The sequence below is a fragment of the Leptospira fainei serovar Hurstbridge str. BUT 6 genome (assembly GCF_000306235.2).
GTDB classification, from domain to species: domain Bacteria; phylum Spirochaetota; class Leptospiria; order Leptospirales; family Leptospiraceae; genus Leptospira_B; species Leptospira_B fainei.
This window is the reverse complement of the sequence record NZ_AKWZ02000010.1, coordinates 921,308-1,035,648: the sequence shown is the minus strand read 5'-3', so window position 1 is coordinate 1,035,648 and position 114,341 is coordinate 921,308. Positions and strand designations below refer to the sequence as shown.

Here is a 114,341-nt window from a genome sequence, read left to right as displayed (position 1 = left end):
TCAAACGCTCAAACGGTAACGGCTGCGAATTCGAAAGATGAAAACAATAAACACTCTTCCGATTCGGCTACTCCATCTGTTAATAATCCGAATATAGATCCGAAATCGCGAGCCTATTCAATTAGGAAAAGATCTTGGATAGTGCTTCGTTACCTGCGTACTACTTTATTGAATTTCGGAAGAAAAAACGAATGGGACGCGCTCATATCGGAATACTCTAAAGCCGAATCGACCTTTCAAAGAGGGGAATGGGAATCGGCTTCTACGTCATTCCAAGCGCTGAAAGGTAAATTAGATCAGATAGCGGAAGCTCAATCTAAAGACGTTTTGGCAAAATCGGATGCACTAGAAAAGGAACTGCAGCCGAAAATCGTGGACTTAAAAATAAACAAGGATGCGGAAGGGCGGCAGTATGTTCCAGTCATGGAGAAGCATCTTCAAATTTTTCGAGACACTTGGCTTGCGGGGAAAGGCGAGCGGGATTCCGGTAATCAGGGACAAGGTCTTTATTTTGCTAAGCAGGGCCTGCTCCAACTTTATAAAGCGAAGATTCTTCTGGAAAAATCGAAGGAAGGAAAATTGGAGTCCGAAGCAAAACTTTCCAAAAATCGAGTTCTAGAGACGGATTATCTTAGTTCTGACGAAGTAAAATATTGGGACGATTGTCTCGAAGTGCTGACCGAATCCGAGGAAGTTCATCGCAGGAAAGAAAAAGATGCCATTCGGAAAATTTATCAGCAGAGAAAAGGATCTCTGCCTTCGGAAACAAAACAGGGCGACGCGCCTGGTGCAAAAGCGACGTCCGGAACGGAAGCGGGTAAGAAATGAATTTTCTTCGTCCGCTTTAAATATCGGAATGCCGTTAAGATGAAAATTCATAGAAATATAATTAATATATTATTAATGTTTTTTCTCTCTGTGATATTACCCGGTTGTCGTGGGATGAATCTGCAGAATTTTAGAAATATTACCTTTGAAAAAACATGTAATTGGTTGGATTTATTTTGCGGAAAAGTGAAGGTCGTTCCGGATCTATCGGACTGCGATCCTTTTCACGAGGAATACGAAGGTTATAGCCATTATATCGATCGAGGCGTTTTAAAAGACGAATATAAGATTCGAGAATATGCAAAACCCTCAAAGGAACCCATTGATCCTTTAGAACCGCTTCCCAAAAAGCGGGAATTAGATCGGGATACTCGAACAGATTACGGAAATAATATGCGACTTGATTCGAAAAAATTATTCGAACGGTATGATATTGCGGCAGGCCGTAAAGCCGACTATAGAAGATCTGAACATCCTTGCAGTCCTGTAGAGGGAGACGGAAGGCCAAAAGTGAATTATTCGGAACCAAACAAAGAAACAGGCGGAGCAAAATTTTGAGAAACATATTCGATATAAGTGGAAGAACGGTTTTAGTAACGGGTGCTACCCGCGGAATTGGGAGACAAATTGCGCAAGGTTTCAAGGATGCAGGAGCCATAGTCTACGGCACGGGATCCTCCGTGGAATCGGTTAAACGACTGGAAGGGTCGGGTATCGAAGGATTCCCTGCAGACATTCGGGAAATTGGAGCAATGGATCCGGTCATTGAGTCAATAGTTAAGAAACACGGAAAATTGGATATTCTCGTTAATAACGCAGGGGTCGCCACGAATTTACCGGCTGGCTTTTTCAAGGAGGAAGATATTCAAAACGTTACCCAGACTAATTTTGTTGGTGTTTTCCGCTCCTGTCAGGCATATTATAAAATACATAAAAAGAAGGGCGGAAATATTATAAATATCGCGTCAGTTCTGGGAATTCGCGGAACAAAATTTGCCTCTGTCTATTGCGGGACTAAAGGTGCGGTGATAAACATGACCAGAGCTCTCGCGGTGGAATGGGTAAGTTCCGGTTATCGAGTAAACGCGGTTTGTCCGGGATTTATAGATACGGATATGACGGAGATGATCAAGGAGAAACCGGAAGTATTGGCTCAAATGAGAGCAAGAATTCCGATGGCTCGATTGGGTAGACCGGAGGATTTGGTCGGCGCTTCGCTTTATCTTGCCTCCGATGCGGCTGCCTATGTGACCGGACAAACGATCGTAGTAGATGGGGGCGTAACCTCTATAATATGATTTTATCAATACATCCCGAAAATCCGGAAAAAAGGATCCTTGGACAAGTTTCGCACAGACTGTCCGAGGGGGGTGTTTATATATTTCCAACGGATACCGTTTACGGTCTGATTGCGGATTCTCAATCGCATAGCGGTGTGGAGAAGCTTTATAAACTAAAAAATATTCCCAAAAATCAACCTCTATCTTTGCTCTGTCCCAGTATTTCCGTGGCTTCGCATTACATAGAACAACTTTCCAACGAGTCTTTCCGTCTAATGAAGCGGATTACCCCCGGACCGTTCACTTTCATAGTGAAGGCGAATAAACATCTTCCTCGGGTTTCTTTTACCAACCAAAAGGATAAAAATATCGGGATTCGCATTCCGGATTCGAGATATCTTCAAGCCTTGATGGAAATTCATCCGAATCCACTGACATCGACCTCCGTCTTCATAAAAGATGAGTTCATTATCGATGTAGAGATGTTGGAGGAGGAGTACGGAAGCCGAGTAGATGGAATTGTCGATGGCGGTATATTCCAGGTAGAACTTTCCACAATTCTGGACTGCACCGGCGACGGAATTGTGATCACACGTGAAGGAAAGGGAATGGACTTAGTGATGAATCTCTAATTATTCTCCCGAATTCTCTACGTGCCGTCGGTGCTGGGAGAGGTCATGCAAAAAAGGCAATTAGGTAAAAACGGTCTTACGGTTTCCGAAATCGGATTAGGCTGTATGGGAATGTCCGACTTTTACGGAAAAAGAGACGATGCGGAATCTATCGCCACTTTACACCGGGCTTTGGATTTGGGAGTCAATTTCCTGGATACTTCGGATATGTACGGTCCTTACACCAACGAGGAATTGATAGGTAAGACGATTCGTGGTAAGAGAGACAAAGTAGTTCTTGCTACTAAATTCGGAATCGTTAGAGATCCCAATGATCCGCAAAAAAGAGGAATCAATGGGAAAGCCGAATACGTTAAGCAAGCTTGCGAAGCTAGCTTAAAAAGATTAGGTACCGATTATATCGATCTTTATTACCAGCATAGAGTGGATCCGAATACGCCGATCGAAGAGACGGTTGGTGCGATGGCGGAGTTAGTAAAGGAAGGAAAGATCAGATATCTTGGTCTTTCCGAAGCAGGCATCGATACTCTCCGGAAGGCCTCTAAAGTGCATCCGATCTCAGCGCTCCAAACGGAATATTCCCTTTGGAGTCGAGATCCTGAAGACGGATTGCTGAATGCTTGTAGAGAACTTGGAATCGGGTTTGTCGCTTACAGTCCGCTCGGGAGGGGTTTTTTGACTGGGCAAATTACGAAATTTGAAGATTTGGACCCGACGGATTATAGAAGGTTTTCACCGCGTTTCCAAGGGGAGAATTTTCAAAAAAATCTGGATCTGGTCGCAAAGATTCAAGAAATCGCAAAAGAAAAGTCGGTTACTCCGGGACAATTGGCTCTGGCATGGGTTCTCGCTAGTGGCAAAGATATCGTTCCGATTCCGGGCACGAAGCGTAGATCCTATCTTGAGGAGAATACTAAGGCAGCGGAAATAATCTTGTCGAACGAAGATTTGAAACGCATCGATTCGATTGCGCCTAATGGGGCTGCATTCGGTTTGCGTTATCCCGAATCAATGATGAGTTCGGTAGGAAGATAGACTGATTTTATAGGACCTAGGTTTCATTCGGAGATTGACTGAAACCTAGGTCCTATATTAAAAATTTCGGGTACTATTGGAACTCGTCGCAGGGTCCTGCGATTTTAGGATCATCCGAATACTTTTTTCCATTCGTCCTCTTTAAAACCGACTAAACCGAAAGTATCGCCAAGTACAAAAGGGCGCTTTACAAGATTCCCGTTTTTCGAGAGCAAATCGAATTGCTCCTCGGTACTCATTTTGGATAGCTTATCCTTCAGGCCCAATTCTCTGTAGTCTCCCCCGGAAGTATTAAATAAACGCTTCGAATCTCCGTTTAGATAACCCAACATCTTCTTCAATTCCGCTTTCTTCGGGGGAGTTTCGCGGATCGGCAAGGCTTCAAAGTCGGCTTTTCTAGATTCCAGATATTTTAGAGCTTTTCTGCACGTACTACAGTTTTTGTACTCGTAGACTTTTGTTTTCAAGGCAGGAAATCCTTACAATTTGCTACTTCCCAGAATGTTCCATTTATGTCTTCTTGGCAAGCCATTCCATAAGAAAAATCTTTGCCTTGAAAATACTCGCTTTTGCCGATAATATCTTTTAGGAACCGAGACAGTGCTAAATAAGAAGACTACGCTAACAGGCAGACAGAAAGCGGCTATCTTTTTAATTGCCGTAGGCTCCGACGTATCGTCAGAAATCTTTAAGCATCTTAGAGAAGACGAAATCGAACAAATCACGTTTGAAATCGCCCGACTGGATAAGATCACTCCCGAAGATAAAGAGAAAGTTCTCGTAGAATTTAACGAGCTTATGATGGCTCAGGAATTCATCTCGAACGGAGGTATCGATTTTGCCCGCGGTCTTTTGGAGAAAGCCTTAGGAAATCAGAAGGCGATCGACATTATCAATAGGCTAACTTCGAGTCTGCAAGTTCGCCCCTTCGACTTTATTCGAAGAACGGATCCTCAGCATCTTTTAAACTTCATTCAGAACGAACACCCTCAGACCATCGCACTTATTCTTTCTTATTTAGATCCGCAAAAGGCTTCGAATATTCTTTCCAATCTACCTCATACGATTCAGGCGGAAGTCGCAAAACGAATCGCCACGATGGACCGTGTTTCTCCCGACGTATTACGGGAAGTAGAAAGGGTTCTGGAGCGGAAACTATCCACTCTCGCCAGCGAAGACTATACTTCGGCGGGAGGTATCGACTCTGTCGTTGAAATTCTAAACCTGGTCGACCGGGGAACGGAAAAGACCATTATCGAAGCGTTGGAAGAAGAAGATCCCGAGTTAGCGGAAGAGATTAAAAAAAGGATGTTCGTCTTCGAAGATATCGTTCTTCTCGACGACCGTGCTATTCAAAAGGTCTTGAGAGAAGTTGACAACTCGGATCTGGCAAAGGCGCTTAAGTCCGTCGATACGGAGGTCCAGGAAAAGATCTTTAAGAACATGTCCAAACGTGCGGCAAACTTATTGCGAGAAGATATGGATTTCATGGGGCCGATCAGAATCAAAGACGTGGAAGACGCTCAGCAAAAGATCATAAATATTATCCGTAAACTGGAAGAATCCGGAGATATCGTTGTGGCTCGTGCTGGAGAAGACGAGCTAGTTATGTGAGGTCCCTAGTTTGGGCCAATTCATTTTCCGTAGATTAACATTCCTTCTTCTGCTTATTTTATTGATCGCACAATCCGGTTGTGCTCGGAGAAAAGATTATCCTTCTTTCGTTGATTTAGGAACTTTAAAGTGGGAAGGAGTCTGGATTACCCAACCAAAAGAGCCGGAGTCGGTTTCGACCGCTTCAACAAAATCGAAAAAACAGATTCCTACTTCAAGTCAAGGCGGGATTCAGTTATCTGTTTTTCCTCTCGCTTTTACAAAAATATTCCCTATTGAACCGGACTCGGGGCTTCATAAAGTGCAGGTGAAAGCCGCTTTCGAACTTGATAAGGATGAAAAGCTCATAAAAGTTCCCTCAGGAATTTACCTACCTGATATAGGAGAAAACTGGTCCATCGAACTTAACGGGATTTTGCTTAGGGAGGAACGGTTCGAAGCGGGCGACGGGGATATCTCTAAAAGACGATCTTTAAAAGGGTTAATTATTCCGCTCGGCTTCGGCATTCTGAAACCCGGGAAAAATGAAATAAAGATAACATTCCTAGGAAAAGCTCCCCTCACGAAATACGTGCCAAACGATCACTTCGGATTCTATCATGCCAGCGGGTTTAGAATTTCGACTTTGGAAGAGATATATGATTCCACATCTGAATACTTGGATATCTTTTTATTCGGGATCTATTTTATATTCGGTTTCTATCACGTACTATTCTATGTAACTCGAAGACAAGATCTATATTATTTATATTTCGGGTTTTTTTCACTTTTATCATCGATCTATTTTTATTCCACTTCGTACCATATATATCATAAATTCGTTAATTTACCTGGCGGTCCGGACACGAATTATTTTTATAGACTGGAATTTTCCAGTCTGATGCCGATCGTTCCCCTTTTTATGTTATTCATAAAAGATTTTTTCTATCAAAAAGAAGGAAAGTTTTGGACGATTCGTATATTTTGCGCCGCAAGCGCGATTTTCTTTATCGCCACTTGGATTCTTCCTTTTGAATTTCTTTTATCTACTCTTCGGCTGTTTCAGTTTCTGCTGATTCCGATGTTATTGTACGTTTTGTTTTTTTCCTTTCAAGCCATTCAAAGAAAGAAGCCTGATTCTATTAAACTAGCTACAGGAATCTGCATCTGCGTTGTCTTTGGCATTTGGGATACGTTGGACGCGATATATAAAATAATCGGTATTCATTACCCGTATTTTAAGATCGCTTACTCTACATTCATCATAATCATTATTAGTCTGTTGGTATCGAGATACGTAAGTCTTTACCGGGAATCTCAGAGATTAAACTTGGAAATCTCTCAGCAGAGAGACGCTTTTTACCGTTTCGTTCCATCCGAATTTATTTCTATTTTGGATCGAAGAAGTCCGGTCGAAATCAAGATCGGGGATTCGCGTGAAAAGACAATGTCAGTATTTTTTGCGGACTTGAGAGGATACACATCCGTTTCCGAACGGCTAACCCCGGACGAGAATATAAAATACTTAAATAAATATTTCTCCGGTTTCGAGGATATTATCTATAAGAATGCGGGCTTTGTCGATAAGTATATCGGCGACGCTATCCTCGCCTTATTTTCAGACCATAGCGAACGTGCCGAAAAAGAAAGATTCAATTCTGCGGATAATGCTCTTCAATCCGCAATCGATATGGTTCGCTTCGTCGGGACGATCGATAACGGTGAAAACGGTCTGGCGGATCTCGGGATCGGAATTAATACCGGACCCTTGATTCTTGGCACGGTCGGAAGTGAAAGAAGAATCGATACGACTGTCGTAGGTGATACGGTAAATCTTTCATCAAGGGTTCAGAATTTAACGACTTTTTATAAGACAAAAATTCTGATCACTCATCATACTTATCTGCGCTTAAACCTTCTTTCAGATGTTAGAGCCAGAGAAATCGATACGGTCATAGTTAAAGGTAAGACTCAGCCGGTTATATTGTACGAAGTTTATGAAGCTGATCCTCCCGAACTTGCAGAATGGAAAGATGCAGCAAGATCAAAACTTACGGAAGGGATTATTTTATATAAAGTCGGAAATTTTAAGGAAGCCTTTTCGATTTTCCGCGAATTATATAAGGAAAAGCCGCTGGATAGCGTAGTTCGTTTATACGCTAAAAGAACCAAATTATTTTTAAACCAAGTCCCTTCAAACGATTGGGACGGCATTTTTAGGCTGCACCGCAAGTAATCCGTCCAGGAAAAAAATTTTCAAATCCGAATTCTTCGGGAACGTCTGAAAAAGACCTTCTGTCAAAGTAAAACAGTGTTTCGCTCGAAGCTAAATCGACTGCTCAGGATAGCTAGCCAGGCCGTTTGGTTAGCTTTGCTTTTTCCTGCTCTTCTTTCCTCAGAAGGAAACATCCCGAGATTTTCGCTAGAAGATCAAAATGGAAAAAAATTTTCCTCGGATTCGCTCAGCGGTAAGACATTCTTCCTTCTAGGCTGCGGCTTTCACGATATTGTAATTTGTAGAAAACACGGAAGGAAGATATACTGGAAGATGCAGACGCTGTTATCGGACGATGATAGTGTCGAATTTTTGGCATACTTAAATCTCCAATTGGCTCCAAAGCAGGTTCTTGATTATATTTCCGGAGAAAAGGAAAAGGATTATGAGAGCATATTGTTAGATAAAAAAGGGTCTCTTTCGGAGGGCTTGCAGGATGGTAGATCTTTTCTGAGAATATATTCGAGAAACGGATCCTTAATTCATAAGGAATACTTTACTGCGGTAGACGATTCTACCGTTAAGCGACTCTTCGAGTTCGTTAAAAAAGATAGGTTAAAAGGACGGAAATGAAATTTCTATATTTCCTTCCGATCATTACGCTATCTTTCGGCTGCGTTCAAAAAGATAAAATAGCAGCGGAATATTTTGAAAATTATTTTAGATACCAAGATTCGATTCGGAAAGATTTTAAAGAAGGATCCGTAAGTCGTATATTGTACGGAAATCCCGAACCCTCGGATGAAAACGAGTTCGTTCAAACAGGCGATTCTTTGACGATGGGAATGCGTCTCGTTAAAGAGGGTCAAATTTATCGGCCGGACATGCTCGGTTTTCCGCCGACGGTAACGCCGGATGCACCTTACGGTATTTTCGTCGAGGCAAGAAAACATTATTTCAGGGAACATCCGATTTATAAAATTAAAAGAGTTACCGAGATGATTTCTCCGGAATTAAGCGTTATCGATGTGCTACCCCATATAGAATCTTTTCTGGATCATATCCGCAATCCACTAGCGAGCGATTTGGCGAAGGTCTCCGCTCTCCAGGAATTTCTTTGTGCAAATCTAGAGTGCGACATGGTCCGGGATGAAAAGACGATCACACTCTCTTATACTGTCTCCGCTAAGACGAAAGAGAATTTTCCTTTGGCATATCAAAAATATGGAAAACGTTTAGAGCAAGCCGCCTTCCGTTTGCAATTGTTTCAACCCGGAGGGTTTTCCAACGGCTGGGAAATTTATAACGAAGGAAAAACGATTTATCTTAATATCCCTGATTCACCCAAGGGGTATTGGGCAAAACCCAAAAGTATTCACGCGCGATTTTACTTAACTCTAAGTACGTTCGGTCTAAAGATCGAGATTAGAGGGTTAGGTTACTCTCTTCGTTTTACTAGAGGCTCAAAAACGGATTCAGTTTCGGGACAATTTACGAAAATTCCCGAGACAAAAGTCGGCGGAAGGTTTCTTTCAATTTTTCCTCCCGGCTTCGTAAATATTTTTATTCCGGGTAATATGCAGGAATATTTTGAAAATTATTTTGAACTTTTGGTTAACGGCTCCGAAGGAAACGGAGGGAATAAGTTCGTATCAATTACGCATCGAAATGGGCGCAGAACTAAGGTAACTTTAACCTCCGAATCTGAAATCTTGCGGGAGCGGTTCCTACCGTTTAGATCGAAAGAAGAAGAGGATTCCCCGAGTTTCGTCTCGGCGTTCGAAAGGGCAATTGTGCAGGACTTAGGCGGGAAGAAATGAAAAATTGCGCTAGTCCTTATTCATATGCTATTTCGGAATTTCGAACGCAAACGGTTCCCGCTGATCCTTTCACATTGGAAAGGATTTCAATTTAGAAAGTTTCTAAAACTGCTTGACTTAGCTTCTTTTGAAACGAATCTATGAAGGGTTCGGTTTTCCAACTGAATCTTGAAATTTTTGAACTGTGAGCGGAGGAATCATGGAACTCGCCCTCTTTACCCAACAGGGTCTCTATTTTATAGTCAAATATATCCACTTTTTAGCGGGTATTACTTGGATTGGAATGTTGTACTATTTCAATTTCGTCCAAGGACCTTTTTTCAACGAAACTGATGCGGAAACGAAAAAAAACGCGACTCAAAAACTTGTCCCTAGGGCACTCTGGTGGTTCCGATGGGGAGCGATGATCACTTTCCTTTCAGGAATTATAATGATAGCCCTTGCTCTCGCGAACGGGATCCCGCATAATTCGCAGTGGGTGGTCGTAATTCTTGTAGGCGCCGTGTTCGGTACCATTATGTGGGCCAATGTTTGGTTCGTAATTTGGCCGAATCAGAAAGTAGTTATCGCAAAGGCGAAAGGTGAAACGACGGTTGATCCCGCGCCGAACGCAAATCGTGCATTCGTAGCGTCTAGAACCAATACTCTCTTTTCGATTCCGATGTTATTTGCGATGGGAGCGGCAAGAAATCTTCCGTTAGCTTATAGCCCGAATAAACTGGGACTTTTCTTAGGAATAATCGTGCTCATTATTCTGATTTTCGAAGTGAACGCATTGGTAGCGGATCAAAACGGTCAGACTGTAAAGCCGATTAAATCGGTAAAAGCCGTGATCACGAGCGGTGTAATTTTCTCGTTAGTCACCTATCTTTTAATGGAAGCGTTACTGACCGCGTAAGGATGAATAAAATGAATCGTTCCCATAACAACGGGTTCGGTAAAATGAGGGGCGGTTTTAACCGCCTTTCTTTTTTTGCCGGCATATTTAGTTTTTCTCTTATGATTTTTTTTATCGGTTGTAAAGGAGAAGAGAATCTTTCTCCGGAACAAAAACTATCGGCAAAAGGAAAAGGGATTTATATCGCGAATTGTACGGCTTGTCACAACCAAAATCCGAAGTTGGATGGACCGGTTGGACCTTCAGTTGCAAATTCTACGTTTGAACTGTTAAAGGTACGGATTCGGGACGGAGAGTATCCGCAAGGTTATAAGCCGAAACGAGAAAGTAAGCTGATGACCAAGTTTCCATTTAGCGATGAAGAAATCTCCGCGCTAGAGGTCTACTTGAAGCAATAATATGATCACAAAGAGAATCGATCGTTTCGATTCTCTTTCGTTTTTTGGAAGATCTTTTTTCCGTTAATTTCTTCCGATAGAGATTCGCACATTCCGCAAAATATCGATGATTTGTTTATGAATTTTTCCGTTGGACGCAACGACTTCCGCCTGGCCTGAAAGAAAATGTTTCCCTTGAAAATCCGTTAATTTTCCACCGGCTTCGGTAAGGATAACCGAGCTTGCAACAGTATCCCAGAGCTTAACTCCCTTTTCCCAAATCCCGTCCAATACGCCTTCCGCTACCCAGCAAGTATCTAAAACGAACGATCCGGTTCGTCTCATCGATCGACCGCAACTGATAAAGGCCGTGATGTCGGAAATCACTTCGTTCAGAATTTCTTTTCGATTTGTCGGGAAGCTGGATACTAGCAGGGATCGGGCCAAAGCGTCCGTATTTGAAACATCGATTCGCAGACCGTTCTTAAAAGCGCCTTGGCTAAGAATTGCGGAATATCTTGCATCCAATTCGGGAGCGAAGACAATCCCCGCTACGGGAGTTTCCCGGTGCTCTAATCCCACCGAGACTGCATACAAAGGAATTCCTCGGACAAAATTCATAGATCCGTCGATCGGATCGAGGACCCAACGAAAAGAATTACTGCCTTCGAATCTATAATAATCCTCCGAAATTATCGAATCAGCGGGAAAATTTTGACGAAGGAACTCGATTAAGAATTTTCCCATCAATTCATCGGCTTTCGTAATTCGCTCTTTTTCTTCGGCTTCGGTTACGATTCCAAAGACTCGAATTTCCTTTTGCAATTTTCGAGCGGATTCTAGAACCAAGCCTGAAATTGATTGAACGGATTTGATACGTTTCTTCACTTCTTCAAGTGGAAAATCTATCGGCGGGGCAAGTGATTCCATTGGCGTACGACTCGAATTAAGTTAGGTCCGTTCTTCCCTCAAGATCTTCCAAGCCATATTCCCGGAGGGGGACACGATTCGCTCCGATGTATACGAACGGAGCCAGGCATAGAGGGATTCCCGGGCGGATTCTTCAAGAGTCATATTGTCGGGTGTTAGCAAAAGATCAACAACTTGCCGAAAGGAAATAAAATCAAGGGCGATCTTCATGGAAGAACTTTCCAAAAAGCGAGCGGTTAAAGTTAAGTATTCGACCGCTAAAGGTTCGAAGATGCGCCCTAAAAGCCAATCCTTAGCGGTTATTCCAAGAGTTTCCGTAATGATCTTAATTTGCTTAGAATAATCGACTTCATCAAAAATTTCGGAATAAGTATGCCGAAAACTATCATGGTGCTCCGTTCCTACTTGGACCATAAACTCGGATTCGCTATACTTTCTCGGAAAAAAATCTACGGTTAGTCCGTCATCGAGTATCAAATAGTCCAACGGAACGACTCTTGCTAAGTAGTAGATTCTCTTAGTGTTAACCGACATAGTTCTTCCTTGCACCGCTTGGGCGACTATATCGGCCTTGTCAGCTCCACCTAGATACATTAGTTGAAAGCTGAGTACTAAAAGATAGGGAGGAAGATGTTTTTCCCAGTATTTAGGCGAATTTTCCCTAAAGAACTGATCTTCAGGGTAAAACGGTTTAACTAAAAAAAGTCTGTCGCTATCTCGTTTTGGTCTCGGTTCAGGCAGGACGAGGCAATTTGAAACTAGCTCCGGAACTAAATTTTTCGCGGTTTCTAAAAAGGAACGGGCAGCAGGAAAATCGACTTCAAAAACCGAGCAGGAAGGAAGAGTAAAATTTTCTTCGAATTCTATGTATGGAGTATGCAGGTTATCTACAAAAATCGAATGTTTGGAATTTCTTGCCGACGTTTCTCCCGCAAGTAAAGAATTCAGTTCGATAATCTCCTTTCGGTTCATGCTTTATTCCGCGGAGAAATTCGAACTTCGAACGGTTTTAATAGTTTCCATCCTGCAAAAGAATGTTTGCGGGAGTGATTCATAAGGATTTCATAATCTTTCATTTTCCCTTTTCGGAAAACTTTTTCCACATTCGGGCCGTAGAATGTAAACGGAACTCCTGCGCGACGGAGAATTCTTCTATAAAGCAGCATAAAGGAGATAGGATGCAGACTGGCCCCAATATATATGACGGATCCTTTTCCGAACCGGTTACAGGTTATCACAGGCTTTCCGGTATAGAATTTATTTCCATCGGTATATTTGGCCCAAACCTCCGCGGTTTCCGGTTCTAGAATTTCACATATTTTAGAACAAGTGCCTGGAAGAATTCTGAATCGAAATTTGACTCTTTGGTTGCCCACGGCTTCAAATTTTCTAACCCTGATTCCGGCCATATCCCGGAACGGGCCAGGCGCCTGCGAGTCCAGCATCCATCCATTTTTATCCTTAATACCGGTGCGATAACCGAGAACGAGAATGCCGCCGTTTCGCACATAATTTCGCAAATCTTCGACGACCCGGTTATCGACCATAGAGTATAAAGGGAGAACTACTACCTTGTATCGAGAGAGGTTAGTCGTGATGGCAGGTAGAAAATGAGTATTTACGTTTAGAACATTCAACCCCGCAAACCAAGTTGCCATTTCTATGTCATAACCGACCTGAGCAAATGGGACCGGAGAAAATTTTAATCCGGTTGAAACGGGTTGATGTTTGAAATTTCTTGCGTTATCGATATCGTGTAAGACCGCGACTTCCGCCGGAAAAGGTTCCGAAGCAAAATCCGATGCTTCGGGAAGGATTTCCGAGATACCGACCTGCAATTCGAAATATCTTTCCGTAAGAGATTTATCATGGTCTAAGATTCCGTAACAAAGCTGCTCCTGTCCATAGCGCGCCGTTCGATAGCGAAAGAAAACGATCTGTTCCGCTCCTTGAGCTATTGCCTGTTTCATCCAAAGCTTCGTTTGGCCGGGGGCCGGTAAATAGCCTAAGACATCATGTCCCTGAAATCCAGAGATTTGTTCCATAACCGTAAACGACTTATTTTTCAAACCTCTATTATATTGATGCATAGCAGATATGAAAGGATGCGGAAACGGTTCCTCTTGATCGCCCCAAGTCGGATAATTATCCCAAGAAACGTAATCCAAATTCGCAAAGAGTTCCGACATATCGACGACGGGAAGAAAAGGGCTCGGGTATAAGTTTGTAGTAAGATTTCTTCCCGGTGAATACTGTCTTAAAATCTTTGCCTGGAGATTTACAAAATCTACTACCGTATCCGAGTGAAAACGGTAAAAATCCTGGATCATTGAAGGATGATAGTTAGCCGAGATATGAGCTCCTGGGATCGGAATTTCATTCCAGTCACCGTACAAAACCCCCCAGAAAACGTTACCCCATGTTTCATTTAGATTCTTAATCGTTTTATATTTTTTCTTTAGCCAAAGCCGAAAAGCTCGCAGCGAAGTATCCGAATGATCGATATCGGAACCTTCATGTCCTATTTCATTGTCTATCTGCCAAGCGATCAGGGTCGGGTGCTTACCTAACGCCTGAGCCATCTTCGTTACGACTCGGATTACTGCGTTTCTATAATTGAGTGAAGAGAAACACGCCTGCCTTCTAGTTCCGATCGTACGCTGAATTCCATCCCGAACTTGCATGACGTCCGGATATTTTTTGGCCAACCAGGGAGGAAAGGTCGCCGTAGGAGTTCCTAGGATGACCTTCATATCAAACTTACCGACTAAATCCAGCATTCTTTCCCAGAAGGAAAAATCAAATTTTCCTTCCTTAGGTTCTATCATTCCCCAGGAAAATTCCGCGAGTCTAACGATTGAAAGACCCATGTCTTTCATGATGCGAAGGTCTTCTTCCCAATCTTTGGGAGTCCATTGTTCAGGGTAGTAATCTGCGCCGAATCTCATAGGTTCTATTATTAAATAAGTAGAGACGATCTTCGTAAAAAGGTACCCTTCTTTCCAGAAAGAAAACTGAGAATTAGGAGTTTATTACGGAAAAAATACTGTCTTTTCGATGCGATTCAGGGAGAATAGAACGGTGCAAGTTCTAATAGGACGATTCTAAAGCTTTTCATGGAAAATCGAGACTCTTACGTTTACGGCATTTTACCAGACGTTCATTTCCGCTACTCTGTGGCGGAAATTTCTTATGCGGTCACAGCTGCGTCACATCTTCATGGAATTGACGACACTGGTACCGAGCTTTTGGGTCGGACGATGCTTGCTGCATTCTTCCTTGCTGATCTTGTAAAGGAAGAAACCAAAGTAAGTGTTCAGATTCGTTTCTACGACGATTCTCAAATTCATTCTGTACTCGCTTATAGCACGCGCGATGGAAGAATGAAAGCGACTCTTCGTTACCGACCGGAAGAAGATATCGAAAAAGATCAAATTTCTGAAGAGAACTTGGGTATATTGAAGGTCTTTCGTTGGAGAAACGGCGAATGCATTTATCAATCGATTGTTCCGTTTCGAAACGTCAGTTTTGAAACGAATATCGAGAACTATCTCCGTGATTCCGAGCAAGTACCTTCGTTTTTAATCGCGTATTTCAAACAGGACGGATTGCATTGGAACGTAAGAGGAATTCTATTGCAGGCTCTGCCGGAAGCAAAGCCGGAACATGTTGAAGCGGTTCGCGAATGGGCCGGCGTGATCGAAGAAAAGAAATTCGAGTATTTAGGCACGGACGTAAAACAATGTCTATCTCTTCTCGGTAAACTCGGGAGCACTGAAGTTCAACTTTTAGAAGAAGGGCAACCGCAATACAAATGCGATTGTTCCGAACAAAAAATTAAAGAACTTATTCAGACTTTAGGAAAGGAAGAAGCGATGGATATCGCCGAAGAGCAAGGTCAAATAGAGGTAACTTGCGAGTTTTGTAATTCTATATATCGCTTTCCAAAGGATCAAGTCCTGGAGCTCTTCTAAAGGAGACGATGCGCAAAGAGTACGATAATATCAGTCTTGATGCTTTAAATATCCCCGCTCGCTGTCTTGCAAAATCTGTCGAAACGGTGTGGAAACTGGGAAAGTATCCCGTGGTTCTGCTTTCAGGAAAAATGGGTTCGGGAAAGACGACTTTCGTATCATACTTCGTTCGAAATCTTTGTAAAGAACTCGGGGCGAACGTCGAATCATTATCGATATTTGTAAATTCTCCAACTTACACTTTCTTGAACGAATATCCGCTACCTATAATTCGAAATGCAATAGGAGAATTTTTAAGCATTTATCATTTCGATTTATATCGGTTATCGGACGAGGCCGACACGGACGATTTAGGATTTTACGATTATTGGGGACGCCAAGGAATTTGTTTGGTTGAATGGTGGGAACGAGCCGGAGAGAATTTTACCTCGCTTCCATTTGCAATCCAAGTTAAGATAGAAGAAAACACGGAAGAAACTCGTAACCTTAGCATTGAATGGAACGGTAGCGGCTGGAAACGGTTCGAACCGGACTTACATCTTATTTTGAAAGAAGAAAAAGAGGAAGTCGGATGAAAAAGATCCTTTTCTTTGATGCAACAAATCGATGGATATTAGTTGAATCTTATCTTCTGTCTCCCGAAGGTGAACTGATAGTAGTACAGAAATACCAAGGACTTCATCAGAGAGAATCGTCGCAGCGATTGGTTCGGGAGATAAAAACATGTCTGGAAGAATCCGGATGGAATTCGCCCGATCTTATCGTGACGGCGATCGGACCCGGATCGTTTACAGGAATCAGGATTTCGGTATCAACTGCCAGGAATCTTGCTCAAATCTGGAGAATTCCCGTATTAGGTTTTGATAGCTTGGACGTATATTCCGCTCATTATTTTCAAGAAAGCGGAACGGCGGCAATCGTTGCGATCGAGGCTAAACAAAGTAAGATCTATTTTGCCATAAGAGATCAAAGCGGGTTTTGGGGAAGTATCGACGTGCTTCCCGCTGAAATTGCCGAAACCATTCCCGAGGATAGATTATCCTCCTATCTAACGGGGATCCGTTACTCGGATTGTCCGGATTTTTATCACGGCGAGAATGTGGAGAATATTCTTCCTTCATCCGAGGCTCTCCTTCGTGAAAGAAAGGAAGAAATAAAAAGAGCGATTTTAGAGCCGGAAGAATTTTCTTTCCTCCGTCTCGTTCCCAATTATATCCGCGGAACGTACGCGGATGAGAAACATAAGGTATTTTTTAAATGAAGAAAACAAAGAAAAAAACGGCCGACACAAAGCCGTCCAAAAAGAAAGTCACACAGCCCGCAGTTAAAAAGAGCGCTAAAGGGAAACCACCGGTAGTAGCATCTCGTCGGCCGTCTCGAAAACAAGGTTCGTCCGAAAAGCGGCAAAGCAAGCAGCAAATTGAACACGTCGATCTTCCCGAATTGTCGGCGGAAGAGGAACGCAAAATTAAAGAAGCGTTCAAGGCTCGAATCAAAGGCCACTCAAAGAAAGAAAAAAGTAAGGAAGAACGAGAACGGGACGAAAGAATTTCCCGCGAAGGTTTGGCGGAACGAAAACGTATGGAGGCTCGGAGCAAAGCTAGAGCCCAAGGACGAATCGCGGCGGAAAAACTTGCTAGGAAACAGGAGCAGCAACACTCTTCTCAAGAAATTCAGAAAATAGAAGAGGAGCGATCGGGGCGAGATAAGCAGGATGTGCGGGTTAAGTCTTCCAAAATCGAGAAGAAGCCCAAACATGAAAAATCGTCCGATGAGCGAAACCACCGCCGTTCCTCTGAAGTTAGAGATAAAAAAGAGATTGTAGCGAGCAAAGAAGCGGACTTAAAACCGAAACATAGCGGCGTGGATCGTCATGAAGATCGACCGAATCGATCGCATTCAAAAAAAGAAACGCATATTCCAGGATACGATCAAAAGAGGTTCAGCCGGAATTTTGGGAATCAGGATTGGGAGAGAGAAAACGAACCTAGTAAAAAATTACTGAAATACTTTCGTGCAAAAGCGGGAAAGGTTCTTTCTTTTCATGAGACATTGTCGCGGCTAGGGGAAAAAGCCGGACCTAAAAAGAAAAAATTCAGAAAAGAAAAATGGGAAGCGCAAGAAACCAAACGTTCCGCCGAAGAGTATCTAACTTTATTTGAAAAAGAAGGACTTATCGAAATTCAAGGCAAAAACATACTCGTGCATCCCGACCAGACCTTAGAGGGGACCATCTCGCTAAGTAAGAAAGGGGACGGTTTCGTTAAACTAACCACCGGCACGGAAATTTTCGTTCCTTCCCAATATACTGCCACAGCAATTCAAGGGGATACCGTTCAAATTTTACCGACCGGAATGGGACGAAAGGGAAAATTGGAAGGCGAGGTGGTCTCGGTTCTTCGTAGAGGAAGAGAACTCTATAGGATGAAGGTCACGGAAAAATCCGATAAATTCATAATAGGAACTTTCTTGGACATGGATGGAGAAGGAAAAGAATCATTCCTTCCTCGAAAAAGTTTGTTACAAGACATCCAAGATGAAATCAAACTCGGCGACGTTCTTGTCGTTAGTTTAAAGGAAGAAAATAACCACGAAAGAAATCTTTACGAGGCCCATTTTATTCGTTTTGAATCGGATACGAAAGAAGACGTCGATTTGCTGCGAATGTTGATGAAGTATAATTTCAAAATTCAATATCCGGACGATGTCGAGCTAGATTCCCTTCCGGAGGAAGTGAGTGAAGCGTCGGTCTCCGATTGGGGTTCCCGAGTAGATTTGCGAAATTTAAAATGCATTACAATCGACGGCGAATATTCGAAAGATTTTGACGATGCGATTTCTTTCGAAACAGAAGGGAAGCGAATTCGATTCTATGTACATATTGCGGATGTCGCGAATTACGTCGAACCTGGCTCACCGCTGGATGTGGAAGCATACACTCGCGCTACTTCTGTTTATATGGGAAGCAGAGTCGTTCCGATGCTTCCGCCAGAATTATCGGAAAACCTTTGTAGCTTAGTTGCAGCCAAGAATCGACTTGCCTTTACGGTAGAAATGGATGCCGATTGGCAGGGAAACATTACGCACGCTAAATTTTATAAATCAATAATTAAAGTAGCGGAAAGATATACGTACAATCGCGCGGAAAAGGAAATCTTGGAAGGCGGTCCGGAAAATTGGATCGGAAAAATGATGAGCTTTGCCAACGTTCTTCGGGAAAGGAGACTCGCCGAAGGCAGAGTGGACTTAAATCTGAAAGAAACGAAAGTAATTACGGATAACGAGCACAATATTATAGAAATTGCAACCGTAGAAAGACTAAAGGCCCATATTCTTATCGAGGAATTTATGCTTTCCGCAAACATTAAGGTGGCCGAATTCATACGTAAAAAGAAACGCCCTACACTTTATCGAGTTCATGAACCGATGGATGCGGAGAAGCTCGATAGTCTGAACGCTTTTCTTAGTTTGAACGGAATTAATGCCCAATTAAAAGATACTAGCTACGAATCGATAAAGAACGTTCTAAGCGTAATTAGCGGTAGTCACGCTGAACGGCTGTTTAATATTTCTTTGCTAAGAAGTTTTATGCAGGCATATTACTCAGGTGAACAATTAGGGCATTGGGGGTTAGGGTTCAAAGATTATTGTCATTTTACTTCCCCGATTCGGAGATATCCCGATTTAGTCTGTCATCGAGTTTTACAGAGCATTCTCTTGGATGAAGAGAATTTGTATAATGATGAAGACATTAAAATTATGAGTCTTCACACATCGCACGAGGAGCGCAAGGCCGCGGATGCCGAGCGGGATTACTATAAGCTTAAAGCGTGTCGTTTTTTGGAAAAAACCGGAATTCAAGAATTTACCGCAACTCTTACGGGGTTCAAGTCGGCGGTTGCTTTTGTCGATTTGGATGCGCCGATGGTCGAGGCAATCATCCCCGCTTTGGAATTCACGGATGAAGGTGAATTGATACTGGAAAACGACTTCTCTTTCTATTCTAAAAAATATTCAAAACTCTTCACTCTTGGCGAACAGCTTTCGGTAGAATTGGATCGAATCGATTTTGAAGAGATTAGAATCTATGTTAAGCTTAAAAAATTTCAAAAGAAAGGGTAGACAAAGGATTCGAAAGAAATTAGAACATTCGTTACAATAAATTTTCTGTTTTCGAACACGAGGTTTCGGAGGTATAGCTAATTGGAATCTTTGTTATCTGAAAAGATCTCGCGTAACGTTTTTCTAAAATTCTTATGGAAGAGTGCCGCCATATCGGCGGTAGTCCTTCCCCAAGCATCTTGCGGCGGCGAGCCGGTGCCCCAATTAAAGGGGCTTTCGGCGTCTCAATACCACGCATTTCGGTCCTTGCAGGAAGTATTTTTACAGGGGAATCCTTTGCCTGATTTCGATTTGGGTATAGCGGCCGACCAATACATTTACGGCCATCCATATCCGATCGAAACGGAATCCACACTTCAATTGCTCGCTTTTTTGCCTACGTCCACGCTAGTCGCGTTGGCATTGGATTTTTCATTCACGCCTCTTGCCAGTCTCTCAAAGGAAAACAGGGAAAAGCGGCTTCTCTCCTGGAAGCAATCCTCTCTTTCTTTAAAGCGCGGAGCATATAATATTATGCGCCAACTTTCCTTTTTCTTGGTCTCCAAGGAGAAGAGTTTTCAACAACTCGTAGGATACGAAGGATAAATTCATGGGCGGAATTCCAGCAGCAAACGATAGCATTCTCACTCCAAATAAACAGGCAGATTTCCTAAATCGGCAAGGTATAAAGGACGGGGTCTGGAATGTTAAGACAGATGTGGTAATTATAGGTTCCGGAGCGGGAGGCGCCGTGGCAGCGGCTACCTTAGCTAAAGCGGGATGGAAAGTTTTGCTAATCGAAGAGGGTTCCTATTTCACGCCTGCAAAGTTTTCAGGAGATGAATTTATTTCGCAGGCACGATTGTATAGGGATGCGGGTTTTATAGTTACTGAAGAGCAAACGATCTCGATACTTCAAGGAAAAACGTTGGGCGGGTCTACCACTGTGAATTGGCAGACTTCGCTTTATCCGCCGACGTACGTTACGGACGAATGGGATAAACGATTCGGATTAAAAGGATACGGCCGTGAGGAGATGAATGATATCATTTCCGAAGTACACGAGCGGGTCGGTGTCCATGAAGTTCCCGGAAATCTGATAAATGCAAATAATAGTATTTTAATGAAGGGCGGAAAAGCCTTAGGGTTACATCCGGAAGTTCTGAAAAATAATAATATAGGCTGTATAGGTTTGGGTCGATGCGGGTTAGGCTGTCCAATCAATGCTAAACAATCAGCTTTCTTGACTTGGATTCCGGATGCGATCGAAGCCGGCGCAACCGTCGTTCCGAATATGAGAGCACAATACATTAAGGACGGAGCAATCAAGACCGTCGTTGCCGAATTCGCACCCGATGCCTACGAGAAAGCGCCTGATAAAGTAATTCAAAAAATGGTAATAGAAGCACCAGTGGTTATTTTGAGCGCCGGGGCGATCGAAGGTCCCGCGTTGTTGCAAAGATCGGGCTTAGGGAACGATTGGGTAGGTCGGAATCTTAAACTTCATCCGACGAGCACGAACTTTGCCCTATTCGATGAGAAGATCAATATGTTTTCCGGACCCCCGCAGTCGGCAGTTATTAAAGACGGTCATAACCAAAACGGGACCGGCTACGGATTTTGGCTTGAGGTGGCGCCGTTTCGGCCGACTCTTGCGAGCTCGTTAGTACCGTTTTACGGTAAAAATCAATTCGATATACTTAAGAAGTATCCCCACATGAATGCGGGTATCGTCCTTGTCCGCGATGGGGCTGACGGTGAGGCAAATGCCTCCGTAAAATGGTCCTTAGGTAGGAGAAAGGTTTACTTTGAACTTACACCTACGGATGGAAAGAACCTATTGAAGGGCATAAAAATGCTGGCAGAGGTTCAGGCGGCAGCGGGAGCTAAGGCGATCGTCTTCCCGTTCCCGGATATCCAGGAGCCGGTACCTGTTGAAAAAAGTAGCAAGTTTGATTGGGTTTTGGAAAAGAGTATCGAACCTGGCCGCCTTTCGGTAGGTTCGGCACACCCTCACGGATCAATTCAGGCGGCCGATTCTCCAGAAAAAGGCGCAGTCGATCCGAATTTCGAGCTCTACGGACATAAAAACATCTTCGTAATGGACGCTTCTGTCTATCCGACAGGGCTTTCCGTAAATCCCCAAATAACTACGATGAGCGTTAATTTGCGTGCGGCAAGAGCGTTAGCTTCACGCAAGTCTGAAGTTTTGGGAAATAATTAATTCCAGTCCGGCGAAGAGAATTCCACTTTATCAAGGAAGCTCTTCGCTAAAACTGGATATATGTCCGATCGGTTTTTTCTCCATTCGCGACGATCTTCAATCTTTAATTTAGCTTCGAGGTATTCTATCGTTCGGAGCTTGATCTACTTTTCCCTGTTTATCGTATCAATTTCCCTATTTGCCGATTTGAAGGAAGGGAAAAAGGCGTATTCCCGAAAGGATTATACTGAGGCGCTTAAGCAATTTCAAAAATACAACGATAACAATCCGAGTTCAGGCGAAGCTTGGATGTATATGGGTTATATATACGAGAGCAGAAAGGATTATTCCAAATCCATTCAAGCCTTTAAAAAGGCCGTTTCGTTAAGTCTTCCTAAGAAGGACCTTATTAATTGTTATACGAAAATAATTCTCTATTATAATTATCATCGGGAATACGGTGAAGTCATCACTTACGCGAATCGTCTTTTAAAAATCGCACCGGACTTGAATCATATTCAAAAAATGAAGATTGCAGCCGAGGAACGACATTCCAGCGGCGGACGACCTTCTCGTCCGGTCGTTCGTGAAGAAAGTGACGAACAGGAGAGCGTAGCCTCGCTGGAAAAAAAGCTTCGTCAAGATCCGAATAATAAGAATCTCAAATGGCAATTATCGCTCGCGTACTATAATGAAAAAGAATTTGGCAAATCGGAGAGTATTCTTTCCGAGCTAGTGAAGGAAGAACCGGAAAACATAGAATACGGCTATAAGTACGGAGCTCTATTAGTGAGGATCGCTAAATACGACGAAGCGCTGAATATTTTAAATAGAATAGAGTCAAAGATTCCTCCTGAACGGGAAAAGTTACTTTATTTTACTCATTTGACCCAAGCGGCAGCATTCCATAAAAAAAGAAATTTTGAAGAAGCGACGAAATACTATCGGAAAGCGTATGCAAACAAACAAACCGTACTGCCTCTGATCGGACTTACGAAAATAAAGTGGCAAGTTAAAGATTGCGAAAACGCGATTAAGACGGCTGAGAAGGCCCTTGAATTCGGTGAGAAGACAAGAGAAATAAAAATGTATATAGGACTCTGCAAGATTCAAGAGGGTAAAAAGGATGAGGGTTACGAGATCTTAAAGGAAATCGCGACATCGATTGAAAAGGAAAACCCGAATCTACAGAATCTTCCTGAAGTGTATAATGACGGGATTCTAAAATTAGCCCGCTACTATACGAATGCAGGACAATACGGTAAGGCTTTACGTTACTTCCACTCAGTCGAACCGGACGAGGAAGAAGAAAGAGAATATCGATTCTACTTAGGGAAAGCGTACTTTTACACCGGCTCACCTGAAAAGGCCATTGTTCTTTTGGAGAAGATAGAGAATTCTTCAAATGCGTATTTTCTCTTAGCAAAATGTTATGCGCGCTTAGGAAACGTCGATAAAGTGATGGCAAACGTAAAAAAGGCCGCCGAACTTAACCAGTCTTTATGGAACTCTGCGGAAAAAGAAAAGGAATTCAAAAAATTCGAAGATGATGATGCATTTAAGAAATTTTTGAATACAAGAGCTGGAACTCGAACCGTTGATCCGCCAAGCGCTCAGTTAAATCATCAGGATCGAAACGAAGTAGAAACGGATTAACCGGCGCGTTTAGAATTTCCCATTTCTTTCATGTAGAAGTGTTTTCAAATTAATTTGTCCCGGCGCTTTTGGTTCGCCTAAACACGTGTAGGTAAAACGAGAGCCGAGTCCTTCCGGAAAAATTCTATCCTTTCTGCCGCGCTCACCCATCAGGATACTGCAATAGCCCAGACGCGGACTTTGTTTTTGCACAAGCCTAGAAATTTTTAAACTGGACTTTCTGAATTCTTCGACATCGGATTCATTGTTTGGCATAACGGCAATTTTTAGGATCCGGTCGAAAGGAAGGTCCATTTGCTTTGCTCCTAAAGATTCTTCCGCTACCGTTCGAAAGTAAAATTCTAGTTCTTCAAGTCCTAAAATACCCGCGAAAGAATGAATAGATTGAACGATTCCGAAATCGGCTTCATCAACGTTTGCAAAAATCGAATTATCCTTATCTAACTCCAAATCCAGATAATGTTTTCCGTTGTTCAAATCTTTCAAAAGGGGAGCTACGTCTTCCTGAGTCCATAACGACTTCGCCTTTAAACTAGAATCTTCAGGCTGCCGATATGTAAGAATCGTGTGCGCCTTTAATCCGTCTATTGCTTCCGAGATTGCTTTTGCTTTGCCCTGGGAATTTTGGAATAAATCCAAACGAATCTCAAGAAAGTCGGCTGCAGGGAGTTCCTTTAAATTGAAAAACTCCTCTTCATCGAGCGTGAGAATAATGAAGATTTTTTCCGAATCTACCATCGCTTAGAACCGTCATAATCCTTTTTGCAATAGATCGTGAATCGATACGATTCCCAAAAGTCTTCCATTTGCTGAAATAATCGGCGCAACGGAAATCGGTCTTTCCCGTCTTTCCATCGATTGAAGGACATCGAAAGCCATTGTGCCGCTTTCGAAACAGGAAGGTTTCGAATTCATTATATCGGAAGCCTTCGATTCCTTATGGAATTTGCCGTCTTTTAAAAGTTTGCGGATATCGTAGTCGGTTATAAACCCAAGTAAAATTTCCTTATCATCAACAACCGCGGTGGCTCCCAAAAGTTTAGCCGTAATTTCGGAAAGGATCGTTTCCAATCGGGTATCGGGAAGAACTTTGGCAATTTTATCCCCCTTTCTCATAACGTCGTCGACTTTTAGAGATAATCTTTTTCCTAGCCTACCGGCCGGATGGTACAAAGCAAAGTCTTCCTTTTGGAAGTTTCTCATTTCCATTAATGCCATCGCTATCGCATCACCGAGCATAAGTGCAATAGTGGTACTAGAAGTGGGAGCAAGTTCCAGCGGGCATGCTTCTTTCAAGACCGGAGTCAAAACGACTAGATCGCTGTCCTCGGCCAGCCTTGATTGAGAATTTGCCGTTAAACTTATCAAGATCGCACCTAAATTCTTAATCGTAGGTATTAAATTCAATAGCTCTTCGCTTTCACCGCTTTTTCCGATCGCCAGCACAACGTCTCCTTCGGCAACAATTCCCGCATCACCATGCGCGGCATCGGAAGGATGTAGAAAGAAGGCAGGAGTACCGGTGGAAGAAAGAGTGGAGGCAATTTTCTTTCCTACATCACCCGACTTTCCTACACCGGTAACTACTACTTTACCCTTTGCGGAATAAATTAACTCGACCGCTTTTTCTACATTCGAATCCAGATTTTCTCGGAAATATTGAATCGATTCGATTTCTATATCTAAGGCTTTCTTAACTTTGTCTAGCGTTTCGCCCAATTTTATTCTCCTCTTCAATTTCGATGGACTCAGGATCAATATCGATTGCGACACTGGATTGAATTCCTGCAATCGTAACCTTGACAGTCACAGAATTAACCTTTCGTAATACAATTGCTCGATATCCTTTGAAAGGCCCCTTAGTAATTAAAACTTTGTTTCCGGCTTCCATTTTCTCTTCATTCTTGATTTGTAAACGTTCCGGAAATTGGTTCACAAATATTTTGACGAGATTTATATCTTCCTCGGAGACCGGTAAGGGAATTCCAGCTACGGAAAGTAAATGATGCGCACCAGGCGTTTGAAGTACTCGAATTTTTTCCGTCTTTAGGTCGATTTTTACGAATACGTAAGAAGCAAAGACAGGCTGATGAATTGTTTTTATCCGATCCGACCAAACTTTCTTTACCGGAATTAAAGGTAAAAAGTTTTCTATTCCTTTTTTCTCCAACTCTTTTGCGAGTTTTTTCTCGGAGCGGGAAAAAGTATAGATAGCGTACCATGATTTGCCTGGATCAGTCATTCGTCTCGATTCGGAAAGATACCGGAATAGTGATAACGGTACCTTCTTTTAATTGAAATTTCCACCGATAAACGGACTTTCTAAACTGGGTTTCGAAAATCTGGTATCGACAAGGGCGAATCGTCGTGACTTTTCTGGCCTCGCCGTCCCGACCTATCTCGACATTCCACGTACAATCGGATTCTAATCTTTGCTCCAATGCTTCAGGAGGAAAATGAATTTCGTTCTTGAATTTTTCAACCTCAAACGCTTCCGTTCCGGCATCCCTTTTTTGATCGGATACTGGGAGTCCGGATCCAAGATTCGCCGGAATCGAGAAGCGCAAGTTAGGAATACTTCCTCTGCTCAGATGTAATTGAACTGAGTCAAGATTGCCCAAACTAGCTTGACTGAAAAACGGAAATCCGCCTGCCAATAATAGATGAACAATCGTCGATAGGAATATGCTCGAACGAAAATTCATGACCTTTTCTTCCAGGGAAAAATCAAAGGTCCGAATTGGCAACTCCTTGCCGGATGCATTAAACTGACAAGATCAACGTTTGAAAAGTATCCGATTTCTTCTTGAACGTAATTTTTTCCAAAAGTAGCATGGATCTCCCATGCCGGAATGGTTCCATTCCTATCCTGACTCGATTCAGGTTATTTCAATTTTTTTAACTTGTTCCTTTGTCGGATGGATTACGAATTACATTGCCGTCCAAATGATATTCTTCCCGAATGAATTCCGTGGAATCGGCTTCTTAGGTTGGCAGGGAATAATTCCTCACCATGCAGTGAAAATGAGCGGGTTAATCGCCAATGTCTTAATTACGAGACTTATAAGTCCTTACGAGTTGTATCGAAAAATTCAACCTTCGAAAATCGTAGACTTGATTCGAGACTTGATTCGATTGCGTTCTAACGAAATCGTGAAGAACGTTCTTGTTGCCGAAAGTCCTGCCCTTTGGTCTATGCTTCCTCAGGGATCAAAGGAAGCGTTAGAAAAAGAAATTGAGGAGGAAATTCCTCTAAAGATACAAGAGGTCTATCATTCCTTCGGAAAGGAATTACATAAAGTTCTGCAAGTTGACGAACTCATTCGTGCTTCCCTGTCCGGGCCGAATACGAAATATCTAGTCGAAGTTTTTCGTAGATGCGGTGGTCCCGAATTTAAATTTATCGTAAGATCCGGAATATATTTCGGATTCATAATAGGATCCGTTCAAGTCGCGTTTATTGGCATACTGAATCAATGGTGGACTATGCCTATTATGGGAATAATCGTCGGCTATCTAACAAACTGGCTTGCTATCCAAATGATTTTTCGTCCTCTCGAGCCCAGAAATTTTCTGTTTATCAAATACCAGGGATTATTCCTAAAAAGACAAAAAGACGTTTCTAAAGAGTTCGCTTCCGTCATCGCAGCTCGTGTGTTGACAACGGAAAATTTGACGAGATTGATTTTCTTGGGGAAAGGCGGAGATTTGATCGTAAGTGAATTAGTAATGCGATCAAAGGAATTGTCCGAGAGGAAATTAAAGGAAAAAATTCCGTACGCGAAATTATTGATCGGCACTGAAAAAGTCGAGGTTCTGAAAGAAAAAATTGCCGATATGATCGTGGGTTTAGTTCCGGAAACTGCAGAACGGATGAAAGGGTATCTCGAGGAAACTCTTAAAATTGAGGAAGTAGTTTATGAAAGATTAAGTGTTCTTCCTGCTTCGGAATTCGAACAACTTCTACATTCGGTTTTCAAAGAAGACGAGACTACTTTGATCATTCTCGGAGCTTTGTTAGGTGGGATTGCGGGATGCATTCAAGCCTTCGTCGTATTCACTCAATTTTAGTCCATTAGGACTATTTTTCAAGGTAGTCATTCGTAAGAATTCGGATCTCTATCACGTACTGGATTCATTTTCGCTATGCGCAAATGACGATACTTTTAGATAGGAAATTATGAGGAAAAACCTTCCTATCACTGGCAAAGAAATTCATTTTCCGGCGAACGCAGTCATCATTTCGAGAACGGATCTGAAAGGTAGAATTACGTACGTCTCTAAGGATTTTGCCGAGGTTAGCGGCTTCACCGAACGAGAGATGTTAGGAGAGCCGCATAATATCGTTCGTCATCCGGACTTACCTCCCGTCATTTACGAGGATTTGTGGAAAACCATACAGTCCGGACGCCCATGGAACGGGATCGTTAAAAATAGGGCTAAAAACGGAGATCATTATTGGGTGGATGCGACCGTTACTCCGGTTTTAGAAAACGGTAAGATTACGAGCTATATGTCCGTTCGTAAGAAAGCGGAAAGGGCGGACATCGAAAAAGCGGATAAGCTTTACCAAAAACTTAATCGCGGCACAAGCTTCGGATTCAAAATCTCATCTGCAATTCATAATATGCAGGCAAGACTCGGTAATCTCGGTTTAGCTTTCGTTCAATTAAGTCTCATCCTACTCCCGACTTGGTATTTATGTTACCGTTTTTTTTCCGTCGATCCATTATTATCTTCGTTTACTCTCGGATCCGGACTGTTAGGGGCGTTTTCGATTTTACTGACGATGTCCAAACAAGGGAATAAAATTAAAGAAGTCGTAGAAATAGTCAGGCAATTAGTAAACGGAAATTTATTAGCCGACATATCCAGACAAGAGGGTCGAGAGGATGTGGATAAGATTTATACGAATATCCGCTGCTTATCCATCAGCTTATGGGGACTTATAGTCCAAATGAAGGAGAACTATGGGAGAAACTTAAATTTATACGAAACGTTATTCAAGTCCCTTGAAAAATTCAGAAGTAGCACACAAACACAAGCCGCATCCGTAGAAGAAACTGCCGCCGCATCCGTAGAACTTTCAAAGACGATTGAAGAGATAGTAATTACGATAGGAGAACAGACTCGTAGTCTTTCTAACGTGAATAATAGTATCGGTTCGATCGATTCTTCTTTACGTGAAACTTCCCATTCAATGGAAGAACTCGCATCTCAGACGGGAGAGGTATCCGGTAGAGCTCATCGAGCGGAACTTATCTTTAATGAAGCCATTCGTTCGATGGACGAGATTAAGGCTTTCTCTAATCAAATCAATAAAATTGTCGGTATCATAACTAGCATTTCGGAACGGACGAATTTACTCGCTTTGAATGCCTCGATCGAATCGGCCCGTGCAGGAGAAGCGGGGAAAGGTTTTTCGGTCGTTGCAGATGAAATATCGAAACTCGCGGAACAGACAAAGCATAGTATCAAAGATATCATTCAGCTGGTAAAAAACACGTCCGTTTCCGTAGAAGAAGGTGCGATAAAAGTAAACCAGTCGGTGGATGTTTTTCGAAAACTTCAGGATTATATCGAGAAAGTTCATACATCGGCTTCGCAGGTTCGAGCTCATTTAAGCGAACAATCCAATAGATTGCGGGAAATTCGTATGAGTTCCGACCAGGTGCTCGCGCTTGGGCAGATGATGAATAACTCTTCCGAACAACAAAAAATATCCGCGGAAGAAATTTCAGCTTCGATGCATGTCATCTCTAAAAACGCGGAAGAGATCGCAACAACATCGGAGGATATGAAAGACACCGTAGACGATACATTGCATCATTCCGAAAGATTTAAGAGCATACTCGGTCATTTTAAAACGGAAAAAGAGCTTCCCTAAATTTTCCAATTCGGCGGGTTTCTTTTTTAAAATTTCGACCTTGAATTCTTGCAATTCTCATTTCTCGATTTGCCGATAATCCTACTAGGATGGAAAATCGATTCCTACGTCTTGCGCTCCTGTTGGCTATCGTCGCTACCCTGCTTTCGTACTGGAATCACGGATGGGTGTCCTACTTAAAAGACTTCGTGGTATTAATTCACGAAGCAGGGCATGCAACGGCAACGTTACTTACCGGTGGAAGTGTCCAGACTATCGAACTTCAAGGTGACGAATCCGGGCAAACTATCGCTTCTCCACTTGCAGGAAAAGCCCCTTTCGTATTCGTAGTATCGGCCGGCTATTTAGGCTGTTGCTTAGTCGGCGGTTTTTTGTTAAACCGAGGTTTCAAAGGGAGGCTAGTCAGACCTACTCTTTTGATGCTGGGCGGTGCGATTTTACTTTTAACGTTGAAATATACTGCAGCCGGAAGTCTTGCACAAAAGACCGGACTTTCTTGGGGAGTCTTCGTATTGATTGCGGCTTTTTTACCCTTCGGCTGGGACAGGTTAGTAACAGTCTTTCTGGGAACGAGCATAACGTTATATAGTCTTTATGATCTCTTAGATTTCACGGAAAATATCCAAAATACCGATGCCGGGATTCTTGCTTACTGGGCTACGGGATCCGATCCGAAAAACGCAACTCCTAAATCAGTCGTATTTCTGGGATATTTGATTGCTCTCCTCTGGTCTTTTTTTAGCATATCCATCATATTCTTTTCCTTGAAACGAGCGGTAGTTCCGGTTTCGGATCCGAGCGTGGAAGAATTTTCTCCTGAATTTTCAATACCTGGAGAAAATAATGGAGAATCTCCTTTTCCGGGGGAAGTTACACCAGAAGTCCTGGATTGGTTTTTAAGCCGCGGCTTGGATTTGAACGGTAAACCTTTGTCGCCCGAGTTTAAAGATTTAGAGAAATTAGATGGTTAGTAGAGTTTTAGTCACTGGCGGAGCCGGGTTTATCGGATCCCACCTATGTGAAAGGTTAATCAATCAGGGTCACGAAGTTATTTGCCTAGATAATTTTCACACAGGCCGAAAAGAGAACATTGAAAAACTTTTAAGCAACTCGCGCTTCGAATTAATTCGGCACGATATAACGGAACCGATTCGATTGGAAGTGGATAAGATTTATAACTTTGCTTGTCCGGCGAGTCCCGTACATTACCAATCCAACGCGATTAAAACTATCAAGACGAACGTCCTTGGAATGATGAACACGTTAGGCCTAGCCAAGCGGGTAAAAGCGAGAATTCTACAAGCCTCGACTAGCGAAGTTTACGGAAATCCGTTGGAACATCCGCAGAAAGAATCTTATTGGGGGAATGTAAACCCGATAGGAATTCGAAGTTGCTATGACGAAGGTAAGAGGGTGGCGGAAACTCTTTGCTTTGACTACCATCGAAATCATAAGGTCGATATTCGAGTCATTCGAATTTTTAATACATACGGTCCTAGAATGCTCCCGGATGACGGCAGAGTTGTGAGCAACTTTGTTGTACAGGCGTTGGCAGGAAAAGACATCACCATCTACGGAGATGGATCTCAAACTAGATCTTTCTGCTATGTAGATGATTTGGTGGAAGGCATAATTAAAATGATGGAGACACCTGATTTTATCGGGCCAGTCAATCTTGGCAACGACGGCGAATTTACCGTAAAGGAGTTAGCCGAACTGGTAATTCAGGAAATAAGATCCTCGTCCAAAATCATATATAAGCCTCTCCCCCAAGACGATCCTTCGCGTCGAAAGCCGGATCTAAGTCTTGCTAGACAGAAACTGGCATATGAACCGAAAGTTGCGTTAAAAGACGGAATCCGGAAAACAGTCGAGTATTTCAAAAATCACTTGGATTAATCGTTCACCGGGAAAATCTGGACGTACTTTTCCCAAATTAAAGGGAAATGAACCGAAAAACTTTATTTTCGAGCAGGCTGTATGAACATCGGAGTACTAAAAGAAGCGAAGGAAGAAACCCGGGTAGCGGTAACCCCCGACGTAGTTGATGCCCTCAAAAAAATCGGGGCCTCAGTTCTCGTTGAAAAGGGAGCCGGAGAGTCATCTTACTTTTCAGACGAAGATTATAAAAAGGCCGGAGCAACGATCGTTTCTCGTCCGGATATTCTCAAGAAATCGGATATCGTAACAAGCATTCATTTAGCGGACGCCTCCACACTTTCTAAAATTAAGAAAGGCGGAATCTATTTGGGAATGTTCCAACCGGCAATGAATGCCCAAGTAGTGAAAAAATTAGCGTCCCAGCAGGTGACTTTGATCAGCTTGGACGCGATTGCTCGTATAACGAGAGCGCAATCCATGGACGTGCTGTCTTCTCAGGCGACTGTTTCAGGCTATAAAGCGGTTCTACTCGCTGCAACACATCTCACCCGATTTTTCCCGATGTTGACGACCGCAGCCGGAACGATTACTCCGGCATCCGTTTTGATCATCGGCGCCGGAGTTGCCGGTCTACAAGCGATAGCTACCTCTAGAAGATTAGGCGCCGTTGTGGACGTATTCGATACTCGTCCGGAAGTGAAAGAGCAAGTTCAATCGCTGGGAGCAAAATTCGTCGAAGTAGAAGGCGCTCGCCATTCTGCGGAAGCTGGCGGGTATGCCGTTGAACAAACCGAAGAATATAAAAAGAAACAGCAAGAAGCAATCGATAAGTTTGCGGGAAAAGCTGACGCTATTATTACGACCGCACTCATTCCTGGACGCAAAGCGCCGGTTCTTATTACAAAGAAAATTGTGGAGAGAATGAAAGCCGGTTCAGTGATCGTTGACTTAGCATCCAGTATGGGTGGAAACTGCGAATATACGCAGCATGGTAAAACGGTTCTGACTAAGAACGGCGTTTCGGTAATAGGACATCTTAATTTACCGGGTTCTCTTCCCGGCGATTCTTCTAGAATGTTTGCTAAGAATATTCTTAATTTCTTGAAACTTCTACTTAAAGAAAAGAAGATAAACTTAGACTTAAGCGACGAGATTCTTTCCTCAACGACGATTACGTTTGATGGAGAAATTCGTCATAAGCTTACCCAGGATGCTTTAGTAGGCGCCGGTAAACAGGGAAATAAGACCCCTGCCAAGAAGAAGACCCAAAAAGCCGAATCCACTCCCAATTAACCAACCTCCGAGCACGTCGCTCGGAAAGTGATGCAGGGATAGCAATCTTCCTATCCCTGCTAACAAGCTTAAAAGCAAAAACCATTCCGGGAACCCGAATAAAAATACCAGCAAAATTGCTGCAGTCATCGAGTTGGATGCATGGGCCGAAGGAAAAGAATGTTTCATGTCAGGATTGCCGTCTACTTTACCTACGATGGTTATCAAGGGTCTTTTCCTCGAGATGGCTTTCTTCAAAAATAAAACGAATCGGTCGTTCGCATAGGCGATTAAACCCGTATATGGGAGTACGATCCACCATGGGTGAGCTAGGTTATTTTTCCATGTCGCATATGCAAGATACGGAAGGATGATTAAAAGCATCATTTCTCCGCGATTTAATCGCGATAAAATACGGTTAAGCCAAGGGTAGTGGAGTCTTTCTCGAATAAACTTGGCTGCGGCATAATCCGCTTTCCCCAATATACTTTTAATCTTAGTAATTTCCTTAACCAAGTAAGGAATCCTTTAGCTTTGAAGGGAGGTTGTTACGAGGAATGATATGCTGTTCTCCGGATTGTAAATCTTTGAGCTGCACTTCTTTTTTGGCAATTTCGGATTCGCCGAGGAAAATAACGTATCGATAACCTTTTTTCTCCGCCGTTTGGATTTGCTTTCCGACTTTGCCAGCTTCGAGCATAGTTTCGACCTTTATTCCTTCCTTGCGGAGCAGGTCTGCTAACTTCAAAACTTCGGGAAACAGGAGTTCCTCCATGACAGGAATAAAAACAGTATCGTTTCTATTTAAATTCGGAACTAGATTGTGACCTTCTAGGAAGCTTCTAAACGTTACATCCCCGAGTCCGAACCCGATTCCCGTCAATTGATCGTTGGAAAAAAGGCCGATTAGATTATCGTATCTACCACCGCCGTAAAGAGATCGCCGATTTTCCGGATTTGTATCGAAGACTTCGAAAATGCATCCCGTATAATAGTCGAAACCTCTAATAATAGAAGGATCGAAAGTGATTTGTTTCTCAATTCCGAGAACTTTTAGATCGTAAAATAGTTTCCGGGCAAATCCGAGGGCTTCGACGTCAATTCCATCAAAATTTTCTAAACTATCTATCGTGCTTTCTAGATACGAATAAATCAACGGTAATTGCTTATCCGGATCGTTCAATAAGGGACGAATTTCTTCCTCGAATGCTTCCCGTGAAATCTTAGCTTTTTTATCCAAAAGCTTCGAAACAGCCTGGCTTTTTTCTTTTGGAAGGGAGAGTGATTTGCCTAAAAACGAATCTAAGATTCCTCGGTGGGATACTTTTATTTGATAACTACCGTCAGGCGCTCCGAAGCGCTTTAAAATCGAATCGGCTATCAGAAGGATTTCCACCTCAGCTCTATATGAGGCGACCCCGAAAAGATCGACATTTAGTTGCCAGTGCTCCCTTAATCTTCCTTTACCCGGCTGTTCATATCTCCAAAGATTCGGAATGGAAAACCAACGAATAGGCTTGGCAAGATTTCTGACTTGTCCGGCCACCATTCTTGCAAGAGTCGGTGTCATTTCAGGCCGAATAGCTACGTGACGATCCCCCTTGTCGGTAAAATCGTAAAGCTGCCTTTGAACGATTTCTTCGCCGCTTTTCGCTTTATAAAGATCAAATGATTCTAAAATAGGACCGTCGTATTCCTGATATCCGAAAGATAAAACGACTTCCCGCATAACTGAAAACATCCAGTTGCGGAAGTGCATATCTTCCGGATAAAAGTCTCTCGTGCCCTTATAAGGGGCTGTAGGTAAAAAGGATTTTTGTTTTTCCAATGCGCTTAAAGGCTCTTAACGAAGCTTAGATTCTTCTTTAATAGAGTCATATTCGTCTTTGCATCGTTGGAGCCAACTATTTCTGCGCCAACCAGATAAATTTCCCCAAGCTGGGAAATATGTCGGATTTTAAATGCAAACCTAAGGGGCGCCTGCATTTTGAAGGTTAAGTCGGCTGTAAAGAAAGGTTTGTGCAGAAAAGACTCCACTAACTGGGATTCAGTGACTTCTAGAAGAATTCCACCTTCGGAAGCGTTTACCACGTTTTGTCGAATGTCTATGTCGAGAGTGTTAGAATCCTCGATTCGGCTATTGAAAGTCTGCTCAAGTTCGCTGTATTTCTTTAAAATGGAAGGATCTAGAGAGGCTTCCTTAGAATCGGCATATCCGAGAGCCAATAGTTTGTCGCCAAGCGGATCTTTATAAAATATGGGAACCACGACGAAGGATTTTATTTTGCCAAGTCGATAGGCCTTGATTCTGTCCTCTAGAATCATTTCTTCTTCGAGTTCTTTCTTCAAGTCAATTATCCCAAAATCGCCTACCGAATCGAAAGACGGTTGTTCAAGGGAAATAGCATCGGAAATAAAGATCACCTTTCCAGTCCGTTTTACCAATTCCTGTTCGGGCGTTAATTCTCGACCGGCTTGGAAAATCAGACGCGATCCGGGAAAATCCGAAAGAATATTACGATGTAAATCGGTCAGCAGTATTTGACCGGAAGTTCCTAAAACTTTCGTTGAGTCTTGTTCTTTTTTTAACGTGTGAAATCTGTGTGCGACTACTTTGCCGGCTAAACCTTCAATTCTCGGAGAAATTCTCCCGTCCTTTGCGATTTTTACGTATTCCGGCGTGCAGATTGCTATACCGCTTTCTTCATGAATGGTTTCGACTTTAAAGCCGATCTCCATATGCTTACTAAGAGTTTTATAAACGGTAATTTCATCTTCGTGATTTACGAAGTTCGGATCAATCCGCAAATGAATTTTGCCGTCGGGAGAATGCTGAAGAATTTGTAGTTCTTGTTTCAGCGGATTTTCCTTCAGGAATAAGCCGTTATTATGTACATATTCCTTAAGGATATAACCCACTTTGGTAGGGTCCGTTATTTTATCCCAAACCCTTGGCGATTGCAGGAAGGATCGATATTCGACTTCCATCGGTTCTCCTTAGAGCTTCCGGAAGTCCACTCTCCTATTTTTAGCTCTCCCTTGTTCGGTTGAGTTATCTTCATCCGGCCTGGAGTACCAATAAGCTCGAGTTTTTAATCGGCTCGCTTGGATTCCCTTTGTCCGGACATAGTCGTAGACGTTCCGCGCTCGTTTTCCGCTTAAGCGCGTGTTGTATTCTTTGGAGGCGATATTATCAGTATGGCCCCCGATTTCTACTTTATCCGACGTATTCTTTTTCAGGTAATCTACAAGCAGATCTAATTGCTTTCGATGTCCGTCAGTTAGATTAGTTTTATTGAATTCAAAGTAGAGTTTAATACCTAGAACAACCGGGACATCGGTTTCTTGCTTTAATGCGATAGAAATTATTGACCCATCCTTAGCATTCTCCTTAAGGACGTTCACGCTTTCGGAAATATATTTCTCAGCCTTGGCGAATATTTCAAAATCCGTGTCAGGAATCGAAGGAAGATGGAAATTTTTTTCCTCATTGTTGTATTTTAACACTTCTCCTTGTCGATTTTTCGGCGTAAAGACTGTAGCGCTTGCTCCAGGAATCGGTTCTTTTGTCTTAGCATCGACTACGACTACTTTCATTCCTTTGAATTTTTTGCTTTCATCAAAAGTCTGAGGTTGCGTTTTACCTTTCTCTTCTTCCTTAATCGGGAGCAGGACATAAGTTTTATAAATTTTCTTTCCTCGCTCGATATTTCCGCGTAGATCCAATCTATCTTCTGTCGGATAAAAACCGGGCGAAGATATCTCGACTTTGTAAACGCGTCCAGTCTTAAGGACCGTTTTGAAGTTGGAAGGAGTTCCTTTTGATAAATCGCCGCCGATACGTTTGGAAGTGACAGTCCGATTAGGCCCGATCGCATCTGAAATCTTAATCGTTGCATCGAGACCGATCATCGTTGCCTCCGACCCGTCTAAAACTAATCCTTCGAAAGTTACGTCGTACGAATTACGAAGAGACTCCGGTACTTGAAATCGATAAATATCGTACTGGCCCTGACCTCCTATTCTGTTCGAAGAAACGTAGGCCCATATCCCTTCCCTATCGAAGGAAATTCCTTCGGAATCGATTCCTTCATTTGTATCAAGATTGAAAGGAAAAGGCAGTTTCTCAAGGCTCGCATTGTCCGGAACGGGATAAGGAAGAGACGTTCTTGAAACGGAGGTTTTATCCTCCTCATCTTCCATATCCTGGCCGGCAGGTAGATTTAAGAAGATGCGAAAAAGGGAGAACTTCTTTCTTTCATTTTCCCGATTCGTCGAAAAATAAAGCTGCTCTCCGTCGGGATGTATGTACGGAAGGATCTCGCTAGTTTTGGAATTTACCGTTCCACCCATGTTCACCGGAGCAGACCAAGATCCATTCGAAAGATTTCGGTAGCTCACCCATAAATCGTATTCCCCGTAACCCCCCGGTCTGTCGGAAGCGAAAATAAGAAATCTTCCATCAGGGGAAATTGCCGGCATCTTATCGTTAAAATTGGAATTGATCTCGGGAACGGGTATCGGATCGATCCACAGTTTGGTCTTTTCGTCTCTCTTAGTATAATAAATATTTAATGCATCATAACCGGATCTATCGGCTTTTTCGTTTTTTACGGATGTGAAGAAAATTTCCGTAGGATTGCCGGCATCGTCAAAACGGATTGAGATTCCTCCCTCAAACCTGTCCGTATTTAAAAGTTTTGCCGGCTTTTCTCCCGCAGGTAATTCTTTCTTATTCTTTTCCCAAATATCTTGATTTAAATTTACGGGCTTCCGCCAATCGGCTTCACCATCTCTACTTTTATAATTCGCATTTTCAGCTAACCATAAATCCATCTCCCCTTCTCCTCCGGGTCGGTTGGATTGAAATACCAGATATCGACCGTCAGGACTAATAATAGGATTGTATTCGTCGTTTTGAGTGTTTAACGGAGGTCCAAATGCTCGTTCCGCCAATGGAGGTAGCGGTTGCGAATCTGCCTGTCCGGAGAAGAAGAAGCTAACTCCGAACAAGAGAAAAATCGTAAGGGCATATAGGAATTTAACGATCGTTTTTTGATTATAAAATAGCATAGGGTTTGTTCTCGTAGTAGGAAAAATCCCTGGATTTTCCTCTTCACAAATATAGTATCGGAAGGAAACCGGCAGGGATCAATATGGAAACTCTAAGCAAAAATCCTCGGAACGGAAGAGAGAATCGACCGGATTTTCCACCGAAGCCTTTGATTTTCGGCGTTCTGAACATCACTTCGGATTCATTTTCCGACGGTGGCAAATATATGGATTCCGACCGGGCATTGGAAAAAGCTCTATCTTTAGTACAGGAGGGGGCTGACGTCATCGATATCGGAGCTCAATCCTCCAACATAAAGGCAGGATGGGTGGATCCTCGGATTGAATGGGAACGAATGGAGACTGTGATCGAAGCCCTGAAATCCCGGAAAATTCCTATCTCGGTAGACACTTTTAAATCTGAGGTGATGCGTAAGGCTTTATCTTTCGGGGTTGAATATATAAATAACATTCGGGGCTTCTCGGATGAAGAAAGCCTGAAAGTATTGATCGAATCGATTCAACTCACTACAAAATTTATTTTGATGTATTCACACGATCGAGGCCTAAAAGCGGGACCTGAATCGAATCTTTCGCCCGAGTCCGTTCTATCCGAAATTTTTTCTTTCTTCCGCGAAAAGAAGAATCAGTTGGCGGATTTGAACTTTCCCGAGGATAGAATTATCTTCGATCCGGGGATGGGTTTTTTTCTTAGTCCCGATCCTAAAGTAAGCTTTACCGTTCTCGCTTCCGTGGAAAAACTTATGCAAGAGTTTCCAAGACTTATGCTGTCGGTAACTCGAAAATCTTTTTTAGGGAATGCATTAGGCGGAATTCCAGTAGATGATAGGGAAGTTCCGACAACGGTTTGCGAATTGTATCTCTGGCTAAAGAAAGTCCCGATTATCCGAACTCATGCTCCTTTAAATTTAATAAGAGCGATAAATATCTGGAAACTTTCCCACGGAGAGTTTTAGCGACCCCAGATATTTCGATCTGCTGCTTCTTTCCCTTCGGGAGTCGTGGTTGGTAGGAAGTCCTCCTGAGAGATTTGCAGACCTTGGGCTCTCAATTTTTTAAAGTAAGGAACTAAAGGAGTAAGATCGGACTTAGGGTTTTTAGAGAGCAAACAAGTTTTCCATAAATCCAAGAAGCGGATATTTTCCCTTTCGTTTTCCGGAACTTTTCCTATCCACACAAGCGCCTCGTCATATCTCTTTTTTTCGGAATATGCGTGAGCAAGGTAATACTCCAAATCCGGTACCCTTTCTCCGGTTCGTACTAAGCTTAAACCGAAGACGATTGCTTCATCCCATTTTTCTAAATTATTAGCCATCTGAAGCATCAAAGCGCGGGCATTCTTGTGATACGGACTTAGTTGAAGGATTTTTTCCAGATAAAAGTAACTCTTAGGCCAATCTTGTTTTCTGAAAAAATGATCCGCAAGCCCGTTCCAAGCGTGAACTTCCTGGCCTGGAATATTAGAGAGTACGTCCCAATAAATAACTAATTCTTCCTCTCTATGGTTATCCTCGAGGGTTTTTTCCACCTTGTTTCGATTTATCTGAGAAACGGTTTTGAGGTACCCCGACAGGAAGGTTTTGCATTCCGAGACATCCTCCACAAGATAATACAATCGAATCAAATTTAAAACGGGAATCGGATCCGAAGGTGCAAGTTTGTGCGCTTCGGTGAATTCGATTTCCGCATCATCCAAAAGTGAATTTTTGGCCAGGAGAATTCCTAGATTATTTCTATCATTGAATAACGAGGCCTTTCCTCTTTGAGACTTCGCTTCCCAAGGGTTCTTAATCGAATCCACGATTTCCCGTGGATATAATTGCGAGGAAAGATAGATAAACCCGGAATCGTTTTCCAACGTTTCCGCGTATCGAACCGGATAAAGACAGGAACCCAAGGATAGAATAAAAGGAAATACGGCTAGCAAGTAGCTAGGATGCTTCCGAGGTTTGATTCTCTTCCAAATTCTTTTGAGCATAGAGTAAATACTTTAAAGCGCGTTCGGTATCTCCATGAAATAGATACATCAAGGAAAGATCAAGCGCGTCCTGAGCCTCCGGCGCTTCGAAGTCTTCCGGGTTCTCCTTTGACAGAACTAATTTATCTTTAAATTCGCTAAGCTTTTTTCGAGTCAAAGATTCCAAATTATCAAAGAATATTTTTTCTTCCGGTTTCGGTTTTTCCTTAGCTTCCTTGATCGAATCAGAAAATTTTACAAAACCTTGCGCGGTAGTCGTAACTTTTTTAAGAGTTTCGAATGATTGTTTAAAATTACCCAGTTTTACATGTATTTCGGTAAGCAGAATTTCCATTCTGGGATCATCCGGTTGAACGATCAGAGCCGAATTCGCGGCTTCCAAGGCCTCTTTCCATCGCTCCGTATCGAAATAGACGGTAGCCAGCGCAGACAATGCGGTTTTATTCTTTGGATCGATTTTTAAAGCGTTCTTTAAATATAATTCCGATTTCTCGGGTCGTTCGAGCTGTTTATAACAATAAGCTAAGAGAAGGTGGGAATTTAAGTACCTTTTGTTTAATTCGAGGGAATTTTTCAGAGCCTTGATGGCTGCTTCTAAACTATTGAGCCGATAGAATTCGACGCCGAGATTATAATAGAGTTCGGTCGTTTTTCCGAGTTCAAGGGCTTTCTGGTAGGTTCGGATCGCAGTTTCGGAATCTCCCATACGGGAATACAACGCACCTAAATTTAGATACGCTTTTTGAAAGCCCGGTTCCAGCTGTAGTATTTCGCCGTAAATTTTTACGGCCTGAGAGACTTTCCCCTGTTTTTCCAGCTGCAGGGCAACGTTGAATTTTTTCCTGGATTCAGCTTCCGCCATACCTGGGAGTATCGACCGCGACCTAGAAATACGCAATCGGAAAAAGTCTTTATGTGATTTCCGGTTTCTTCCGAAAAGTAAAAGGAAAGAATCTCGACTGAGGTCATAAAATGAAACGATTTTCCGCAATCGTCGTGCTAACCACAATTACGGCCTGCGCGTCCGTAGAACCAAGACGAAACATCAGCGCGTCAGGAGATCCGTCCGAAATTTTCTTTGAAAAGGAAATTGCGCCGATGGATCAGGAATCCAAGAGAGATATGGCGTTAGCTCAAAACTCCGCCGGAAGTAAGCAAAGAAGCTTAGATGATTTACTCGCAGATAACAAACCTGTAAAAGCAACACTCCCTCCCAAAAAGTCGCCAGAAGGGGATTTTGACGAAATCGGATACTCTTCCTGGTACGGTCCGAAATTTCATGGTAAGCCTACGGCGAGCGGGGAGCCGTTCGACAAGACGAAACTTACGGCAGCTCACCCGAGTCTCCCGCTCGGTTCCGTCGTAAAAGTAAAAAATTTAGAAAACGATAAGGAAGTTTTGGTACGCGTCAACGATCGGGGACCCTTCGCAAAAGATCGGATTATCGATTTATCCGAGAAGGCCGCCGAAACATTGGATTTTAAAGACGTAGGCATTGCTCGTGTCGGACTTAAAGTAGTCAGCAAGGGTGGAAAAGACGAATCCGAAGATTTGGAAAACGCCGACGATGAAGAGGCTCTTTTAAACGATTCGAAACCGGAAAAACTCACTCCGAAAAAGACTGTCGTTACTCCAGCCCCTTTAGTGAAAGGCGCTCCTAAGGGTCAAACGGTGCAGGTCGGAGTTTTTCGCAATAGCCAGCTTGCAGAGAATTATCGTAAAAATCTTTCTGCAGAATACGGTGAAAAAGTATATCTATTTGAAAGAGACGGTATGTTCGTTTTGCAAATGGGTGATTTTACCGATAAAGCGAAGGCGGCCGTTTTAAAAACAAAATTGAAAGAAGACGGAGTGGATTGTTTTATTCCTCAAAAATAGTCCGCTTAAATCGCTCACCTCTATCGAGAAAATGCCTCCAAGCCGGAGGCATTTTTATTTTATTAAACGTTAATTTCTGTGCGCCCTACAGCTTTGAAGTTTCATTCTGTCCGCACAAATCGTTTTCGCTAGCTCGATATATCCGGCAGTGCAAGCTCCGACTCCCTGGCCGCAACCGGGATTTGCCACTAAAAGGAGAGTATAACATTCGTCGTATTTCTTTAAATCATTGCCGCAAAGTTGTTCGTTGCTCACTAGAAGATTGCAGTTAAGTAAAGGCGGGATATTAAGTAAGATCAGAGTCAGGAAGAAATTTATTTTTCTTTTGATCGGCATAAGCACCTCGGTCATCCGAAAAATTTCTTTCGGGTGAATCCTAACGTAGAATGCTCTTTAAAGAGAAAATGTCAAAAAGTTTCCGATTAAAAAAACTTTAGCGATGAGTTAAATCCCGTCTCCGTGAATGTATTCGTTCAACTCATGATCGTCTTTTTTGGCGGGAATTTTGGGTGGTGGCGAGTTTCCTCTCGCGTACAATTCATTTACTTCGTGTTGGAGAGTATCGATTTTCTCCACTAGTATGGAAAAAATTCTGGCGACCGGATCAGGGAGCTCATTATGATCCAACATCCGTTCTCCCTTTTCCCCGAAGTCTACCTTAGAACGCACGACTTTTCCAGGTACACCAACAACGGTACAATCCGGCGGGACATCCCGAAGCACAACGGATCCGGCCCCGATTCTTACGTTCTTTTCTATTATGATATTTCCTAAAATTTTTGCTCCGGCTCCGACTACCACGTTCTCTTTCAGAGTAGGATGTCGTTTTCCGGTTTCCTTTCCTGTTCCACCGAGAGTTACACCTTGTAAAATCAAACAACCGGTTCCGATTTCGGCAGTTTCTCCGATAACCACTCCATGACCATGATCGATAAAGATTCCCGGAGATATTTTTGCACCCGGATGAATATCAACGCCCGTTAAAAATCGGGCAAAGGTATTGATGATTCGGGGAATCAAACGTAAATTAACGTTATACAAAAAGTGCGCTAGAGAATGAAACCAAAGGGCATGCAGCCCCGGATAACAGAGGACTATTTCAAGATAAGACTTTGCTGCCGGATCATTTTTTCGGATTGCTTTGATATTGTCGAACAACCTAATATCCTTTTCCTTTCGCGCTTGCCGTGACGGCACTATCAGGAACCCTATGTGGGGTTCCCTTATGTGTAAAGAAGGAATCCTTCGGTGAAAAAACAGGTCTACTTTAGACCGTAGTAAAGGAAGTAACTCATTGGACAGACCTAAATACGGACTTCACATAGTCCTCTTCCTACTTACATTTTTGACTCTTACTTTTCAAGAAGAGACGTTAAATCTTCCGTTTTTAGGATGGGATTGGATTCGCGCGACGCTTCAGGATCGATATTTATATTCTTTACCCGTTCTAGGCATTCTTCTTTGTCACGAGATGGGCCATTACTTAGCGGCTCGGTATTACGGAATCAGAGCGACTTTACCTTTTTTTATTCCGATGCCGATTTCTCCTGTCGGAACCATGGGCGCCGTCATTAGGATTAAGGAACCGATTCGGGATAAAAAACAACTCTTCGATATTGGGATTTGGGGGCCGGCAATGAGTCTTATCCTCTCGGTTCCCTGCTATTTTATCGGGCTTAAATATTCGCATTTAGTCCCGATAAGCGATCTCACGAACGCTCTAGGATCTAATCCTGCGGCTTTCCAAGTTCGCTTCGGTGAAAGTTTTTTTGTGAGTTGGGCAAATCAATTCGTACTCGGGCCTTTCGATTCAAACTTGTACGAGGTGGAAATTCATCCGTTAGCGTTTGCGGGATGGGTCGGGCTATTGGTAACGGCGATCAATTTACTTCCATTCGGACAGCTCGACGGGGGGCATGTGATTTATGCGATTTTCGGCGAAGGATATCGAAAATGGATCTATCATTTATTTTCCGCATTCCTAGTCCTCGCATTTTGGAATTACGCGTGGATCTTATGGGGATTGCTCATCTATTATTTCATTAGGGTAGAGCACCCGTACGTTCCCGATCCGGTGTTTCCTTTGGATTGGATTCGAAAGGTTTGCGGGGCGGCGATTCTACTCTCTTTGATTTTAATTTTTACTCCTTCGCCTATGGAAATCGTTACCGCTGCAGGCCCCCAATCAAGTCTGGGAGAGGATATATGGAACGGAATTCGAAATCTTTTTGGAAAATAAACTTAGCGCTCTCATTATTCCTTTTTTTGTCGGCATTCTTTTTTGCGACCGTATTTGCACAGGAAGAAGTCGATTTGGAAATCCCTTTAACGGACAGTCCATACGGTCTTTCTTATGATGGGACGAATTTTTGGTTCGCCGATAGTAAACGCAGAGCGATTTTCAAAGTCGATCCGACGGGTCGACAGGAAGTTTTTAATTTGGGAATTCCCTTTATTTCAGGATTGAGTTTCGATTCGAGAGAGGGGAGAGTCTTCGTCGCTGCAAAGCGGGTAATTTTAAAGGTGGAACCGAATACCGGCGGGGTTACGGATCGAATCGCGATACCGATTGATAGGATCGGAGGAATCGCGAGCTTTCAAAACTATCTCTATATTCTCGACGCCGATACGGGAAAAGTTTCCGTTTACGATAAAGGTACGCAATCCGTAATCGGCGGTTTCCTAACCGATAGAGCGAGTCCGAAGGATATCTGCTACGCGCGGAACAGTATTTGGATTACGGATTCGTCCGACGGAAATATTTATCGTTATGATCCGGCAAATGGAAGAATCACCGGTTCGATTCGGACTCCGACGAAGGACATTCGAGGCTTAGCAATCATAGGAAGCAAAATTTTCGTAGTGGATCGTACAAGCAGGGAAATTAAGAAAATCTCATTCGTCGAAACCGACAGATTTTTGGCATCCGGCGAATCAACGTACCTGATTAACGTAAAAATTAAATTCAATTTAAACGAAGCTAGCTTGGTGGGGGGAGTCTTGGGCTTACTCCCTCCTCCGACTACGGAGCACCAAAGAATACGGAATTTAAAATCCAAAGATCCAAAATTTAAAGGGGATTTCGTTTCCGGCGCTCGCGGATTGTCCAAGAAGTTAGGAATCGACGATCCGAAAGGCAGTCAAACTTTGGAATATCAGTTCGAAGCGAGAACAACGAACGTTCGATTCTATGTCATGGATGAATTCATTCAAAAGAAGGAAGAAATTCCGAAGGACTTATCTCCCTTTGTCAAAACGCCGATTTCCGTAAAAGATAAAAACGGAACATACTTTATAGATAAAATCTTCGATTCGAGATTATTCCGTACGGATTGGGAAAGTTTTAAAAAAGCGCTGCTCGATGGAGGACTTCCGATCCGTTCCGTGAGAACATTAGTTTTATCCGATCAATCTTCTCCCGTTTTCAAAGATGCATTGGACGCTTATGTTCCCGGATTCGGGTGGGTTCCATTATCTTCGATTAAACCGGAAACTGTGGAATCTTCTCGGACTTATCAGAAAAGCGAAGAGGTCGTGGATTTATATCGAAGTGAAGGCTGGGGGGCTTTACCTTCCCCGGTTCTCTACAAGGCGAAAGACGCCGATTTCTGGAAACCGATACCGGCAGAAATAGAAGTAAAAGTTTTGCCTAAAGGATCGGATCTCGGACAAAACTAGTTGTTTCGTTCATCTTATAGATTTTCCATCCGAGGGTTAAAGATCTTCCGATCATATAAAAACTTAAGGATAGCCAAAGTAAATGATTGCTTGCTTCGGCTTTGCCGATCAGGGCAATGGGTATGAAAAAAATTAGGGTGCTGACGATCATTGCATTACGCAGAGTTCGTCCATCCGATAATCCTAAAAAGAACCCGTCAAAGACGAACGCAATCGATCCGATTATCAAAACCGGAGCTAACCAAAATCGGTAAGTGTTGGCAACGGCTAGCACTTCGGAACTTCTTGAAATCCAAGGAAAAAAACAGTTAGGAAACTGAATCACGAAGTAGGAAAAGAAACAGGCGAGTCCTAATGCCGATATTAAAGCAAGCTTCAGGAGCGAGATGAGTTCCCTTTTATCGTTTTTGCCTTTTGCTTCTCCGGCGAGAGTTTCAGTTGCAACGGCGGCACCGTCTATCCAGTAAGCCGCAACTAAAATGAGCTCATGTAAGATTGCGTTTCCCGCCAGCACTATGGATCCGAAAGAAGAACTGAAATTACGAAAAATACTAAATGCGGTGATTAACATTACTGTTCTCAAAAGGATATCCGTATTTAAGGAAAGGAGAGATCTAAAGCCTGATGCGGAGAACAATTTTTCCTCGCTCTCTGAAAATCCAGGCAAACGTCTCCTTTCGAGAAAGTAGAAAATCAGAAAAAGAAACAGCATCAAATATTGACTGATCGTAGTGGCGATTCCCGCTCCCCAAGCTTGCCAATTCATATATAGTACAAACCAAATATCCAATAGAATATTTGTCACGTTCGCAATTACCGTCGCGAATAGAACGATCTTACTTTGAGACCTTCCTAGAAACCAACCCATTAATACGAAATTACATAATGTTGCGGGAGCGCTGGCAATTCTCCCTTGAAAATAACTTGATCCGGCAAATTTCACATCGGCTTCGCCTTCTAAAAAAAAGAATCCGAAATTTTGAATAGGATGATTGAATAAAAGAATTGTTATGCCAACACCGATTCCGAGTATCAAAGAGCGGGAAAGAATTAAATCCGATTTGGATTCATCACCCGCTCCGTAGGCCTGGGCGGTCAGGCCGGTTGTTCCCATTCGCAAAAAAGCAAAACTCCAAAATAGATAATCGAAGACGATATTTGCTAAAGCCACTCCGGCCATAAACGTATGGGTATCAAGTTGGCCTAAGACGGCGGTATCGGCTAAACCTGCTAAAGGGACGGACAGGTTTGCAAGTATATTATAGAATGTAAGCTGAAAGAATTTTTGTTTCAAAACAATTTATTTCAAATCCGTCTTTTGCCATTTTTGAAAAACGTTACAGGCCACAAGATCTCCGGTTACGTTTACTGTCGTGCGGCACATATCGAGTAACCTATCGACACCGAGGATAATTCCAATTCCTTCCGTCGGAATTCCCACCCCTGTCAGAATGGAAGCTAAAATTACGATACCTAATCCCGGCGTGCTAGGAGTTCCAATTGAAGCAATCACCGTAGCAATTATGATGAAACCGAATTGCGCTAAAGTAAGATCGATTCCGTAAACCTGCGCTAGGAATACGGTAGCAGTCGCCTGGTAAAGGGCGGTCCCATCCATATTGATGGTTGCTCCGAGTGGAACTATAAATTCCGCGATCCTTCTTGACACACCCATTTTCTCGATGCCGGTTTTTAGCGTGAACGGCAAGACTGCCGCGGAACTTGAAGTGGAAAAAGCTAGCAGTTGGAGTTCCCCCGCGTTTTTAAAAAACCAGATCGGGTTTTTTCGGGCTAAAAGAATTAGTATAATGGAATACATCAGGAGAACGGCGAGCAAACCCCCGAGAACGGATAGGAAGTATACTCCTAAACTTACTAACACATTAAAACCGATTTTTGCGGTAATCTGAGCGATTAATCCAAAGACGGCATACGGCGCTAGCATCATTGCCCAATCAACGAAAACCATGCTAGTTTTAAATACCGCCTGAATTAATCCCAAGACCGGCTTAGCGACTTCCTCCCCCAGAGACAGTAATGCTATGCCGACTAGGATTCCCAGAAGGACAACTCCTAACATATCGCCGGTGAACAGAGTTTGGAATGGATTTCTAGGTAAGATCGAAAGAATTAAGTCCGGAACTTTTTCGACGCTCGGCGGTTCAGAATGGGTCGGTATTTTGGATACAACGCTCGTTTTGGGGATACCTGCAGCGTCGACATATTTGCCCGGTTTTACGACGCTTGCGATCGTGATTCCTAAGACGACGGCAACGACGGTGGTAAAAACAAAATACAAGAAAACTTGGGATCCGAATTTCCTTAGATTTTCCAAACTCTCGCCGGCATTTACGCCTAGGAGGATAGACGAGAATACCAACGGGATCATTATCATCTGCAGAAGGATTAAAAACAATTGTCCGGGTAAACCCAACCAATTCGCGAGAACGGAACTAGTGGATATATCCAAAAATTTGTATTCCGGGCTTAGACAAAGTCCGACGGCCGTTCCGGAAAATAAGCCGATTAATACTCGTAGCCAGAGTTTACCTTTAATCAGTAAGATTAAGCCTGAATTTAACCGTTTGATTCCGCTAAATGTGGACATGAACGACAGAATCGAACGGTTCCACTATTTTTCTATTGATTTTTCCCTTTTCAAATTGATAGTGAAGGCTTAAATCGTTTTTCCGCGATTTCTTCCGCCTTCTGGATTGGAAGAAGCCGTACCAAAGACATAGAATCGGTCGAAGTCGGTCTTCAAAGACGAAAGTTTTGGGATCGACCTTAGGAGTTTATGGGATTAGATACAATCTCTTGGGACTTGGTCCTGTTTAACTATTATTCTTTTGGAAGTTTATTGGTCACACTGACTACGTTCTTTCTCGGAAGTTTCTTTCTTACTTTAAAGAATAAAACGGTCGCTACGACTCATTTAGGAATTGGTTTCCTTCTTTTTACTTTTTTTGAGATGGGCTATTTCGTGGCTGCTTTCCTGTATCATCCGTTTGCTTCCTATCATAGATGGATTACGGGCGGCTTCATCCTTCCGGCATTGACGCATTTCACTCAGTTCCTACTTCGGTTTCCGGGAAATAGCAACCAAAGATTAGCTCGCTGGGTTTTGATCGTCGAATACTCCGTAATTACGATCGTAGTTACTTTCTTTATTTATCTAACCTCCATTTCCGAAAACATTTATCACTTCACTGCGCATCATTGGGATTTCAACGCGTATGATGCGAGTCGATACTTAGCCATTGTGATCGCCATAGAATCCGTCGTCGGATTTTTGATCATACCTACCTGGCGCGTCATCGTAACAAAAGATAAAAGAAGAATCGCGCTTTTGATGTTTACGATTGGGTTTTTGATCGCAGCCATATATCCGAATATTTCGAACGTAGTAAGTCGGGACGGCGCGATGGAGCGTTCGACTTATATGACGTCGAATGTGATTTTTTTCGTCGCGGCTTTTTCCGTTTTGGCAATCGCATTCATCAATAATAGCGCGGAAAGAACCACATTCATGGTTAAAATCGTCGGAATCACTCTCTTTACGATTTGTTTGATCATGCAGGCGCTTGTATATATATCCAGCCAAGAGAAGGACGCGGAATACGATAGCCTTAAAATGGTAAACATTGAGCGAGCGATAGAGAATGGAGTAAAAACAAAAGACATAGAATATATTATCCGCTGGAATGATAATAAAAACAGCCTTAGCTCAGGTGAATACGACAAGAAAATCGATTTGAATCTTATGCAAGTTGAAATCGATCTTCAAAACGTTACCATTTATGAAGAAATTCGAAATCTGGACGAGAAAAAATTCCGCCCAAAATTACAGGAAGTATTAGAAAAAACTCATACATATTTCGGCGGTTACAGGAGACAAATTTTAGAATTCATTTCTCAGAGCGCACAATTGTCCGACGGTGAACTGAAGGCGGCAATTCTAGGCGAAGCGGAAAAATGGAATAAGCAGGCCTTTATAGCTACGAATCGCTTGGAAGGTGTTGTCGGCGGAAATTTTTGTAAAAAAGGGCGCTCCTTTATAGAATCTCTCGGAAGCGAATCCCATAAAAAGGAAATTTTTTCACATTGGTCCGAGAACTGTCTTTGGGATGGTAAGCAACTTTCCGATGTGCAACTTCGAGAGGAGGTTCTACGATACTTTCGTTATTTTAAACCGAGCGAGACGCGACATTATAGAAGGAGCCAAGACGGCAACGGCCATTACGTTGCTTTTATGAAATTCTCACCCGAAACTCTCGAAATGAGTGAAGTAGGCTTTTCCTACTTGGTTTATCGTCAGTTCATGCATCCGACTGCAGTGAAGCAAACGATCATCCTGCTAATCGTAATTTTCGTCGTGCTGGTTCTCTTCCCTCTTTTCTTTAAGAGTAGTTTGGTCGATCCGCTTAACGGCTTGTTGGCAGGGGTGGAAAAAGTCAATAAGGGAGATTTAGATGTGGTCGTTCCGGTCAAAGTCCGCGACGAAATCGGATTTTTAGCCGATTCATTTAATGCAATGGTGGCGTCGATCAAGCAAGCCCGACGAGAATTGCAGGATTATGCCGAGAACTTAGAGGAAAAAGTTAAGGAAAGAACCAAAGAGGTGCAAGAAAAGATGGAGGAAGTTCAACGTCTTAAAGTGCAGCAGGACGGGGACTACTTTCTTACTTCCCTATTAGCAAAACCTTTATTTTATAATGCGAATAAATCCAAACATGTGGCGACTGATTTTATTATTCGCCAAAAGAAGCAGTTTGAATTTCGCGGAAAACATTCAGACCTTGGCGGCGATATTTGCGTAACAGGAAATCTTCGTTTAGGTCGTCCGGATTCTTTCAAAAGATTTACCGTTGCAATGAACGGAGATGCGATGGGAAAATCCATGCAAGGAGCCGGAGGTGCGCTTGTAATGGGGGTCGTAATGAACTCGATTCTTGCACGTTCCGCCGCTAATAATAGAATTTTAGAAACTACACCTGAGCAATGGCTTGGGGACATTTATCATGAAATCCATTCCGTATTTAAGTCGTTTAACGGTTCGATGGTAATTTCCGCCTGCGTTTATCTCATCGAGGACGAAACGGGAAAATGCTGGTACTTTAACGCGGAGCATCCGTTTACGGTCCTTTATAGGGACGGGAAGGCAAGTTTCATTGAAGAAGGACTGACATTACGGAAATTGGGTTTGGATTCCGAATTTGATTTTAAAGTGCATTCCCTCCAGCTGAAAAAAGGGGACGTTCTTATTCTAGGCTCTGACGGTCGCGACGATGTGGATTTAACTCCGGACGAGACCATTCGTACGATTAACGAAGACGAAATGTTGTTTTTACGGCATGTCGAAAAGGCGAAAGCAAATCTGGAAGAAATCGAAACTGAGATTCGTAAGACGGGCGAATTAACCGACGACTTATCTCTTCTTAAAGTGGAATTTCAAACCGAACCGAAGAAAGACGAGATCGAAGATATTTTCGACGATACCGATCATATCGATAAAGCGCTCAATACCGATTCGGTTTATGAGGAAGCTCGCAAATTATACAAGACAGGTCGCTTAGAAGAAGCGTTGGATCTTTTAAAAACCGGCTATATGCACGACAGCGCTAATCAGAAATTGAATAAGCTTTTGGGTTTGCTCAGTTTTAAGGGGAAAGATTACGCGACTGCGGTCGAAGTGTTGAACAATTACTTGGGAACCGATCCTGATCTGCACGAGTACTGGTTTTATTTATCGATAGCGAATAAGAAAATGGGAAAATACGATCTGGCTCTCTCAGCTAGCTTAAAACTATTGGAAGTCGATCCTGATAATCTTTCCAATTTAGTTAATTTGGCGGACATATACAGATTGATGGAAATGTATGATCGCGCCGAAGAGTATGCTCGGAAAATTTTACAACGAGAACCGGGAAACGAAAACGCGCATAAACTAATTCGACTGATAGAGAGGGACCGCTGATTGTCGGCTCCCGCAAACGGGAAATTAATATCCGGTGGAATGAGGCGATTCCTTTTAGCCGCAATTCTTCTGGTTTTTGGATTTTCTAGTTTTGCTCAAAGCGCCGGCTTTAAAATCAAGGCCAGATCGAATAAAGATTACCCTCTTAAACTAAGAGGCGGGGATATCCTCGTTACGATTCAGAACGAAACTTCCGCCCAGCAATGGGACAGATATGCCTTTGAAAAAACAAGGGACTTGCTTGATGCGTACGAATCCTATACGGGGATCTTCTTTCATCAAGCTGCCGCGCCGATATTCAAAAGTTTGCCTTCGAAGGAAAGAAACCGAGTTCGCTTAGTTTTGAAAGAAAGCGTATTTTTAAACGGAACTCGAATCGGGGGCTATAATAACGTTTCGGGGGAACTTGGAAAGGATTTGGGAATTTATCTGGAATCCGGTCTGGTTCCGATCGGTTATCCGGCACTGTTGCTTCATGAATTAGGTCATTACTATTTTATCGAACCTTTGTGGCTAAGCGAAGGTATCGTTTCGTTTCTTCCCTACTTACTAGCTAAAAAGGGATATTTAAGACTCAATCAGCAGGAACTCACGTCAATTTACGATGAATGGGAATTAGCCGAACCACCGTCGAAAAGCGATCACCCGCTTGGCGGCGATTTCCAATCTACCGACCCGCAAGTGGGAGCGTGGATGTATTCGAAGTCGGTTCGCTTGCAGGGAATTTTGTATAAAGAGCTTAGCCCGGAAGGATACCGGTCCTTTTTAAGAATTCTCGCGACCACTGACGTCCAGGACACCGAGGCGGTACTCAAGGTTTTGCACGGTTTGAAAGCTAAGAATTGGGAACAAATTCTAAAGGGGTGGCTCTTGCCCGGAAAATATCTATCGTACCCGATAAAATCCTTTTCCAAGATAAGAGATTGGGAGGCTCTCTAACGAACGCTGTTTTATCTTAAAACAATCGTTAGGCTTCGGAGCTTTCAGGGACGTTTTTTGTTTTTCGTTTGATAAGATAGTTAGTATAGCTAGAATAAACCATTCGAACTCTGCGTTTTGCCGTGTAGAAGTCGAGTCGGCTAAAAAATGGAATTATTAACAATCCTCAAAGAAGATCTTCTACTTAACTATTACTCATTCGGAAGTCTTTTAGCCTTTCTTACCGTATTTCTCGCTTCCCTATTCTTTCTATTCTTAAAAGGACGTTCTTCAAGCACTAGGCATCTTGCTTTGGGAGCGTTATTTCTCTCTTTCTTATGGCTCGGTTATTTCATTGCGGCGATCGTTTATCATCCATTAGCCGCATATCATAGATGGATGACGGTGGGGTTCATTTTACCTGCCATTTTGCATTTAGGCCAGTTTCTAGCTAGATATCCTCAAGATACACATCCGAAAGTGTCCAGGGGATTAGTAATCGGAATGTATATCGTTGCGGTAATCGCTTCGATCGCATTCTTTTACGTAACTTGGAACGCCCCCAAAAAGTATCATTTTACCGCCCATCACTGGGACTTTAATGCCGAAAAAGTATCTAGAACCATCGCTTTGATCATCGGAGCTTTCGTACTAATATCCTTTTTAGTTATACCGATTTGGAGGATGATCGTAACGAAAGGGAGAGTCAGGTTTGCAATAGCGGCTTTCATGGTCTCGATGTTGGTCGGCGGTGTTATTCCGGCATTAACGAACATAATGAGTCGGGACGGAGTAATCGAACGATCGACCTTTCTGACCTCTATGGTCCTTCTCATTACTCTTTCGATATTTTTAATACTAGTAATCTTCCTGAATTTCAGCGAAGAAAAAACGACATTTATGATCAAGATTGTCGGGATCACGTTCGTAACAGTGATGTTGATAATGCAAGCCTTGGTCTTCATATCCAACCAAGATAAAGAGACCGAATACGATACCAAGAGTGTCGTAAATATGGAACGAATCTTGGAAGGCGGTCATCAAGTCCCGGGAATGGAATACGTCGTCCAATGGGAAGGCTCGGACAAACCCGTAGATTACTCACGATACAATCAAGCGTTCGACCTTAGACTTTCACAATTGGAGACGGACTTTAAGAATACCGAGCTCTTTGAAAGGATTAAAGTTTTACCCGAAGAGGGTTTTCGAAAGAAACTTGAAATAAACTTGGTGGGAACTCACGAATATTTTCAAGGATACAAAAATTCCATCACGGATTTTCTGAAAAGAAGTCCCGGTTTAGACGGGAAGGAGTTAAAAGAAGGGCTCTTTAAATATCTGATCGGACTCAATAGAAACGTATTCGTCGCTTCCAACAAACTGGATTATATCTTTCCGATAGATTTTTGTTCGGAGGGAAAAAGTTATTTTAAAGGATCCGCTTCCGACGTATCTTATTTCCGAGATTATATTCTTTCTAAGTGGAAAGATTGCTCATTGGGGGGCAATGACCTATTACCCGGTGAATTAAAGTCCGAAGTGCTTTTGTATCTACGGCCGTTTCAGCCGGCTTTAAGCAGGCATTATCGTAAAAGTTTAGACGAACACCAACATTTTGTAGCCTACATTCATTACGATGCGGAAAAGGATTTAACCAGCGAACTCGGTTATTCCTATCGCGGTTATCGGGAATTCATGCATCCAACCTCCATGAAGCAAACGATCATTCTAGGAATCGTTTTAGTCGTTATTCTATTCGTGTTTCCGCTATTCTTTAGACAGAGCTTAGTGGCCCCTTTGAATCGCTTATTGAGCGGGGGCGAAAAGGTAAATCTAGGAAGTCTTGACGTTCAGGTTCCGGTGGAAGTCAAGGATGAGATAGGCTTTCTATCGGATTCGTTTAATAGTATGGTTAGTTCGATTCGACAGGCTCGAGGCGAACTCCAGGATTATGCCGAACATCTTGCGGATAAAGTTCGAGAAAGAACTAGAGAACTTTCGGAAAAGATGGAAGAGTTGCAAAGACTTAAAGTCCAGCAGGATGGAGATTACTTTCTAACTTCTCTTCTCGCAAAACCTCTATTTTACAACGCGAATAAATCGACGAAAGTTAAGACTGAATTCATTTTGCATCAGAAGAAACAATTCGAGTTTAAAGGAAAGCGGGCCGATCTTGGCGGAGATATTTGCGTTACCGGTAATTTGCGACTCGGTAAGGAAAATAATTTCAAACGATATACCTTTGCGATGAACGGCGACGCCATGGGAAAATCCATGCAGGGGGCCGGAGGGTCTCTGGTTATGGGGGTCGTAATTAACTCGATATTGGCTCGTTCAGCGGCAAACGACAGAGTATTAGATACTACTCCGGAAGGATGGTTGACGGATACCTATCGCGAGATGCAATCCGTATTCAAATCCTTTAACGGGTCGATGGTAATATCGGGAACTTTCCTTCTGATCGAAGAAGATACCGGTAGAGTTTGGTATTTTAACGCCGAGCACCCTTTCTCAGTTCTCTATCGCGACGGCAGAGCGGGATTCGTGGAAAGCGGTCTTACATTGCGAAAAATCGGTCTAGATTCCGAATACGAATTCAAAGTTTTGACGACAAATCTTGTCCCGGGAGATGTTCTTATCGTCGGTTCCGACGGTAAGGATGATTTAGATTTAACTCCTGAAAAGGAAGTCAGAACGATTAATGAAGACGAAATGCTGTTTCTCCAGTTCGTCGAAAAAGGCGAGGGTGACCTCGTTCGAATCGAAGAAGAGATTCGCGGTTTTGGAGAATTGACGGACGATCTTTCCTTATTGAAGATAGAATACTTGCCCGCCGGTGATGAATCGGAAGAAAAGGAAGAGGATTCTTATGTCGGAACCGAAGATTGGAAGTCTGCATATAAGAATGCCAAAAAGAATTATCAAGAAGGCAGAGTAGAAGAGGCCGTAAGATCTCTTGATGCACTTTATAAGGCCGATCCCGCCAATACGAAAGTAACAAAATTGCTCGGATTACTGAGTTTCAAAGGAAAGAATTACGCAAAAGCCGTCGAAGTTCTTAACCAGTATCTCGGTTCAGACCCCGATTTGATCGAATATTGGTATTACCTATCCCTTGCAAATCGCAGAATCGGACATCTGGACGAAGCGATTGCAGCCGCTAAGAAGATGGAAGAACTCCAGCCGGAGAATAGCAGCAATTTAGTAAATTTATCGGATCTTTATCGTCAGACGGAACAGTTTGAACTCGCTATGGATTACGCCCGAAAAGCGCTCGATAGAGACCCTGAAAATGAAAACGCGGTAAAACTTATTCGATTAATTGAACGGGATCGTTCGGAAAGTTAATACTTTCCGTTTTCGAAATCCTTGTACAACATCGAAGTTTGAATTCCTTTGTTTCCTTGGTATTTTCCGGACTTGTATTCCGTTATCTCGCCTTCTACCGTATGATAAAAGATTTGGCAGATTTCCACATTAGGATAAATAATCAGAGGTTGGATTACAGAGATCTCGAGAGTCCAAAAACCTTTAAAGCCGACATCGCCGAATCCGGCCGTTACGTGCACGTACATTCCTAATCTGCCGATCGAAGAGCGGCCTTCCAGCATAGGGACGAGATTGTGAGTTTCGGTGTATTCCACCGTTCTACCGAGATAGAGAACACCCGGCTTTAACTCCAGACCCGATTCGGAGATAACTAATTTTTCCGCATCGTTAGGCTTCTTCATGTCCAAGGGAAGATGAGTATATTGCAATAGTTCGTTGTATAATCTTAAGTTGTAAGAATTTGGATTTAGCCGATCCTCGGAATAGGGATCGATTACGATATCCGATCCGATACGTTTTTTTATTTCCTTGCCTGTTAAGATCATCTCGAGCTCGCTTTAAACGATTTATGGCCAATATTAGGAATCGGTTAGTTACCAGCCTCAATTTTTTGTTCGAATTATTTACCTTTAAATTGCGGTTTTCGTTTTTCTTTAAAGGCTAGGAGCGCTTCCTTTCGATCTTCGGTAGCTAACGTTTTGTTATAGTGCATTCTTTCGATTTTTAGGGCGTCTTCTATCTTCAATCCTTCCCCGTCTCGAATGGCGGCTTTTGCAAGACGTACTGCAACCGGTCCTTTCTCGGAGATCGTTGCGGCTAATACGTTTGCCTCCTCGTAAGCGGAAGTGCTTGCGATCAAGTTCGCGAGTCCGCAATCGAAAGCGGATTTTGAATCCAGGATCTTAGCGGTAAGAATCATTTCCATTGCCTTGGAAAAACCGATGCGACGAGGAAGTCGTTGCGTTCCGCCGGCTCCAGGGATAATTCCTAATCCTGTTTCGGTGAGACCTACTTTGACTCCTTCTTTCAGAAGAATAAAATCGCATGAAAGAGCCAACTCTAAGCCGCCTCCGAAAGCATCCCCGTCGAGCGCCGCGATCGTCGGAAATGGAAGTTTTTCGAGAAGTCGGAAACAACTTCCGACTGTGTCCAGGAACGAATGAACTTCTTCCTCGCTCATAGTCTCTCTTTCTTTGAGATCGGCACCTGCGCAAAAAACCGGCCCTTCGGCACGGATAATTAGAACTCGAATATTCGGTTCTTGCGCCGTTTTTTCAATAAGTGACATAAAAGATTGAAGAAGTTCCCGGGAGATCGCATTTCTTTTCTCGGGTCGATTTAAGGTTATGGTTGCTATATTTTCTCTGATAGAATAAAGAACGATTTGGCTCATTGGTTCAATCTCCGGAAAAATCTTGTTCCTAGTGGGACTCTTTCGTCCGATAATAGGGTAGGTTGCGGGATTTTTCCAATCCGGCAAGCAAAAGCCTACCGTGCTGACGGTTCTAGGATAGGGAATATGCAGACTCTCGGTAAAAACGTCCTAATCATATTTATTCTCATGATGGGGGTATCATACTGTCAGCAAACCAAGCATACTGATTTGGCATCTCAGCTTGGAATTGGTAATCCGGTTATAACGAGTATCGATCCGCCCTCAGGTTCACCGCCTATTTCTCCCTATTTACCGACTTTGATTACGATCACAGGGCGAGATTTCGGAACGGATATAACGCAATCAAGTGTAACTATAAATGGGGTAGCAACTCCTCTTCTTACCGCAACTCCAACGCAAATCACCGCTAACGTTCCGGCGGGCGCTTCTACCGGAATATTGTATGTAATGAAAAGTAGCGGTGTCGTTATTTGTGATCCTTTGAATCTAAATGGGGCTACAAACTGCTATGGTACTAAGTTTTACATCGATTGCTATAAACCGTACCAGAATCAATATGGGACCGAATTGGGAATTACTTATCCGACATCCAAGAAATTCCAGATTACCGGGCAAGTAGAAACTCACGCAGTTAGGATCGATCTTAATTTAACGGGACCGACGAACGTTAAGATCGGCTGTGATACGTACACGGCAGTAACCTACTTTTCTCCAACCTGTTCCCAAACGAATTTGGGGACGTTCTCAAATCCTTCTAGCTGGGTATATCAACCGATCATTAACTTTCCGACTTATTATACCGTTCAGATGTTCATAACGGCGGGAACTGGAACTTGCGATATTTCTTTCCAATAATGAACTAGTTTTGTCGGAAAAAGATTGGTTTTTTTCTAAAACAACGATAGTATAAAAAATGTGAGGGGAAAATGAATATAGTCTCTTCTATTAAACTCGGATTACCCGAAAAGAATATCCTAGATTCACGTAAGATTCCAAAGACGGAAGGGCTTGCCTTGAGCGAACCGTACGAAAATAAGCAAGCTAATACGATCGATCGCAAGGCGACAAGTTTGGATTATACCGGTGATATGTATAAAATTAAGGGTGCTTTCATCGATAAAGTCACTTAAACCCTAAATCGATTATGAGTAAAAAAAGCCCTCTAAAAAGAGGGCTTTTTTGTAACAGATTCGTTGAATCCGGGAAGCTAAACGATCAGCTTTCTTTGTAATTAATTTCTAAAATATTACCGGAAGGGTCTAGGAAATGGAGGAACTCACCGCCGTCTCTTGCTTCCGGTCCCCTTACGATTTGGACGGATTTGGATTCGAGTTCTACGATTGCTTCCGTAAAATCATCCACATCCAAAACAAAACTCAAAACGGGAGATTTGGCTTCGCTCAAAGCGCCCTTGGTACCATTGGTATGAAGCAATTTGATATTCACCGAATCCAAACCGATGATAGCAAATTCTCCGGTCCGTTCTTCGATGGTTTCAAAATCGAACAACTCGGAATAGAACTTCACGGAGTTATCGATGTCTCCAGTGGGTATTACGATATAGTCGATTCCTTCTACGATGATCATGGGTGCGGATCCCTATTTTCTTTTTTAGTCATTATGGGGGGAAAACCGAGCTTGTCTATCGGAAAACCGCAAGTTTACTCTGGTTTTTCAAACCCCCCTTTCGAGCGTTCGAGGTTTGGAGGAACCGGTACAAATATCCTTGAATTTATCGGTTTTTTAATAAATAAAGACCGATCTAATTCGGGACCATCCCGGATTCATAATTTTGTGCATAAGAGAAAGATTTTATTCCTGGATAAGATTTGAGAGGTTGTAACAAACCGCGTTTCATCGTTTGTACGTGAGACCGACTTACAAGCGAATTCGGGAAAAAAGCTCGAGACTTAACGATCTTACGTCGGTGAGCTTCACAGGTAATGAATGTTACTATCTATCCCTTCTTCGCTATATTATTGAAATTCCGAAAAACTCCCGGAGTTCTCGATTCTTATCGCTTACCTTCCAAAGAAATCCATCCAGCACATAATGGGTGAATTGCGGGAGAAAGAATAAAGGGACCAAGATAACTTCAAAGCCTTTTCCAAGCCCTTTTTTTATCAACGAGGCGTTTCCAAAAATTTCAGAATGATCTTTCCAAACAAAAGTATCCCAAAGCCACTCTTCGGAATATGCGAATAGCAGAAGGGTAGCGGCGAAAACGATAATTCCGGTCGCGGTATTTGCGAAAGCCTTATAAAAGAAAGATGAGAAATTCTTTCTCCGGTATTTTCCGTACAGGAACACCAAGGCCATGTACGGAATTCCGTGATTAACTACGTTCGTAATTGTAAAACTCAAATCGTCATTTAAGGCAATGATGCCTACGTACCAAACTAACCCGGTGTTAAGCAAAAATAGATTCTTGGGCCAGGAAATACTTCGAGTTTTTAAGAAAGTATAAATCAAAGATAATGAATAGACGGCGATCCAAGACCAATACAAATAAAGAATTGTATGCGCCAACATTGAATTTGGGACGGAATAAAAATCCCCTTCCATAAACCATTCGAAGTTACGTCCGTTAGGAGCGACGTGCCAATATAGGATGGGAAGTAGCGTGATCGCATATAAAGTGAATTTATCCCAACTAAAGGGAAACACCTTGCAGGAAAAGGGTTCTTTGCGGGAATACAAAGCTAGAAATCCATATTGCTGCCTAATGAAATGGAATACCGCCAAGTAAGCCATAGCTCTCCAAAAAATCAGTTTTCCAAACGAGTAGATAGTTAAAGCTAAAAGAAAGCAAAACAAAGGTGTCATTGACAGAAGAAACCTTCGTTCTTGCCATTGTTGACGGTCGAAATAAGCTCTAAATAGCGTGGAATAGACGTGGGAAACATCGAGCCCGGGAATTAAAATTAACCATAACCAAGGTGGAAGGGCCTGGCCGTCGGTCCGTGAAGATCCCGAGCTTAATACTGCCAAAGGCGATCCAGTCCAATCGGCAAGAATCGCTATAAGTACCGCTAAAATTCCGGGACCGATAATCCAAAGAAGATCTAATCTTGCTGAGAAGATCCATGAATTAGGAGTTTTCGAGTCGGCTTTCAACTTTCCTTACCTAGGCGGAGCTTAACTTTTTTGAACGCTTCGTGCCCGCGAAACAATGCCTCTTCAAAGATTGAAAGACCGCTTAGATCAGAGTGCGCAAAATGCAATCCATCTTGCGAGGTTGCTAATTTTTCCCGAATACCACTCCAGAGAAATCCGGGAATTGGGCGAATCATTGCGTGAGCGTGCGTCATAATATCCAATTTCGAGACGAGTGATTCTATATTCGGGTGCGGCTTTTTCAAATCCAGCAGGATTTGATCTTTCCAATCTTTCCACGTTCTTTCGAACATGAGTCGACGAGATGCGAAAGTATCTTTTCCTCCGAACGCTTGATAATATGTAAGCACGGACTGAGGTCTTTGGGCTCTAAGGTCTTGATGAGTGGATACTACGTATCCGAGTCCGGAGCCTCGATAAATAACATTCTCCCATGCAGGGGGATGACCTTTCCCTTCCGGGACTTCTTCAACGAAGAGATTCGCGACTAACCAAGGAGAATATTGTAATTCGTTCAGGAAAGAATCTCGTTCTCCTAAGATATATTTTCGCGTAAAGGAAGGAAGTGCATAAACGACCTGATCGGATGTGTAATTCGTAGTCGTTTGAGAGAGATTATCGTAAACGATGGTCTCCCATTTTTTCGACGATTTTCCGATCCTTTGGACTAATTGAGAAGTTCGAATTTGATCCTTTGACTTAGATCTTAATTTTTCCATCAGGAATCCGTTTCCCTCCGGCCAAGTTAGGACGCTCGGAAATTCTCCCTCGTCATGGGGACGCGAACAAAAATAATGAAGGCCTGCCCAAGCAGAGATGCTTTCCGAATTTCCCCCGTAATCGTCTCTTACACAGTAGTCCGCATACCAAAGAATTTCCGGAGAATGAATACCTTCCGATTTTAGATACGCTGCAAAGGGAATAGTATCTAATTTTAAGAATACAGGATCTCTAGAAGATAAGTCGATCGGAATCGTGAACGGTTTTCTTCCATCGCGTCCGATTCGGTTCTTCCAAAAAGTAAGTAGACGTTTAAATTTATATTCTTGTTCGTCGGGTTCGCCGGTTCGTCGCGGAAAAAGTCCTGCCTGCCATCTGCCTTGATAGAAAAGGCGTTCATCCGGATCGAAACAGAGCGAAGTTTCGGAATAAATCGGATCACCGTCGGAATCTTTTCCGATTACGAGCCCGATCTCCTCCAAAAATTTTCGAACTAGCACGGCTTCCTTACCCGGTTGAGGAAGGTAATGAGCGCCCCAAGGAAATTTGAATCCGGAACGTTCTTCATAACGAGAATTTCCCCCCGCTTCCTTTTCTAGATCTAGAATGAGAAAATCCTCGAACCCTATTTTTTTTAGATAATATCCAACAGCAAGGCCGGATATTCCTCCGCCCGCAATCAATACTTTGGTTTTAATTGAATCGCTCTTTGAACTCGTAACGGTGGATGAATCGCGAAGTTTATGACCTAGATTTTTATCCGGTCCTAAAATGGAGCCTTGAATCGGTTTTTTGCGAAACTTAAGAATTCCTGCGAGTCCGAGAAAACTAGCGCAGGCAACAAGCGTTGAAAGGAATACTTTTCTAGAAAAAAGATCGTTATTCATACCGAGCAATCGTATCTTATTTCAACGGACCGTCGGCGCAAGGAAAAGAAAGAATGTTTTCATATTCTCCTTGGCATTTGGCATTAAGAGGAAAAATTTCCCGTATGGCACTTCTCCTGGATTTGGATAATACTCTTTTTGATTCTGTTGCGATTTATGAAGCGACAATTAAACAATTGGAGAAGAGCGCGCGAGAATTCGGGTTTAAGAATTCTAATCAATTTCGACAATTCTATAATAATGCACGTTCCGAAACGAAGCGAGATTTGCCCAAGAGTCCGACTAACCAGCTAAGAATACTCTATTTTAAGAAAATGTCCGAATCGCTTTTCGGGCGGACTGACCCAGGATGGGTGCTTAAATTGGAAGCCGCATACTTTCGATATTTTCTGAACGGAATCAAAGAGTGGAAGCGCAAGCATAAGAAAGACTTTGATAGAATTCTCCGCCTCTTGATTGATATTGCGGAAAATCGAGATATAGTTCTTCTAACGAATGAAAATTTGAGAACGCAGCTCCTAAAATTAACGGTTCTATTTCCCAAACCGTTTCCGTACAAACTTATGACTTCTCAAGAAGCGGGAGCTGAAAAGCCAGCTCGTATCATTTTCGAAAAAGCTATGGAATTCGATTCCGGAAAAGATCAAGCTACATACATGATCGGCGATTCGTTTGAGGGAGATATCGAGGGGGCGCTTATGTTCGGAATAAATGCAATCTATGTACATTCAATTCTACAAAACAAAAAAGCCGGACATATCATAATAGAGAAAAAGATTCATAGACTAGGAGATTATTGGGAATCTCCTAGCCTGGAAGCGGGATTGAATTTTATATTAAGTCTTGATGGCGGCCGCGTCGTTACTCAATGAATCGCTTATTTTTCCGGAGTAGCGCAAATAAAGTGAGGTTTATATTCACTTTTCGAAACGTTATATGCCAAATCAAAAGCGTAAAAAAATAAAACATTTTCTTTAGCGGCGCACCCATCTTGGACGTAAGCCCCGATATTGACGCTATCGGTTTCAGCATCGTAAACTCTATGGAGGAGAACCTGCATTGATTGGCGAGTAATTTCAAGGTTCTTTCCGAGTAATTATTTATATGGTCTTTCACCTCAAGGTAATGGTTGTCGGGTTGCATTCCGAAAAAAAGAACTTTCAGTTCGGCTTTAAATAGCTGAACGGGGAAATTGGGCGTTTGCAAAAACAGGAATCCGTTCGGCTTTAATAATTTATATAAATACTGGATCAGACTTTGAGGCTTAGGAATATGTTCTATCACGTCCCAAAGGGTAATAATATCGAAACTTGCTTCCGGGAGATTGCTAAGTTGAACGATACCGGAATGAACGTCCTTTAAATTGTTCCTATTTTTCGCATACTCGATCGCCTTTTCCGAAATATCATAACCGACGGTTTCCCATCCGGATCTATTTGCATTGACCGCTTTAATAAAGAAGCCTAGGCCGCACCCGACATCTAAAATTCTCCCTTGTGCCGGAAACAAATATTTATTTATAAAGTCTTTATAAATTTCCCGGTGGGCCAAATCCCACCAACCTAGATCATAACCGATCTCTTCTCCCCAATATGATTCATAGTGCTCATCTTGTTTGTAGGTAGAAAATACGTGTCCACAATTCGAACAACGGACAATGGGGATACCTTTCTCGATAAAGAGAATAACGTGTTTTTCATCTCCACACAGATAACAAGCGTGATTCATCGGCTGTATCATTTTAGTTTGCGTAAGTGTCCGGTTTTAACTCTTATATTTCAGTGAAAAACGCATGGCTACTTTAGCTTTTTCGATTTTCTTGTCGAGTAACAAAACCAAGCATGGATATATCGAACATATTATGAGAGGCATTTTTCTTGGCAAAAGTTCAGTTCACAAAAATGGAAGGGATCGGAAATGATTACATTTATATCGATGCCACTTATAATAAACTATTATTGAACTCGGAGCAAATTCAAAAACTCTCGGATCGAAATTTCGGGATCGGGGGCGATGGCGTTATTTTCATTCGTAGTTCGGTAAAAGGCGATTTCCAGATGGATATGTATAACGCTGACGGTTCTTCGTCCGAAATGTGCGGAAACGGAATACGTTGCGTGGCTAAATACGTATATGATCACGGTTTAACTTCCAAAAAAAATCCTGTTATTGAGACCGGAGCCGGGTTATTGGAAGTCGATTTAACGGTTGATCAAAATAATAAAGTGGAATTGGTTTCCGTCGATATGGGCAAGCCGATTCTTACTCCGGCTCAAATTCCGATAAAGTGGAAGAATGAGAATCCCATACTCGATCAAAATCTTGATATCGCCGGGCAAACTTTAAAATTTACAGCAGTCAGCATGGGAAATCCACATTGCGTAATTTTTGTCGACGATCCGGATGCGTTTCCTGTGAGAGAAATCGGCCCGTTAATTGAAAACAAAACCGAACTTTTTCCAAGAAAAGTGAACGTCGAGTTTGTGAGTCTCCGAGGAAAGGATCATTTATATCAAAGGACTTGGGAAAGAGGCGCGGGAGAAACTCTCGCTTGCGGGACCGGAGCTTGCGCCGTTATGACTGCGGCTCATTTAACAGGAAGAGCGGGAAAGGACGTCCGAATCGACTTAAGAGGGGGAAGCCTCAGAATTCAATGGCTTGAAACGGGGCACGTACTGATGACAGGGCCGGCAAAGGAAGTATTTACGGGAACGGTCGAGATTTAGGCTTCCGCGTACTGGCCTTCCATCAACATCAACATTCTATTACGGACTTCGTCGGATAATCGTTTCAAATTCTCGTCCAACGTCCCGGCAAGATAAGGAGTATGGTCGATTTTTTCTCCATACACTACTTTAACTTTCTTATAAATTGCACGCTTCTTGATTTCGCAGACGTCTTTCGGCATGCCCATAAAGCTACGCACAATCGGAGGAATCGGTATATCGGAATAGCTTTCTTCTATCGGTATGATCACACAAGGAAGGATATCGACTTTATTACGAATCGAGAATGCCGCAAAACCTTCATGAAAATCTATCATCGGTTTCTTGAAATCATTCCGAACCATATAATCATGACCTTCCGGAAAAATTCCTAAAACGTCTCCTCGCTTAAACACCTGTTGAATCATTTTAATGGAAGCGAGAGAAATTTTTCCATCGACCGACATAGGAATTCCCCCCGCTATCTTAGCGAGATCCTTAAAGATCGGTATTCTGAAAGTGTATTCGGCGGCGACCCAAGAAATAAACCTCGGGAACGTGTAAGAAAGAATGAACGGATCCATATCCGAGCGATGATTACAGACTAAAATTAACTTTCCATTAGAAACAATGTTTTCCGTCCCGTAAGCGGTGATATTAACCGCTAACCCGATGAACGGTGCGACGAAATTTCTAATTGTAAGATAAGCTTTTGCCTCTTTTTCCACTTTTCGGATTCCTTATTTGAAAGACTAGTCTCCCAAAAATACGCTCCACCATTTCTTGTCCGAATCATTCGGATTTTGAATGCCGGATTGAGAGTCGTTTTGTTTATTTTCCCCTAACTGAGGTCTTCCTGACTCCCGATGCTTTCTCCGAGGTTGTATTGAGGCGAGATTTCTCTTCATCTCCTCATACTCCTTCTGAGCTCCGGCATTGGAGCGAATATAATTTCGAATCTCAGCCCATTCAGGGTCGTGTTCGTTGCCGTAAACGGCGTAGTTCATCAGATCAATTTGATCGAACTCAGGCATAACTTTCCTTTCCATCAACGGGAATAGAAGCGGGCTTCGGTTTTCAGCATCGCTTCCACCCGAACCTTTCGCATGTTTGCCCAGGAAAATACTATGGCAACAGTTTTAGTAAATTTCAAATCGCTTTTTCCGATTCGATGCGGGAAAAATCTCGCGGCTCGCACTGAATTTGGGACCTTGATTTTCCGACTCTATAAAACATGGAGAGAGAAAATCTCCCCCGGTTTAACGGACATAATACGTTGGAACCGGAAGATAAAAAAAATAATAGTACGGCGAAGAACGACACTCGAATCATTCCTTTCCCGACCCTTCCCGGTCGGAATTTAAGAAAGATCCGTGAATTGTACGAAATTCTCTTCGATTCGAACGAAAGGCGTTAGTTTGAAAAAGACTAAATTCTTTCCGGCCAGGTTATGCCCGGACTTTTCTTCGGGCGTTTTTAAAATAGATTCCTGAGAAATTCTAAATACTCAATTTTTTTGGGATCGGATGGCGATGGGGACCAAGTCGCAAATTCCTTATCCGTTTCCGGATCGTACGGTCCCGATTTTCCTTCAAAACAGATACAATTTTCGGAAAGGCAAACGATCGAATGATAGACGCCGGGTTGAATGTCTATGCCGAAAACGGGGCCGTCGGAATTCAAGACGTGCTTTTCCTGAATGGAGCCGTCATCATTAAAGAGAATGAAACCTAGCCTTCCTCGTAAGACTAGAAAGGTTTCGGGCTTAGGCGGATTTTTGTGTCGATGCACTTGAACGTAGGTTTCTCTCGTGAGAACGTTTAGGAAGCGTTGGTACGGTTCGGAAAGGTCGTGAAAATTATGATTCACTCTGCCTCGAGGTGAATTGGAAGCGTCGTGAATGAGTTTCTGGAATAGCTCCTCGTTGATGAGTTGTCTATTGAACTGATGCAAGTTGCAGCTTATCTTCGCAATAGGCGATCAGGTATTCTTTACAAGCAGTGCAAGTTTCTGCGGCTCCGCAGGCTTTAACTACGTCGCGGTAATCCTTTCTTTCGGAGATAGCCGTTTGAACGATTGCCTCAAACTTAACTTGGGCGCAATGACACTTTTCCATCTATTGAATCTCGATCCTAACTAATACTATCGTTTTTGAGACTCAGTATAGATGTCAAGTTTTACCGAAAGAAAAACGGAGAATTTAGATCAATATTGCAGTAATTATGTCACTTATTCAGGTTTAGGGTTCTATAACGGGGTCGCAGATATTTAAGCAGGTAAACTTTTAAAGGGGAGTTCGAGAAGAAATTGAACAGAAAGATTTTTTCCTGATCAAAGGAAGGAAAAAGTGGCGCGCCCTGAAGGATTCGAACCTCCGACCCTTTGATCCGTAGTCAAATACTCTATCCATCTGAGCTAAGGGCGCGGATGCAGCTAGAAAAGCTTTTGCTCCAAGAGAGCCAAATGCTCTGCCGGGAGTTTCGGAACCAGTTTTTTTCCCTTGGAGTAATTGTATAGCAAGAAAACGGAAAGGCCGATGTAGACACAGATACCGGCTAAGTGAGAAATATTTCCCAACCAAGATCCTGCCCAAGGAATCCAAGAAAGAACCCAGGATAGAAATACGAATCCGATAAAATACAGAGTGTTTAAAAAGGAAAGTTTTGAATGACGCAACACTTCCGCTTGCTTCGAGTAAAATGTAAAACCGATTAGCCAGTTTCCGAACAAAGGTAGAGTTACTAAATAAACTCTAAAGGTTTCGGAGTTTAGGAACTCCTTGGCCTGATTCAGGTAAGGCTTGGAAAGTACAAGGAGCTTAGCCTTGAGTTCCGCGAATTTTTCCGAGTATCTTTCGAACTTCATTCTCTATTTCCGGGAAGAAAGGTAGTACGTAATTTTTACCTTGGTAGGCTTGTATTGCGCCGATTAAACTGTAAATCGTAAGTAAGGACCATGCGACGTAACTCAAGAAATCGGTAACGATTGGATTCGCTTTAATTAATTTTAAGATAGAACTCAAAATCGGAAATTCCCGTAAAAACCAAACTACTAAATACAAAAATACGAAGCCTGAATTTAGCTTCATCGCTTGCACCGCGTGAAACCGGCAAATTTCCTGATGCTTTCTAAAAAACCAGGATAAAGTCCATCCGAAGAACGGTATGTAAGAAATTGCCGCGAAAGAATTTGGATATTCGTCCCCTTGCAAGAGGCGTTTTAAATCTTCCAGGAATTCCCGGGTATTGAATCTCTGGGAGGACATCTATGCATTTACCTAGAAGACTAAAAGGAAAGGATGGAACATTCGGAGACGCAGGGATTCGAACCCTGGGTACAGGTTACCCCATACGACAGTTTAGCAAACTGCTCCTTTCGACCGCTCAGGCACATCTCCATTCGTTCCGATCCGGAGAAGGTAGGATTCGAACCCACGGTGAGTTTCCCCACGACGGTTTTCAAGACCGCTGCCTTAAACCACTCGGCCACTTCTCCGGTTAAGGAATACTTTACTGACAAGAAGGGGGACCCTGTCAAGGTGATTTACTTATGAGTGCGGAAAAGAACCGTTCGAAGGGTCTAAAAAAATCCGCTAAAAATTCGGAAAGTCAAAGAAAGGAAATTCTTCTCGGTCGTGAAGTCTCGGATATCGCGATTGAAAAATGGGCGAATTTAGGAACGGCAATCGCTCATTTGGACGGGAAAACCGTTTTTGTTAAAGCCGGAATTCCCGGTGAATTCGTTAAAATTAAAATCGAAAAAGAAACATCTTCCCTGATTTGGGGAACAGTCGTATCGATAAATCGAGCGTCGCAATCACGTATTTCAAGCGATTGCACATCGTTTCCGGAATGCGGCGGTTGCTCCTATCGTCATATCTCGTATGAGAAAGAACTAAAAATTAAAGAAGAATTATTATTAGAAACTCTAGAGGGAATCGGGAAACTCAATCGTTCGCTGCTTCCGGAATTGAAAATATTAAGCGGACCGAGCGGAGCCTATCGTAATACAGCACAAATTAAGCTTCAGAAATCTGGTCAAACGTTGATTGCGGGATTTTTTAAAGAAAATTCAAACTCCCTCGTGAAATTTCCTGCGGACGGTTGTAAACATCTTCCTAACGAGATGAACGAATATATTAAAAATTCGTTGGAAAAGAAAGTCGGGAAAACCTCGACTAAGGAACTCCGGCTTCGATTTTCATCCGGTGCGGTGATCGAATATAAAGAGGAAGCGGTGAATATCGGTCCTTACCTGGACGAGCGGTTACAGTGGCGAATTCCTCCGAGTGGATTTACGCAAGTGAATCGGTTTCTAATAGAACCTTGGCTACGGATGATTCGCTCCTGGATTCCTGAGAAACCGGAGATAATCTTGGAGCTTTATAGCGGCGCCGGCCTGATAAGTTTATCAATATCTTCTAAAATCGCGAAGCTCTTCGGTTTTGAATTGTCGAATTCATCGGTATTGAGCGCTCGCGAGAATGCGAAACAAGCCGGTAAATCGAATCTTGAATTTCAGACGTTGAATTTAGAGAAGAATTTTCCGTCCTCCGAAATTGCATCACAAGCTACAATTTGGATTTTGAATCCTCCGAGATCGGGAGCTTCCAAAAAAGTTTTGCAATCCGTAGAACGATATAAGCCAACGAGCTTGATTTATTCCAGCTGCAATCATACTACTTTGTCTCGGGATTTGAGAGAATTAGCTTTAATCGGTTACAAAATTAAAAACATCGTTTTAGTGGACTTCTTTCCGAGAACTCAACATTTTGAAGTTTTAGTTCAAGCGATATTGTAGAAATATTAAAAATAATTTATAATCCAATTCGGAATAAGAATTTCGTTCAAAATATATTTTTTCAAGAACCGGTTAAGAAGACGGATTGCTTGACATTCGATCTCGAAAAGGAGTATAATTTGCCATGCTGGATTATCGTCAAATACCCATTCGGTTGCGCGAATTCATTGGAAAGGAAGAAAGTCAGGAACTTGCGAATGCGATAAATTCAGCATTTACACGACACGAACGAAATATGAGAGTAAAATTAATGGATATGTTTGAACGAAGACTTCTTCAAGAATCCGGGTTGGTTCGTAAAGAAATACGAACTTTATCGTACGCAGTATCCGAAATCCGGACAGAGATGACGAGTCTGAAACTAGAAATTGCCTCGGTAAAGTCCGAAATGTACCGTCTCATTGCTAATCAAACGAAATGGATTGTAACAAGTCTCTTCGCTGTAGTCGCCCTTTTGCCGATTTTAGAACGAATCTCTTTTCGAATTTTCTAGCAAAAACTGCTTTTAAAAGCTTACCTGGAACGGAGGAATTGAATTAGGTCCAGGTTTCCCTTCGATATTTGTATGCCGATCATAGACGACACAGAGTTTCTTTCCAGAAAATCGACCGACTCAAATCATAAATTGGGGGACGTACTTCAGGGAATTTGGATAGAAAACGAAATTTGCTTCGCTATCGCCGGAGGAGGCTGCAAGGCTTTTTACGGACTTGGAATTGGACACGAATTAAAATCTTGGGGGCTTAAGCTTACGGAAGTCTCGGGAGTTTCTGCCGGGGCCGCGATGGTATTATGTTTATTATGCGAATCGGAGGAAGAGTCGGTCGCATTTTTCGAACGGATCGTTCGAAAGAATCCGCGTAACTTTTACTTTACGAAGTTGTTTAGCGGTGAACGCGCTTTTCCGCATGAGGAGATGTATCGCCGCACGATTCGATTCGGTATGGATTTCCCCAAGATAATAAAATCCGGCGCTAAGGTCTATATTCATACGATTCGGGCATTTCCGAAACGTGACTCATTGAAAAATACGTTTAGGTTAGCGCGGTTGATTGCGGAAACGGGAAAAGCATTTTTAGAAGATGAACGCGACCGAAGTCGCGGTTTGCATACCGAGCGCACGTTCCGAGTTCTCAGAAATTGGAATATGAAAGAGGTTCTATTTACCGAAACCGACTTTCATGATCCAAATACGATTGAGCAGATTATTTTGAATTCCTCTTCCATCCCCCCGGTGGTTTCATTCCAGAAACATAGAAAAGAATACTATTTGGACGGGGGACTGACAAATAATCTGCTCATAGAAACATTTCCGCCTAATTCGAAAGTGATCGGAGTTCATTATGAACCGACTACGCTCGTTGGAAAAGATCGTCACTTACTTGACCGATGTCTTCTAATGACTCCTTCCCGACCGCTTCCTATAACTTCGTTCGACTATACGAATGCAAAAGGGGTTCGTGAAACTTACGAATTGGGAAAGAGTGATGCCCTGAAAAATAAGGGACGAATCCTGGAATATTTAAAGAAAAATTGGGTTAAGCGTGCCGGAAAATTCCGTTCGAACTCATAGATTTCGAGCTGGGCGATGAGTTCAGTCGATAAAGTTTCCTTCTCATACATTTATATTATTTATTGTTCTTAAATGTATCATACAATCGTTCGATTGAAAAAACAGATACTAATGCAATTCCATCCCATCCAATAAACGAACGGAATTCGGACCCGTTCTTGAAAAGAGATAGAAAACCGGATCAAGAAAATAGATTTTGTTCCTTAGGTCGGCTCTGTGAATACAAATCAATCCATTATCTCGGTAAAAAATGTACGTAAAAAATTCAAAGACGTAGTAGCTGTGAACGATCTTTCGTTAGAGATCGGCAAAGGTGAATTCGTCGCCTTACTCGGTCCGAACGGTGCAGGAAAGACCACGCTGATAGAAATGTTGGAAGGCATTCAAAGTCCGGATAAGGGAGAAATCACTCTCCTAGGAAAAACTTGGAAGAGTAATGAAACTTTTCTGAGAAGTAAAATCGGTTTAGCGCTACAAGAAACAAGATTCATGGATCGTGCAACGGTCTGGGAAACTCTCAAATTATTCGGAAGCTTTTACAAAGTCGGCGAATCCCGCATGATTGAAATTCTACAGCTCACAGATCTGGAAGAGAAAAAGGAAACGTACGTGAATAGTCTTTCCGGCGGCCAACGACAAAGATTAGCTTTGGGCGTCTCGATCATGAATAAGCCTGAAATACTTTTTTTAGACGAACCCACTACAGGATTGGATCCAGGTGCAAGACGGGATATTTGGAGAATTTTGGAAGATCTTAAAAAGGAAGGGACCACCATGATTCTTACGACTCATTATATGGAAGAAGCGGAGGTCCTGTGCGAGAGAATCATCGTCATGAATAAGGGAGTCATTCTAGATCAAGGGAATTTGTCGGAATTGCTTGGAAAGTTGGGCGGCGGAGAAATCGTTCGGTTTACCCTTGAAAACGGACAAAATCCGGAGTCCTCTCTTCCTGTATCGGGAAAATCCAAGTTTCTCTGGGATGGAAGCACAAAGCAAGGAAGGGTGTTTGTGGACAAAATTACCGAGTATCTACCTCTTATGTTGGATTCATTTTCGAAATCGGGAATTTCGTTAAAAGAATTAGAATGTCATAAAAAAACGTTAGACGATCTGTTCCTTTCCATGACGGGAAGAGGTCTGGAAGAATGAAACAGATTTATCATTTAGTCACTATACAGTTAAAAGAATTCTACAGGGAGCCCGGCATTATTTTTTGGGCCTTTGTGTTTCCGATCGCAATTGCGGGAGTTCTAGGATTAGCTTTTACGACTCACGGTGTCCCGGTCGCGAGGGCCGCAATTATCTCGTCGTCTCCTAATGCGGCAACTCTTAGTCAGCGAATCGAAACCGCATTTGCGAAGACTGAGGGAGGGAATCTTCATGGATTGGGAGTGATTAACCCGATCTTACTTTCGGAAGACGCCGCAATTAAAGCGCTGAAGCGCGGTGAATTAAACATACTGGTGAAAGAACAGCCGAACGGAAATTTGGAATATTCATTCGATCCGAAAAACGCCAGCGCTCAACGAGATTATCTTTTACTCTCGAACGCATTACTAGCGGAATCTAAGAGCGTAGCCGTTCAATCTTCTATTCAAACTTTAGATTCTAAAGGAACTAGATATATAGATTATCTTGTTCCCGGGATGCTTGCTATGGGTGTTATGAACTCCTGCTTATGGGGTGTGGGCTGGAATCTAATCGAAATGAGGATGAAAAAATTACTTCGGCGAATGTCCGCAACGCCAATGAACAAGCTCGGCTTTGTTTTATCTTTCTTTTTTACGCGACTTATCGTTACGATTGTGGAATCTATCATCTTCTTAACGTTTACCTTTTTAGTTTTTGATAATGCGTTTGTCGGTTCTATTCCGGCCGGTATTCTCATTTACTTAACGGGGAATTTTACGTTTGCTTGCATAGGAATTTTAGTCGGCTCCCGGGCTCAAAGTTCGCAAGTTGGAAACGGTTTGGTTAATGCCGTGACATTTCCCATGATGGTCTTATCCGGTATCTTTTTTAGTTATAAAAATTTTCCGGACATAGTTCTTCCGTTCGTTAAGAACTTGCCTCTTACATTAATGGCGGATTCCTTACGGGCAGTGTTTATCGAAGGCGCTGGTTTAATCGAAAGCCTACCTGCCTGCGGTTTACTCTTCCTGTTCGGCGCGGTTTTTTTGACATTCGGGCTTCGTATTTTCCGATGGTCTTAAGATGCTAGATTCAAGTTCCGACTGGAAGCAGTGGATTTATGAAAGAACAGCTAAACCTTTTCTATTAAGCTTAGATCCTGAGATCGCGCATTCGCTAGCTCATCGAATGCTTAGGTTTTCCACGAGTATTCCGATCCTGTCACCCATACTTAAGAATCAGACATCCTATTCGAGCGAACGATTAAAGACTCAGGTAGCAGGACTGGAATTTGAGAATCCAGTAGGTCTTGCTGCCGGGTTCGACAAGACGGGCGAACTTTATCCATTCTTATCCAGAATGGGATTCGGTTCTATAGAAGTCGGAACTATTACGGGTCAACCGCAGGCGGGGAACCCAAGACCGAGAGTCTTTCGGTACCCCGAAGATCAAGCGCTTATCAATAGAATGGGGTTTAACAATCCGGGAGCGGATAACGCTGCGGATATTATCGGCCGCCAAAGGAAGACCGTTATAAGAGGAATCAATATAGGAAAAACGAAAGTCGTTCCGGAAGATAAAGCCGTAGAAGACTATTTATATTCGATTCGAAAATTATCGCCTTTTGCGGATTATCTCGTAATTAATGTTTCCTCACCAAATACTCCCGGCTTAAGAAATTTTCAGAAACTGGAAAATTTATTTAATCTAATCAACGGCATTCGAACTGGATTAGGAGGAAGGTTTCCGGCGCCGACGTTCGTAAAATTCGCTCCGGATCTAGAAGAAAGAGATTTTGAAGAGATTATCGAATCGGTTCCTGATTTGCATCTTTCCGGGGTCATACTAACGAATACCACGATCGATAAGAGCGTCTTAAAAAGATTTCCTAATGTAGAGCTAGAAGGAGGCGTTTCGGGAGGACCCCTGAGAGCAAGGTCGACAAAATTCGTACGACTAGCTTATCAAAAATTACGGGGAAAAGTTCCCATTATAGGGGTAGGCGGAGTCGATTCGGGTGAAGCCGCGTTGGAAAAAATTCTTGCCGGAGCTGACTTAATTCAAGTTTATACGGGTTATATATATCAGGGGCCTCTATTACCTAGCAGAATTGCGGAGTATTTGGATAAAACAATCGGGAAGTTTGGGGTAAAATCAATTTCTGAAATTGTCGGACAAGGTTCTTTATAATAGAATCTTACTTTTCTTCCGCGAGTTAAAGGCCAAAAATGTCGATGGGCGAGAGTTCAATCACGAATGCGTTTTAATGCACTCATGATATAAATGCGGGAAAGAAAAATGAAAAAAGAAAGTAAAAAAAATCTAAACTTTTCTGCCCTTCTGTCATTGTGTATTTTTATTCTTCATTGTCCTAAATCGAAGAATGATAATCAAAATACGGATCTTTTGCTCGGGTTAATGATAGCGGACGATATTCGCTATCATTGTGATCCTATCGACAACGTTCGTACGTCTCTCCCGAGTTCTCCTCAATATACGACTACTGCTCTTAGTTCTAGTTATAGCGCGTACGATACGGCATATTCGAACGGAATCGGAACCATCTATTTAAACGGTTATGATTCTTGGAGCGGGTTAGGACGGTATAATCCCATGGCGATCTTATATGCTGCCCAAAGCCAGACGAACCCTAATGCAATTATGATCGGTTACTGGACGGCAGCAGGAGCTTTCGGAGAAACGGAAATCACTAAGAATGAAGGAGGAGGTATTTATTCTTCTACGACCGCGTTTCCGGTCGGATCCTCACCGGGTTATTCCGCCCCCGGTTCCGGGTATGATAACTTCGGCAGTAATAACCAACTTAGAAGTTATCTAATCACTACTGCATCTGCGGCATCTTATCCCGTATCCGGGTGGAAGGTCGTGAATAATATTCCGCAAACTTGTGAAGAATATAAATTTCGGCCCGAACAAGGTGGAATCTTCGGAAGTTCACAAACCGGTTTGAGTAAGGTTTGGCAATCCAGAAAAAGGTTGAACATTCGCTTCATTGAAGTGAATAACGGAGTTAGCCATGTATTTACTAATTCCAGTTTTTTTACGGGATTGACCGGATCCAACTCGTTGACTAGTCGCTTAAAGCAGATCTTCGGTCAAAATACGGTCGGAATCGATTTAGCATTTTCCTACTACCAGTATGATGCGGCTTCTTGCGGAGATTTGAGTAACGGAAATCGTTTCAGTATCTCGGATATAACGAACGATTCTGCGACATCTCCTACGAACTGTTCGCTCGCAAAATTATATACGACGTCTTCCGTTGCCCAAGATGCCAATTCCCTGAACATATTCTTTATCTCGGAACTTTCCGCTAATGTTAATTCCTCATTACGAGACGGCCTCCTCGGAATCTCTTCCGGGATTCCAGGATTTCCGGGAAAGGTAGGAACTCCTAAATCCGGGATGGCAGTGTTTGTCGAAAACCATAGGTCCTCAGGTGTAGTTGGGGGAGATCTATCAAACACGGATCTGGCCTTTCTTGCGAACACGATCGCGCACGAAGGATCGCATTTTTTAGGACTTTATCATCCGGCGGAAATCGATCAATCTTCCCAAGTCTATGTGGATCCATTACCGGAAACTCCTGAATGCCGTAATCCGGGTTCTAACGGTAAGCTCACGATTAACAATTGTTCGGGTACCGGTTTTTATAATTCGGGAGCTCTGAATCTGATGTTTCCTTTGGGAAACGCGAGTGTCGATCAGTCTCAGTTAACAGGAGAGCAGGGATGGGTTCTTCGTTCGAATCCATTGTCTTACTGATAGGGAATTTATGAAAAAGAAATCTTTCCATTTCTCGATCGCTATTTTTATCCTTTTCCTGTCTTCAGGAATATTCGGCCAATCTCTCGATCCTAAACTAAAAGATAAGATTCGGGAAATTACAAGCGAGACAGGGCACCCGGAGAGAGACAATCAATACGAAAGAATTCTCACCTTAGTACCGAATCCTGTTCCGTACCTGACTTCGATTTTACAACAGGACGGAGTTCGAAATTATGAACGTAAGGCGATTCTTGATTTTATCGGTCGGAGCCAAACCGACGAGGCTGCAACGGCGCTAGAAAAGATCGTAGCCGACGAAACGGTTCATTCTTCGATTCGCAATTCCGGATTAATCTCTTACACCCGTAATTTCAGCGAAAAAAATCGATCTCGGGTTACGAACTTTCTAGGGGGACTAAAGAATAATTCCGTTCTAGGAAAAAGTTCTACGGACCTATTAAATAGAGTTAATAACGGTGAATTTAAAAAGAATGAACCGAATTATAAGGCGAAACAATCCGGATCTTCCGGTAAACCCGATTTAAAGAATATTCCCGGAGCATTTCGTAAATAGATTACTGCTCGTCGATAGGTTTACATTTCCCTTTATCGTCCCATTCGACTTTCCAACCGATCGAATTTCCTTCTTTGACTAAGCGAATAACGAACTCGGAACAGATAGTCTTCAATCCGTTTTCCGTGCTTTCATATTCGCCTTCGTAACGAAACCAGAATTGCTCTTTATTTAAAGTGGCATTTTGGCCGAACTCCGGTTGACTGAGGCGAAGCGAATCGATGGATTTGTTTACTTTTCCTCTATCTTCATTGATTGCATCTTCAATCAATTGGTAAGCCTCCTCTTTACTGGGAGGTTCCTTACCTGCTTCGGTAATTGTAACGGATCTTGCTAAACCGATATCTGAAAAGATCCATCCTTTGCTTCTGACAAATTGAAAAATGACTCCAACGGGAGTTTTTGTGACTTGTCCTTCTTTCTTGCGTGAAGTGAGAAAAAAAGAAAATTTATAGCGAACGTCAGGGGGAGCGTTTTCTTCCGTAGAATCCCTTTCGATCAATCTAGGTTTGCCTGCGGATTCAACGTTGAGAATTTTATCCCCAGGAAATCGCTTCGACCACTGAACTTGTAATTCTTTTTTTGCTTTTTCCTCGTCGGGAGGACCGGCAACTTGTGCGGAAATGTACAAAGGCATCGACAGAAGTAGGATTGCTCCTGCAGTAAGAAGTGCCTTTGACATAGCCCGGATTTTGTACCCCTAGGAAAGATCCTTGTCAATGAAATTCCAATCTCCGATCCTTTCAGAAACGGAGGAGCAAGTTTGAAATTGATTCATCTGATTCGACATTCTAAATCCGATTGGGAATCCGCTTTTTCCCGCGATGAAGAACGCCCACTTTCGAACAGAGGAAGAAAGAATGCCAAGATGCTTCGTAATTATCTATCCAAAATTTCCTTTTCCGTTGACGCGGCGATCGTTTCTCCTTCCGAACGAACGAAGGAAACATTTCGTATTTTAAGCAAACTCGACTCTTTCTGCAAAGATGTTCGATTTTCCGAGGAAATTTACGAAGCTGACGGTTCGGACTTACTTGGAATTTTACGAAGTTTAGGTTCGAATACGGAAAGCATATTACTAATAGGTCATAATCCTGGACTAGAATCTCTGGCCGAGGCTCTCGTTTTTAAAAGCCAAGCTAGAACATCTTCTCTTTTCGTAAAATTTCCTACGTCGGCCTTTCTTTCCCTCGTATTAGAGTCGAATGATTGGCAAGATTGCGGAAATATTCCCTGTCAAATACAGAGGTTTTGGATACCATGAGTCAATACTCCTTCGATCCTCAAACTCGCACTTCTAAAGTCTTGCTATCTCAGGAAGAAATTCGAACCAGAGTCGCGCAATTAGGAAAAGAAATCGCAGCCGATTACTTGAATAAAAGTCCCGTTTTCATCTGTGTTCTTCGCGGGAGCGTTTATTTTTTTTCAGATCTCACTAGGCAAATTCCCTACCCGATCGAAGTGGACTTCTTGCAAGCAAAGTCTTATATCGGGAAGGAGTCGAACGGAAAAGTCGAATTGTTAAAAGACCTAGATACGGATATTACAGATCGTCATGTGATCATTGTAGAAGACATCGTTGATACGGGACATACCTTGAAGTTTCTGATCCGTCATATACTGGCTCGCAATCCTAGCTCTTTAGAGGTAGTTTCCCTTTTATTTAAGGAAGGAGCGGAGACTGTGGAATATCCGGTTAAGTACATCGGATGGAAAATAGGTAAGGAATTTGTGGTGGGTTACGGCTTGGACATCGACGGAAAATTTAGAAATTTACCCGACATTCATATTTTAGGAAATTGAATTGTCATTCCTCGGATTGGAGAAATCTAAACTCCCTATAATAGTAAATACGATCCGTTCAAAAATGAAAAAATAAACGAAGAAGGGGAGACAATTTCCAAAAATGTCTTTTTTGTAAGCCTTTCCTTTATAGTTTAGGAATTTGAAAAGGATCAGGATAGCGGAAAAATGGATCACAATTCCCTCAGTCTTCTGACTGACATAGCTTTAAGCATCATATTTGCTACGCTATTTTCCCATATAGCAAAACTGTTTAAGCAACCGCTAATTCTAGGTTACGTATGCGCCGGTCTCGTAATCGGACCATTATTCGGGCCGGTGATCGACGCCAAATTAGGAATCGGCTACGTTCATAATGAAGAAAGCATCGAGCTGATATCCGAGATAGGTTTGATCCTTTTGCTATTTATTATCGGATTGGAGATCGATTTAAAGGAACTTGCGCGCATGGGACGTTCAATGTTCGCTTTAGGAGTCATTCAGTTCTTTGTCGGAGTCGCACTGGCTTGGTTCGCATTTAAGAAGTTCTTTCCCGTCGGAGAGGGCAATTTCGATCTTTTGTACTTTGCGATAGCATTATCGTTAAGCTCCACGATGATCGTCGTCAAACTGCTTCACGATAAATTCGAAATCAGTACTATACCAGGTCGCTTAACAATTGGTGTTTTGGTTCTTCAGGATATCTGGGCAATCTTATTTATGGGGATCCAGCCGGACCTCCAAGACCCGAGAATTTTGAATGTGATGACGTCTTTGTTGAAAGGTTTAGCGTTGGTGGGTTTTGCCTTTGCGATAAGCCGTTATTTCCTTTCACGACTCTTTCTATTTGCGGCGGCAAAACCGGAACTCATACTCATTACTTCGATTGCTTGGTGTTTCCTACTTTGCGGCATCGCCGAAAAGGCCGAACTTTCGAAAGAAATGGGGGCTTTGATAGCGGGGGTCAGTATCGCCGCATTTCCGTACGGAGTCGATGTAATCAGCAAGCTGTCAGGAATTCGGGATTTCTTTATTACTCTCTTCTTTGTCGCTTTGGGAATGAAAATTCAAGCCCCGAATTCCAACGACATTTGGATCGCAATTCTAGCGGTCGCATTCGTAATTGTAAGTAGAGTTATCATCATTGCACCGACGGTCTTTTTTTCCGGCAAGGGATTGAGAGCCGGAATTATCGCCGGATTGAATCTGGCCCAAATCTCGGAATTCTCCTTGGTAATTCTGGCTTTGGGAGTCCAGAAGGAACATATCGGAAAAGAATTGCAGGCCACCGTCTTGACTTCGATGATTTTGGCATCGATCGTCTCCACATATGTGATATTATTTAACGATAAGATCGCAAGAGGTATACTTTCAGTTTTGTCTATATTCGGTATTCGTGAAACTAGGGAGCCGCTGGAATCTCAAGTTACCGGAGATCCGAAACGAGACATTGTGCTTCTAGGATATTTTAGGATAGCACAGGGGTTGATAGAAGGGATAGAAAGAGATCGCCCTTCCTGGCTAAAGCGAATTCTTGTAGTAGATTTTAATCCGATCTATAGGCAGACTCTCGAATCGAAAGGAATTCGTTGGGCCTATGGGGATTTAGCGCATCCGGAGAGTTTACATCATCTGGGAATCGAAGAAGCGAGATATGTGGTTTGCACGATATCTGATATGATACTGAAAGGAACCACGAATCGACGCCTATTAGAATCCCTAAAGAGCATTTGTCGTCACCATCAACCCGAGATTATTTTGACGACGGATGATCCAAAAGAGGCGGAGGTTCTCCGTAACAAAGGCGCCTCGCATGTGGTTATTCCCGGCAGACTTTCAGGTTTTTCTTTGTTTGCGGAATTAAAGACCATGGTTGAAGATTCTAAAGGAAAAACTCGGATAGCGCTTTCGCTTAAAAAGGAAAAGTCTTCGTCTAAAAAGAGGACGGCCGTGCGGAAATAAGACTTTTATGATTGTTCGATCACCTTGTATTAAGCTCTGTCAAATGGATCCGATAACCGGGTTATGCGAAGGATGTTTTCGGACATTGCAAGAAATCGGGATGTGGACTAGCTATTCCGAAGAGGAAAGAAAACAAATTCGAATCGAACTCCAAAGAAGAAGGGAATCGATCTCTCCTTCAAACGCTTCTTAAAACCCCTCGTTTTACCGCTATATGCAAGTATTCGTCTACGGTTTGATTTGCGGCCGATTTCCAGTTATACTTTTCAGCGTTTTTCTTTCCCGAGAGTTTCTTCCTGACGGCTAATTTCGGATTTTTGACTAACTCCAATAATCCGGTCTCGAAGCCGTCTCTATCTGTCGGGGAAAAGTAAAATGCTGAGGATCCCAAAATTTCCGGCATAGCACTTGCGTTCGAGGAGAAGACCGGACATCCGCATGATTGCGCCTCGACCGGAGGGAAACCGAAGCCTTCATACAAAGAAGGAAATATAAGAAGTCCCGAGGCGGAATATAATGTGCTCAGTTCTTCGAGTGATAGATGGGGAAGAACTACGATTTTCTCCTCCCAACCGGCTGCATCTTTCTTTAGATATTCGGGAAGTTGTCCGTTCGCCCCTGCAATGACCCACTGGGCATCCAATTTGCCCAAAGACCAAAGTCCTTTTAAAACCTGGAGCACGAATCCGAGATTTTTGTGCTCCTTACCGATTCCGACGCTGAGCAGGTATCCCGGTTCTAATCCGTATTTCTTTCTAAAAGAAAGAGTTTCTTTCGCGGATTTTGGATAAAAGAGTTTGGAATCTATTCCGTTATAAATGGTTTTCATTGAATCGGAAGAAAAACCGAAAACTTCAGTTAGATCTTTTGCCGTAAAATCCGAAACAGTAATAATACTTGGGGCACTTTCTTTAAGAAGCGAAAAAACGAATCTAAGATACAATTGCTTTATTACGGAAGGATGAAATTGTTTCATCCTAAACGGAATGATATCATGCACGGTTACAATGCACTTCTCTAAAAAACGGAGAGGAGCGTTATAATGGGGAATGTCTAGTAAGTCGAAACCGGCCATTTCCGAAATGCCCCACCATTCTCGAATTGAATAGATTTCCGCGTCATACGGAAGAAATTCATACGCTTCCAGGATAGCGGGACTGATTTCTGCCGACCGTAGCTTATCCTCCGATCCTAAAAGAGTGATTTCGATTCTCTTCTTTCTGGCGATCGGAGCTAACTCCGAAAGGATTCCCTGAATTCGCATGCCGATTCCGGAATGAGCAATCATACGAGCATCGTATCCGATTTTCAGTAAAGGCGGTTTCATAAGGGGGCTAGCGGCCATTCTGAAAGCGCGTTCAAGATTGGCAAGCTGTACTGGTTTTCCCTTGAAGCATAACTGGATTTCGAGAGATTTGGCTTTTTCATCGTCTAAGTATTGCTCCTTTTATATAAGGGTAAAACGATTCACGATTCAAAGAAGGTTCGGTTTGGAAGAGGAAGTTACCAAAATACTTAAAGCGATCGGGGAGGACCCGAGTCGGGAAGGCTTGCGAGATACTCCGAAGAGAGTGAAAAAGGCGTATGAGTTCTTAACATCAGGATACAAAGCCGATATCCATCACATTGTAAATAATGCAATTTTTGAAGAGGATAGCCAAGGCATGGTGCTAGTAAGGGACATCGAGATGTACTCCCTCTGCGAACACCACTTACTTCCTTTTTTTGGAAAAGCACACATTGGTTATATTCCGAATAAGAAAATCATCGGGATATCTAAGATCCCAAGGATAGTGGACATTTTTGCACGAAGGCTTCAGGTTCAGGAGCGCATGACCGAGCAGATCGGAAACGCTTTAATGGAAGTTTTGGATCCGCTCGGAGTCGCAGTCGTCATCAAGGCAAAACATCTTTGCATGATGATGCGCGGAGTAGAAAAACAAAATTCGGAATTATTTACCTCATGTATGCTCGGAGAATTTAAAACAAATATGGTCACCCGCAGCGAGTTTCTGGACTTAATTCGTACGGGATCGACCTAAGACCTAAGGCGTCTTAATTCTTCCGCTTTTTGCTCGGCCCTCTGTTTGTTTTCGAGCATGGCTTTCTCTACCAGGAGACGCTGTGCCTCGAAACTTTCTTCGTTTAATTCGCGTGGGATCCAAATCGGTTTTCCATAAGAAACGATAAATGTAGTAAAAGGTTTCGGTACTCGGTGTTTATCCCATGATTTTTCTAGAATCCATTGCCTAGTGCATTCGTAATGAAACGGTATGATAGGCACCTGTGAGACTTGGGCCGAAGCGATCAATCCGGGTTGAACGATCAAAGCCGGTCCGCGAGGTCCGTCGGGCGTAAATGCGGCGGGAAGATTTTTCTTCAAATGAACGATCATAGCCTTGAGCGCCCTCGATCCGCCTTTAGAGGAACTTCCCCGAATGCTGGTATTGCCGAAGCGATGTACAACCCCGGTAATAAAATCTCCGTCCTTCGATTCCGAAATGAGGACGGCAACGTTTCGTCCTCGGTGCAGGTATGGGGAATAAAGAACGTTCGTATGCCAAATGGAAAGAATGAAAGGTTTCTTGGCTAGAAATAGAGAATCAAATTCAATTTTTCCTAATTCTAAAACTTTAGAAGTTAAACCGACGATTCTTTGTAGAAAGACAACGAGTGTAGGAATTAACCAAACTAAAAGTCTTCTCTTGAAGCCGTCCGGTTTCTCGATGGAGGTGGAATTTTGCGACATCCTGGGTGAATATTCTATACCATGGTCGGATCGCATTCTTTTTTTTTGAACGTTCCGAATCGATCCAAAAAAAAGAATATGTGATCTGTTACAACCAAATACGTGCCTTCACTCGATTTCGATCATGTTGTCCGAGAATTTGTAGACAGGCTATCTTTTCGAAGGCATTGTACTGGTTTTGCAGAGGTGGCTATGGCAAAGGAAAGAATCGTTCATCCAAGCGTTCAATTTAAAAAAACCGCTAATATCAGTCTGAAAGATTATAAATCTCTCTACAAAGAATCGATTGAAAATCCGAAGAAATTTTGGGCTAGGGAAGCTTCAAACCGCTTACATTGGTTCAAAAAATGGGATAAGGTTCTGGAGCATGATTTTAAAAACGCTAAAGTTCAATGGTTTAAAGGCGGAAAGCTAAACGTTTCCTATAATTGCTTGGATCGACACCTCGACTCCCATCTCAAAAATAAAGCCGCAATTATTTGGGAGGGAGACGATCCGAACGAGTACAAGGTATATACGTACCATGATTTGTATCGCGAAGTAAATAAATTTGCCAATGTTCTGAAAAGTTTCGGAGTAAGAAAAGGGGATAGAGTTCTCGTTTATCTTCCGATGATTCCGGAGTTAGCGATTACGATTTTAGCATGTACCAGAATCGGCGCCGTTCACTCGGTAGTCTTCGGTGGATTTTCGCCCGAGGCCCTTCAAAGCAGAATCGAGGATTGTAAACCTAAGCTGATTATTACGGCGGACGGAGGCTATAGGGGCGGCAAAAGTATAGATTTGAAAAAAGCAGTCGATACTGCCTTAGATCTTGCTCAAGAAAAAGTCGGCGACGTTATCGTGGTAAGAAGAACCGCGCAAGAAGTGAATTTAGGGTGGAAGGAAAATAGAGATCATTGGTGGCACCTCCTGATGACCGACCCTGCATTAGCGCAGTATTGTAAGCCGGAAGTGATGGATGCCGAAGATCCGCTATTTATACTTTATACTTCCGGCTCCACGGGAAAACCAAAAGGAGTTCTGCATACTACGGGCGGATACTTGCTCGGCGTAAATATGACGTTTCATTATGTTTTCGACGTTAAGCCCACTGATACGTATTGGTGCACAGCGGATATAGGTTGGGTAACCGGGCACAGCTATTTAGTCTATGGTCCTCTTTCCAATGGAGCCACATCATTAATGTTCGAAGGCGTTCCTACCTATCCGGATGCAGGAAGATTCTGGGATGTAATTGATAAGCACGGGGTTACCATTTTTTACACGGCGCCTACCGCGATACGATCCTTAATGAGGGAAGGAACGGCCCTCATTGAAAAACGAAGCTTAAAAACGCTTCGATTATTAGGATCGGTCGGCGAACCGATTAATCCCGAAGCCTGGGAATGGTATTATAAAAATGTGGGAAAATCTAAATGCCCTGTCGTCGATACTTGGTGGCAAACGGAAACGGGAGGAATTATGATCTCGGCTCTTCCGGGAGCCATTTCACAGAAACCGGGTTCGGCCACCTTGCCGTTCTTCGGAGTAGAACCGTTATTGGTGGATGAGACCGGAAAGGAACTCAAAGGTAAAGGGGAAGTTTCCGGAAATCTGTGCATTCGATCACCTTGGCCTTATATGATGAGAGCGGTCTACGGAGATCCTAAACGATTTTATGATACGTATTTTTCTACGTACAAAGGATATTATTTCACCGGAGATGGTGCGATTCGTGATAAGGACGGGTATTACTGGATAACGGGTCGCGTGGACGATGTAATTAACGTTTCCGGTCATAGAATCGGATCGGCAGAAGTAGAAAGCGCTCTCGTCGAAAATTCTTCGGTCGCGGAAGCGGCAGTGGTCGGCTTTCCGCATGATATCAAAGGCCAAGGTATCTACGCGTATGTTACAGTTAAGCAAGGCGTTACAACGAACGATTCTTTGAAAAAAGAGTTAATCTCCACCGTCGAGAAAGTCATCGGAAAGATTGCGAGACCGGATGTTATTCACTGGGCCCCGGGATTACCTAAGACCCGTTCCGGTAAGATTATGAGACGTATTCTTCGAAAAATTGCGAGCGCCGAATTCGAAGGCTTGGGAGACATCTCGACTCTCGCCGATCCGTCCGTGGTAGAGAGATTGGTCGAAGATAAGAAGAAATATCATAGCTGAGTCGAATGGGTCCAAAACGAATCGTATGTCTGACTGAAGAAACGACCGAGCTCCTCTATCTGTTAGGGGAGCAAGATAGGATTGTCGGGGTTTCAGCTTATACGGTTAGACCTCTCAAAGCTAAGGATGAAAAACCGAGAGTCTCCGCTTTTATCAGCGGGAATATTAAGCGAATTAAAGAATTGAAACCCGACTTAGTTATCGGTTTTTCGGATATTCAAGCCGAGCTTGCTCATGATTTGATTAAAGAAGGTTTAAACGTCTTAATCACGAACCAACGGACTTTAGGCGAGATTTTTGAAACGATTTTGTTAGTAGCTGGATTGGTTGGAAAAGGTAGGGAAGCCGATTTCCTAGTGAATAGCTATAAGCAAAAACTGGAAAATGTGAGAATCGCAGCAGCGGGAAAACCTCGCCCGAAAGTTTTTTTCCAAGAATGGGATGAGCCGATAATTACCGGAATTCGTTGGGTTTCGGAGCTTTTAGAAATTGCAGGTGCGGAAGATTGTTTCGGACATTTAAAAGAGAAATCGTTGGCAAAGGACAGAATTCTTTCTCTCGAAGACGTTGCGAATTCGAATCCGGACATTTTCATAGGGTGCTGGTGCGGGAAACCTATGGATTTCGAATGGGTGCGTACTCGGCCGGAATGGAAGCAGGTTACTGCAATAAGGAACGAGAAAATTTTTGAAATGGATCCTTCTATTATTCTTCAACCGGGCCCGGCTCTATTTGAAGTCGGAATTCTGGAACTAGAGAAAATTATCAATTCAGTTAGAGATCCCGCTTTTTCTTAGATCATTATTTAGTACAGTATTAGCTTTAAGTTTGAAATCATATTCGGATAAGTGGACCTAATTTCAATTCTTTAGCTTCGGAATTGGTCCATTGATCCAATCACTTTAGGAAGAATCCGGGCATTCGACGAAACCGGAAATTTTAAGTCTACATTCTTCTTCGTAAATTCAAGTCGAGATTTACATTCCGCCCCGGTAACGAATGTTTGGAAGTAATCATTTCCGCATGGGGCGGGTTAAGGAGAAACGAATGTCGACCAAGGTGAAGGCAGCAATCATCGGAGGAACGGGTTTATATAGCTTGGACGGAATGGAGTTAGTGGAAGAGGTATTTCCTGAAACTCCTTGGGGAAAACCTTCCGACGCAATTAAAATCGGTAAGATACAGGGTAAGTTAATCGCCTTTTTACCTCGGCATGGTGTCGGACATTTTCTGATGCCCCATGAAGTTCCAGTGAAAGCGAATATTGCCGCTTTAAAAATCTTAGGCGTCGAAGAGATCGTTGCCTTCAGTTCGGTTGGAAGTCTACGCGAGGAAATAAAGCCCTTGGACTTCGTCCTACCGGCTCAAATTATCGATCGAACCAGAGGGAGAGAATCTACTTTTTTCGGAAAGGGAGTCGTCGCACACGCTCCTTTTGCGGATCCTTTTTCGGCGAATTTAAGCGCTCGAATTAAGAAGGCGGCCGTTAAAATCGGCCTTCAAATTCACGAAAGCAAGACTTTGGTTTGTATGGAAGGTCCTCTATTTTCCACAAGAGCGGAATCGCACCTTTATCGATCTTGGGGCGCGGATATCATCAACATGAGCGTTTTACCAGAGGCGAAATTAGCTCGGGAAGCAGAAATCGCGTATCAAATGATCTGCATGTCTACCGATTACGACTGTTGGAGAGAGAACGAGGAAGCCGTAACCGCGGAATTAGTAATTGCTAATTTAGGTAAAAACGCTGAAAGCGCTAAAAAATTACTCTCCGCTTTAATTGCCGACCTTGGAAACGGGGATGATTTAACCTTAAAGAATAGTACTAAATATTCCATCATTACCGCTCCGGAAAAACGCAATCCCGAAACGGTTGCTAAGCTGAAAGTTCTCTTTCCGGACTATTTTTGATTAAAGAGCGAGAATTCGTTTTAACTCGCGTTTGTACTCCGAAAAAAAGGGGAGGTCGTTGTGACTTCCTCCTTCTATTCGAATCAATTTTATTTTTTTTCCGCCTTCCATAGCGGTTCTATAGAGATCATTCCCCTGGGCAAAGGGAATGATCTCGTCTTCGGTACCGTGGAATATATAGATCGGCGACGATATACGCAAAATTTTCGAACGTGAATCGAGTTTGAAGGAAAGTAGCCAGGAAGGCAGGATTGGATAATAGATTGCCGCTAAATCCGCTAAAGTTGTATAAGGTGTTTCTAATATTGTGGAATGCGGAAACTTCTTAGTTGCAAGATCGACCGCTACCGCGGTTCCGATCGAACGGCCATAAATTATAATTCGGCTTTCAGGAATTCCCATCCGATTTTGAATATAGGAATACCAGCGTTCCGCATCTTCATACATTCCCAATTCGGTTAGCCTAGCCTTACTTTTTCCGTAACCACGATAATCGGTAATTAACAGATTCCAACCGTTCGGGAGAATATCTTCGCTAATTCCTCCCCAAGTTCGTAAACTGCCCGCATTTCCATGAAAGTATAATATCGTGCCTTTTGGACCGGGAGACGCTTGAAAATGGAGAGCATAGATTTTCTCTCCGTCCGGAAGCTCGATCGCAATTTCCTCGTACGGGTATTGAAACGAGTATTTAAAATCTTCCGGAAGAGACTCGGGAAAGAAGATGAGTTTGCCTTGGTTATAATAGAGCAGGGATCCTAAACCAAATAGTAAAAGAAATAGGATAAAGATGAAAATACCTAGGATCGAATTCAATTTCATCTCGCGTTGATTTCTCGAGTCCAAAGTTCTTTACCGTCAAAATCGTAGATATGAATTATAAGTTTGCGATTTTTTAGAGGACCGGTTACTTCGATTGTTCCAAAGTTTCGTTTGTCATCCACTAATGTATTTTGTACTCGTAACGGATTTTTTTCCGTAACCGGGGGATAAGTCGATGAAGTTAAAGGAGAAACGGTTAAATCGTAGACCGGTTCTTCTCCGTTTTCTTCCAATAACGACAATTCGGTAAAATGTCGATCACCGGTTAGGAATATAACGTTCTTGAGTTTCTGTTTTTTGATCGCGCTCAATAATTGAGCTCTCTCTTCGGAGTAAGTCGAATAATTTTCGAATACTTGCAATGGGTTGAGAACTTGTCCTCCGACCACGACAAATTTGAAAGTATATTTAGAGAATATTAATGCGTTTATAAGCCAATTCAATTGCCGATCTCCTAAATAAGACCGTTTCCCGAGTTTATTGTCGTTGGCGGTTCTAAAGCTTCGGTCATCCAGCAGAAAGAATTGCGCGTCCCCCCAGGTAAAAGATCCGTATAAACCGCGCTTAGCGTAATTCGAGTTTACCCAGAAAAGTTTAAACATTTCCTCGGCGGTGTCTCGCAGCCAAAAAGAAGCATCTCCGTCATTCGGCCCCCAATCATGATCATCCAATATCGCGTAATTATGAACTCTAGCTAGCAGCGGTTGAAGTTCCGATAAGGACCTTTGTTGAGTATATCGATAAATAAAACCGGTTCGGGAGTCCCAGTCGGGTTCTCTTAAATATATGTTATCTCCCATCCAAAGCATAAACTCGGGATCTTTCGAGAGAATGGAATGAAAAATTTGGTAATCTCCGCCGTAAGGCTTCGGCTGCGTATCGTACATCGCATCGTTTACAAAAGAGCAGCTTCCTAGAGCAAAGCGAAAATTGGGAGGACCGGATTGTTTGCCGATCCAAATGGGTTGAGTTCGAAATTCCTGCTTATTTATCGGTTCAATCGGATTGCCGTCAACATATATCAAATAAGAATATTTTTTTCCCGGCTCAAGTTCGTCCGCAAGTAAATGCGCAACGTTTCCCTGATCATGTTTAGTGATCGTTTCTAGGGTCTTTTTCTTATGATTCGATTCTCCGACCGGAAAATATTCGGCATAGACTTTTGCGGGAATTTTTGTTTGTACCCAAAGTTTCACTTCCTTATGCGTAGAATATCCGACCATCGGGCCGGATAAGATTGCGGAAGCTTTGTTTTCTCCGGCAACTTTACTTTTTCCGATCAGAAAAGTAAACGATACTAGCGATAAAACGAGGGTTATGATAACGTAATTCGGCGACGTTTTTTCCATAAATTGAATTTCATCCGATCCGCAAACAGGATCAAACTAAAAACTAATTTTTAACTTCTAGGAAGGATGACTTTAAATGTTGTGCCTCCGGGTTTCGAGTCGAGTTCTATTCGACCGCTATGTTTAAGTATGATTCTTCTAGAAATATCAAGCCCGAGTCCGCTCCCTTCTCCGGGACCTTTCGTCGTGAAGAAAGGATCGAAGATCTTTGCTTTTACTTCGGCAGGAATTCCCGGACCGTTGTCCCATATGGAAACCGTCACGTCGTTGTTGGATTCGCGAATGGAAATCTTAATCTTTCCTTTGAACTTCATTGCTTGTAGAGAATTGTAAATAAGGTTGGTCCAAACTTGTAATAAATCGTCCGGAAAAGCCGGTACTTTCGGTCGAATCGGAAAATCCAATTCAATCTCCACTCCGCTCTTCATTTGATTATGATAAATGGTCAATACCGTTTCGATATTTTCTACTAGATCCGTCTCTACTTTTCTACCGCCGAAATCGATGTGGGCGTAATTTTTTAAAGCATAAACTATCTTCGAAGTTCGATCCACGGCTAATCGTATCGAATTTACATTCTTAAACGTTTGAATTTCCTCGATCGCAAAATCGAGAAGCGGGAAATTGGATGAGTCGCCGAATAGATCCGGAAATTCCTTTAAAGCGACTTGGAGTCCTGTATCCATTATTCTATCCGCTAGATCGTAGGCGTTTTCGAAGCCGATTTCCGCGAGCTTATTTTTAATATCTTTTAATACGATTCTTCGCTCCTCACGGGTGAGTTGTGATTCTTTGCTTTCTAAACCGCATCGGATAAAATTTGAAAGATTATGAATAAGAAATGGATCGGCAGAAGAGAGCATCGTTCCCAATTTCTCGAGTCTATCCGCCGAAGAATTCAAATAGGCTTTTAGTTCGCCGCTTAAGGCGGATATTGCACCTAAAGGATTGTTTATCTCGTGAGCGATTCCCGCAACTAGTTGCCCTAGCGCGGCCATTTTCTCGGATAGAATGAGTTGGTCCTGTGTTTTACGAAGGTTATCCAATGCGGAAGCGAGCTCGGAAGTACGGATAGTGACGGCCTTTTCCAATTCTTCTTTCGCTTCCTTCCTTTCCGCGTTCAACAAGAGTTGGGTGACTTGTTCGGTTACTGTTACCGCGAATTGAGATTCGTATCCTTTCCATTCCCGCAAATTTCCCCGATGTTCCAGACAAACGACTCCCTTAATCCGGCCTCTTAAGAATACGGGTGCGTCAAGGAGAGAGGTAATATTTAAAGGAGCGCAATAAATAGAGGCGAATTCTTTTGTACGAGAATCGTTGATTACGTCTTTTACGTCCAGGAACCGTCCGGCCTTTATGGCTTCGAAATAATCAGGATAATCCGATAGTTGGATGGAAATACTTTCAAGGAAGCTGTCCTTCGCTCTATCCCAACCGGCGATCAATGTCCAAATCTCGTCGCTTCCCTTATCAAAAATCCAGATCGAAGCTCGGTCACAATCAAGCGTCTCGGAAGCCATTTTGGAGATTTTTTTTGCAGCCGCCTCTAAACTCCCGGAAACAAATTCGGGGTCCCTTGTCATTTCCAAAAACGCTTTTGCCTGCATCGAGAGCCTTTGAGCCTGTTCTTCCTTTTCCTTTGCGGCAGCCTTTGATAGGGTAATATCTCGAGTGATCGCAATCAACGAAGGAGATTTTCCCAAATTGACGACCCGCGCTGAGAAGCTGGTGTCGACTTTCGATCCGTCTTTACGCGTCAGTTGAACGTCGAAGTCTCGCATGACTCCTTTTTCGCTTAACGTTTCAACGATCTTACTACGAACTTCATTCGTCCAGATTCCTAACCCAACGGATGTGCTGCCTATGGCGTCCTCTTTCGGATACTGAAGCATCTCCGTAAACCTTTCGTTTACGCTGATATACGTTCCCGTTGTTAATTCAGAAATCGTAATAGTATCGGGATTCATTTCGAATACCCGTTCGAATAGTTCCTTACTCTCCTCTAATTGGGCAAAATATTCGTCTCTCTCTGCCTCGATTTTTTTCTTTTCGGTAATATCGATCAAAAGGGCGAGCAGCATTTGTCGATCGTTCATTCTGAAAATTCGGTTACCCGATAATACCTGTCGTTGAGTACCGTCGGAATGAAGTATAGTCGCCTCGATACTCCCGGTCCATCCCTTCTCTTTCAGTTCGGCTAATAACGTTTTACGATCGATATTCTTTTGCCAAATTCCAAGTTCGAGGGAAGACTTTCCGATAATCTGTTCCCGCCGATATCCTATTAAATCGCAATAAGATTGATTTACCTGTCGGTAAACACCCGTTTCTAAATCGGACAAGGAGACTGCAGCGGGATTTAACTGGAACATACGTTCGAATAGATCCTTATTATAAAGAATCTCTTCGTTTAATCTTTTCGCTTCTTCTTCGGCTTTTTTTCTTTCCGAGATATTCGTGCTTACTGAGATAACGTGAGGACGTCCGTTGAGAGTTACCATACGACCCGAATATAAAACCGGTATCGCCGTACCATCAGAGGCTTTGAATACGGTCTCCTTACTTGCGACTTCGTTTTTCGTCTCTAGAGATTCATAAACATAGGATCTAAATTCCGGGTCTAAATCCCATATATGTAAGTCGGGAGTTGTCTTGCCGATTACCGCATCACGAGAAAATTGAATTAATTCCAAATATCGTTCATTTACGTCCACGATACGCCGAGTCTCCCAGTCGGTAAGCACAACTGCAGAAGGAATTAGCTGAAATAATTTTTGAAATAGCTCCCGGCTTTTTTCCAACTCTTTCGCTAACGATTCTAGCCTTTCCCGAGATTCTTTGATATCGGAGATATCATGACCGATCGCTAGGATTTTCTTTTCTCCTTTCGATTCGAACATTCTAGCTGAAAATAAAATGGATCGAATTTTTCCTTCGACCGTTTTCATATTGATTTCCAGATTTCTTACCATTCCGGTGGTTCGTAAACCTTCGAGCACACGCGCTCGATCCGTCAAATCGTAATATACGCCTAATTCGATCGGGGTTTTACCTAAGACTTCTTCTTTGGTTTTTCCAACATACTCCAGAAAAAGATCGTTCGCTTCGAGATAGGTTCCGTCCGCTTTCGAGAGAGTGATCGCCGACGGGTTAAGCCGAATGATTTGATCAAGGATTTCCTGCTTTTCCTGAATATCTTCTAATAGTTTTCTCTTCTCTCTTTCTTCTTTGATACGATCGGAGATTGGAGCGGTGATTGTGAGAAGAACCGCCGACCCTTTGTATTCCACGATTTGCGCCGAGAAAAGTCCCCAAAACTCCTCTCCTGATTTTCTTCTAAATAGAAGTTCTAGGTTATTTACCCAACCTTTCTCTCGGATCATTTCCATCGTTCGCGTGCGGGTATCCGCATCTTGCCAGATCCGCAATTCGACGGTTGATTTACCTATTAGCTCTTCGAAAGTATAACCGACTTCTTCTTCGAACCGTGTGTTGACATCTATTAGCTTTCCGGAAATTATTTCCGATATGCTCATCGGAAGAGGATTTAGATCAAAAATTCGCTTAAGCGCTTCCCAGCTTTCTTTGGTTTTTTGATAGTTTTGCGAATTTAATCGGTCTCTCGTTTTGTTTTGGGTTATATCTCTAAAAGTTCCCCAAATTAATTTCCTTTGCCCTTTGGATTCGGTTAAGTAATACATTTTTACCGACACGGAAACTAACGTTCCGTCTTTACGAATGATTTCTTTTTCATATTCGTCAGTGTAACCGTTTGGAATAAGTTGTTCTTTGATCAAGTCGGCTTCGATATATTTCCACCGATCGGCGGTCAATTGCCAGATATTTTGGGATTTTAATTTCGTTCGGGTATAGCCTATAAGCTTTAAAAAAGAGTCATTGGCATCGAAAATAACTCCGTCCACATCGGCTATAGCGATGCCATCTCGACAAGATTCGAAAATTTGCAAAAGAAGCTCTGATTCTAAGAAGCGAGGATCCAATTCACTGATTCCGATACGAATATATTAGAAGGCTAAAAAATAACAATCCATAGCCGGAACCGAAACCATTTTTTCGGAACTCTAAAAGTCTTTTCTGAAAATTGATATCAAATAATCCGTATTCATAACAGAGCTTATCTAACGTAGATTTCACCCTTTAACGGAAAGTCGCTAAAATCTGCCTATTTTGTGAGAGTTCTTTGACGACTTACTACATTTCCGGGTTCCATTTTCGCCGGATATTTTAATGAAAAAATAAATTTACAACTTCGAAGCGATAGTCTTTACTCGATAACTCAATGTTAGAATTCCTCGGTTTCATTACGTTTATAGTTCTCATTTTTTTCTTAATTTACCCCTTTATATTAGGCTCGAGAGTAACGGAGTTAAAAGAAAAAGTCCGCCAACTCGAAGATAGAATAAAAGAGCTTGAATTACCTTCAAAATCTCCGTTACGGGAGAAAGATCGAATTCCTGATGAAAAACCGATTTTAGCAAAAGAATCGATCGTATTGCCGGCAAAAGAGAGAGGAGGTTCCGAATCTAAGAAAAAGGCAGTTTCATCGATTCCAGTATCGTCACCTTTAGAATCACTTCCATCTCCTAAAAGAAATCCCGTGAGATCTCAGACTTGGGAAAAAGTCGAGAAGATAGTAGCTCAGAATTGGACGGGGATACTTGGGACGATCATTTTAGTCATGGGTATCGGATTTTTAGCGATCTACGCCGCGTTAAAAGTTTCGCCGCTTCTTAGATTTTCAATGGTTTTAGGGATAGCGGTAGCGTTATACGCAGCTTCACTCTATCTTTTAACGAAAGAATTTTGGAAACAAATCTCATACTGGCTTAAAAGCGCTTCGGGTGCGGTGGTTCTTTTTGCTTGCGTCGGCGCCGCTTCTCTGCCCGGAATGAAATGGATAGAAAATGAGATTCTAGCGCTCGTTATTGTACTCGGTGGAATTTCGATAAATTTATCGTTAGCTTGGTTTGCTTCCTTGCAAAGATTTGCAAGTTTACATATTGTTCTGAGCCTACTCGCCCTCGCTATCTTGCCTTCCACAAACTTGGTGTTTTGCGTCGGAGCGGGTGTCGCGGTTTTTAGCGCGGCCTTATCCTATAAAGCAAAATGGGAATATCATCTTCTACAGACAGTTCTCTCTTTCCTAGTCGTTAATTTTCTCTTTAAAAACCATATCATTTCATCCGATGGGGGATATGAACCCATGGCTCGGATTTTCGGAATTATCGGGACCGGATCGGTCGGATTACTGTCTCTATTGGTTCATTATCGAAAAGCATATGCTACGGAAAAACTGGAAATACTTCCTTTTATCACTCATTTTGTTTCCTGGTTAAGCGTGGGTTTAGGATTTGCCCTGTACGCCACGGGATCGAGATGGAATGCGCCGGTCCTGATTTTTATATCAATATTAATTTTCTTGCATGCTCGCAGGGCGCGAAAAATCGGAATTCGCTGGCTCTATCTTACCGATACATTGGTTTCCTTAGGAATCGCATTTCTAGGTGTTGTATTTCTTGGTCGCTGGGAGCTAGGGTATTTATCGATTACTTTGATTGTAAGCGTACTTTTTCTACTATTTTTTATAGCCGCATCGGAGGAGAAGGAAGAACTTTTACGATGGATTGGCGGAGCACTTCTTCATTTTTCCTTTTTATCGTACATTATCATTTTATGGTCTTTGGCCGAACAGATGCAGGATCTTAGCTCCTGGAGGAATATTGCCGCTACGCTTAGCGTAATTTTTCTTACCTTTGTGATACAGGCCATCGATTCAATTCGATATTCTCGACAATCCGATTCCTGGGATGATATTTACGGTTTCTCGGAAGTGATGAAAGTATCACCTTCGGGGATCCTTTCCGGATTTCTTGCTGCAGGTTTATGCTATCAATGCGCCGACATAAAGGGCGCGGAGTATTTTCTACCCGTATTCGGCGTTCTTCTATTGATCCTGCGACAAAGAACGAACTGGAATGGGTTAGGCATCGGTTTGTTTCCGTTTACTATCGCTATTCATTCTCTCGTTATCTATGCGGCAAGAAATTCGGGTCCTTGGGAGCAGCTGGTTCAAGATTTACCGTTGATTGCATTTTGTTTAATTGCCATTCCCCTATCGAAAATTAATAGAAACGACGAAGCTCCAACATACCTGTCCCAGCCCGGAGCAACCATACTATCTTTACATATTATCGTGCAAATTTTCCTAATCGCCGGGCCGGTATCGCCTATATTACCGGGAATCCTTTGGTTAATCTTCTCCATTTTTTATTTGGAATTTTACGTATTCGTTTCGGCAAAGTCCTCGGTTTGGATTTCCGATTGGCGTAAGAGTCTTGTTAATTCCGGAATGGTATGGGGCGGATTTGCGTTAACTTTTATCGCCCTTTTTATCGGCGCACATATTTTAGTTCAGCTTCAATCCGAAATTTATATCGGAATATTCAAAGTTAGACTTTTAATTCAAATCTTTGCAATCGGCGTATTTCTTTATTGGGCGAACACGTCCGTACTTGGAGTGGGAAAGGATGTCGGAATTAGTCAAAAAATCTTCCCCCTATTTTGGGAACTTTCACTGATAACGGGCGCCATCGCTTCGGCATTAGAGATTCCGAGCAATTGGTTGCCTGTCGCTTGGATCCTGCTGGCATTCCTTACGGAACAGTTAAGTCGACGGGTTTCAACGATTACAAGATTCCACTTTTATTCTTTGATTCTGTTCTGGATTTCATGCATTCACACGGCTTTTCTATCAAGTTCCAATACGACTCCATCATCTTTTTGGACTGATCAAGAATGGGTCGGCGGTTTGATATCTTTATTTTTTCAGACGGCCTATCTTATTATGATCTATACTCACCCGTCGTTTCAACGGGAAGAACGGGATGGATTTCCGGGAGCGATTAACCGTTTTGCGGAAAAAATTCATACGAAAATTAATATTCTTATCTTCTATCCGTTATTCTTAACCGTAGCTTTATTTCTTTTTTGGAGTTTTGATACCGCATTCTTAACGTTGCTATGGATGACGGAGGTCTTTATCGTTTTTCTTATCGGGCTATTTCTCAAAGAGAACCATTTCCGTTACGTTTCGTTATCTGCAATGGTTATCTGTTTACTCAGATTAATTTTTTGGGATCTTTCCAAATCATCGACGATCACCAGAGCACTTGTCTTTCTCGGAGTCGGCGGGATTTTAATCTTAATGAATACGATTTATAGCAAATACAGAAATACGGAAGGAAAAGAACCGAATGCTAAATAAGAGATTTTATGCGTTTATTTTATTGGTCGTTTTCGGCATAGCATTAGGATTCGTTGTTGCGTTTAACAAAGTCGGCGTGGAAAAACCTGCAACTTTAGCGCCCGCATTTCAGTTACTTGGAAAACCGGTCAAAACTTTAGACAGGGCTTTAACCAAGGTTCTTCCGATCGATAACCTGGACGAAAAGGAACTGGGCGATGCTATTGCCGATAGATATGCGAATTATGGAAGTACGGAAAACACGAAAGATTTAGCTTACTTACAAGGATTAACCGCAAAGCTTACGGATGGAAATAAAAAAGGATTTAATTATAGAATTCTAATTATGGAAACTTCTCAGGCTAACGCTTTTGCAATGCCGGGCGGCATTCTATTCGTAACGTCCGGACTTTTGACTTCGGTAAAATCCGAATCGGAGTTGGTTGCCGTATTGGGGCATGAAATCGGACACGTGGAACTTTCCCATTGTATGGACGGAGTCCGATTCGAATTATTAAGTCGTAAAATCGGCTCCTCGACGTTGGGCGAACTTGCCGACATCACTGTCGGAGTTTTATTGCGACCTTCTTTCAGCAAAAACCAGGAAGGCGAATCCGACGAATACGGATACAAAATCCTAGTTCGAGAGGGATACGACCCGTTCGCTATGGGGCGCATGTTTCAAAGGTTAAAGGAATCTTCCGGAGGAAGAGAACGACAGGAATCTCCGATAGGAGAATATTTTATGACGCATCCTTACCTGGATCTTCGCTCCGAAAAGTTTCGGGAAAAGGCAAAAAAGCAGGAGGCAGGAATGTATTATGTCGGAGAAAAAAACCTGTCTAACCGAACGAGTAAATTTGAATTAGAATACGAGGATGAATTTATAAAAAGGGATTAAAAAGACTAACATCCCAGGTATAGATCGGTTTCCCGGAAAAGTTCAGCCGGTGAGACCGAAAAACTTTCCTTCCTGATTGGAAATTTCTTCCACGTACTTCGGTCATAGTAAAGACAGAAAGTATGAAAAAGCCTTTATGTTTGATTCTGCCTCTTTTTTTTACCGCGACTGTCCTGTCTGCTCAGGTTTCTCGCGTAATTACGGTAACAGGCTTTGCGAAGGTCGGAATGCCTGCGGAGATTTCCGAAATTAAAGTGGGTATAGAGTCTGAGGCGAAAACTGCCGAAGAGGCTTACCTGAAGACTTCCAAAAAATCCGATGAACTGGTTCGGATATTAAAAACGTACAAAACTCTCGGTCTCCAAACCGAGAGCATCAGAGTATTTCCTTTGTACGAATATTCTAAATCTTCTTTACATGCTTTGCAAGAAGCGGCCATAGATGCTCGTCAAAAATCAGAAGCGGTTCTTTCTGCCTTAGGATTGAAGGCCAAGGAAATTATAGAAATACAGACTGACGGCGGAAATCAAGATCCTTTGTCACAACAACAGTTACGAGTCATGGCTAAGGAAAGTAACAATTCGCCTGTGGAAGGAGGAACGTTATATCGGGAAGCAAGAGTAACTTTGCGAATTTCTTATTAAAAAATCTGCAATTTTCCTGAAAAAACTGTGTCCAGCAGTTCGGTTTTCGGTATATGGTACTTAAGGAATGTTACCTGAGTGCCGGGCGAAAGCTAGCCTTGGTTAACATATATCCAATTCTCTTCACTATTCTCACTACGTGAGCGACCCCGCAAGGGGTCGCTCCGGTCTTTTGAAAAAATTTTCTATTTCGATACGGGATATGTTCGAATCCCAGCCCTCGCCGAAATTCCGTGAAGAAAATCACAAGTCTTTTAGAATTTCCGTTTTCTTACGTTCGTATTCTTCTTTAGTGATAAGACGTTTTTCCAATAATTCCTTTAAGACTTTTAAACGTTCTTCCGCACCTTTTGTCGGTTTTTGCGGGTTTGAAGAAGTTTTGCCAACGGGTAATTTTGCGGTCCAAAATAGAGGGCGGACACAGATTCGATTTTGATTCTTTTCGTTGGTGGGTATAACGCTAGCATATTCGAGACCTTCCGGACGTATTTCGGAAAGAAAGACTTCGTTTCTGGACGAGGCGATCGGTTCCTGAATCGGATATAGAATCCAATCTCGGAGAGTATATGTGGTTTGAAAATCGACGACTTGACCGATTTCTCCGAAATCTAAAACTAAACAGTTCCCATTGTTATGAACGTAAAAGATCGTTCTTCGAATCCTCAGACCTGGTCGGATCGGATCTTCTCGCTTTAAAATTATTTGATATCCTTTCGGAGCGCCGTCAGGTATTTCCTGCTCGGCTTTGTATAGCAATTCCGCTAACTTTCTTGCTTCATCTTCCGAAAATAATCGAACTAGTTCTTTTGCTCCGACCAATGAATCGGAAATGCCGATATATTTAAACAGGATCTGCCAACGGCGGCTAAATTCCGCTTTTTCATCTTCATCGAAATGCACTCCGCTGAGTACGGAGGTTGCGATTGGTAACCATTTTTCGGGTTCTAGAAATATAGGTGTTTCGGGATTTTTATGAATGTAGAAGAAAACGATGGAATCCGATACGGATGCCATTCCCTTTTTTTGGTTGGAGAGACAGCCGCTTCCGATCCAGAAAATTAAAATAGTAAAAAAGGCTTTAAGAGCGATCTTTTTTATTGGCGTCACCTTTCTTAAGGATGTTTCCAATTTTTCCAAGTTCCTCGGGCTTGATTTTAGCGCCGGCGGCTTTTCTATTTTCGGCCTGTATCTCTCTGTAGACTTCGGCTCTATGTACGGAAACCTCTTTCGGAGCTTTTACTCCGATCTTAACTTGGTCTCCCTTAATATCCACGATTACGATTTCTATGTCATCGCCGATAATGATGGATTCATTAGTTCTTCTGGCAAGTACGAGCACTTAGGACATCTCCACGGTGGCGCTTTCAAGAATCTTTTCCCGAACGGAGTGAGCTTCGTTTCTTGAAATAAATTGTCTACCCGTTAAGCTGGCCTTGTTTATCAAAATCGGACCTTGTAAATTCGCGGTCATAGATGCCGGATCATCGCCGGGAATCGTAACGATTACTAGAACGAGAGCTTCCGAAACTTCCTTTAGATCGATTTGAGAAAGTTCGTCTACGTTCAATGAAGGCAGATATTCTTTCTTGAATAAGGAGGGGGGAATGACTACGAAAGCTAGTTCCACTTCGTCGACCGACTGCAGCCATTTAAAAACCGACTCTTCTTCTTCTTCAATTAATGCGAAGTTTTTATATCCCGCAAAACCGAGTAACCCTTCCGGAAAGCGAATCATTTGACGCTCCGATACCCGAATTTTTCCGAAGGGTTTGCTTTGGATTTCGACCATAACCGACCTTTTTACGGGGCCCTTTTGGGAGACCGCCATTAGTTTAACCGTTTCCGGCATGCCTACAAGGAAAATTCCTATAGCACGCTGGGAAATCCTACATCCTATCTGAGGAAGTCCATCAGAGTAGGTTTAATAATTTTAGAACCTACATTCAACGCATATTGATGAATCGTTTCCAACCATTTGAGATTCATGATGGTCTCCGGGAAGTCTATACCTTCGTTCTTAGCGAGGAGTTCCGTCATGTAAGACTTATCGAATTCGACCCTTTGAGAATGTTCTTCCATCCGATTCATTCTCGCACCCGTAATTGCACGGTAGCGAAGCACGTTTTCCAATGCCAAGTCCAAGTCTTGAATGTCCCGGCCAGAAATCCTTTCCTGATCTTTTTGAATCAGATCGTTTCTGAATTGAATAAGTACGTCAAAAATCGAAAGTCCCGTGACAGTGGCGGATTTACTATAATTGTTTGGCGGTTCGGAATTTGCAGAATCGATCAATCCGATGTCGCGGAGTACCGTTCCACCATCGGTATCTTCCAGCCAAATTTGGTGCGGGGCGGTCGAGCTTAAGCTGATATTATCCTGCGCGAGTTTATTGGCTTTAACTTCGATAGGCGCATTATTAATTTTATCAATAATATCGTCGATCGTATCCCCGGCAGAAACTTGAATTTCAGTACCATCGATCTTAAATTTTTGATCCGAGACCGCGACGTAACCCGAATTGTCCACACGGCTTGTAACGCTCATGTTCGTTCCCCAGAAAACTTTATTTCCGGGAATCGTAACGGGAATGTATTCACCCTTTTCAATTTCGCGAATTTGTTCGCCGATATCGCCTCGGTATTCCACGCCGATATACTGATTCTTTAATTCAAGGCCTTGTAGACCTTTGATTTTCGATTCGATGGGTTCAAACGGAGGACGCTCGATGACGTGTCCTCCGAAAAGGGGACGTCCGGTGGCATCGCGAGTGTTTGCTATATCCACAAGGGCTCTGAGTAGTTCGTCAATTTCCTTGCCGACTGCGACTTCCAATTCGAATCCTTTATCGCCTTGATAAATTCCGTTGGAAGCCTGGACTGCAAGAACTCTTGCTCTTTGAAAAAGATTTCCGATTCTATCCAGCTCGCCGTCGATTTGCTGAAGTCTACCGAATCCGTCGTCGATATTCGCCTGAAATGTCTCCAATTCGTTTATACGAGAACGGAAAAACATCTGGTTTGTCGCTCTGCCCGGGTCATCCGAAGGCGTTTTTATACGTTGTCCTGTCCCGAGTTGGTTTTGAGTTTCGTCTAAAGCAACCTGATGACGATTTAACGTCCTAACCAGGCTGTTGTTTTGCATCATGTTCGTGATCCGCATCATGGCTTCGCCTCCTTGCTATTCCTCGCGGAAGTTTATGCACCCAATCGATTGATGATCGTATCCAGAATTTCGTTCATGGTATTAATCATCTTTGCGGAAGCGTTATAGGAATGTTGGAATTGGACCATATTGGCCATCTCTTCATCGAGGCTTACTCCCATAACGGATTGCCTCATATTTTCGAGCTCTGTCATTAGGTCGGTTTGAATTCCCCATTCCTGTTTCGCTTCTCTCGCTTCGGTGCCTAACTTTGATATGAGTGAGTTGTAAAAATCATCCGTAGTTTTGGAATAATCCACCATTACCGGATTATTTCTTAAAGCGGAAGCTACTAACAATGCGTTGCGTCCGTCCTTATGTCCGCCGGGGGAATTATAATCTCCGGTTCCTCCCACATCTTTTCCTCGAGCAGCGGCGATGTTAGCGACATTGTTAGCGATTTGCTCGTTGATTCTAAAATGTGAAGAAGGGTGAAAATGCGGCGATAAAGTAATATCTTCCGGCTTCGATTGAAGTTTCGTTATTTCGCCCAATCGTTTATAGTCGTAAGCTCCCGTCGGTCCGGAAGCCATGAGAATCCCGGTCAATCCCACTAACAGATCGCCCGAATCTTCCAAATGTCGGAGAATAAAATTCTTTTTAGGAGAATCCTCAGCAACCGTCGCTTTAAGAGCGAGTTGGTTGTCATGGTTCATATAGGCCACGATTCCGACTTTCGATGCGTTGATTCTCTTAATAATACCGTTTAAGGTATCGTTTGCGGAGTAAGGAACCAATACTTGTGTTTCCTTCTCATCGGGACGATGGAATGTAAGTGTTCCTCCGATTCCGATCGGTCTATCCGGATCAAGCGTATTCTTTCCGGTGGCTCTAAAGACGGCAGTGATATCATTTTGACCGTCGCCGTCGGAATCGTATTCTCCGAAAGTATTCAGGGCCAAGGACCGAATATCGAAGAAGTTTTGATTCGTGTTTCCGTTAACGCCGAATCCGTCCTTATGGATCTCGTTAATGACATCCATAACGTTAACTGCAAGTGCGTCTACCTGGTCGATTTTTTCTCTTAGGACCTTATCTCGAACTTCTACCAGTCCTTGAAGCCGGCCTTTCCGAAGAAGAACGGGGTCCCCGGTCGTTTGCCAATATAGGTCGAGTAAACCGTCTTTTGCGGGATTGCCTAGGATGTCTATCTTACTGGCTTTTCCACCCTGGACTAGAATTTGTTGGCCGATAAAGACCATCAACTCATCCTCGTCGCCCCTCCCGATCGTGATATCGGTTAATCCGGATAATTCCTGCAATAACGAATCTCGTTTGTCGTAAAGATCGTTCGGTCGATCTCCCAACGCTTCCGATTTAGAGATTCTTTCATTTAAAGTACGGATATTTTCCGCGATTACGTTCAGATGTAAAGCATGCGATTCGATTTCACGATTAGCTTGGTCACGTAGTTGGGTGAGCTTACGATAGACATCCTCCATTCGGCTTCCAAGTCCTTGGGCTTTCTCGAGAACGACGGATCTATGAGCGTTGTCTTCAGGATAGTTGGATAATTCTTCCCATGAAGACCAGAATTTATCCATTAAAGTACGGAGAGTCGTTCCGTTGGGTTCGTTAAAGATTGTTTCAGTTTGATAAAGGTATTCGTTTTTAGCGGCCCAGTAATCTTTTACACCTGAGGTTTCTATGATGCGATCATCGATAAAGTTGTCTCTTACTCTCTCAATGGACGCAATTTCGACTCCCTGTCCGATCTGGCCTGGAAGGTTGGCTCTATTTAATGAAGGTTCATATAAGGGATCCGTCGCCTGCATCACGACTCTCTGGCGAGAATAGTGCTTATTGTCGGCGTTAGAAATATTATGCCCTGTCGTCTGCAGAGCTTGTTGGTGGGCGGTTAGGCCTCTTTTACCGATTTCGAGTCCGGAGAATGTTGATCCCATAAATTTCTCCCTCCTTTCCTTGATTGCCTCTTACGCAGAGGCGTTTACTAAAACCGAAGAACGTTTGCGGGGAGTTCTTACAGTGACCGGGCTATCGTCTTCGTATGTGGACACTTCTCCGCTTTTCACGTTCTCTCTCATCGCTTCGATCGTAACTTGTAGGAACTCCTGCCGAGTGCGGATTAAGCGATCGTTGGCCTTAATTCGTTCCTTCAATTTATGCACGGTATCTTTTAATTGAGTCCCTAGATGCTTTAATTTATGCCCCGATTCGCGATCGAGTTTATTGAGGAAATCCGTTAGAGTTAGAGGAGTTATATCTTGAACGGAATTAATACTGCCGGATTGGTGCACTTCTTCCATCGCGTTCATTCGCACCCTTTCCAGTTCGCTTGCGTGAACGATCAGTTCGTACGTATTCTTCGCGATTTTTTCCAGCGACTTCCCGTCGGCTTTTGTCACTGCCGCAGTCTTTTCTATTTCTAACTCCAGGATTTCGGAGTATAAGCGGATCTCTTCCTTAAATAAAGAGTAAATCCGTTCCAACCATTCCTCTTTTTGTAACGTCATAGTTCGGGTCCTGTTCCTTCCCATCGGCTAATCCGAAAATTTTATGAGGGGTTTTTATCTAAATTGGAAAAGGATGAAATTTGATTTTTGAAAAAATGGAATGGAAATATCGATTTTATAGAAATTCTCTTCCGGGATTTTGTCAGGAACAGACTTATAAGAGACATAATTTTAGGATCATAAATTTGAGAGAAACTAGCCTGAGTGTAGATCAGTCCGGGAACAAAATTCCGGTATTCGCGGAATAGAAATGTGGACTTTTCAAAATGAATTCATCCAAAAAGCTACAGATCAAGAAAGTGAATTTAAAATGTTTAATTCGATTATCAGCGAATGCGCATTTAATCTTGTCTCGGAAGGCGGATATCTCTTAGAAAATTCGGAAGAAATTCTCTTTCAGGAGAAGATGATTCAGTCTGGAGCTGCGGTTAATCGACGGGGTTCAATCCGATTTTTTTCAGTTCTATCTTTGAACGATTATTTCGAAATCCAACGTCGTACTATCCGTGTTCGGATCAAATGAATAGAATCTCGGAATCCATCTCAGATTTTACTATTTTCCTTCCATAGTAAAACCTAAGGTTATCGGGAAAAAAATTTCCTGACCCGTCAGAATAAAAACCGAAACTAGTAGAGTATTTCATTATGACGATTGAAGCAACCCGCCGGAACCTCGGACTTTTGACTTTTTTAATCCTAGTCTTCTGCCAAACTTTACTCATCGACGCCAGAGAGGATTCTTCCTCGGACAAACTTGCGATAATAAAAAAAGGTTCGACTCTCCCGAAAGTTTTAACTTCCGGAAAGCCAGAAGGAAAAAAATCTCAAAAGAAGGACAGCGATCGGATCGGGATGGCGAAAAGGCCTAAACGAGGGCCGGGAGAAGTTGTAGAAAAAAAAGAATCTCTTTTTTCCTTCACTCTGTCCGCTCGTAAGTTTGCTCAAGGAGAAGTGCTTTTTCTTTCGATTTCTCCCGAAGCACATTTATTTTCGAAATTGGATCGAGTGAAAGTGACTTGGGAAGGGAACGAATTATCCGTTTCTAAGAAAGAGGGAACGATATCGGTTTTTATTCCGATTTCCCCGGAATTCTCGAAATCTTCCGGAATACTCGAGATAACCGAAAAGAATTTATTCAGAAAAAATGAATCTAAGAAATACGAAATTCCGATTCGGAAAACTGCATTTGCTACGACGAAAGTTTCCCATTTAACTATGGATAAGCAATATACTTCGGATAAACTTCCTGAAGAAACGATGACCTTTATTAGAGAATGCTCGGAGGCAAAATCCAAAGCATTCCATTCGAAGACGGATCTTCAGATTGCATCCGATTTCGAATATCCGGTTTCAAAGCCGATTTTAAACAGCCCCTTTTACAAAAGAAGAATTTATAACAAGGAAAAGGGAAAGCCCCATGGCGGAGTGGATTTTAAAGGCGGTGTAGGGGAACCTATTTATGCTATCAACGACGGGTCCGTCATTCTAGCTAGGCCGATGCATTACGAAGGAAACTTTACCGTCATAGATCATGGATCGGAGATCTATTCGCTTTATATGCACCAATCGGAATTGCTCGTAAAGGTCGGGGATAAAATTAAAAAAGGCGATCTAATCGGGAAAGTCGGTACGACAGGTATGTCTACAGGGCCTCATTTGCATTTGGGACTGCGTATCCACGGAACTATGGTCGACCCGTTATCGGTAATTCAAACCAAACTATTTCAGGTAAAGAAAGAAACCCGGAAATAGGCTTTCCTTTTTTAACGAAGTCTCTTTTGCAACATAGTGGACAATGTCGGGGTATTTTTTATGATTCGACCTTACGGAGATTCGTATGAACCCCTTAGTCAGTAGAAAAGATTTTTTGAAAACTACAGCCCGCTTCGCCTTGGCGGCGGGATCCCTATCGACTTTACCGGTTACTATTCAATCTTGTTCTAATTCTCCGGAAGGAGCTGTGGATCGGGACCTTCGATTTTCGAATTTTGAAGAAGCTGATCGTGTAATTGAAATATTAAGTAAGACAAAGAAAGTCGTCCAATACGGAGACTGGAGTCCGTTTCAAATTCTTATCCATTGCGCCGAAAGTATCGAATATTCTATTACCGGTTTCCCCGAAAACAAATCGGCTCTTTTTCAATCTACGATCGGCAAGATGGCATTTACGACATTTTCAATAAGAGGCAAAATGTCTCATGATTTAAACGCTCAAATTCCCGGAGCGCCTCCATTACCGAGAACGGGAAGCATCGAGGATGGAGCGGTTGCATTAAGAAAATCTTTTGAAGCATTCATCAACCATAAAACCGATTTTGCTCCCCACTTTGCATACGGGAAATTGAGTAAGCAAGAATATGAATTAGCTCACGCGATGCATATCGCTAATCACCTCAGCTTCTTAAAATGGTAAAATTTATTCCCGGGTGACGCTGCTTAGGATAGTTTCCACCGATTCCTCATGTCTCCGATTCTTAATTAGGCTTTCGGTAACATGGAAGAGCAAAGAGTCTCCTTGGTTCGTTTCGGAAAGCACAAATATGCCGGTCTTAGCGTATCTTGGATGCAACACATCGTAGAAAGTCCAAAATTTCCCCGAATATCGGTTATTAAAGTCCTCGTGCTCCAGCTCGTTCAATTCCTCTATATCTCCTCGATTTACGAGCAAATCCAGATATTTCTTAAACTCCGTGATTAGAGGATCGATTTCGACGTAAGGCTGAGGAGTATGGAAGATTCGAATATAAGGATATCTATTCGGGTCTTTGTCGCTCGTGGAAATGACTCCCGCAATCTGACCGGTTCCGGTTTTGTCTTCCCATGTGAGATCTTTCGGATTATGAAAATAGAAATCCTCCGGAAGTTTTAAAGAGAGTCGCAGATCGGGATTCGATAGCATCCTTGTGTTTTCATCAAAGTTCCATCTGGTTAAATTTTGTTCCTGGAAAGCAGGTTTAAAATGTAGGTACGCCACCCAGGCTTCGGTAAATTGCAGAGCTTTAAAGCTTCCGAGCCCGGAAGCTAGAACTAAAACTCCTAGGAATCCGGCTTTATAATAGATTTTATTTTCCAGAAACCGAACGGAAAAAACACAAAGACAATAGATGGTGAAAAATAAAATTCCGGATCGGTTATCGAAGAATTCCGTAAGGTAGCAGACCAAGACGGAAAGTAAGAACAGACCGGCTTCTATCCAAGGAACAAGGGCCGTCGGTGGGCGCGAGATTCCCACTTCAGCGAAAATTGCCGGCACCTCGACTCGGGATTCGAGTTTGCGATAGGAGAATACGATTCCCCAAAAGAGTAGCGTCGAAGCGAGGTACCCGATCAGCGCGAGACTAATCATCCAAAATAAAGGTAAATGAGATTCGTGATACAGTAGAAAGTAAAGAGCAAAGACGGAATAGACTATAAAGAGTTTCCTTGTAAAGGAAAGTTCTTGCAGCTTCTTCAGGAGGGTTGTTCCTTTTTCCCATCCCGGAACTTTGCGGAGCAAATTCATGAGCCAGATCACCCAGTTCTTCTCCAATATGAAGATGGACTTCGATAGGTTGAGTCAATCCATTGACGACCTAGTGAAAACCTATTACGCCATCGTTAATTTCCTGGAGATAGTTTCCAACCTCTTTCCTTTGGACTTAATTCTAGTTTTAATCTTTTCTATTCCCTTATTGCTCGTCTTTAATAGCTTATCTCCTTCCTCTCCTAGAATCAATTATACCTTGGCGGTCCTGCTTGTTTCCGGAATACGCATTTTTTTGCAGCATTCTATTTCCCAGTCTTGGGAGGTTTTTGCCGCTTCAAAAACAGCCTTAATTCTTTTATTGCCTGCTTACGGATTTCTCTTGATTCGTTTTTTCTTTGTTCGCGTGCGTAAATTGATTTCGAGGAAAAAAGCGTTATCGCCGCGAAACTTGGAAGAATCCCTAGGAGCTTTGCAGTCCGCATATCGAACCTTAACCATAGAAATTTATTCCGAATTGGATTCCATAGGGAGCGAGCCGGTTTACCGTAAGAACAAGTTTTTGCCAGCGTTAAAAGAATTAGAAGAAGCGACTATTGGAATGCGTCGCTTGCTAGAAGCAGGGAAAGTTGCAGGGGATTTATTAAACGTCGAAGACAAAATCGATCGATAAAACGGCTATTCGATCGATTTGAAGAGATCTTTCACCGCGTCTTTTGCTTTCGATTGGGTATAATCTTCCCGGTCGATCAGAATGAATTCCATTCCTTCCTTTTCAATTCGGGCCAGGACTTTTGCGATTTCTCCGGGGGTTTTTAGATTCGTTGCGAGATATTTAAATTTGGAGCCGCACTTCGGACAAGAACGATCCTTTGTATAATTCAGTCCTAAATGTTTACAATTTCCGCAAGTTCCGTAGAGATCGTCGATTATTAGTAGGTGCGAAGTGACTTCGCTTACGCTCATCTTTTTCCAGACCCGAATGTATTTTCCGTCGTCCGCTTGCATGGCCTTTATAAGTTATCGAATCGCCGATTAGTCAAGGGTTTTACGAACCGAATCGGAGATCTTTGCGACGGCAATCTGGATCTCCTCCTCGGTAATGCATAAAGGCGGTGCAAATCGAATCGTATGATCGTGCGTTTGTTTAGCAAGTAACCCTCGCTCTAACAAATCGTAGCATATTTTTTTGGCTATGGATCCGCCCGATTTTTCCGGAAAGAATTCGACTGCATTAAGTAGTCCTTTCCCGCGCACCTGCCTTATTTTATCAGGATATTCTTTATGGAGAATTTCCATAGCTTCCCGAAATTCAACTCCGCGTTGTTCGGCATTATCGGGGAGTTTTTCCTCAAGGATAACTTGAACCGCTGTCTTTGCAACTGCCGATGCCAGAGGGTTACCGCCGAAGGTGGATCCATGTTCCCCCGGTTTTAAAGTCAAAATGACTTCATCTGAAGATAGAACGGCCGATACGGGCAAAGTTCCTCCCGATAAGGCCTTTCCTAAAACTAGCAGGTCCGGTTTTACATTCTCGTGATCGGCCGCCAGTAGTTTTCCGGTCCGCCCTAGTCCGGTTTGAATCTCATCAAGAATAAGCAATACGTTCTTTTCACGGCATAATTGGGAAATTTTCTTTAAATATCCGATATCCGGTAAGATAACTCCTGCTTCTCCTTGGATAGGTTCGACCATGAACCCTGCTACATTAGAATCTTCTAATTCTTTTTCTAATGCATGAACGTCGTTATAAGGTATGACAGTAAATCCCGGAATGAAAGGACCGAATTCTCTCCGACTATTCGGGTCCGTTGACGCTGAAATGGCGCCTAAACTTCTCCCCCAAAAATTTCCCGAAGCGAAAACGATTTTTGCCTTGTCTTGAGAAATTCCCTTTACTTGATAGCCCCATTTACGAGTTAATTTCACAGCGGTTTCGGCGGCCTCTACTCCGGTGTTCATGGGGAGCATTCTATCGAAACCGAAGGTTTCGCATAAGAATTTCTCGGTGATACCTAATTGATCGTTATAGAATGCTCTGGAAGTTAATGTAAGCTTCTCGGATTGAGAGATTAAACTTTCGATGATGCGTGGATGGCAATGCCCTTGATTCACTGCGCTGTATGCCGATAAAAAATCGAAATATTTTTTTTCCTCGGTATCCCAAAGATAAATTCCTCTTCCTCTTTGTAATACGACGGGAAGGGGCTCATAATTGAAGGCGCCGAACTTTCTTTCCAAGTCAATGTATGATTGTGCGGATTGCGTAGGCATCGATACCTATTTCTATCTTACACATGAAGCTACAAGGAGATTTCAAGATTTCCCTTGACTTTTGAATGACGACACAATGAAAATTAGCGTATGAAAAATTTTCTTTCCAACATGAGAAGATTAATGTCGCTTAGCGCCTGTCTTATGTTCCTTTCATCTTGTTTATATACCAATATTAAATCTCCCGGATGGTATTATTCTCAAAGCTATACGGATGTTCGCGGAATGGAACCCGTTGGACGTTTAGCAGGAACATCATGTGGAACGAGCTGGTTTTGGTTGGTTTACACCGGCGACGAAAGTTATGAAAGCGCCGTTCAAAATGCCGTTAAGGATAAGGCCGATGTGCTTTTCGACGTACAAACAGATTACAGTTACAAGTCATTCGTATTCGGGTTGTATTTTGAGAAATGTACGCGCGTATCCGGAATCGGAGTTAAGCTCCCACAAAGGTTATTGAAAAAGGAATGAACTCCTTGTTTCGACGAACGGTTTTTGCGTATTTGCTACTGCTCATTCTGGAGGTATCGAATCTTGCTTCATGCATTCAGACGGGCGGTACAAGAGTATTGATTCGTAGAAATCCCGAACCTTATCCATCCGGTTTAGGTATTCCACCTGAAAACGACGTGAGGTTAAACGGCTTTCACTTTCGGGACCCTTCCATTCACTATGGTGCAAGCTCGACCGCGTTGAAGACGGGCGGTTTCGACGGATGGATTCGGGCCACCCTCTCCCTTCCGTTCAAGGATATGTTTCACACTTCTTTAGAAGGATGGGATTGGTCTGAACATAGAATCGTTCGATTTGAAGGAGAGAGCAAGGGATGCCAAACCGGAATCCGATTGGTACTGCCTCTTAAACAAGGATCGACGGACAGTTATATACCGGTTAACTTTGTCTTCGGCCCCACTAGCTTTTATGAAGAATTACAAAGTAAAATGAAGGAAAATTCAATCGAAGCTCTTTTTGATAGCCGTCTCGATTTGGAAAATACGGCCTACTTATTCGGAATTTTTCGTAGGAAATGCATTCGGTTTCGCAGTTATGGAATTCAAAAATTCTAAAAATCTTCCACTATTCTTTGCAGCCTTTTTCGGATTCACCGGGGTAGCATTTGGCGCTTTTGGAGCCCATGGGTTAAAAGCGGTCTTAAGTCCGGATTTACTGATCATCTTTGAAACCGGAGCTCGATATCAGCTGATTCATTCCGTCGTTTTGCTGATATTAGCGCTCAGCAATAAATGGAGTGAATCGAAAGAATTAAGAATCGGATATTGGTTGATATTTTCCGGAATTTTAATATTCTCCGGTTCGCTTTATACGCTATCGATCACCGGAATTAAAATTCTAGGAGCGATTACCCCGTTCGGCGGAATTGCCTTACTTCTGGGATGGGGGTTTCTCGGTTATAGCGGAATAAAAGGAAGATGAATGTTAGGCCAAAGAGTTCACTTTGGCCCCGGGATTTACTTCGTTATATGAAAGTTAAAATTAGCATTCCCGAATTTTCCGTAAAGGCGTAGCCAGATAGGAAGAAGCATTTCGGTAGACCGAGCTCCGGTAATGTCCCCTAGATCTAATACGTTCTTCCATCCGAAGTCTTCCGTTAAAAGCTTCACGACCGTCGCCTTTGCAGCTGCATCATTTCCGGAAATGAAAACATCGTGATCGCCTTTCACCAAAGTCGAATCCACCATCAGACTGCAATTCATCGTGTTTAACGTTTTAACGACGAATGTTTCGGGAAATTCTCTTTGAATCGCTTCTCCTAAAGAATCCGTATTGCTAATGAACAACGAGGGGGGCATACCTTTGGAGAAATCCAAAGGATTGGAAACATCGACTAGAATTTTTCCACTAAGAGTTGTTGTTCCTGCCAGCCTTAAGGCATCGATGGAGATATCTCCTTTTGTGCAGTTAAAAATAATTTGTCCGAATTCTGCGGCATCTTTAAAAGTACCCTGCGAGGCCTTGCTTCCGGCCGCCGCCACCCATTGCATTGCTTTTTCGTTCTTTGCCGTTCGAGAACCCATTTTCACTTCATGATTTCTTTGAACTAGTTTGTGTCCGATCGTGTTTCCGACTATTCCAGTTCCAAGTATTCCGATTTTCATGCTTTTTTCCTCCCTGATTAGACCCGTATGCTTTCTAAAATAATAACTCAGAAGGTTAAAATTTGCGATCGGCTTAGCAAATGTAAGGAAGGGAAGATTGGAAAAATCTGTATCAGAAAAAGAGTAAGAATCTGTAGCTTTTATTATACGGGTTTTTTCGTATAATAAAAGCTATTCATTATTGATTAAAGGATCGTGATCGATTTTTCCTAGCGAAGTGCGAAAGGAGGACAATCGAATGAATAAAATGTCATACGAAATTTTTCAGATAGATGCGTTTGCGGACCGGTTATTTCGCGGGAATCCTGCCGCCGTTATTCCGTGGAAAGGAGACTGGCCGAACGATCAATTGCTGATTCAAATTGCCTCGGAAAATAATTTATCTGAAACGGCTTTCTTTCGCAGGACAAAGAAAGAGGATGAGTTTGAATTGAGATGGTTTACTCCGGAAGTCGAAGTTGATCTATGCGGTCACGCAACATTGGCAACGGCGGCAGTAATTTTCGATTACGGGATGGATATAGAAACCGGAAATAGATCGGTTCTCCACTTTCATAGTAAGAGCGGAATTTTGGAGGTCGGGAAAGAGGATGAATTGCTATATTTGAATTTTCCTTCACTCCCTCCCAAATCGTTGGATGTTAATCCGGAACTTTTAAAATGTTTTTCGATAAAACCGCAATCTTTGCTGCAGGCAAGAGACGCAGTTTTTGTTTTCGAGAGCGAAGAAGAAGTTCGACAATTGGAGCCCGATTTCGACGCGATTAAACGAATTCCCTTTTTTGCAGCGATTGCAACGGCTCCATCCGCATCGGGAAAAGAATATGATTTTGTTTCTCGATTTTTCGCCCCCGCTAAAGGGGTGCAGGAAGATCCCGTTACCGGTTCTGCTCATTGTACTTTAGTTCCGTATTGGTCGAAAAGATTACAAAAAAAGAATCTATCCGCTTTTCAAGTTTCTAAGCGGGGCGGTCATCTGATTTGCGAGGATAGGGGAGAACGAGTTAGGATAGGCGGGAAATGCGTTCTTTATCTCAAGGGGAATTTTTATCTCGAAGTTTAAAGTCGAATTAAAGTACGACTGTACTATTAAGACTATCCGACAAAATGAAACACTACGAGTCTCAAAGGTAATTTACGGTATAACTTTTTAGAGAGCTTCAACGTTTGCGAATTCCATTCATTAGCAAACGGACTAAGGTTTTCGCGGCGTCTTTCGCATTGTCTCGGGTTAAACCTAAGTTGTTTGTAAGCTGCTGTTCATTGATTAGAGTGGAAAAACCGTGAACAATCGACCATGCTGCCGACGCCATTTCCACCGGCGGATAATCGGAAACTTTTTCTTCATGGCAGGCCAAAACAGTTTCCCATAGTCTTAGAAACGCCGCCCTTCCCGCTTCTTGCAATTCCAATAGATCGTCTTTGGGACCTAGATCCGTATGCCACATTGCTCGATAATATCCTGGATTCTCTACGCAGAAGGACACATAGGCTATTCCGATTTTTTCGAGACGATCAATCGAATCCCCGGGAATCGCTTTCGCTTCCGCATCTAAAAAAGCTTTTGTAATTCCTATGAATCCATCTTTTGAAATTTCTGCCAGAAGATCTCTTCGGGAAGGAAAGTGCCGATAGGCCGCCGCGTGACTAACCTTCGCTTCTCTCGCTATTTCACGGATGGTAAAAGCAGAATCACTGCTTTCTTCTAATCTCTTTAAAGCTAGAGCTTTTAAAGTTTCCGCTAGGTTACCGTGATGATAAGCGCGTTCCGGCTTTTTAATTTTTTTTTTCGCGGGCATAAAAATTTCCTAAAAAAATGTTGACGTTGGTAACATTGAGTGTTACCGATAGTAACATTCCTTGATGGTATCTGAATTGGGACAAGTATTTCCCATTTTCGTATTTGGGAAAATAGAGGTTCATATGTCTGTGGAGTTGGTTTTTACGGTTCTTAGTCGGTTTGCACTAGTAGGATGGCTGTTGCTTGCGATCCTACCGAACATGAAGCTCACTAAAATCCTGATTCGAAGCGGTATCTGGTCAGCAATACTTTCGGCCGCTTACTTCCTAATATTGGCGACGCATAGAGGATCTGAAGGGAATTTTCAATCACTTGCCGGTGTTGCTTCGTTATTTTCCGATCCTTGGGTTCTCCTCGCCGGTTGGGTGCATTATCTTGCCTTCGATTTATTATTGGGAATTTGGGAGACGAAAGAGGCGGAATCGATCGGACTTTCGCGTTGGATTCTTATTCCCTGTCTATTTCTCACTCTCATGGTCGGGCCGATCGGTTTTTTAATATTTTATGTTATACGTACCATTAAAGGAGGATTCAATGTCAACTTATAGCATCTCGTTTCCGTTCTTGAGAGAGTCGGAAAGCTTTCTCTCTACTTTAAAAAGAAATCGCCCTCTTTCGTTTTTCGGCGGCATAATCGGCATATTGGTTCTACCGATATACTTTCTACTGATGGGATTCGATGGCAGAACGATATCCGGGATCAATCCATGGATTAAACCGGCCAAGTTCGCAATCTCAATCTGGATCTTTCTTTGGACGATGGGGTGGATTTTAAACTATCTGCAGGAATATCCTAAGTTTCGAGACCGAATTGAAAAATACTTCGTCATCGGTATGGCAGTCGAACTTTTTCTAATTACTCTTCAAGCCGCAAGAGGCGTGCCATCTCACTTTAATCAATCTACGATTTTGAATATGATCATTTATAGTATTATGGGATTGTTCATTTACCCGGTGATTCCCGCTGCCATCTGGATCGATCGCAAATTTAGAGATCCGATTAAAGGATTGGATATTAGGCTAAAAACCGCGATTCGGATTTCTCTATGGATATTTGTTTTCGCGTCCTTGACCGGCTCTTACATGACTGTAATTCTTTCGCATTCCGTCGGAGTGGCCGACGGAGGCGAAGGTCTTCCGTTTTTGAATTGGAGTAGGAGAGGCGGTGATATTAGGATCGCGCATTTTGTAGGAATTCATGCGCTCCAGATTTTACCGTTATTTGCATTGCTTGCAGTCAAAAATAATTGGTCGGAAAAAAGCGTTAAATACGCAGGGATAGCTTTGGTTTTCTTGACTAGCTCGATCTTTATTAATGCTCTACTCGGAAGGCCGCTACTATAATAATACAGCAT

General features: G+C 42.7%; 109 protein-coding genes and 3 tRNA genes. 62 read left to right on the top strand and 50 right to left on the bottom strand.

Annotated elements, in window-relative coordinates:
* The first annotated feature begins 141 nt into the window (after nucleotides 1–141).
* From LEP1GSC058_RS14035 to LEP1GSC058_RS14015, 5 genes are read left to right on the top strand one after another with little or no spacing between them, the layout of a single operon-like run.
* Complete coding sequence (locus tag LEP1GSC058_RS14035; RefSeq protein WP_232224697.1) at nucleotides 142–828, top strand: hypothetical protein; 687 nt, start codon at nucleotides 142–144, stop codon at nucleotides 826–828.
* 39 nt (nucleotides 829–867) lie between these two features.
* The gene (locus tag LEP1GSC058_RS14030; RefSeq protein ID WP_016550711.1) at nucleotides 868–1,386 is read left to right on the top strand and encodes a hypothetical protein; all 519 of its coding nucleotides are present in this window, start codon (nucleotides 868–870) and stop codon (nucleotides 1,384–1,386) included.
* Nucleotides 1,383–2,126: an SDR family NAD(P)-dependent oxidoreductase gene (locus LEP1GSC058_RS14025; RefSeq protein WP_016549759.1), complete on the top strand. Its 744-nt coding sequence runs from the start codon at nucleotides 1,383–1,385 to the stop codon at nucleotides 2,124–2,126. Before LEP1GSC058_RS14030 ends, LEP1GSC058_RS14025 begins: the two co-directional genes overlap by 4 nt.
* Nucleotides 2,123–2,740 (top strand): L-threonylcarbamoyladenylate synthase, encoded by a 618-nt coding sequence (locus tag LEP1GSC058_RS14020; protein WP_016549653.1) that lies wholly within the window; start codon nucleotides 2,123–2,125, stop codon nucleotides 2,738–2,740. The genes LEP1GSC058_RS14025 and LEP1GSC058_RS14020 overlap by 4 nt, the downstream gene beginning before the upstream one ends.
* A 45-nt stretch (nucleotides 2,741–2,785) precedes the next feature.
* Nucleotides 2,786–3,775: an aldo/keto reductase gene (locus LEP1GSC058_RS14015; protein WP_016550400.1), complete on the top strand. Its 990-nt coding sequence runs from the start codon at nucleotides 2,786–2,788 to the stop codon at nucleotides 3,773–3,775.
* Nucleotides 3,776–3,885: 110 nt separating this feature from the next.
* Here the strand turns inward: LEP1GSC058_RS14015 and LEP1GSC058_RS14010 are convergent, their stop codons facing one another.
* Nucleotides 3,886–4,242, bottom strand: coding sequence for an arsenate reductase family protein (locus tag LEP1GSC058_RS14010; RefSeq protein ID WP_016549714.1), 357 nt, complete (start codon nucleotides 4,240–4,242; stop codon nucleotides 3,886–3,888).
* A gap of 133 nt (nucleotides 4,243–4,375) precedes the next feature.
* Between LEP1GSC058_RS14010 and fliG the strand changes: the two genes are divergently transcribed.
* From fliG to LEP1GSC058_RS13980, 6 genes are all read left to right on the top strand, one after another.
* Entirely contained in the window at nucleotides 4,376–5,389 is a 1,014-nt protein-coding gene (fliG, locus tag LEP1GSC058_RS14005) for a flagellar motor switch protein FliG (protein WP_016550410.1), read from the top strand.
* A 10-nt stretch (nucleotides 5,390–5,399) separates the two neighbouring features.
* Nucleotides 5,400–7,604, top strand: a complete 2,205-nt coding sequence (locus LEP1GSC058_RS14000; RefSeq protein WP_016549494.1) for an adenylate/guanylate cyclase domain-containing protein — start codon at nucleotides 5,400–5,402, stop codon at nucleotides 7,602–7,604.
* Between the two features lie 312 nt (nucleotides 7,605–7,916).
* Nucleotides 7,917–8,216 (top strand): hypothetical protein, encoded by a 300-nt coding sequence (locus LEP1GSC058_RS20525; protein ID WP_232224695.1) that lies wholly within the window; start codon nucleotides 7,917–7,919, stop codon nucleotides 8,214–8,216.
* A complete protein-coding gene (locus tag LEP1GSC058_RS13990) occupies nucleotides 8,213–9,403 on the top strand; it encodes an LIC10025 family lipoprotein (RefSeq protein WP_016551008.1) in 1,191 nt (396 codons plus the stop codon). Before LEP1GSC058_RS20525 ends, LEP1GSC058_RS13990 begins: the two co-directional genes overlap by 4 nt.
* Nucleotides 9,404–9,602: 199 nt before the next feature.
* Complete coding sequence (locus LEP1GSC058_RS13985) at nucleotides 9,603–10,301, top strand: urate hydroxylase PuuD (RefSeq protein WP_039948401.1); 699 nt, start codon at nucleotides 9,603–9,605, stop codon at nucleotides 10,299–10,301.
* Between the two features lie 11 nt (nucleotides 10,302–10,312).
* Nucleotides 10,313–10,699: a c-type cytochrome gene (locus tag LEP1GSC058_RS13980; protein ID WP_016550206.1), complete on the top strand. Its 387-nt coding sequence runs from the start codon at nucleotides 10,313–10,315 to the stop codon at nucleotides 10,697–10,699.
* Nucleotides 10,700–10,762: 63 nt separating this feature from the next.
* On the opposite strand, the gene LEP1GSC058_RS13975 is transcribed toward LEP1GSC058_RS13980, so the two are convergent.
* Genes LEP1GSC058_RS13975 through LEP1GSC058_RS13965 form a run of 3 tightly spaced genes read right to left on the bottom strand, consistent with a single transcriptional unit; the run spans nucleotide 10,763 to nucleotide 14,556 of the window.
* Complete coding sequence (locus LEP1GSC058_RS13975; protein WP_016549677.1) at nucleotides 10,763–11,608, bottom strand: inositol monophosphatase family protein; 846 nt, start codon at nucleotides 11,606–11,608, stop codon at nucleotides 10,763–10,765.
* Nucleotides 11,609–11,629: 21 nt separating this feature from the next.
* A complete protein-coding gene (locus LEP1GSC058_RS13970; protein WP_016550380.1) occupies nucleotides 11,630–12,580 on the bottom strand; it encodes an LIC_10030 family protein in 951 nt (316 codons plus the stop codon).
* Nucleotides 12,577–14,556 carry a beta-galactosidase gene (locus LEP1GSC058_RS13965; protein ID WP_016550625.1) on the bottom strand — a complete coding sequence of 660 codons (1,980 nt, stop codon included), beginning with the start codon at nucleotides 14,554–14,556 and terminating at the stop codon, nucleotides 12,577–12,579. Before LEP1GSC058_RS13965 ends, LEP1GSC058_RS13970 begins: the two co-directional genes overlap by 4 nt.
* Before the next feature lie 168 nt (nucleotides 14,557–14,724).
* Between LEP1GSC058_RS13965 and LEP1GSC058_RS13960 the strand changes: the two genes are divergently transcribed.
* From LEP1GSC058_RS13960 to LEP1GSC058_RS13930, 7 genes are all read left to right on the top strand, one after another.
* A complete protein-coding gene (locus LEP1GSC058_RS13960) occupies nucleotides 14,725–15,582 on the top strand; it encodes an Hsp33 family molecular chaperone HslO (RefSeq protein WP_016550686.1) in 858 nt (285 codons plus the stop codon).
* Between the two features lie 8 nt (nucleotides 15,583–15,590).
* Entirely contained in the window at nucleotides 15,591–16,157 is a 567-nt protein-coding gene (gene tsaE / locus LEP1GSC058_RS13955) for a tRNA (adenosine(37)-N6)-threonylcarbamoyltransferase complex ATPase subunit type 1 TsaE (RefSeq protein ID WP_016550080.1), read from the top strand.
* The gene (tsaB, locus tag LEP1GSC058_RS13950) at nucleotides 16,154–16,843 is read left to right on the top strand and encodes a tRNA (adenosine(37)-N6)-threonylcarbamoyltransferase complex dimerization subunit type 1 TsaB (RefSeq protein WP_016550078.1); all 690 of its coding nucleotides are present in this window, start codon (nucleotides 16,154–16,156) and stop codon (nucleotides 16,841–16,843) included. The genes tsaE and tsaB overlap by 4 nt, the downstream gene beginning before the upstream one ends.
* A 602-nt stretch (nucleotides 16,844–17,445) precedes the next feature.
* A complete protein-coding gene (locus tag LEP1GSC058_RS13945) occupies nucleotides 17,446–19,704 on the top strand; it encodes a ribonuclease R family protein (protein ID WP_408605704.1) in 2,259 nt (752 codons plus the stop codon).
* An 81-nt stretch (nucleotides 19,705–19,785) separates the two neighbouring features.
* Nucleotides 19,786–20,289: a hypothetical protein gene (locus LEP1GSC058_RS13940; protein WP_016549804.1), complete on the top strand. Its 504-nt coding sequence runs from the start codon at nucleotides 19,786–19,788 to the stop codon at nucleotides 20,287–20,289.
* A gap of 4 nt (nucleotides 20,290–20,293) precedes the next feature.
* Nucleotides 20,294–21,907 (top strand): GMC family oxidoreductase N-terminal domain-containing protein, encoded by a 1,614-nt coding sequence (locus LEP1GSC058_RS13935; RefSeq protein ID WP_016550575.1) that lies wholly within the window; start codon nucleotides 20,294–20,296, stop codon nucleotides 21,905–21,907.
* Nucleotides 21,908–21,967: 60 nt separating this feature from the next.
* On the top strand, nucleotides 21,968–23,542 hold the full coding sequence (locus LEP1GSC058_RS13930) for a tetratricopeptide repeat protein (protein WP_016550494.1): 1,575 nt from the start codon (nucleotides 21,968–21,970) through the stop codon (nucleotides 23,540–23,542).
* 9 nt (nucleotides 23,543–23,551) lie between these two features.
* On the opposite strand, the gene LEP1GSC058_RS13925 is transcribed toward LEP1GSC058_RS13930, so the two are convergent.
* From LEP1GSC058_RS13925 to LEP1GSC058_RS13910, 4 genes are read right to left on the bottom strand one after another with little or no spacing between them, the layout of a single operon-like run.
* Nucleotides 23,552–24,280: a type I 3-dehydroquinate dehydratase gene (locus tag LEP1GSC058_RS13925; RefSeq protein WP_016549528.1), complete on the bottom strand. Its 729-nt coding sequence runs from the start codon at nucleotides 24,278–24,280 to the stop codon at nucleotides 23,552–23,554.
* Nucleotides 24,281–24,292: 12 nt separating this feature from the next.
* Nucleotides 24,293–25,261, bottom strand: a complete 969-nt coding sequence (locus LEP1GSC058_RS13920; protein WP_016550092.1) for a KpsF/GutQ family sugar-phosphate isomerase — start codon at nucleotides 25,259–25,261, stop codon at nucleotides 24,293–24,295.
* On the bottom strand, nucleotides 25,236–25,784 hold the full coding sequence (locus tag LEP1GSC058_RS13915; RefSeq protein ID WP_016550878.1) for a UpxY family transcription antiterminator: 549 nt from the start codon (nucleotides 25,782–25,784) through the stop codon (nucleotides 25,236–25,238). Before LEP1GSC058_RS13915 ends, LEP1GSC058_RS13920 begins: the two co-directional genes overlap by 26 nt.
* Nucleotides 25,777–26,247: an LIC_10042 family TonB-like protein gene (locus tag LEP1GSC058_RS13910; protein WP_039948399.1), complete on the bottom strand. Its 471-nt coding sequence runs from the start codon at nucleotides 26,245–26,247 to the stop codon at nucleotides 25,777–25,779. Before LEP1GSC058_RS13910 ends, LEP1GSC058_RS13915 begins: the two co-directional genes overlap by 8 nt.
* A gap of 139 nt (nucleotides 26,248–26,386) precedes the next feature.
* On the opposite strand from LEP1GSC058_RS13910, the gene LEP1GSC058_RS13905 reads away from it, so the two are divergent.
* The 5 genes from LEP1GSC058_RS13905 to LEP1GSC058_RS13885 all read left to right on the top strand — a co-directional run bounded on the left by LEP1GSC058_RS13905 (nucleotide 26,387) and on the right by LEP1GSC058_RS13885 (nucleotide 32,603).
* Nucleotides 26,387–27,613, top strand: a complete 1,227-nt coding sequence (locus tag LEP1GSC058_RS13905) for a DUF445 family protein (protein WP_016549846.1) — start codon at nucleotides 26,387–26,389, stop codon at nucleotides 27,611–27,613.
* Nucleotides 27,614–27,722: 109 nt separating this feature from the next.
* Nucleotides 27,723–29,429 (top strand): methyl-accepting chemotaxis protein, encoded by a 1,707-nt coding sequence (locus LEP1GSC058_RS13900; RefSeq protein ID WP_016549962.1) that lies wholly within the window; start codon nucleotides 27,723–27,725, stop codon nucleotides 29,427–29,429.
* Nucleotides 29,430–29,518: 89 nt separating this feature from the next.
* Nucleotides 29,519–30,400, top strand: coding sequence for a M50 family metallopeptidase (locus LEP1GSC058_RS13895; RefSeq protein ID WP_016550369.1), 882 nt, complete (start codon nucleotides 29,519–29,521; stop codon nucleotides 30,398–30,400).
* Nucleotides 30,393–31,328 (top strand): UDP-glucuronic acid decarboxylase family protein, encoded by a 936-nt coding sequence (locus LEP1GSC058_RS13890; protein WP_016549773.1) that lies wholly within the window; start codon nucleotides 30,393–30,395, stop codon nucleotides 31,326–31,328. Before LEP1GSC058_RS13895 ends, LEP1GSC058_RS13890 begins: the two co-directional genes overlap by 8 nt.
* An 81-nt stretch (nucleotides 31,329–31,409) precedes the next feature.
* Nucleotides 31,410–32,603: a Re/Si-specific NAD(P)(+) transhydrogenase subunit alpha gene (locus LEP1GSC058_RS13885; protein ID WP_016550977.1), complete on the top strand. Its 1,194-nt coding sequence runs from the start codon at nucleotides 31,410–31,412 to the stop codon at nucleotides 32,601–32,603.
* Here the strand turns inward: LEP1GSC058_RS13885 and LEP1GSC058_RS13880 are convergent.
* From LEP1GSC058_RS13880 to LEP1GSC058_RS13865, 4 genes are read right to left on the bottom strand one after another with little or no spacing between them, the layout of a single operon-like run.
* A complete protein-coding gene (locus LEP1GSC058_RS13880) occupies nucleotides 32,526–33,077 on the bottom strand; it encodes a phosphatase PAP2 family protein (RefSeq protein ID WP_084680432.1) in 552 nt (183 codons plus the stop codon). The genes LEP1GSC058_RS13885 and LEP1GSC058_RS13880 overlap by 78 nt on opposite strands.
* A gap of 13 nt (nucleotides 33,078–33,090) precedes the next feature.
* On the bottom strand, nucleotides 33,091–34,410 hold the full coding sequence (gene hisS / locus LEP1GSC058_RS13875; RefSeq protein ID WP_039948396.1) for a histidine--tRNA ligase: 1,320 nt from the start codon (nucleotides 34,408–34,410) through the stop codon (nucleotides 33,091–33,093).
* 5 nt (nucleotides 34,411–34,415) lie between these two features.
* On the bottom strand, nucleotides 34,416–35,570 hold the full coding sequence (locus LEP1GSC058_RS13870; RefSeq protein ID WP_016549719.1) for a DUF1577 domain-containing protein: 1,155 nt from the start codon (nucleotides 35,568–35,570) through the stop codon (nucleotides 34,416–34,418).
* 9 nt (nucleotides 35,571–35,579) lie between these two features.
* Nucleotides 35,580–37,655 carry an OmpA family protein gene (locus LEP1GSC058_RS13865; protein ID WP_016550404.1) on the bottom strand — a complete coding sequence of 692 codons (2,076 nt, stop codon included), beginning with the start codon at nucleotides 37,653–37,655 and terminating at the stop codon, nucleotides 35,580–35,582.
* 83 nt (nucleotides 37,656–37,738) lie between these two features.
* Between LEP1GSC058_RS13865 and folP the strand changes: the two genes are divergently transcribed.
* The gene (gene folP, locus LEP1GSC058_RS13860) at nucleotides 37,739–38,611 is read left to right on the top strand and encodes a dihydropteroate synthase (RefSeq protein WP_016549502.1); all 873 of its coding nucleotides are present in this window, start codon (nucleotides 37,739–37,741) and stop codon (nucleotides 38,609–38,611) included.
* Here folP and LEP1GSC058_RS13855 read toward each other — a convergent pair.
* The gene (locus LEP1GSC058_RS13855) at nucleotides 38,608–39,633 is read right to left on the bottom strand and encodes a tetratricopeptide repeat protein (protein ID WP_039948395.1); all 1,026 of its coding nucleotides are present in this window, start codon (nucleotides 39,631–39,633) and stop codon (nucleotides 38,608–38,610) included. The two genes, folP and LEP1GSC058_RS13855, sit on opposite strands and share 4 nt — an antisense overlap.
* A complete protein-coding gene (locus LEP1GSC058_RS13850; protein WP_016550477.1) occupies nucleotides 39,587–40,495 on the bottom strand; it encodes a tetratricopeptide repeat protein in 909 nt (302 codons plus the stop codon). The genes LEP1GSC058_RS13855 and LEP1GSC058_RS13850 overlap by 47 nt, the downstream gene beginning before the upstream one ends.
* 110 nt (nucleotides 40,496–40,605) lie before the next feature.
* Between LEP1GSC058_RS13850 and mpl36 the strand changes: the two genes are divergently transcribed.
* The gene (gene mpl36, locus LEP1GSC058_RS13845; RefSeq protein WP_016550815.1) at nucleotides 40,606–41,511 is read left to right on the top strand and encodes an RlpA family plasminogen-binding lipoprotein MPL36; all 906 of its coding nucleotides are present in this window, start codon (nucleotides 40,606–40,608) and stop codon (nucleotides 41,509–41,511) included.
* Nucleotides 41,512–41,580: 69 nt separating this feature from the next.
* Here the strand turns inward: mpl36 and LEP1GSC058_RS13840 are convergent, their stop codons facing one another.
* Complete coding sequence (locus LEP1GSC058_RS13840; protein ID WP_039948662.1) at nucleotides 41,581–41,847, bottom strand: hypothetical protein; 267 nt, start codon at nucleotides 41,845–41,847, stop codon at nucleotides 41,581–41,583.
* 108 nt (nucleotides 41,848–41,955) lie between these two features.
* A complete protein-coding gene (gene cysE, locus LEP1GSC058_RS13835; protein WP_016550281.1) occupies nucleotides 41,956–42,669 on the bottom strand; it encodes a serine O-acetyltransferase in 714 nt (237 codons plus the stop codon).
* A gap of 136 nt (nucleotides 42,670–42,805) precedes the next feature.
* Between cysE and LEP1GSC058_RS13830 the strand changes: the two genes are divergently transcribed.
* The gene (locus LEP1GSC058_RS13830; protein WP_016549322.1) at nucleotides 42,806–43,750 is read left to right on the top strand and encodes a site-2 protease family protein; all 945 of its coding nucleotides are present in this window, start codon (nucleotides 42,806–42,808) and stop codon (nucleotides 43,748–43,750) included.
* Nucleotides 43,717–45,189: an NHL repeat-containing protein gene (locus LEP1GSC058_RS13825; protein WP_016550146.1), complete on the top strand. Its 1,473-nt coding sequence runs from the start codon at nucleotides 43,717–43,719 to the stop codon at nucleotides 45,187–45,189. Before LEP1GSC058_RS13830 ends, LEP1GSC058_RS13825 begins: the two co-directional genes overlap by 34 nt.
* Here LEP1GSC058_RS13825 and LEP1GSC058_RS13820 read toward each other — a convergent pair.
* Complete coding sequence (locus tag LEP1GSC058_RS13820; protein ID WP_016550692.1) at nucleotides 45,161–46,483, bottom strand: MATE family efflux transporter; 1,323 nt, start codon at nucleotides 46,481–46,483, stop codon at nucleotides 45,161–45,163. The two genes, LEP1GSC058_RS13825 and LEP1GSC058_RS13820, sit on opposite strands and share 29 nt — an antisense overlap.
* 6 nt (nucleotides 46,484–46,489) lie before the next feature.
* The gene (locus LEP1GSC058_RS13815; RefSeq protein ID WP_039948393.1) at nucleotides 46,490–47,797 is read right to left on the bottom strand and encodes a dicarboxylate/amino acid:cation symporter; all 1,308 of its coding nucleotides are present in this window, start codon (nucleotides 47,795–47,797) and stop codon (nucleotides 46,490–46,492) included.
* A gap of 189 nt (nucleotides 47,798–47,986) precedes the next feature.
* On the opposite strand from LEP1GSC058_RS13815, the gene LEP1GSC058_RS13810 reads away from it, so the two are divergent.
* From LEP1GSC058_RS13810 to LEP1GSC058_RS13800, 3 genes are all read left to right on the top strand, one after another.
* Nucleotides 47,987–51,166 (top strand): SpoIIE family protein phosphatase, encoded by a 3,180-nt coding sequence (locus tag LEP1GSC058_RS13810; protein ID WP_016550697.1) that lies wholly within the window; start codon nucleotides 47,987–47,989, stop codon nucleotides 51,164–51,166.
* Nucleotides 51,167–52,105, top strand: a complete 939-nt coding sequence (locus LEP1GSC058_RS13805; RefSeq protein ID WP_016549762.1) for a hypothetical protein — start codon at nucleotides 51,167–51,169, stop codon at nucleotides 52,103–52,105.
* Nucleotides 52,106–52,252: 147 nt separating this feature from the next.
* Nucleotides 52,253–55,432: a SpoIIE family protein phosphatase gene (locus LEP1GSC058_RS13800; RefSeq protein WP_016550244.1), complete on the top strand. Its 3,180-nt coding sequence runs from the start codon at nucleotides 52,253–52,255 to the stop codon at nucleotides 55,430–55,432.
* Here the strand turns inward: LEP1GSC058_RS13800 and dcd are convergent.
* Nucleotides 55,429–55,959 carry a dCTP deaminase gene (gene dcd, locus LEP1GSC058_RS13795; RefSeq protein ID WP_016550908.1) on the bottom strand — a complete coding sequence of 177 codons (531 nt, stop codon included), beginning with the start codon at nucleotides 55,957–55,959 and terminating at the stop codon, nucleotides 55,429–55,431. The two genes, LEP1GSC058_RS13800 and dcd, sit on opposite strands and share 4 nt — an antisense overlap.
* 74 nt (nucleotides 55,960–56,033) lie before the next feature.
* A complete protein-coding gene (locus LEP1GSC058_RS13790; protein WP_016549667.1) occupies nucleotides 56,034–56,807 on the bottom strand; it encodes an enoyl-CoA hydratase-related protein in 774 nt (257 codons plus the stop codon).
* Between the two features lie 126 nt (nucleotides 56,808–56,933).
* Here LEP1GSC058_RS13790 and LEP1GSC058_RS13785 point away from each other — a divergent pair, with 126 nt between their 5' ends.
* Nucleotides 56,934–57,665, top strand: coding sequence for an LIC10067 family putative lipoprotein (locus LEP1GSC058_RS13785; protein ID WP_016550446.1), 732 nt, complete (start codon nucleotides 56,934–56,936; stop codon nucleotides 57,663–57,665).
* A gap of 71 nt (nucleotides 57,666–57,736) precedes the next feature.
* The gene (locus LEP1GSC058_RS13780; protein WP_016549893.1) at nucleotides 57,737–57,940 is read left to right on the top strand and encodes a hypothetical protein; all 204 of its coding nucleotides are present in this window, start codon (nucleotides 57,737–57,739) and stop codon (nucleotides 57,938–57,940) included.
* Between the two features lie 85 nt (nucleotides 57,941–58,025).
* Here the strand turns inward: LEP1GSC058_RS13780 and LEP1GSC058_RS13775 are convergent, their stop codons facing one another.
* The 3 genes from LEP1GSC058_RS13775 to LEP1GSC058_RS13760 all read right to left on the bottom strand — a co-directional run bounded on the left by LEP1GSC058_RS13775 (nucleotide 58,026) and on the right by LEP1GSC058_RS13760 (nucleotide 61,534).
* Nucleotides 58,026–58,397 (bottom strand): VOC family protein, encoded by a 372-nt coding sequence (locus LEP1GSC058_RS13775; RefSeq protein WP_016550643.1) that lies wholly within the window; start codon nucleotides 58,395–58,397, stop codon nucleotides 58,026–58,028.
* Between the two features lie 384 nt (nucleotides 58,398–58,781).
* Nucleotides 58,782–59,927 (bottom strand): hypothetical protein, encoded by a 1,146-nt coding sequence (locus LEP1GSC058_RS13765; protein ID WP_016551057.1) that lies wholly within the window; start codon nucleotides 59,925–59,927, stop codon nucleotides 58,782–58,784.
* A complete protein-coding gene (locus LEP1GSC058_RS13760; protein WP_016549588.1) occupies nucleotides 59,924–61,534 on the bottom strand; it encodes an NAD(P)-binding protein in 1,611 nt (536 codons plus the stop codon). Before LEP1GSC058_RS13760 ends, LEP1GSC058_RS13765 begins: the two co-directional genes overlap by 4 nt.
* Nucleotides 61,535–61,587: 53 nt before the next feature.
* On the opposite strand from LEP1GSC058_RS13760, the gene LEP1GSC058_RS13755 reads away from it, so the two are divergent.
* Nucleotides 61,588–62,406: an HAD family hydrolase gene (locus LEP1GSC058_RS13755; protein ID WP_016549321.1), complete on the top strand. Its 819-nt coding sequence runs from the start codon at nucleotides 61,588–61,590 to the stop codon at nucleotides 62,404–62,406.
* On the opposite strand, the gene LEP1GSC058_RS13750 is transcribed toward LEP1GSC058_RS13755, so the two are convergent.
* On the bottom strand, nucleotides 62,396–63,262 hold the full coding sequence (locus tag LEP1GSC058_RS13750; protein ID WP_039948657.1) for a class I SAM-dependent methyltransferase: 867 nt from the start codon (nucleotides 63,260–63,262) through the stop codon (nucleotides 62,396–62,398). The two genes, LEP1GSC058_RS13755 and LEP1GSC058_RS13750, sit on opposite strands and share 11 nt — an antisense overlap.
* Before the next feature lie 149 nt (nucleotides 63,263–63,411).
* Between LEP1GSC058_RS13750 and dapF the strand changes: the two genes are divergently transcribed.
* A complete protein-coding gene (gene dapF / locus LEP1GSC058_RS13745) occupies nucleotides 63,412–64,260 on the top strand; it encodes a diaminopimelate epimerase (RefSeq protein ID WP_016550961.1) in 849 nt (282 codons plus the stop codon).
* Here the strand turns inward: dapF and LEP1GSC058_RS13740 are convergent.
* The 9 genes from LEP1GSC058_RS13740 to LEP1GSC058_RS13695 form a co-directional block, all read right to left on the bottom strand.
* A complete protein-coding gene (locus tag LEP1GSC058_RS13740) occupies nucleotides 64,257–64,967 on the bottom strand; it encodes a lysophospholipid acyltransferase family protein (protein WP_016550035.1) in 711 nt (236 codons plus the stop codon). The two genes, dapF and LEP1GSC058_RS13740, sit on opposite strands and share 4 nt — an antisense overlap.
* 24 nt (nucleotides 64,968–64,991) lie before the next feature.
* On the bottom strand, nucleotides 64,992–65,273 hold the full coding sequence (locus tag LEP1GSC058_RS13735; RefSeq protein WP_016550056.1) for a hypothetical protein: 282 nt from the start codon (nucleotides 65,271–65,273) through the stop codon (nucleotides 64,992–64,994).
* 442 nt (nucleotides 65,274–65,715) lie between these two features.
* On the bottom strand, nucleotides 65,716–66,192 hold the full coding sequence (locus LEP1GSC058_RS13725; protein WP_016549585.1) for a WbuC family cupin fold metalloprotein: 477 nt from the start codon (nucleotides 66,190–66,192) through the stop codon (nucleotides 65,716–65,718).
* Entirely contained in the window at nucleotides 66,176–66,355 is a 180-nt protein-coding gene (locus LEP1GSC058_RS13720) for a hypothetical protein (protein ID WP_016550672.1), read from the bottom strand. Before LEP1GSC058_RS13720 ends, LEP1GSC058_RS13725 begins: the two co-directional genes overlap by 17 nt.
* Nucleotides 66,356–66,587: 232 nt before the next feature.
* Nucleotides 66,588–66,664, bottom strand: a tRNA-Arg gene (locus LEP1GSC058_RS13715).
* Between the two features lie 8 nt (nucleotides 66,665–66,672).
* Nucleotides 66,673–67,104, bottom strand: a complete 432-nt coding sequence (locus LEP1GSC058_RS13710) for a hypothetical protein (RefSeq protein ID WP_016549838.1) — start codon at nucleotides 67,102–67,104, stop codon at nucleotides 66,673–66,675.
* Nucleotides 67,058–67,504, bottom strand: coding sequence for a Tic20-like protein (locus LEP1GSC058_RS13705; RefSeq protein ID WP_016550912.1), 447 nt, complete (start codon nucleotides 67,502–67,504; stop codon nucleotides 67,058–67,060). The genes LEP1GSC058_RS13710 and LEP1GSC058_RS13705 overlap by 47 nt, the downstream gene beginning before the upstream one ends.
* 43 nt (nucleotides 67,505–67,547) lie before the next feature.
* Nucleotides 67,548–67,636 (bottom strand) — tRNA-Ser (locus tag LEP1GSC058_RS13700).
* A 13-nt stretch (nucleotides 67,637–67,649) separates the two neighbouring features.
* Nucleotides 67,650–67,734: transfer RNA gene (locus LEP1GSC058_RS13695), tRNA-Ser, on the bottom strand.
* A 54-nt stretch (nucleotides 67,735–67,788) separates the two neighbouring features.
* Here LEP1GSC058_RS13695 and LEP1GSC058_RS13690 point away from each other — a divergent pair.
* The 8 genes from LEP1GSC058_RS13690 to LEP1GSC058_RS13655 all read left to right on the top strand — a co-directional run bounded on the left by LEP1GSC058_RS13690 (nucleotide 67,789) and on the right by LEP1GSC058_RS13655 (nucleotide 76,109).
* On the top strand, nucleotides 67,789–69,039 hold the full coding sequence (locus LEP1GSC058_RS13690; protein ID WP_016550167.1) for a class I SAM-dependent RNA methyltransferase: 1,251 nt from the start codon (nucleotides 67,789–67,791) through the stop codon (nucleotides 69,037–69,039).
* Nucleotides 69,040–69,163: 124 nt separating this feature from the next.
* Entirely contained in the window at nucleotides 69,164–69,532 is a 369-nt protein-coding gene (locus LEP1GSC058_RS13685) for an LA_3696 family protein (RefSeq protein WP_016550247.1), read from the top strand.
* 72 nt (nucleotides 69,533–69,604) lie between these two features.
* Complete coding sequence (locus LEP1GSC058_RS13680; protein WP_016550259.1) at nucleotides 69,605–70,612, top strand: patatin-like phospholipase family protein; 1,008 nt, start codon at nucleotides 69,605–69,607, stop codon at nucleotides 70,610–70,612.
* 216 nt (nucleotides 70,613–70,828) lie between these two features.
* On the top strand, nucleotides 70,829–71,764 hold the full coding sequence (locus tag LEP1GSC058_RS13675; RefSeq protein WP_016550492.1) for an ABC transporter ATP-binding protein: 936 nt from the start codon (nucleotides 70,829–70,831) through the stop codon (nucleotides 71,762–71,764).
* Complete coding sequence (locus LEP1GSC058_RS13670) at nucleotides 71,761–72,828, top strand: ABC transporter permease (RefSeq protein ID WP_016550617.1); 1,068 nt, start codon at nucleotides 71,761–71,763, stop codon at nucleotides 72,826–72,828. Before LEP1GSC058_RS13675 ends, LEP1GSC058_RS13670 begins: the two co-directional genes overlap by 4 nt.
* A gap of 1 nt (nucleotide 72,829) precedes the next feature.
* Nucleotides 72,830–73,936 carry a quinone-dependent dihydroorotate dehydrogenase gene (locus LEP1GSC058_RS13665; RefSeq protein ID WP_016550899.1) on the top strand — a complete coding sequence of 369 codons (1,107 nt, stop codon included), beginning with the start codon at nucleotides 72,830–72,832 and terminating at the stop codon, nucleotides 73,934–73,936.
* A gap of 108 nt (nucleotides 73,937–74,044) precedes the next feature.
* A complete protein-coding gene (locus LEP1GSC058_RS13660) occupies nucleotides 74,045–75,532 on the top strand; it encodes a hypothetical protein (protein WP_016549876.1) in 1,488 nt (495 codons plus the stop codon).
* A gap of 10 nt (nucleotides 75,533–75,542) precedes the next feature.
* On the top strand, nucleotides 75,543–76,109 hold the full coding sequence (locus LEP1GSC058_RS13655; RefSeq protein ID WP_016549619.1) for a hypothetical protein: 567 nt from the start codon (nucleotides 75,543–75,545) through the stop codon (nucleotides 76,107–76,109).
* Between the two features lies 1 nt (nucleotide 76,110).
* On the opposite strand, the gene LEP1GSC058_RS13650 is transcribed toward LEP1GSC058_RS13655, so the two are convergent.
* A complete protein-coding gene (locus tag LEP1GSC058_RS13650) occupies nucleotides 76,111–76,791 on the bottom strand; it encodes a hypothetical protein (protein ID WP_016550605.1) in 681 nt (226 codons plus the stop codon).
* A gap of 81 nt (nucleotides 76,792–76,872) precedes the next feature.
* Here LEP1GSC058_RS13650 and LEP1GSC058_RS13645 point away from each other — a divergent pair, with 81 nt between their 5' ends.
* The 4 genes from LEP1GSC058_RS13645 (at nucleotide 76,873) to LEP1GSC058_RS13625 (ending at nucleotide 80,046) form a co-directional block, all read left to right on the top strand.
* Entirely contained in the window at nucleotides 76,873–77,373 is a 501-nt protein-coding gene (locus LEP1GSC058_RS13645; protein WP_016549419.1) for a SixA phosphatase family protein, read from the top strand.
* Complete coding sequence (gene hpt / locus LEP1GSC058_RS13640; protein WP_016549950.1) at nucleotides 77,370–77,912, top strand: hypoxanthine phosphoribosyltransferase; 543 nt, start codon at nucleotides 77,370–77,372, stop codon at nucleotides 77,910–77,912. Before LEP1GSC058_RS13645 ends, hpt begins: the two co-directional genes overlap by 4 nt.
* A 168-nt stretch (nucleotides 77,913–78,080) precedes the next feature.
* Nucleotides 78,081–79,853, top strand: a complete 1,773-nt coding sequence (locus LEP1GSC058_RS13630) for a cation:proton antiporter (RefSeq protein ID WP_016550989.1) — start codon at nucleotides 78,081–78,083, stop codon at nucleotides 79,851–79,853.
* A gap of 10 nt (nucleotides 79,854–79,863) precedes the next feature.
* Entirely contained in the window at nucleotides 79,864–80,046 is a 183-nt protein-coding gene (locus LEP1GSC058_RS13625; protein WP_198014422.1) for a DUF1289 domain-containing protein, read from the top strand.
* Here the strand turns inward: LEP1GSC058_RS13625 and LEP1GSC058_RS13620 are convergent.
* The gene (locus LEP1GSC058_RS13620) at nucleotides 80,032–81,180 is read right to left on the bottom strand and encodes a glycosyltransferase family 4 protein (protein ID WP_016550240.1); all 1,149 of its coding nucleotides are present in this window, start codon (nucleotides 81,178–81,180) and stop codon (nucleotides 80,032–80,034) included. The genes LEP1GSC058_RS13625 and LEP1GSC058_RS13620 overlap by 15 nt on opposite strands.
* An 88-nt stretch (nucleotides 81,181–81,268) precedes the next feature.
* Here LEP1GSC058_RS13620 and folE point away from each other — a divergent pair, with 88 nt between their 5' ends.
* A complete protein-coding gene (gene folE / locus LEP1GSC058_RS13615) occupies nucleotides 81,269–81,895 on the top strand; it encodes a GTP cyclohydrolase I FolE (protein WP_232224731.1) in 627 nt (208 codons plus the stop codon).
* Here the strand turns inward: folE and LEP1GSC058_RS13610 are convergent.
* Entirely contained in the window at nucleotides 81,892–82,602 is a 711-nt protein-coding gene (locus LEP1GSC058_RS13610; RefSeq protein ID WP_016550432.1) for a lysophospholipid acyltransferase family protein, read from the bottom strand. The genes folE and LEP1GSC058_RS13610 overlap by 4 nt on opposite strands.
* 192 nt (nucleotides 82,603–82,794) lie before the next feature.
* On the opposite strand from LEP1GSC058_RS13610, the gene acs reads away from it, so the two are divergent.
* From acs to mtnP, 3 genes are all read left to right on the top strand, one after another.
* Entirely contained in the window at nucleotides 82,795–84,762 is a 1,968-nt protein-coding gene (acs, locus tag LEP1GSC058_RS13605) for an acetate--CoA ligase (protein ID WP_016549447.1), read from the top strand.
* 5 nt (nucleotides 84,763–84,767) lie between these two features.
* Nucleotides 84,768–85,559 (top strand): cobalamin-binding protein, encoded by a 792-nt coding sequence (locus LEP1GSC058_RS13600; RefSeq protein ID WP_016550249.1) that lies wholly within the window; start codon nucleotides 84,768–84,770, stop codon nucleotides 85,557–85,559.
* A gap of 250 nt (nucleotides 85,560–85,809) precedes the next feature.
* A complete protein-coding gene (mtnP, locus tag LEP1GSC058_RS13595) occupies nucleotides 85,810–86,673 on the top strand; it encodes an S-methyl-5'-thioadenosine phosphorylase (RefSeq protein ID WP_016549674.1) in 864 nt (287 codons plus the stop codon).
* On the opposite strand, the gene LEP1GSC058_RS13590 is transcribed toward mtnP, so the two are convergent.
* The 3 genes from LEP1GSC058_RS13590 to LEP1GSC058_RS13580 are packed head-to-tail and all read right to left on the bottom strand — an operon-like array spanning nucleotide 86,674 to nucleotide 92,857.
* Entirely contained in the window at nucleotides 86,674–87,495 is an 822-nt protein-coding gene (locus LEP1GSC058_RS13590; RefSeq protein ID WP_016550391.1) for an alpha/beta hydrolase, read from the bottom strand.
* The gene (locus tag LEP1GSC058_RS13585; RefSeq protein ID WP_016550651.1) at nucleotides 87,492–88,844 is read right to left on the bottom strand and encodes an alkaline phosphatase D family protein; all 1,353 of its coding nucleotides are present in this window, start codon (nucleotides 88,842–88,844) and stop codon (nucleotides 87,492–87,494) included. The genes LEP1GSC058_RS13590 and LEP1GSC058_RS13585 overlap by 4 nt, the downstream gene beginning before the upstream one ends.
* Before the next feature lie 50 nt (nucleotides 88,845–88,894).
* Nucleotides 88,895–92,857 (bottom strand): PAS domain S-box protein, encoded by a 3,963-nt coding sequence (locus LEP1GSC058_RS13580; protein WP_408605703.1) that lies wholly within the window; start codon nucleotides 92,855–92,857, stop codon nucleotides 88,895–88,897.
* 290 nt (nucleotides 92,858–93,147) lie between these two features.
* Between LEP1GSC058_RS13580 and LEP1GSC058_RS13575 the strand changes: the two genes are divergently transcribed.
* The 3 genes from LEP1GSC058_RS13575 to LEP1GSC058_RS13565 all read left to right on the top strand — a co-directional run bounded on the left by LEP1GSC058_RS13575 (nucleotide 93,148) and on the right by LEP1GSC058_RS13565 (nucleotide 97,656).
* Complete coding sequence (locus tag LEP1GSC058_RS13575; protein ID WP_016549996.1) at nucleotides 93,148–96,132, top strand: DUF2339 domain-containing protein; 2,985 nt, start codon at nucleotides 93,148–93,150, stop codon at nucleotides 96,130–96,132.
* Nucleotides 96,122–97,012 carry a M48 family metallopeptidase gene (locus LEP1GSC058_RS13570; RefSeq protein ID WP_016549432.1) on the top strand — a complete coding sequence of 297 codons (891 nt, stop codon included), beginning with the start codon at nucleotides 96,122–96,124 and terminating at the stop codon, nucleotides 97,010–97,012. Before LEP1GSC058_RS13575 ends, LEP1GSC058_RS13570 begins: the two co-directional genes overlap by 11 nt.
* A gap of 122 nt (nucleotides 97,013–97,134) precedes the next feature.
* Nucleotides 97,135–97,656 (top strand): SIMPL domain-containing protein, encoded by a 522-nt coding sequence (locus tag LEP1GSC058_RS13565; protein ID WP_156860689.1) that lies wholly within the window; start codon nucleotides 97,135–97,137, stop codon nucleotides 97,654–97,656.
* Between the two features lie 243 nt (nucleotides 97,657–97,899).
* Here LEP1GSC058_RS13565 and LEP1GSC058_RS13560 read toward each other — a convergent pair whose 3' ends face one another.
* The 6 genes from LEP1GSC058_RS13560 to LEP1GSC058_RS13535 form a co-directional block, all read right to left on the bottom strand.
* Nucleotides 97,900–98,763, bottom strand: coding sequence for an SHOCT domain-containing protein (locus LEP1GSC058_RS13560; RefSeq protein WP_232224694.1), 864 nt, complete (start codon nucleotides 98,761–98,763; stop codon nucleotides 97,900–97,902).
* Entirely contained in the window at nucleotides 98,735–98,995 is a 261-nt protein-coding gene (gene csrA / locus LEP1GSC058_RS13555) for a carbon storage regulator CsrA (protein ID WP_016549625.1), read from the bottom strand. The genes LEP1GSC058_RS13560 and csrA overlap by 29 nt, the downstream gene beginning before the upstream one ends.
* Entirely contained in the window at nucleotides 98,996–99,445 is a 450-nt protein-coding gene (fliW, locus tag LEP1GSC058_RS13550) for a flagellar assembly protein FliW (RefSeq protein WP_039948651.1), read from the bottom strand. It lies immediately after the preceding gene.
* A gap of 104 nt (nucleotides 99,446–99,549) precedes the next feature.
* On the bottom strand, nucleotides 99,550–100,815 hold the full coding sequence (locus LEP1GSC058_RS13545) for a flagellar hook-associated protein 3 (RefSeq protein ID WP_016549606.1): 1,266 nt from the start codon (nucleotides 100,813–100,815) through the stop codon (nucleotides 99,550–99,552).
* 35 nt (nucleotides 100,816–100,850) lie between these two features.
* Nucleotides 100,851–102,761, bottom strand: a complete 1,911-nt coding sequence (gene flgK, locus LEP1GSC058_RS13540) for a flagellar hook-associated protein FlgK (protein WP_016550295.1) — start codon at nucleotides 102,759–102,761, stop codon at nucleotides 100,851–100,853.
* Between the two features lie 30 nt (nucleotides 102,762–102,791).
* Entirely contained in the window at nucleotides 102,792–103,331 is a 540-nt protein-coding gene (locus tag LEP1GSC058_RS13535) for a flagellar protein FlgN (protein ID WP_016549344.1), read from the bottom strand.
* 645 nt (nucleotides 103,332–103,976) lie between these two features.
* Between LEP1GSC058_RS13535 and LEP1GSC058_RS13525 the strand changes: the two genes are divergently transcribed.
* Nucleotides 103,977–105,083: a M23 family metallopeptidase gene (locus tag LEP1GSC058_RS13525; protein ID WP_408605696.1), complete on the top strand. Its 1,107-nt coding sequence runs from the start codon at nucleotides 103,977–103,979 to the stop codon at nucleotides 105,081–105,083.
* A gap of 85 nt (nucleotides 105,084–105,168) precedes the next feature.
* On the top strand, nucleotides 105,169–105,744 hold the full coding sequence (locus LEP1GSC058_RS13520) for a DUF1569 domain-containing protein (RefSeq protein ID WP_016549934.1): 576 nt from the start codon (nucleotides 105,169–105,171) through the stop codon (nucleotides 105,742–105,744).
* Nucleotides 105,745–105,747: 3 nt separating this feature from the next.
* Here LEP1GSC058_RS13520 and LEP1GSC058_RS13515 read toward each other — a convergent pair whose 3' ends face one another.
* A complete protein-coding gene (locus tag LEP1GSC058_RS13515) occupies nucleotides 105,748–106,833 on the bottom strand; it encodes a hypothetical protein (RefSeq protein ID WP_016549425.1) in 1,086 nt (361 codons plus the stop codon).
* Between LEP1GSC058_RS13515 and LEP1GSC058_RS13510 the strand changes: the two genes are divergently transcribed.
* The gene (locus LEP1GSC058_RS13510) at nucleotides 106,832–107,467 is read left to right on the top strand and encodes a hypothetical protein (protein ID WP_039948389.1); all 636 of its coding nucleotides are present in this window, start codon (nucleotides 106,832–106,834) and stop codon (nucleotides 107,465–107,467) included. The genes LEP1GSC058_RS13515 and LEP1GSC058_RS13510 overlap by 2 nt on opposite strands.
* Nucleotides 107,468–107,472: 5 nt before the next feature.
* Here LEP1GSC058_RS13510 and LEP1GSC058_RS13505 read toward each other — a convergent pair whose 3' ends face one another.
* Both LEP1GSC058_RS13505 and rocD read right to left on the bottom strand, forming a co-directional pair.
* On the bottom strand, nucleotides 107,473–107,802 hold the full coding sequence (locus LEP1GSC058_RS13505; protein ID WP_016550402.1) for a hypothetical protein: 330 nt from the start codon (nucleotides 107,800–107,802) through the stop codon (nucleotides 107,473–107,475).
* Between the two features lie 27 nt (nucleotides 107,803–107,829).
* Complete coding sequence (gene rocD / locus LEP1GSC058_RS13500) at nucleotides 107,830–109,068, bottom strand: ornithine--oxo-acid transaminase (RefSeq protein ID WP_016549679.1); 1,239 nt, start codon at nucleotides 109,066–109,068, stop codon at nucleotides 107,830–107,832.
* Between the two features lie 111 nt (nucleotides 109,069–109,179).
* Here rocD and LEP1GSC058_RS13495 point away from each other — a divergent pair, with 111 nt between their 5' ends.
* The 3 genes from LEP1GSC058_RS13495 to LEP1GSC058_RS13485 are packed head-to-tail and all read left to right on the top strand — an operon-like array spanning nucleotide 109,180 to nucleotide 110,502.
* Nucleotides 109,180–109,539 carry a TRL-like family protein gene (locus LEP1GSC058_RS13495; protein ID WP_156860714.1) on the top strand — a complete coding sequence of 120 codons (360 nt, stop codon included), beginning with the start codon at nucleotides 109,180–109,182 and terminating at the stop codon, nucleotides 109,537–109,539.
* On the top strand, nucleotides 109,536–110,135 hold the full coding sequence (locus tag LEP1GSC058_RS13490) for a hypothetical protein (protein WP_039948388.1): 600 nt from the start codon (nucleotides 109,536–109,538) through the stop codon (nucleotides 110,133–110,135). The genes LEP1GSC058_RS13495 and LEP1GSC058_RS13490 overlap by 4 nt, the downstream gene beginning before the upstream one ends.
* Complete coding sequence (locus LEP1GSC058_RS13485) at nucleotides 110,116–110,502, top strand: DUF423 domain-containing protein (protein ID WP_016549833.1); 387 nt, start codon at nucleotides 110,116–110,118, stop codon at nucleotides 110,500–110,502. The genes LEP1GSC058_RS13490 and LEP1GSC058_RS13485 overlap by 20 nt, the downstream gene beginning before the upstream one ends.
* A 35-nt stretch (nucleotides 110,503–110,537) precedes the next feature.
* Here the strand turns inward: LEP1GSC058_RS13485 and LEP1GSC058_RS13480 are convergent, their stop codons facing one another.
* Nucleotides 110,538–111,185 (bottom strand): NADPH-dependent F420 reductase, encoded by a 648-nt coding sequence (locus LEP1GSC058_RS13480; protein ID WP_016549648.1) that lies wholly within the window; start codon nucleotides 111,183–111,185, stop codon nucleotides 110,538–110,540.
* A 238-nt stretch (nucleotides 111,186–111,423) separates the two neighbouring features.
* Between LEP1GSC058_RS13480 and LEP1GSC058_RS13475 the strand changes: the two genes are divergently transcribed.
* On the top strand, nucleotides 111,424–112,248 hold the full coding sequence (locus tag LEP1GSC058_RS13475) for a PhzF family phenazine biosynthesis protein (protein ID WP_016550731.1): 825 nt from the start codon (nucleotides 111,424–111,426) through the stop codon (nucleotides 112,246–112,248).
* Nucleotides 112,249–112,345: 97 nt separating this feature from the next.
* On the opposite strand, the gene LEP1GSC058_RS13470 is transcribed toward LEP1GSC058_RS13475, so the two are convergent.
* The gene (locus tag LEP1GSC058_RS13470; protein ID WP_016550038.1) at nucleotides 112,346–112,984 is read right to left on the bottom strand and encodes a TetR/AcrR family transcriptional regulator; all 639 of its coding nucleotides are present in this window, start codon (nucleotides 112,982–112,984) and stop codon (nucleotides 112,346–112,348) included.
* A gap of 124 nt (nucleotides 112,985–113,108) precedes the next feature.
* Between LEP1GSC058_RS13470 and LEP1GSC058_RS13465 the strand changes: the two genes are divergently transcribed.
* Together LEP1GSC058_RS13465 and LEP1GSC058_RS13460 are read left to right on the top strand one after the other, a co-directional pair.
* Nucleotides 113,109–113,534, top strand: coding sequence for an ABA4-like family protein (locus LEP1GSC058_RS13465; protein WP_039948648.1), 426 nt, complete (start codon nucleotides 113,109–113,111; stop codon nucleotides 113,532–113,534).
* On the top strand, nucleotides 113,521–114,330 hold the full coding sequence (locus LEP1GSC058_RS13460; RefSeq protein WP_016550069.1) for a hypothetical protein: 810 nt from the start codon (nucleotides 113,521–113,523) through the stop codon (nucleotides 114,328–114,330). The genes LEP1GSC058_RS13465 and LEP1GSC058_RS13460 overlap by 14 nt, the downstream gene beginning before the upstream one ends.
* Nucleotides 114,331–114,341 lie beyond the last annotated feature (11 nt).

What these genes read in the sequence shown, in the direction of transcription:
- LEP1GSC058_RS14030 (WP_016550711.1), top strand. Translation starts at nt 868, where the DNA reads ATGAAAATTCATAGAAATATAATTAATATATTATTAATGTTTTTTCTC.
- LEP1GSC058_RS14020 (WP_016549653.1), top strand. Translation starts at nt 2,123, where the DNA reads ATGATTTTATCAATACATCCCGAAAATCCGGAAAAAAGGATCCTTGGA.
- LEP1GSC058_RS14015 (WP_016550400.1), top strand. Translation starts at nt 2,786, where the DNA reads ATGCAAAAAAGGCAATTAGGTAAAAACGGTCTTACGGTTTCCGAAATC.
- LEP1GSC058_RS20525 (WP_232224695.1), top strand. Translation starts at nt 7,917, where the DNA reads ATGCAGACGCTGTTATCGGACGATGATAGTGTCGAATTTTTGGCATAC.
- LEP1GSC058_RS13990 (WP_016551008.1), top strand. Translation starts at nt 8,213, where the DNA reads ATGAAATTTCTATATTTCCTTCCGATCATTACGCTATCTTTCGGCTGC.
- LEP1GSC058_RS13985 (WP_039948401.1), top strand. Translation starts at nt 9,603, where the DNA reads ATGGAACTCGCCCTCTTTACCCAACAGGGTCTCTATTTTATAGTCAAA.
- LEP1GSC058_RS13980 (WP_016550206.1), top strand. Translation starts at nt 10,313, where the DNA reads ATGAATCGTTCCCATAACAACGGGTTCGGTAAAATGAGGGGCGGTTTT.
- LEP1GSC058_RS13975 (WP_016549677.1), bottom strand. Translation starts at nt 11,608, where the DNA reads ATGGAATCACTTGCCCCGCCGATAGATTTTCCACTTGAAGAAGTGAAG.
- LEP1GSC058_RS13970 (WP_016550380.1), bottom strand. Translation starts at nt 12,580, where the DNA reads ATGAACCGAAAGGAGATTATCGAACTGAATTCTTTACTTGCGGGAGAA.
- LEP1GSC058_RS13965 (WP_016550625.1), bottom strand. Translation starts at nt 14,556, where the DNA reads ATGAGATTCGGCGCAGATTACTACCCTGAACAATGGACTCCCAAAGAT.
- LEP1GSC058_RS13960 (WP_016550686.1), top strand. Translation starts at nt 14,725, where the DNA reads ATGGAAAATCGAGACTCTTACGTTTACGGCATTTTACCAGACGTTCAT.
- tsaE (WP_016550080.1), top strand. Translation starts at nt 15,591, where the DNA reads ATGCGCAAAGAGTACGATAATATCAGTCTTGATGCTTTAAATATCCCC.
- tsaB (WP_016550078.1), top strand. Translation starts at nt 16,154, where the DNA reads ATGAAAAAGATCCTTTTCTTTGATGCAACAAATCGATGGATATTAGTT.
- LEP1GSC058_RS13935 (WP_016550575.1), top strand. Translation starts at nt 20,294, where the DNA reads ATGGGCGGAATTCCAGCAGCAAACGATAGCATTCTCACTCCAAATAAA.
- LEP1GSC058_RS13930 (WP_016550494.1), top strand. Translation starts at nt 21,968, where the DNA reads ATGTCCGATCGGTTTTTTCTCCATTCGCGACGATCTTCAATCTTTAAT.
- LEP1GSC058_RS13925 (WP_016549528.1), bottom strand. Translation starts at nt 24,280, where the DNA reads ATGGTAGATTCGGAAAAAATCTTCATTATTCTCACGCTCGATGAAGAG.
- LEP1GSC058_RS13915 (WP_016550878.1), bottom strand. Translation starts at nt 25,784, where the DNA reads ATGACTGATCCAGGCAAATCATGGTACGCTATCTATACTTTTTCCCGC.
- LEP1GSC058_RS13910 (WP_039948399.1), bottom strand. Translation starts at nt 26,247, where the DNA reads ATGAATTTTCGTTCGAGCATATTCCTATCGACGATTGTTCATCTATTA.
- LEP1GSC058_RS13905 (WP_016549846.1), top strand. Translation starts at nt 26,387, where the DNA reads ATGCCGGAATGGTTCCATTCCTATCCTGACTCGATTCAGGTTATTTCA.
- LEP1GSC058_RS13900 (WP_016549962.1), top strand. Translation starts at nt 27,723, where the DNA reads ATGAGGAAAAACCTTCCTATCACTGGCAAAGAAATTCATTTTCCGGCG.
- LEP1GSC058_RS13895 (WP_016550369.1), top strand. Translation starts at nt 29,519, where the DNA reads ATGGAAAATCGATTCCTACGTCTTGCGCTCCTGTTGGCTATCGTCGCT.
- LEP1GSC058_RS13890 (WP_016549773.1), top strand. Translation starts at nt 30,393, where the DNA reads ATGGTTAGTAGAGTTTTAGTCACTGGCGGAGCCGGGTTTATCGGATCC.
- LEP1GSC058_RS13885 (WP_016550977.1), top strand. Translation starts at nt 31,410, where the DNA reads ATGAACATCGGAGTACTAAAAGAAGCGAAGGAAGAAACCCGGGTAGCG.
- LEP1GSC058_RS13870 (WP_016549719.1), bottom strand. Translation starts at nt 35,570, where the DNA reads ATGGAAGTCGAATATCGATCCTTCCTGCAATCGCCAAGGGTTTGGGAT.
- LEP1GSC058_RS13865 (WP_016550404.1), bottom strand. Translation starts at nt 37,655, where the DNA reads ATGCTATTTTATAATCAAAAAACGATCGTTAAATTCCTATATGCCCTT.
- folP (WP_016549502.1), top strand. Translation starts at nt 37,739, where the DNA reads ATGGAAACTCTAAGCAAAAATCCTCGGAACGGAAGAGAGAATCGACCG.
- LEP1GSC058_RS13855 (WP_039948395.1), bottom strand. Translation starts at nt 39,633, where the DNA reads ATGCTCAAAAGAATTTGGAAGAGAATCAAACCTCGGAAGCATCCTAGC.
- LEP1GSC058_RS13850 (WP_016550477.1), bottom strand. Translation starts at nt 40,495, where the DNA reads ATGGCGGAAGCTGAATCCAGGAAAAAATTCAACGTTGCCCTGCAGCTG.
- mpl36 (WP_016550815.1), top strand. Translation starts at nt 40,606, where the DNA reads ATGAAACGATTTTCCGCAATCGTCGTGCTAACCACAATTACGGCCTGC.
- LEP1GSC058_RS13840 (WP_039948662.1), bottom strand. Translation starts at nt 41,847, where the DNA reads ATGCCGATCAAAAGAAAAATAAATTTCTTCCTGACTCTGATCTTACTT.
- LEP1GSC058_RS13825 (WP_016550146.1), top strand. Translation starts at nt 43,717, where the DNA reads ATGGAACGGAATTCGAAATCTTTTTGGAAAATAAACTTAGCGCTCTCA.
- LEP1GSC058_RS13815 (WP_039948393.1), bottom strand. Translation starts at nt 47,797, where the DNA reads ATGTCCACATTTAGCGGAATCAAACGGTTAAATTCAGGCTTAATCTTA.
- LEP1GSC058_RS13810 (WP_016550697.1), top strand. Translation starts at nt 47,987, where the DNA reads ATGGGATTAGATACAATCTCTTGGGACTTGGTCCTGTTTAACTATTAT.
- LEP1GSC058_RS13800 (WP_016550244.1), top strand. Translation starts at nt 52,253, where the DNA reads ATGGAATTATTAACAATCCTCAAAGAAGATCTTCTACTTAACTATTAC.
- dcd (WP_016550908.1), bottom strand. Translation starts at nt 55,959, where the DNA reads ATGATCTTAACAGGCAAGGAAATAAAAAAACGTATCGGATCGGATATC.
- LEP1GSC058_RS13790 (WP_016549667.1), bottom strand. Translation starts at nt 56,807, where the DNA reads ATGAGCCAAATCGTTCTTTATTCTATCAGAGAAAATATAGCAACCATA.
- LEP1GSC058_RS13785 (WP_016550446.1), top strand. Translation starts at nt 56,934, where the DNA reads ATGCAGACTCTCGGTAAAAACGTCCTAATCATATTTATTCTCATGATG.
- LEP1GSC058_RS13780 (WP_016549893.1), top strand. Translation starts at nt 57,737, where the DNA reads ATGAATATAGTCTCTTCTATTAAACTCGGATTACCCGAAAAGAATATC.
- LEP1GSC058_RS13775 (WP_016550643.1), bottom strand. Translation starts at nt 58,397, where the DNA reads ATGATCATCGTAGAAGGAATCGACTATATCGTAATACCCACTGGAGAC.
- LEP1GSC058_RS13760 (WP_016549588.1), bottom strand. Translation starts at nt 61,534, where the DNA reads ATGAATAACGATCTTTTTTCTAGAAAAGTATTCCTTTCAACGCTTGTT.
- LEP1GSC058_RS13755 (WP_016549321.1), top strand. Translation starts at nt 61,588, where the DNA reads ATGTTTTCATATTCTCCTTGGCATTTGGCATTAAGAGGAAAAATTTCC.
- LEP1GSC058_RS13750 (WP_039948657.1), bottom strand. Translation starts at nt 63,262, where the DNA reads ATGAATCACGCTTGTTATCTGTGTGGAGATGAAAAACACGTTATTCTC.
- LEP1GSC058_RS13735 (WP_016550056.1), bottom strand. Translation starts at nt 65,273, where the DNA reads ATGCCTGAGTTCGATCAAATTGATCTGATGAACTACGCCGTTTACGGC.
- LEP1GSC058_RS13720 (WP_016550672.1), bottom strand. Translation starts at nt 66,355, where the DNA reads ATGGAAAAGTGTCATTGCGCCCAAGTTAAGTTTGAGGCAATCGTTCAA.
- LEP1GSC058_RS13710 (WP_016549838.1), bottom strand. Translation starts at nt 67,104, where the DNA reads ATGAAGTTCGAAAGATACTCGGAAAAATTCGCGGAACTCAAGGCTAAG.
- LEP1GSC058_RS13705 (WP_016550912.1), bottom strand. Translation starts at nt 67,504, where the DNA reads ATGTCCTCCCAGAGATTCAATACCCGGGAATTCCTGGAAGATTTAAAA.
- LEP1GSC058_RS13690 (WP_016550167.1), top strand. Translation starts at nt 67,789, where the DNA reads ATGAGTGCGGAAAAGAACCGTTCGAAGGGTCTAAAAAAATCCGCTAAA.
- LEP1GSC058_RS13685 (WP_016550247.1), top strand. Translation starts at nt 69,164, where the DNA reads ATGCTGGATTATCGTCAAATACCCATTCGGTTGCGCGAATTCATTGGA.
- LEP1GSC058_RS13680 (WP_016550259.1), top strand. Translation starts at nt 69,605, where the DNA reads ATGCCGATCATAGACGACACAGAGTTTCTTTCCAGAAAATCGACCGAC.
- LEP1GSC058_RS13670 (WP_016550617.1), top strand. Translation starts at nt 71,761, where the DNA reads ATGAAACAGATTTATCATTTAGTCACTATACAGTTAAAAGAATTCTAC.
- LEP1GSC058_RS13665 (WP_016550899.1), top strand. Translation starts at nt 72,830, where the DNA reads ATGCTAGATTCAAGTTCCGACTGGAAGCAGTGGATTTATGAAAGAACA.
- LEP1GSC058_RS13660 (WP_016549876.1), top strand. Translation starts at nt 74,045, where the DNA reads ATGAAAAAAGAAAGTAAAAAAAATCTAAACTTTTCTGCCCTTCTGTCA.
- LEP1GSC058_RS13655 (WP_016549619.1), top strand. Translation starts at nt 75,543, where the DNA reads ATGAAAAAGAAATCTTTCCATTTCTCGATCGCTATTTTTATCCTTTTC.
- LEP1GSC058_RS13650 (WP_016550605.1), bottom strand. Translation starts at nt 76,791, where the DNA reads ATGTCAAAGGCACTTCTTACTGCAGGAGCAATCCTACTTCTGTCGATG.
- hpt (WP_016549950.1), top strand. Translation starts at nt 77,370, where the DNA reads ATGAGTCAATACTCCTTCGATCCTCAAACTCGCACTTCTAAAGTCTTG.
- LEP1GSC058_RS13630 (WP_016550989.1), top strand. Translation starts at nt 78,081, where the DNA reads ATGGATCACAATTCCCTCAGTCTTCTGACTGACATAGCTTTAAGCATC.
- LEP1GSC058_RS13620 (WP_016550240.1), bottom strand. Translation starts at nt 81,180, where the DNA reads ATGAAACCGCCTTTACTGAAAATCGGATACGATGCTCGTATGATTGCT.
- LEP1GSC058_RS13610 (WP_016550432.1), bottom strand. Translation starts at nt 82,602, where the DNA reads ATGTCGCAAAATTCCACCTCCATCGAGAAACCGGACGGCTTCAAGAGA.
- acs (WP_016549447.1), top strand. Translation starts at nt 82,795, where the DNA reads ATGGCAAAGGAAAGAATCGTTCATCCAAGCGTTCAATTTAAAAAAACC.
- LEP1GSC058_RS13600 (WP_016550249.1), top strand. Translation starts at nt 84,768, where the DNA reads ATGGGTCCAAAACGAATCGTATGTCTGACTGAAGAAACGACCGAGCTC.
- mtnP (WP_016549674.1), top strand. Translation starts at nt 85,810, where the DNA reads ATGTCGACCAAGGTGAAGGCAGCAATCATCGGAGGAACGGGTTTATAT.
- LEP1GSC058_RS13590 (WP_016550391.1), bottom strand. Translation starts at nt 87,495, where the DNA reads ATGAAATTGAATTCGATCCTAGGTATTTTCATCTTTATCCTATTTCTT.
- LEP1GSC058_RS13585 (WP_016550651.1), bottom strand. Translation starts at nt 88,844, where the DNA reads ATGGAAAAAACGTCGCCGAATTACGTTATCATAACCCTCGTTTTATCG.
- LEP1GSC058_RS13575 (WP_016549996.1), top strand. Translation starts at nt 93,148, where the DNA reads ATGTTAGAATTCCTCGGTTTCATTACGTTTATAGTTCTCATTTTTTTC.
- LEP1GSC058_RS13570 (WP_016549432.1), top strand. Translation starts at nt 96,122, where the DNA reads ATGCTAAATAAGAGATTTTATGCGTTTATTTTATTGGTCGTTTTCGGC.
- LEP1GSC058_RS13565 (WP_156860689.1), top strand. Translation starts at nt 97,135, where the DNA reads ATGAAAAAGCCTTTATGTTTGATTCTGCCTCTTTTTTTTACCGCGACT.
- fliW (WP_039948651.1), bottom strand. Translation starts at nt 99,445, where the DNA reads ATGGTCGAAATCCAAAGCAAACCCTTCGGAAAAATTCGGGTATCGGAG.
- LEP1GSC058_RS13545 (WP_016549606.1), bottom strand. Translation starts at nt 100,815, where the DNA reads ATGCGGATCACGAACATGATGCAAAACAACAGCCTGGTTAGGACGTTA.
- flgK (WP_016550295.1), bottom strand. Translation starts at nt 102,761, where the DNA reads ATGGGATCAACATTCTCCGGACTCGAAATCGGTAAAAGAGGCCTAACC.
- LEP1GSC058_RS13535 (WP_016549344.1), bottom strand. Translation starts at nt 103,331, where the DNA reads ATGACGTTACAAAAAGAGGAATGGTTGGAACGGATTTACTCTTTATTT.
- LEP1GSC058_RS13525 (WP_408605696.1), top strand. Translation starts at nt 103,977, where the DNA reads ATGACGATTGAAGCAACCCGCCGGAACCTCGGACTTTTGACTTTTTTA.
- LEP1GSC058_RS13520 (WP_016549934.1), top strand. Translation starts at nt 105,169, where the DNA reads ATGAACCCCTTAGTCAGTAGAAAAGATTTTTTGAAAACTACAGCCCGC.
- LEP1GSC058_RS13510 (WP_039948389.1), top strand. Translation starts at nt 106,832, where the DNA reads ATGAGCCAGATCACCCAGTTCTTCTCCAATATGAAGATGGACTTCGAT.
- LEP1GSC058_RS13515 (WP_016549425.1), bottom strand. Translation starts at nt 106,833, where the DNA reads ATGAATTTGCTCCGCAAAGTTCCGGGATGGGAAAAAGGAACAACCCTC.
- LEP1GSC058_RS13505 (WP_016550402.1), bottom strand. Translation starts at nt 107,802, where the DNA reads ATGCAAGCGGACGACGGAAAATACATTCGGGTCTGGAAAAAGATGAGC.
- rocD (WP_016549679.1), bottom strand. Translation starts at nt 109,068, where the DNA reads ATGCCTACGCAATCCGCACAATCATACATTGACTTGGAAAGAAAGTTC.
- LEP1GSC058_RS13495 (WP_156860714.1), top strand. Translation starts at nt 109,180, where the DNA reads ATGAGAAGATTAATGTCGCTTAGCGCCTGTCTTATGTTCCTTTCATCT.
- LEP1GSC058_RS13490 (WP_039948388.1), top strand. Translation starts at nt 109,536, where the DNA reads ATGAACTCCTTGTTTCGACGAACGGTTTTTGCGTATTTGCTACTGCTC.
- LEP1GSC058_RS13485 (WP_016549833.1), top strand. Translation starts at nt 110,116, where the DNA reads ATGGAATTCAAAAATTCTAAAAATCTTCCACTATTCTTTGCAGCCTTT.
- LEP1GSC058_RS13480 (WP_016549648.1), bottom strand. Translation starts at nt 111,185, where the DNA reads ATGAAAATCGGAATACTTGGAACTGGAATAGTCGGAAACACGATCGGA.
- LEP1GSC058_RS13475 (WP_016550731.1), top strand. Translation starts at nt 111,424, where the DNA reads ATGAATAAAATGTCATACGAAATTTTTCAGATAGATGCGTTTGCGGAC.
- LEP1GSC058_RS13470 (WP_016550038.1), bottom strand. Translation starts at nt 112,984, where the DNA reads ATGCCCGCGAAAAAAAAAATTAAAAAGCCGGAACGCGCTTATCATCAC.
- LEP1GSC058_RS13465 (WP_039948648.1), top strand. Translation starts at nt 113,109, where the DNA reads ATGTCTGTGGAGTTGGTTTTTACGGTTCTTAGTCGGTTTGCACTAGTA.
- LEP1GSC058_RS13460 (WP_016550069.1), top strand. Translation starts at nt 113,521, where the DNA reads ATGTCAACTTATAGCATCTCGTTTCCGTTCTTGAGAGAGTCGGAAAGC.